This is a genomic window from Proteus sp. HMSC14B05 (assembly GCF_001808035.1).
Classification (GTDB): Bacteria; Pseudomonadota; Gammaproteobacteria; order Enterobacterales; family Enterobacteriaceae; genus Proteus; species Proteus mirabilis.
This window is the reverse complement of the sequence record NZ_KV792000.1, coordinates 260,425-375,767: the sequence shown is the minus strand read 5'-3', so window position 1 is coordinate 375,767 and position 115,343 is coordinate 260,425. Positions and strand designations below refer to the sequence as shown.

Below are 115,343 nucleotides of genomic sequence, written 5' to 3'. Positions count from 1 at the left end.
CTTTTTATACTCCTTCATGGGGAGGAGGGTCAGGCTCAGGAAGCTGGATCCAATTTATTTGGAAAACATCAAACAACACTTCCCCCTGTTATAAAATAAGTACCATAAACAGAACCGAACCTCACCGATTTTATGACATGAGCATGGGTTATTCATTAGTGGCTAAAGATAACTTATTAACCGTAGGATCAGGGACCTATAAAGGGAAATTATCATTTACTGTAGGACCAGGAGGCGACTTTGATTTTGGCGATAATTACCAAGCCAGTGACAGCGTTGTTGATATCAATCTTATTCTTTCTGTTAATCATGATTTAATCGTCACTACAACGCCTGAAAGTCGTGCGTTATCATTGCAACCTTGTAGCGCAGGTAAAATTTGTACCGAAGAGCAAGGAAAGCAAAACTGGGAACGTTGGATGATAACGAAAATTACACCTCAGCTTACTGCTCGAAGTGATTTTTTACTGTCTTCAACAGGTGCATTTACGACTTATATACAATGCCAATATGTTCACGGTGAAAATTGTGCCATAAAAAGTGACAATAATGGTCAACTGGTTCCAGTAAAAGCGTATTTGAGCTTACCAAATAATATTATTAATCAGAAAACCAATAGCACGGTTACACGTGCGCTAATGCCAATCCATAAGGATATAGTAAATAATACGTTTTTAACAAAAGATATTGGAAGTAATCGTAAGGGGAATATTGATTTTCTGGTAGCGCAACATGATGTCGATAAAATGCTTTTAACAAGACCTGATACTTACCGTGGAACGGTTACTATTATTTTTGACCCCCAAATATATTAGGATGACCATAAAAATGGTGAGATTATCAATACGAAATATCCAAATCTAAGTAAGTCAATAATGGTATTCCATCATAACCTAAAAAAAAACGCCATGCTAATCAATAGCATGGCGTCATATTCTGGCGGAACGGACGGGACTCGAACCCGCGACCCCCTGCGTGACAGGCAGGTATTCTAACCAACTGAACTACCGCTCCGCGTATCCTTTCGGACGAGATGAATATTACGAATCTCTTACCTTGTCGTCAACTATTTTTCTAACAAAAAGATGCGTTTGGATAGTTTTTAATCTCAACACTCTATTTATATCACTTTACCTTTATGCAGTTTCATCATTCGAAGCAGGAGCTGGACGCCATAAACAGTGGCCTCCTTTTTTCACCACTAAATCTAACCGAGCTTCGTGCGCAACTAACTCTTCTGCAGAGGCTTTTATTACTCTTAATCCACGCACTGGTCGTACAATACGTTGTATATCATCCCCTTTTTGCTCTTCGCTCGGTTCACCTTCCATTGAAAAAGCTAATGCGGTTTGCCCACCGGTCATAGCTAAGTAAACATCAGCGAGGATCTCGGCATCTAATAATGCGCCGTGCAGTGTTCGTTTGGAGTTATCAATTAAATATCTGTCACATAACGCATCTAGATTATTGCGTTTGCCAGGAAATAACTCCCTTGCCATAGCAAGGCTATCGGTTATTTGGCAAAAAGTTTCTGTGAGAGGAATATCACGGTTAAGCTTCTGAAACTCATAATCCATAAAGCCGATATCAAACGAGGCGTTATGGATAATTAATTCTGCACCACGAATATACGCTAAAAACTCATCTGCTATTTCTGCAAATGAAGGACAATCCTCTAAAAATTCGTCACTGATCCCGTGAACTTCAAAAGCTTCAGGATCAACCAATCTTTCTGGTTTTATATAAACATGGAAATTTCGCCCAGTTAAGCGACGATTGATAACCTCAACGGCACCAATTTCAATGATATTATGGCCTTCATAGTGAACGCCCAGTTTGTTCATACCGGTTGTTTCGGTATCTAGTACAATTTGTCGTGTGATTGGAGTGCTCATAATCCGTTTTTATGTCAGACTTAGGGTTAATTTTTCGTATTACTTAAAAAGGATAAGTCGCCTTTATGCACAAGCAGGTAGAAATATTCACCGATGGTTCATGTTTAGGCAACCCAGGTCCTGGTGGTTATGGTGCAATTTTACGCTACCAACAGCATGAAAAAACCCTTAGTGAAGGTTTTTTTATGACCACCAATAACCGCATGGAACTCCTTGCTGCTATCGTAGCATTAGAAGCGTTAAAATTCCCTTGTAAAATTACACTGACTACGGATAGCCAGTATGTCAGACAGGGAATTACCAAGTGGATACATAGTTGGAAAAAACGCCAATGGCGTAAAGCAGATAAAAGCCCTGTGCTGAATGTTGATTTATGGAAGCGTCTTGATAAAGCCATTGAGCGTCATGAAATTGAATGGCATTGGGTTAAAGGTCATGCAGGCCATGACGAAAATGAACGTTGTGATGAACTGGCCAAAGCGGCCGCGCAATCTCCCACAAAAGAAGATACTGGCTATCTAGAAAGTCAACAAGATAAAACCTGAGAGTAATAACGGCAGATAGTGATATTAATCAGGTCGATTACGTGTAGCGCCTAAAACTCTGCCTTTTACACTCATACGCGGTAATGCAAACTTCATCGCGGTGGGTGTTAAAGGAAGCGTTCTTTTACGCGCTAATATTAAATTTAAACATCCCCCGACATGATAGCGCTTACCATCACGTTTTACGGGACGGGAAAATGGCATAATCTGGAAGTTCTGTTGTGTTATCACTTCATAATTAAGCACACTTAGCCAATCAACTTGGCGACGAAGTGAAAACATCCGACAATAATAGGGCTGTTTATGCCGTAAAATAGGCGTACATTTTCCTATACCTAATAGGCTGATAGGATTAAAACTTGATAGGATGATCCAACCGTCATCCACTAATACACGATCGGCTTCTCTTAATAACCAATGAGGATCTGCACTGTAATCTAAAACATGAGCCATAAGACAGACATCAACCGATTTATTTTCAAATGGCAGATAATTGAGAGACGCCATAACATCTGTGTTTGTCGTCGTTGTAGTCACGTTAACTTGATGTGAGACCATACTGGATTTAGTATCGAGTTCAGCACTAAGTTGACCTAATTTAAGCATATGAAAACCGTATATTTTCGGCCACCAATTTTGTAATCGCAATTCAATTGCCATACGGTAATATTCTCCCCAAGGAATATTACGCCAAGAGCTTGGCATACAAATTGGTTTTCCCGAACGCGCTGCTTTCATCGTTTAACCCTTTTATATTTATAAGTAAGGTAACTTTATGGAGCTTATCAGAATTCCCGCTTTATCCGATAACTACATTTGGCTATTAAGTAATGAAAATAGTGAATGTGTGATTGTCGATCCTTCCCAAGCCAAACCGGTTATAGACATCATCTCACAACGTTCATTAACACCTGTCGCTATTTTGTTAACTCATCACCACGAAGATCATGTCGGTGGTGTTGCTGGGTTGGTTAGTAAATATCCTAACATTGAGGTTTTTGGTCCACAAGAAACACAAACTAAAGGCGCTAATAAAATTATTCATGATCAAGAACACATTATTGTTGATTCTTTTTCTTTTTTAGTCATCGGAACACCAGGCCATACATTAGGTCATGTCGCCTACTATAGCGAACCTTATTTATTTTGCGGTGACACGCTATTTTCCGGCGGTTGCGGACGTTTATTTGAAGGTAGTGCACAACAAATGTTTAGCTCATTACAAAAGTTAATGGCATTACCTGATAACACCTTAATTTGTTGTGCCCATGAGTATACATTAGCTAACTTGACCTTTGCGCACCATATTATGCCAAAAAATCCTGATATTACCGATTATTTAAACAAAGTTACTGAAATGCGCCATCATTTGCAACCAACAGTGCCGATAACACTGAAAAATGAAAAGAATATTAATCTTTTTCTAAAATCTGACGATATTGATTTACAAAGAATTTTAGGTATAACTTCTAATACTTATGCTCCAATAAAGACATTTACAAAATTAAGAGAATTAAAAGACAACTTTTAGTTCCTATCGGTTGTTTTATTTGGGAACACTAGTATTATTTAGGGCAAAAAACACACAGGACTAATTTTCGAACATGAAGACAAAAGTGATTTTGTTCTCTATATTGCTATTGGCGGGTTGCCAGCAATCTAAGAGCATAAAACCCGATTTGTCTGCGATAACACCCACATCTTTAGGGACTTCAACTTCTTACCAACCACAATATGATATAAAAACCAATTTGTGGGGTTATGTAGTAAGTGAATTAAAAATGGATATCCCTGACAATGAAAGGATTTCGCAGCAAGAAACTTATTTTTTAAATAATCCAAAACATATACAAACCGTTGCATTACGTGCAGAGCCTTATATGTATTGGATTATTGAGGAAATAGAAAAACGTAATCTACCGATGGAGCTTGCACTGGTTCCGGTGGTGGAAAGTGCGTTTAATCCTCATGTCACCTCTTCAGCTAAAGCGGCGGGCTTATGGCAATTTGTCCCTGTCACAGCTAATTATTATGGTCTAGCACAAAATCAATGGTATGACGGTCGCCGTGATGTTGTCGCTTCTACTAATGCAGCCTTAGATTTGCTTGAGCGCCTTTACATTATGTTTGATAGCGACTGGCCTTTAGCATTAGCCGCTTACAATGCGGGCGAAGGTCGTGTTATGCAAGCGATAAAAGCTAATGAGAGCAAAAACCTACCTACCGATTACTGGTCACTTTCATTACCCAAAGAGACCATGAATTATGTGCCTAAAATTCTCGCCTTAAGTAAAGTTATCCGTGACAATGAAGCCGATATCACTTTCCCGAAAAGTAACTATCGCGATAAATCATTAGCCGCAATTGATATTGGCGAACAGATAACATTAAGCAAAGTCGCTGAACTTAGCCAATTACCTATTACAACCGTAAAAGACTATAACCCTGGCTATAAGCGCGGGATCACCGCACCAAATGGCCCTCATGTTATTTTGCTTCCTCGTAATAAACTTACGCAGTTCCAAAATGCGTTTGCTGACGAAGCGATTTTAAAGACCATCCGTTTAGCGGTCGCTAAAGCCAATCAGTCGATTAAACAAGAAGGCATTTATAAAGTCCGCTCCGGTGATTCTTTTTATGCCATTGCTCGACGTTATAATATGAGCGTAAAAGAGCTACAACGACTCAATGGATTAAGTGCAAAGAGTACCCTATTAGTTGGGCAAACATTAAAAATTCATAATGCAGGTAGTGTGAACAATCGTCCGACAGGCAAACCAACCGGCGCTTCACCAAGTTACTATAAAGTTCGTCAAGGTGACTCTTATTACAGTATTGCTCGTCGTCACAATATTAATCTTAAGCAATTAATGAGCTGGAATGCTGATATCAAGATGTTAAAACCGGGAACGCAATTAACGCTTTACTTAAAAAAATAGTTTTTAGCGCCTTGATAAACAGTTAACGCCATCTAACTATCGAGCGGATAGTTAGATGGCTGTTTACTTTATAACATTTTAATACCCATCATTTATACTGATTAAGCAACGCAATAAATTCACTGATTGGCTCCGAATAGTCATGTTTATCCATATCAAGTTCAACAAGGCACAGTTTATCTTGATGCACTTTTAATAAAGGTAATACGGTTTCTAACGCTTCTAGACTATCCACTTTCACACTATAAGCATCACAATTAAATAGCTCAGGTAACTGTGAGTAATTCCAGTTTTGGATATCATTAAAGGTATCTTTAGGCCCGTAAAAGATCTTTTCAAATGCGTAACCTTGATTATTAACAATAAAAATAACGGGATTGAGTTTTAAGCGTAATAAAGTAGAAAGCTCTTGTGCAGTCATCTGAAATGCACCATCACCAATAACAACAAAGGCACGTCCTTGGTTTTCTAATGCAAGAGTAACACCTAATGCGGCGGGTAAAGTATAACCAATGGATGCCCAAATATTACTGACCACTAATTGACTGTTACCAGAAAATATATGATTAACAGCACATAAAAAAGCATTACCTGCTTCAGCAAGAATAACCGAATTATCATCAAGGACTTTATCTAACAGAAGAGGAATAGAATCTATTTTTATCAGTCCTTGCCAATCAGGCGGTACTATTTTTTGCGGTAGTAACGCTATGTTGTGGGGATAAATATAGTCAAGGGCTAATAAGGCGTTAGGCATATCGAGTAAAGAAACGCCATAAATCTTCTCTTCCTCTATTAAGCTATAAGTATCATAAAATTGATAGCAATTTTGTGTGGGAACGTCGAAGGTAAATCCCGCTGTATTAACTTCATCCCAACTCACCCCAAGACTAATAATTAAATCAGAATTTATAATATAATCTAAACCTTGTGGATTAGATAATTCACCAAATAATATTCCACCATACTGTTGACGCCCTTCATCAACAACCCCTTTACTTCCCCATACAGTAAAAAACGGCAGATTAGTTTTTTCTAATAAATTCTCAACTTGTTTTCTTAATTGGTAACGTGATACTTGTTCGCCAATAATAATACATGGTGATTTTGATTGCTTAATTTTATTTTCAAGAAGAGTAATAACTTTATTTAAATCGTCGGGATTACTTTGAGGTAATGTTAATTGTAATGGTAACTTTGGTTTATTAACTTTCATCACACCGACATCCTCTGGTATTAATAAATAAACCGGATATCGATAACGCCACAATGTTTCTAATACTCTATCAATTTCTTCCGTCGCATTGTGATATGTTAATACAGCCGTTGTTTTTGAAATATGGCGATACATTTTTTCAAAGGCATCAAACCTACCCGTCGCTAAACAATGATGTAATGTTTTTCCTTTCTCTTGCTTTGACTGAGAAGGCGCGCCAACAATATGAATAATGGGAACCTGCTCTGCAAATGCGCCAGCAACACCATTTATCGCACTTAACTCCCCCACTCCATAGGTTGTACACAGAGCAGAAAAACCTTTGATCCGTGCGTATCCTTCACAAGCATATGATGCATTTAATTCATTACATGCACCTACCCATTGAATATCTTTATCATTATCAACAACACCAATAAAAGGTAAATTATAATCGCCGGGAACACCAAAAATAGTTTTAATTTCTAACTCTTTTAATCTTACTAATAAATAATCTAAAACTGTAATCATAACCTGTACCTACTATTTTTATTAGAATAAAGAATGAAATTAAAGTATAGGTACAATTTGTTTTTTTTCTAATTTGATAAAATTAAAAAATTAGAATAATTAAAATAAAAAAACTAATTTAATTAAAATAAAAAAGGTACCTATTTTTATAGATACCTTTTATTTATTAATTAGTAATTGTAATTATAACCAGAAGAACCAAGCAAAGAGAGAGATAACTAAGATACACACAAGGTTAAGTACCCCACCTACACGTACCATCTCTGTCTGTTTAATATATCCGGAGCCAAATACAATAGCATTGGGTGGCGTTGCCACTGGTAACATAAAGGCACATGATGCACCGATACCAATAATCATCGTTAACGCCATAACAGGCATGCCTAAAGCTTGTGCCACTGTTGCAAAGATAGGAACAAGTAACGCAGCGCTGGCGGTATTACTGGTGAATTCAGTTAAAACAATAATAAAGGTTGTTACGGCAAGAATAATGACAAACCAATGGCTGTTACCAAAAGTATCTTTCATAAAATCAGCCATAACCAAACTTGCACCAGAAGATTGTAAAATTGCGCTCAGTGTTAAACCACCACCAAACAGCATTAATACGCCCCACTCCGTATTTTCCTGAATTTGGCTCCAACTTGCGACACCCGTCACCCCGATGACAATAGCGGCACTGACTGCAATGACGGTATCTAAATCTTTCACACCACCGAAAGCGCTACTGATAAAGGAGCTAAAGATCCAGCAAAATACCGTTACTAAGAAGATAATCATGGTAATAACACGTTTGTTATTCCACTCTAACACTTCTAATTTCAGATCAAACTTATGTTTTAGGTTAGGACGTAGCATCAGATACATCACAATAAACATGATAGGCAATAGCACTAACATGATTGGAACACCGTACTTCATCCAAGTAATAAAATCTAAATTTAGTTGAGCAGCAGCAATTGCATTTGGCGGGCTACCCACCAACGTACCTAAACCACCGATACTGGCACTATAAGCAACACCTAATAGTACGAAGACGAAAGTATTACGTTCTGAACGAATATCTAAGTTAGATAAAATCCCTAACACTAACGGTAACATCATTGCCGCAGTTGCCGTGTTACTGATCCACATTGAGAGTAATGCCGTTACCCCAAAAAGTAACAAGACAGCAATGGAGAGCTTGCCTTTAGCAATCATCAGTAAGCGGTTAGCGATTAAGCGATCCAATCCTTGAATATGAAGCGCTGTTGCTAATGCAAATCCTCCGAAGAATAAGAAAATAATCGGATTAGCAAAAGATTTTAGCGATTCATTAGTGTTCATTAACCCAAGCACTACCGCAAGGATTGGAATAAACAACGCTGTAATAGTTACGTGAATAGCTTCTGTCAGCCATAACACACCCACAAACACCATTAACGCTAAACCTGCATTAGCTTTTGGATCGTAGGGTAAAAATTCTAGCAATAACAGCAGTAGTACAACGTCGATTGCTAAAATAATTAACCCTCGTTTGTTTATCGGGCTTGATTTCGCCGATGGGGCTAAATTGGACGCATCCATGATAATACTCCACATTAGCTGACGTGAACATTAAGTTCACTAAGCCATAATTGTTAACGAAATAGGTTATATGTGAAATATAAAAACATTTCACTCCATTGAAAATGTGCAAAAGTTATAATTGGGATCTGATCCACGAGAATTAACCGATTTATTAATAAAAGAGTAAAAATTGAACACTATTTTCTCTTACGCATCACACTTTTTATTCCATTGTTCTAGTATAAATATCCTACTTTCCCTATCTAGCGCCAAAAAAAATGGGTGAACAATACATTCACCCATTTAAAATTAATAAATCTTTCTAATCGAAATTACGATTATGCTTGGCCTTTAACTTCTTTCAGACCATTGAAAGGTGCTTTGCTACCTAATGCTTCTTCGATACGGATCAGCTGGTTATATTTAGCAACACGGTCAGAACGGCTCATAGAACCTGTTTTGATTTGGCCTGCTGCTGTACCTACTGCTAAATCAGCGATAGTTGCATCTTCTGTTTCACCAGAGCGGTGAGAGATGATAGCAGTATAACCTGCGTCTTTCGCCATTTTGATAGCAGCTAACGTTTCTGTCAGTGAACCGATTTGGTTGAATTTGATCAGGATAGAGTTAGCAATACCTTTATCGATACCTTCTTTTAGGATCTTAGTATTAGTTACAAACAGGTCGTCACCAACCAGTTGGATTTTGTCACCAAGTACTTTAGTTTGGTATGCGAAACCATCCCAGTCAGATTCGTTTAAGCCATCTTCGATAGAAACGATTGGATACTGTTTAGTCAGCTCTTCTAAGTAATGAGTGAATTCTTGTGAAGTGAAAGTTTTACCTTCGCCTTTCAGTTCGTAGTTACCAGTCTCATTGTTATAGAATTCAGATGCAGCACAGTCCATAGCCAGAGTAACATCTTTACCTAAAACGTAACCCGCAGCTTCTACTGCTTCTTTGATAGCCGCTAATGCAGCCGCATTGGATTCTAAGTTTGGCGCATAACCACCTTCATCACCTACCGCGGTGTTCATGCCTTTTGCTTTCAGCACTTTTGCTAAGTGATGGAAGATTTCAGAACCCATACGAACCGCTTCTTTCAGAGTAGGCGCGCCAACAGGTTGGATCATAAACTCTTGGATATCAACGTTGTTATCAGCATGCTCACCACCATTGATGATATTCATCATTGGTAAAGGCATTGAGTATTGACCGTGAGTACCGTTCAGATCAGAAATATGCTCATACAAAGGCATACCTTTCGCTGCAGCAGCTGCTTTTGCGTTTGCTAAAGAAACAGCTAGGATTGCGTTTGCACCAAAGTTTGATTTGTTTTCAGTACCATCTAAATCGATCATGATTTTATCGATATTAGCTTGGTCTTTAGCATCTTGACCCAAAAGAGCTTTAGCGATTGGTCCATTAACAGCTTCAACCGCTTTCAGAACACCTTTACCTAAGAAACGTGACTTATCGCCATCACGTAATTCTAAAGCTTCACGAGAACCTGTTGATGCGCCTGATGGAGCCGCCGCCATACCAACAAAACCACCTTCTAAGTGAACTTCAGCTTCAACTGTTGGGTTGCCACGAGAATCGATAATTTCACGACCAAGTACTTTAACGATTTTGGACATACGGTTTTCCTCTGTACAAGTTAAATTTCCGAGAAGAGAGATACGCGCTCTCTTCTCACATATCCTATTTTAGCAAGCCTTTTTGGTAGTCAAAGGCTGCTTTCACAAAGCCAGCAAATAACGGATGGCCGTCACGTGGCGTTGAGGTAAACTCAGGGTGGAATTGACAAGCAACAAACCAAGGATGATTTGGATTTTCAATAATTTCCACCAGCTTGTTATCAACTGAACGACCTGCAATACGTAAACCCGCATCTTCGATACGTTTTAACAGTAGATTATTCACTTCATAACGATGACGATGACGCTCTGTAATGGTATTTTTACCATACAGAGTACGCACTAAACTATCGCCACTTAAATGACAAGGTTGTGCACCAAGGCGCATTGTTCCACCTAAGTCACTATTTTCTGTACGCACTTCAAGATTGCCATTCTCATCACGCCATTCAGTAATAAGCGCAATAACTGGGTATTTACAATCAGGTGCAAACTCTGTGGAGTTAGCATCTTCCATATTGGCAACATTGCGTGCAAATTCAATCATAGCCACCTGCATACCTAAACAGATGCCTAAATAAGGGATTTTATTTTCACGTGCATATCGAGCTGCCATAATTTTGCCCTCAACACCACGTTCACCAAAACCACCTGGAACTAAGATTGCGTCTAACCCTTTTAGGATTTCTACACCACGAGTTTCCACATCTTGAGAATCAATTAATTTGATATTTACCGCAACACGGCTTTTGAAACCACCATGTTTTAATGCTTCAATAACTGATTTATAGGCATCTGGTAATTCAACATATTTACCAACCATACCAATGGTAACTTCGCCTTCAGGGTTGGCTTCTTCGTAGATAACCTGTTCCCATTCAGACAGATTTGCCACTGGGCAATCTAAGCTGAATCGTTTACAGATATAATCATCTAATCCTTGCGATTTCAAGAGTGCAGGGATTTTATAAATGGAATCGACATCTTTTAATGAGATAACCGCTTTCTCGGGAACATTACAAAACAGTGCAATTTTGGCGCGTTCATTAGCTGGAATAACGCGATCTGAGCGACAAATTAATGCATCTGGTTGAATACCAATCGAGAGTAACTCTTTTACAGAGTGTTGCGTTGGTTTGGTTTTTACTTCACCCGAAGCCGCTAAATAAGGCACTAATGTTAAGTGCAGATAGAAAGTATGCTCACGCCCTACTTCTGCCGCCATTTGACGGATAGCTTCTAAGAAAGGAAGTGATTCGATATCACCGACAGTACCACCAACTTCAACTAACACGACATCATGACCTTCACCGCCACGGATGATGCGTTCTTTGATTTCATTAGTGATATGAGGAATAACTTGGATAGTAGCACCAAGATAGTCACCACGACGCTCTTTGCGTAGCACTTCTGAGTATACACGGCCGGTCGTAAAGTTATTACGACGCGTCATTTTCGTGCGAATAAAGCGCTCGTAATGGCCTAAGTCAAGATCAGTTTCAGCTCCATCGTCAGTGACGAAGACTTCTCCGTGTTGAATTGGGCTCATTGTACCTGGATCGACGTTAATATACGGATCTAACTTCATCATGGTGACATTGAGTCCACGGGCTTCTAGTATAGCCGCTAAAGAGGCTGCGGCAATGCCTTTACCCAGAGAGGATACGACCCCGCCGGTCACAAAAATATAATTCGTTTTCATGCTGAACCTGAAAGTTTAGGTGTATTTGGATGATGGATATAACTGGACGGGAACACAGTATACCCGAACCTTATTTTCGCTACAAACATTCTTAGTTGTATAAAGTTCTTTTTCATCACATTACTTATCCGTTTAAACACGAAAAAACAGTAAAAATTCAATCAACTAAACCCGTGAAAATATTTCTCAAGCATTTTAGCTTAATCCTTTCAGCTAAGATATCACTTTTAGAGAATAGATGCTTTATTTTTTTCACGATATAAAGTGTAGCAGGTTTCGTGACATATCTTTTGCTTATGATCATGCTTTTAATTTTTTTGAGGTTAATCACACTTTTTAGCAAATCAAATGCAACAACGATATTTAAAGCCACCTAAAATAAAAAAAGCGAAATTACCTTTTATAATTTCGCCTTTTATAATTTTTTATAAAAAGTGAGCAAAAACAATGAGATTCTATCTATTGTTTTTCGCACTTAATGTCACAAAAACAAATAATGATGAGTCATTCTTCACTCAATTTCTTTTTCCTTCGCTTTTTGCCAACTGATCTCCATCTCTTCTAATGAAGCATTTTCTATGTTTATACCCTGCTCTGTGAGCATTTTTTCAACAAACCTAAACCGTTGCTCAAATTTACGACAAGCTCGATTAAGTGCCTGCTCTGGCTTCTGTTTTAAATGGCGCGATAAATTAACCACAGAAAAAAGCAAATCCCCCAACTCATCCTCAATACGTTGATCATCTCTAGGGGCTTTTTTCACTTCTGCCATCACTTCATCTATTTCTTCATACACTTTATCTAATACAGGAGAAAGCTCGTGCCAATCAAAGCCAACGGAGGCACAGCGCTTTTGTATTTTCTCTGCTTTCATCAGTGCCGGTAAAGTAGCAGGAATATCATCAAGTAATGAATATTGTGCTTTCGCTTCACGCTCTTGAGCCTTGATTTTTTCCCAACGATGCTTTTCAGTCGCTAAATTATTTTCATTTTCTGTAGCAAAAATATGTGGATGACGACGTTCTAATTTATTGCTGATAGCTTCGCAGACATCATTAAAATCAAATAATTGCTGTTCTTGCGCCATTCTGGCATAAAAAACGACCTGATAGAGTAAGTCCCCTAACTCCTCTTTAAGTGCGCTAAAATCTTTGCGGGCAATAGCATCCAGTACTTCATAGGTTTCTTCTAATGTATAGGGGGCTATGGTGTCAAAGGTTTGTACCCTATCCCACTCACAGCCTGTTTGAGGATCACGTAATTGCGCCATAATGGCTAATAAACGTAAAATTTCACGGTTTTCTGACATTATCTGGCCTTGTATATAAAAGTGATCGTTATGTCGAGTTAACAAAATTTCGTAAAAAAATGCCAAGACACATTGTGCTTGGCATTTTATCCGTTAAGGTGACCAATGTCTTAATGAGAAAAGCGTTTGGCTTCTATGACATCAGGTAATTGATTGAGTTTCGCTAAAATACGCCCTAATACTTGGAGATTATAAATCTCAATATTCATATCAATGGTCGCTATTTGTTGCTTCACATCACTGCGGCTACTAACTCCCAGCACATTCACTTTTTCATTAGCTAAAATAGTGGTGATATCGCGTAATAAACCACTACGATCATTAGCCACAACCCGTACCACTAATGAATAACCACTTGAGTAATTCTCACCCCACACCGCATCGACAATACGCTCTGGTGCGTGAGAAAGTAACTCAGCTAATTGATCACAATCTGCACGGTGAATTGAAATACCACGTCCTTTGGTAATAAATCCAACGATATTATCGCCAGGAATAGGTTGGCAACAACGTGCGATATGATGCATTAAGTTCCCGACACCCTCGACCACAATACTGCCACCACCTGACGTGGTTGTTTTTGGTGTAGCCGTTTTATTTTCTAATGAGCGTAACGCCTCTTTGTCTTCATCTTCCGCTGTGGCTTTATTCAGCTTACTTTGTAAGAAATTGACTAATTGATTGATACGGATATCACCAACGCCTATACCTGCCAGCACTTCATCAAGACTATGGACGTTATAACGAGCAATCAGCAGTTTTTCTGCTTCTTTCATATTGATATCAAGCGGCGCTAATTCATTATCTAAGATTTGGCGGCCTGCAATAATATTTTTATCGCGATCTTGTTTACGGAACCAATTGTGGATCTTCGCTCTTCCACGACTGGTTGTCACATAACCAAGATTAGGGTTTAGCCAGTCTCGGCTTGGATTAGGGTGTTTTTGAGTAATAATTTCAATTTGATCGCCCATTTGTAGCTGATAGCTAAATGGAACGATGCGCCCGCCGATTTTAGCACCAATACAGCGATGACCAACATCACTATGAATATGATAAGCAAAATCTAATGGTGTCGAGCCTGCAGGTAAATCAATCACATCCCCTTTTGGCGTAAAGACATAGACGCGATCATCAAATACTTGACTACGTACTTCATCTAGCATTTCACCAGAATCAGCCATCTCTTCTTGCCATGCAATTAATTTTCGTAACCACGCAATACGATTTTCATAACTTCCTGTCCCGCCTTTGGTTGTTGCACCAGTAGCACCTTCTTTATATTTCCAATGCGCTGCAACACCTAATTCAGCATCTTCATGCATCTGACGAGTACGTATTTGGATCTCAACGGTTTTACCTTCAGGGCCAAGTACTACCGTATGAATAGATTGGTAACCATTTGGTTTTGGATTGGCAACATAATCATCAAATTCATCGGGTAAATGACGAAAATGAGTATGTACAATACCTAAAGCGGCATAACAATCTTGTAGGCGTTCGACAACAATACGTACCGCACGAACATCAAATAGCTCATCAAAGGCGAGATTTTTTTTCTTCATTTTTCGCCAAATACTATAGATGTGCTTGGGACGTCCGTAGATATCGACTTCAATATTCTCTTGCTGCATATAACCACGCACCGTACTGACGAAATTATCAATATACTGTTCGCGATCAATACGGCGTTCATGCAGTAAATTTGCAATTTGCTTATATTCATCAGGATGAAGATAACGGAAACAGAAATCTTCAAGCTCCCATTTTAATTGTCCAATCCCCAATCGATTGGCTAATGGTGCATAGATATTAAAACACTCTTTTGCCGCTAAGACTCGTTCATCCTCAGTGGCATCTTTCACTTCACGTAAATGGGCAATCCGCTCTGCGAGTTTAATAACTACACAACGAAAATCTTCTACCATAGACAATAACATACGGCGTACATTATCGACTTGTACTGAGCTAGTTTCGTTGGTATGTGTCGCTTTAAGCTGGCGAATAGCATCCATCTCCATTACGCCACGCACTAAATTCCATATCGCCTCACCAAAATGTTCAGTGATAACTTCCTGGTTAATAAGATCTTCTTCAGCAAGTGGGAAGAGAAGTGCTGCCCTCATGCTATCTTTATCCATACTGAGTGTCGAAAGAAGTTCAACCATCTCAACACCGCGCCATAGCAACAGTTGCGCATCTTCACGGCCCAGAACAGTACGATGACAGTATTCCCAGGTTTGCATGATTTCACTCCCCGCATTCGCATGAGTTAAATTCAAGCTATTAACCCATTTATCAACGGCAAACTCCCCTGCAGGTGTTAAGTGAGCACTTCTAACTGCAACCATATTCTCTCCCTACTCGATATAAATCTTATCTGCGACTTATTGAGTGGCTATCTGTTTATTTGCGAATAAACAATGCCATTGATTCCAGATGCCCTGTTTGTGGAAACATATCCAACATTCTTAACTGGGTTAGCTGATATCCGGAATCTAATAATATCTTACTATCTCTGGCTAACGTGGTCGGATTACAGGAAACATACACAATTTTTTCTGCGGATAACGTCACAATATGTGACATCACTTGTGCAGCTCCCGCTCTTGCGGGATCTAGCAGAACTTTATTAAATCCTTCCTGTGCCCAAGGCATAGCAGAAAAATCGGCGGATAAATCAGCATGCCAAAACTGAACATTATCTAATTGATTAAGTTCAGCATTTTTTTTCGCCATTGCCACCAGTGCAGGAACACCTTCGACACCAACGACTTTATCAACACGCTTTGCCATAGGTAATGTGAAGTTACCCATGCCACAAAACAAGTCTAGTACGCGATCGTTTGGCGATAAATCGAGCCATGCTATCGCTTGAGCAACCATCTTATGATTTATTTCATCATTAACTTGAATAAAATCCGTTGGTGCAAAGTGTAATTTTAGACCCTCTATCTGATAGAAGGGTTCCTTCTCAATCGTTGTTAATTGTGCGATCTCACCATTATCACCCGCCAGATATATCATCACTTGAGCGTGATGAGAAAAATCATCTAACAATTGCTTATCACTCTCAGATAGCGGTGATAAATGACGCAAAATCACTAATGGCCCATTATCTGCTAACACTAATTCCACATGACCTAAATCACGCACGACAGAGAGTTGCTTTAAACACTGCCACAGTGGCAATAACAGTGCATTAAGTTGTGGTTTTAATACTGGGCATTGGGTGACCATCACTAAGTCATTAGAAAGTGCTTGGCGAAATCCCATTACCAAACCCTTTTTAGGGTGATAACGTAACCCTAATCTTGCTCGGCGCCGATAGCCATACTCCGCACCGGCAATAACAGGCTGTGCTGAAATGACCACATTAGTTTCACGTTTAATAAGATGTGATAAAACCTCAGCTTTAGTGGTACGTTGCCAATCAATAGGCACATGTTGTTGCTGGCACCCACCACAATGTTGATAGTACTGACAGGGTGGTGTCACTCTTTCTGGGTTTGTGGTTAATCGTGTGATCACTTCTCCCTTGGCAAACTGGCGTTTTTCTTCGGTCAAACGAATGCGTGCAGTTTCTTGTGGAAGTAATCCTTTAACAAAAATGGTTTTGCCCTCAGCATGAGCAATACCTTGACCGTTAGCATCCAATGCATTAGCGGTTACCGCCAAGTTTTTTACCTGTTTTTTAGCAGGACGTTTTTTAGGGGAATAAAACTGCACCATAGTATTAAATTTTATGAATCTATTGCGGATTAACTCTAAAACAGCCTAGTTTGACATTTTCACTCCGCAAACAGAATTAAGTGTTTACTAGACCATTTAGAATAAGATATGAGGAGAGTATACCATCGAACAAGTTATTTACTTAACTGATATAAGCAATATTTTTATGAAATCGAAAAATATTTTTATGCTAACAAGTAGAAGTACTCTTTTATATAGATTTAATATTATTCTATAACTAAAAACTATTATATATAACGTTTACATTGAATATATTTACAATTAATAACAAATATTTTCTGTTATTTTAATAACGCGTAACTATCTCTAAGAAAAATCTAAAAATTATCATTAATCAATATGATAGATATTTCAATCGATTACACATTAATCACATACCATTAATTTTCTATATTCTTCATATGCATAATGGTCGGTCATACCACTGATATAATCTTGTATCAATCTTGTACGATAATAAAACTCTAAGGTTTTTCCCTCTTCACTATTAATATCGTAAATTTTTTCTAATGCTTCATTATAAGCAAGCTTATGTTTAATCGAAAGCTTATGATATAAACGCGTCTCAATAACATAATGAGGATGTTCATTATATTTATGTAGTCTTAGAAAATCATCGGTCGATAATAAAAGCAATGGCTTATAAATATCCAATAACCCACTGATCACTCGATAGCCCTTCATTTCAAGCTCTTCAACTTCGGGGTGACTAAATACCCACTTTTGCGCCACTCGTTTTAACGTTGCCAATAAACGATGTTCAGCACTCTTTCCTTCCAGTAAAGCGTGGTTAAAGCTGCCCTCATAAACTTGAGGTAAGTTCTTGATAAAGCGATAGGCGGTGTAAGGTACTAGTTTTCCGGTAATATAGACGCGCAAATACATAAAAAATTGATCTTGCATGCTACGCTTAGCTTCATTTTGATCAACTTTCTTAAAAGCTCGATTAACAGTGATATCAAACAGATCACCTTCTGTTACCGCACCACTTTCACTCCATGCATTTTTTAATAACTGCACTAAACGATTGATATCAAAAATACCTTTTTCTACCGCATCATCTAAATCAGCAATACAATAAGAAATATCATCTGCCGCTTCCATAATATAAGTCAGAGGGAAACGACAAAAATCTTTCATTGCAAGTTTCTCTTGTACTTCCTTAACAAATTCAGCTTCAGACCAGTAATAACCTGGTTTTTTCATTAAATAGCTAAATTCTTTCGGCGTAGCACCTTGCCAATAAGCTGGGCGTGTATATTTTAAAACACAGCCAATTTGCGCATAGGTTAAATTGAGTTTTAACAAGTGATGCGCCATGCGAATTGCCTGAGCATTGCCTTCGAAATGGCATAAGTCTTGACGCAAAGTCTGTTTTAATTCATTTAAGTGTCGGTCTGCTGAATAGCGAATAGGTAAAAAAGGACAATTATCAAATTCTATGGAAGCATCAGGTGCTAACACCTTACGAAACCAATGTTTAATTGCAGCTTCACCAAAATGACCAAAAGGAGGATTGCCAATATCGTGCATTAAACACGCCATTTCAATTAAACTTTCAACGCTATCAATCCGTTCATTTAAGCCATATTCTTCTAATTTATTATGCTTTTTTAGTTCGCCGATTATTTGCTTAGCGATATAACGGCCTATTTGTTGTACTTCCAGCGAATGGGTTAATCGACTTCGTACCGCCGAATTTTGCTCTAATGGAAATACCTGTGTTTTTTGTTGTAACCGACGGATCGCCGCTGAATTAATAATACGCCCACGATCGCTTTCAAATTGGCGCGAGATCTGCATTTCATCATCAATATCGATATCACTGCTGTTATATTTGCGTTGATAATTTAACTTCAGTTTAAAATCGATCATTTCTATCCTCTTTCTGGTATCGATGAAACGAATTCGCTGCGTTATATCGTGTTTTTGCGATAAATGATAAACTCTTGGTTAACGCTATATATTATTAACCTACAAGGGAGTATGACACAATGAGAGTTGGCGTAATAGGTGCAATGGAACAAGAAGTCAAACTTCTGCGTGAACAAATTGAAAACTGCGAAATAGTCTCTCGTGGTGGTTGTGAAATTTATACTGGCAAAATCAATGGTGTAGATGTTGCATTACTAAAATCAGGCATTGGTAAAGTGGCAGCCGCCATCGGTACCACACTATTACTTGAACATTTTCGCCCTGATGTTGTGATCAACACTGGCTCTGCAGGTGGGTTAGATGCAAAATTAAATGTTGGCGATATTGTCGTATCAACAGAAGTACGTTATCACGATGCCGACGTTACTGCTTTCGGTTATGAACCGGGTCAAATGGCACAATGCCCGCCGGCATTTATTGCCGATCCCAAACTGGTCAATATTGCTCAAGAGTGTATTGGATCACTAAAATTAAATGCCGTGCGTGGATTAATCTGTAGCGGCGATGCTTTTATTAATGGTGCCGAGCCATTAGCGCGTATTCGTCGTACTTTTCCAGAAGTCGTCGCTGTTGAGATGGAATCAACCGCTATTGGACATGTTTGCCATCAATTTGATACACCTTTTGTTGTTGTTCGCGCCATTTCAGATGTGGCAGATAAAGAATCGCATTTAAGTTTTGATGAGTTTTTATCTGTTGCCGCACAACAATCAAGCTTAATGGTCACCACTATGCTTGATAAATTAAAAACAGAGACTCAGTTTTAATTTATTTAATCGATAAGCCACTTAACAAACCCGTCTCTCTTTTAGCTCAGCAGGTAAGATAAAAATAGACGGGTATATTTGACTATAAAGACGAGAAAAAATGCGTTTCTTAAACACTTTTGCACTGCTGCTAAGCCTGATATTGACACCTTGTTATGTTATCGCAGCCACTCCCGCACAACGTGTTATTACTTTATCCCCATCTGCCACGGAAATGGCTTATGCCGCAGGTATGGGAGAGAATATGGTTGCGGCGAGCGCTTATTCTGATTATCCACAAGCAGCAAAAGCTCTCGTACAAGTTGCCGACTGGCAAGGCATTAATGTAGAACGCATTTTGCTATTAAAACCTGATTTAATTATTGCATGGCCAAGCGGTAATCCTCAACGACCGCTCGATCAGTTAAAATCATTGGGTATCCCTATTATTTACTCTGATCCACACAGTATCGAAGAAATCATTGACGATCTTACCCGACTTTCTTCTTATAGCACTCATCCTGAAGTCGCTTTAGCAAGTGCACAAAAATTACGTCAGCAATATCAAGAATTACAGCAAAAGTACGCCTCAACGACGCCTCATCAAGCGAAGAAAAAAGTCTTTATTCAGTTTGGTATGCAACCCCTATTTACGACATCAAATCATTCATTACAAAATGAGATTACCGAACTTTGTGGCGGCGAAAATATTTTTGCGAATAGTGCAGTTCCTTGGCCACAAGTCAGCCGCGAGCAAGTGATCAGTAAAAAACCTGATTTGATTTTATTTAGTGGTAAACCAAACCAAATTGCCGCAATACAACAATTTTGGCAACCTCAACTAGATATTCCTATTATCGCTATAAATGAAGATAGTTTTAGCCGACCAGCACCACGTATTATTTATGCGGCTCAACAGATTTGTGAGGCTATCGCAATCCACTCATTTTAAAGTCAATTAACTATTTAAATGAAGATTGAAGAGGTTAACAGACAATAGTCGTAGGCAAGCTGCAACACAACCAATAACGTGCAGTGCGTGCAGTGAGCGGGGCATATATAAAGATGTGGGGATGACTAACGCCGTGGCACGGCAGTGTAGCCACGACGTCAAATAATATAAAAATCAGATACTAAACGATGAACCACAACCACAAGTGCTTTTCGCATTAGGATTGGTGACGATAAAACGTGAGCCCTCAAGGCCTTCAGTATAATCAACACAACTACCCACTAAATACTGCAAGCTCATTGGATCAATAACTAAAGCAACGCCTTGTTTTTCTATGGTCATATCACCTTCATTCATAGCATCATCAAAGGTAAAACCATACTGGAATCCGCTACAGCCACCACCGGTGATATAAACACGTAGACGCAGATTTGGGTTTTCTTCATCCGCAATTAGATCTTTTACTTTATTTGCAGCCGCATCTGTAAATTGTAACGGCAGAGCCATATCATCACTCATTGTTCACTCCAGACTGGATAATCCAGTAAAAAACAGCCAGCAAAAATTGATGCTTCTTGCTGATATAATGTGATGATTATCTAATACCTGCTCTTAACCTTCAAGTTTGTTGTGGACAAAATGCACTTTTTGATACACAACTTTTCTTTATTAATGAGTACCAACTCGAACAATAACAATGATAAATCAAAATGTTGTTGTCGTGTATTTGGCTTCATCTGCACTGTGCTTTAGAATAGGCGTTAATCTTACGCTCACCCATCATTAGGAGTCTGACATGAGCAAGTCTGAAACGCTTTATAATCTCGCACAACAAGTGATACCTGGTGGCGTCAATTCACCGGTTAGAGCATTTAACGGTGTTGGTGGCACACCGCTTTTTATTGAACGTGCTAATGGTGCGTATATTTATGATGCCGATGGACGTGCTTATCTTGACTATGTCGGTTCATGGGGACCGATGGTATTAGGCCACAATCACCCCGCTATTCGCCACGCTGTAACTGATGCGGTGCAAAAAGGCCTAAGCTTTGGTGCTCCTACGGCTGCTGAAGTGGAAATGGCAAATTTAGTCACTGAGTTAGTGCCTTCGATGGATATGGTTCGTATGGTGAACTCAGGTACAGAAGCCACCATGAGTGCCATTCGCCTTGCTCGTGGCTACACGGGTCGTGACAAAATCATTAAATTTGAAGGCTGTTACCATGGACATGCAGACTGCTTATTAGTCAAAGCAGGATCTGGTGCATTGACGATGGGACAACCAAACTCTCCAGGTGTTCCTGCTGATTTTGTTAAACACACTTTAACTTGTACTTACAACGATTTAAATTCAGTACGTCAAGCATTTGAAAATTATCCGGAAGAAATCGCCTGTATTATTGTTGAACCCGTTGCCGGTAATATGAACTGTGTTCCACCTAAAGCCGATTTTCTACCGGGATTACGTGCATTATGTGATGAATTTGGTGCATTACTGATTATTGATGAAGTAATGACAGGTTTTCGTGTCGCATTAGGCGGCGCACAAGCTTATTACGATGTTGATCCTGACTTGACCTGTTTAGGTAAAATTATAGGTGGTGGCATGCCTGTAGGCGCCTTCGGCGGACATAAAGAAGTGATGTCTCAATTAGCCCCTATCGGTCCTGTTTACCAAGCGGGAACATTATCGGGTAACCCCATTGCGATGGCAGCGGGTCTAGCTTGTTTGCAAGAAGTTTCACAACCGGGAATTCACCAAACACTGGATGAACTTACCACTATGTTAGCGGATGGATTACTTGAGAAAGCACAACAAGCAGGTATCCCTATGGTAGTGAACCATGTAGGCGGTATGTTTGGTTTATTCTTTACCGATGCCAAAGAAGTGACTTGCTATCAAGACGTAATGAACTGCGATGTCGAACGCTTCAAACAGTTCTTCCACTTAATGTTAGAAAAACGTATTTACCTCGCTCCGTCGGCTTTTGAAGCTGGCTTTATGTCTATCGCTCATAGCAAAGAAGATATTCAACGTACTATCGATGCGGCTGAATACGCCTTTAGCAAAATGAAAGCGTAATCTTTCATTACTTAAATAGCATTTATTGCTGGTATTGCTGGCAAAAAAATATCCTCCGCGATTGCAGGAGGATATTTTTTATCTCAATAGTATTGCGAATAATTACTCAGAAAACAGATCGCGTAACCATTTAGGCGCCGCACTATCGTCGCCGTCGCTCTCTTGTGGTAACGGTGTACAGAGGCTATCAGGATCTGCTGTCCACACAGGTAATGTACGCACGCCGCCACCATAACAAACAAAGTTACCTTCAGCATTAATCGACATCTGTGCTATATCTTCTGGTACAGGTGGATTTAATGTTAATGGTGTTTGATTTTCTAAATAATGACGATAAAGGATCAATGCCCCTGTCGATCCTGTTAAGTTAGTTGGGCCATTATTATCACGTCCCATCCATGCAATAGTGACTTCTTTACCATCAATACCCGCAAACCAGCTATCACGTAAGTCGTTGGTGGTTCCGGTTTTACCTGCAAGGTTATATTGACCAAATTTAGGTTTTAATGCTCGTGCTGCTGTACCTGAATTAACCACCTGTTGCATACCAAACAGTGTCATATATGTCGCTTGTGGAGAAACCGTTGTTTCTGCTTGCGGGTAGCTTTGATAAAGCACCGTACCATCTTGGGTGATAACAGAGCGCAATGCCGATAATTTAGCGCGATTACCTAAACTTCCGATTGTTTGGAAAGTTTGCGCCACTTCCATTGGAGTTAAGTTTAGTGCGCCAAGTAACATCGCTGGTACTTTTTCTAAATTTTCTGCTGGGGCACCTAATTTGATCCACGTTTTGATCACTTGGTCTAACCCAACTTCTAAACCAAGATTAACCGTTGGTACATTACGTGATGTAGCAAGAGCATCCACCAACATTAACCGCCCTTTATAACCACGATCGTAGTTACGTGGTTGCCATGGTTTTCCTCCCGGAATAGGCACTGAAATAGGTTCATCCGCCAACCAGGTATTTAAACGAAAACGCTCAGGCTCACTTAATGCGGTTAAATAAGTTGCCGGTTTTGCTAATGAGCCAATTGAACGACGTGCGGACATGGCACGATTAAAACCGGCATATTGTGGTTGTGAACCGCCCACTAACGCCCTAACCTCACCACTGAGGCGATCTACAACAACCATTGCGCCTTCGAGATCGTTGATTTTGCGTGTTTTACGTAAATCAGCAACTCCCGTTTCTACCGCTTTTTCCGCTGCATCTTGTGAAACAGGATCAAGCGTTGTAAAAATTTTAGTCCCCGATAAATCTTTAACCTGATCACCTAATTTAGTTTGTAGCTCTTGACGAACTAACTGCATAAATGCCGGTTGTGGCGTTAGCGCTTCGCTACGAGGTTTTACTCCTAAAGGACGTGCGCTTAATACATCATAAAGCTCTTGATCGATAATTTGTTGGGTCTGTAATAATTTTAGTACCACATTACGGCGCTCTAATGCAGCCTTAGGATTGCGCCATGGATTGTATGCAGAAGCCCCTTTCACCATTCCAACCAATAATGCTTGTTGGTCAAGACTTAGTTCATCAACAGGTCGACCAAAATAGTAAAGGCTAGCCAGTGGAAAACCACGAATTTGCTCATCACCACTTTGCCCTAAGAACACCTCATTAAGATACAGCTCTAAAATACGATCTTTGCTATAGCTCGCATCCATAATAATCGCCATATAGGCTTCATTAAGCTTTCTTTTTAGCGTTCTTTCATTGGTTAGGAATAAGTTCTTTACTAATTGCTGCGTTAAAGTACTTCCCCCTTGTACTGCTCTACCTGCGGTAAAGTTCGCTAACACCGCACGACCAATAGAATAAATACTGATGCCATCATGCTCATAAAAACGGCGATCTTCCGTAGCAATTAATGTATCGACTAATAGTTGAGGAAATTTATCTCTTGCTAAGAATAGACGCTGTTCACCATTAGCCGATTGCATCATAGTGATAAGCTTAGGATCGAGGCGAAAGAAACCAAATTGACGCTGATTATTCATATTGGTGATACTCACCAATGAGTTTTGTTCAAAGGTCAATTTCGCTAAAATTTGCTCTTCGCGACCATCTGGAAAATCAAACGGTCGACGTAACATCTCTATAGTGCCATTTTTAACCACAAATTCCCCAGGACGGGTGATTTTATTGACATGGCGATACTGCATACCTTCCAGTAAGCTTACCATCTCTTTTTGGCTATAGTTCATGCCAGGTTCTAAATTGACAGTACGTCCATAAACGGCAGCAGGCAATTCCCATACATTACCGTCAAGGCGCTCTTTAATTTGGGAATATAAATAAACACCATAGATGCCGACTAAAACCGCAACCACAATGGCGATTTTAACAAATAACCAAAACCAAGAACGCCTTCTATTGGTTTTCTTTACTGGTTTTTTCTTTCTACTCATGAACAGTTTCTCTCATTAAAACCTCTTCACCACACCCTTAGGGTAAAGAAGCCTAACATTGTCGCTATTTTTCCAAGCTATCCCACAGGAAAGCTCTCAAATTGTTATTCAGCACGTATAAATACGCGCTAACTCCATTTTTTTACACGTCGAGTGGGGGCCGTTGTTGCGGGTGAATCTGGCCACAAATGTTTGGGATATCGCCCCTTCATCTCTTTTTGCACTTGTGTATAGCTTCCGGCCCAAAAAGTAGCGAGATCTTGTGTTTTTTGGATAGGTCGCATAGCTGGAGAAAGTAACTCCATCACTACAGGTAATTGCCCTTTTGCCACAATAGGACTTTGTTTTTCACCATAAACCTCTTGGATCCTGATAGCAATAATCGGCGGATTATCTAAATCATACCTAATCATCACTTTAGTGCCCGTTGGAGCAATATAGTGTGTTGGGAACAGCTCTTGCAATAATTGTTGCTCATGCCAAGTTAACTGATTTTTAATTATCCCATTAATATCCATTTGTAGCAGTGCCTTAAGTGATTGGGTATCGCCTAATTCAGGTTGTAACCACAATTCTAATGAGTCTAATAAAACGGCTTCATTCAATACAGGTAAATTGGCCTCAGGGCACCACTTTTGCGCTAAAGCAAGGCGAATAAACAGTTGCTTGCTCTCTTCACTTAAGGGTAGAGCACTTAATCCTTGTTTACGTAACCAATTTAATAATGCCGTTTGCATTTGCGCTTTATTAGGTTTATCTAATGGCATTTGGCTAACGGTTAACTGACCTAATTGGCGCTGTTGCCACGCAAGAAGTGTACCGCGCTTTTCATCCCATTCAACGGTGGTATTATCTTGTATCAATTCCGGAAAGATAGAGGATACTTCATTAATATCAATAGGTAAGGCTAATAAAATTCGCACATCCGCATAATGTGCATTTTGCAACAACAATGGTGCTAAAATCCACGGCGATTGGCTCATTGGTTGAGTATTATCCATCATTGCGCCTTGTCCATTAGCGAGACGAAATCGACCTTGATTATCACGGTTTTTGGCTATTCTATCTGCAAATCCGACACTCAATAGTGATGCTAATAATTCTGGGCGACATTGCCCTTTGCATTGCTGTAATAGCTGTTTTTCACGCTGTGACCATTGATGATTTTTCTGTTGGATCAGCCATTCAAGATTAATCTCTCTGTCTCTTGGTGGCTGTTCTAAAATGGCACACAGCCTTGCTGCGGTAGCAAGATGATGCTCACTTTTTTCACTAGCATAATCTAATATTGCCGCCAATCGGGGATCGATGCCCCACTGTGCCATACGTACTCCCCGCGAGGTTAATCCCCCTTGATTATCAATGGCACCTAATCGTTGCAATAATGTTTTAGCTGCGTTTATTGCTGCTGGTGTAGGTGTATCTAACCAAGAGAGTTGGTTTATATCACGACATCCCCATTGCAATATTGAAAGCCATAACGAAGAGAGATCACTAGATAAAATTTCAGGTACTTGGTGAGTTGCCCCGCGCTCAGCTTGTTCCTGACTGATTAAGTGCCAACAAATTCCGGCTTCAAGACGTCCTGCCCGCCCCGCTCTTTGCGTTTGTGAAGCTTGACTTATTCGTTGGCGCAATAAGCTTGTTACACCACTTTTTAAATCAAACTGGGCACGTTTTTCAATGGTACTGTCGAGCACCAAGCGAATACCTTCGATTGTTAAACTGGTTTCTGCAATATTTGTTGCTAATACAACTTTGCGATATCCCTTTTCTACAGGCTCTATGGCCTGTTGCTGTTGTGCTAATGAAAGTGCCCCATAAAGTGGAAAAATTAAGGTGTGTTTGTCCACTTTGTCAGCTAATAATTGCGCGACTCTAATAATTTCTGCACTACCGGGCAAAAAAACAAGTAAAGAGCCCGTCTCTTGTGTAAGCAAACGTCGCGCCATCGTGGCAACTTCTTGTTCAAAAGGCAGGTGTGATTGAATAGGATAATAATGCCGTGAAACAGGATAACTACGCCCTTCAGAGCTAATCATCGGCGCATCCGGCAATAGTGAAGTTAATTTTTGATTATCTAATGTTGCAGACATCACTAAAAGGCGTAAATCATCACGTAATCCTGATTGCACATCTAATAGCAGTGCTAACGCTAAATCTGCTTGCAAACTCCGCTCATGAAATTCATCAAGTATCACTAAACTTACACCTGTCAGTTCAGGATCTTGCTGTAACATACGTGTCAACACCCCTTCGGTGATCACTTCTAGGCGCGTCTGCTGGCTCACTTTACTTTCAGCACGCATGCGATACCCCACCGTTTTACCCACCTCTTCATTGAGTTGACTTGCTAAACGATAAGCGATGCTTTTTGCCGCAATACGCCTTGGCTCTAATAAAATAATTTTGCCATCAAATATATTTTGTTGAAGCAAATACAGTGGCAGTGCGGTTGATTTTCCCGCCCCTGTGGGGGCGTGAAGTAAGACTTGGGGACATTGTTTTAATGCAGTAACAACAGATCCTGCTACCTCAAAAATTGGCAATAGATGCACACAAGCTCCATAACTGATTAACTTTCTCTGTGGCTCATTGTAGCATTAGCCCTTTATTAAAGGACGTATTTTCACCGGGGTGATTATGAAATTTGAACAACCACTACAATCTGCCACTTTATTAAAACGATACAAACGTTTTTTAGCAGACGTAGTGACGGCAAATGGTGAAGAATTCACGCTCCATTGTGCTAATACGGGTGCGATGACGGGATGCGCAACTCCAGGTGATACGGTTTGGTATTCCACGTCATCGAATGTCAAAAGAAAATATCCTCATAGTTGGGAATTAACCCAAACTCAATCAGGTGATTGGATCTGTATTAATACCTTAAGAGCTAATACGATCATTGCCGATGCGATAGAAGCTGGCGATATTCCAGAATTATCTGACTATGATGAGATAAGACGCGAAGTGAAGTATGGCAGTGAGAATAGCCGTATTGATATTTTACTTAAGTCAAATCATAAAGTTGACTGCTATATTGAAGTGAAATCGGTCACTTTATTAGATGCTGGAATGGGCTATTTTCCTGACGCTAAAACAGAGCGAGGTCAAAAGCACCTTCGAGAGTTGACCGCTATCGCAAAATCGGGCTTAAGGGCTATCTTATTTTACGCTGTCCCCCATACTGGCATTACACAAGTGTCTGTTGCTAAAGAGATTGACCCTAAGTATGACTTATTGCTAAAACAAGCATGTGATGCTGGGGTTGAAATTTTATGTTATCGCATCAATATTAGTGAGTACGATTTAACAATTGGAAAGCAATTACCTTTTATTTCAAAAGGTTAATACATTTTCATGGTGTTGGTTAAGTATTTTTTAACTAAAATGGCCTTTTTACTTGCGTGCCTTCACATCATGAGAAAACTTATTAAAGGAATAATTGCTATCCGCGCGGGCATCTGCTATTTATAGCGCCCTATTTTTTTCCCTTCCTATTTAAGGTGGGGGATTATTCAGAAAATGCGTATGTAGGAGAAGCATTATGCAAGAAGGGCAAAAGCGTAAAACATCGTCCATGAGCATTCTCGCTATTGCTGGCGTTGAGCCATATCAGGAAAAACCGGGCGAAGAGTACATGAACGAAGCCCAATTAGCGCATTTTAAGCTAATACTTGAATCTTGGCGCAATCAGCTCAGGGATGAAGTCAACCGTACCGTCACTCATATGCAAGATGAGGCGGCCAACTTCCCAGATCCTGTTGACCGTGCTGCACAAGAAGAAGAATTCAGTCTTGAGCTGCGTAACCGTGATCGTGAACGTAAACTCATTAAGAAAATTGAGAAAACACTGAAGAAAGTTGAAGATGATGACTTCGGCTTTTGTGAGTCTTGCGGTGTTGAAATCGGCATCCGCCGTTTAGAAGCTCGTCCAACAGCCGATCTCTGTATCGACTGTAAAACATTAGCTGAAATCCGTGAAAAACAGATGGCTGGCTAATTAATGAGTATAGCCTCAGTACTTAGGTGCTGGGGCTTTAATCTAAACGTTAATACCCAAGATGACAGTGTGTATTAGGCATTTAGTGCCATTATTAATAAACCAACTTTGTTTTGGTGGTTTGGTTACAGCATTGGCTCGTTATCTTCAAGCTGACAAAAATTATGAGCGTTGGCGCTTTCACATCAATAATATCATCCTCCAATTAATACTTCTTGATACAATAACTCAGACTATTCGCACTGTGATGACGATGTTTATTCACATAAAAGAGAAGTTATTTGCGTATAATTCTATCACTATAGCTGATGGCCATAAGCAAGGAACAATATTGATGGAGCACATTTTCTTACCTCGTCAACCGTTGCTGTCAGGCAAGATTATTCGTTAACATTATGATGAAGATGCACAATAACCCACACAAAGCATTCTCAAAAAATGTTCAGTAGGCTATGATTAGCCGCTTAATTTTTTAATTATTAGATTTAATTATTCGAGGTGTCATATTTTTAACCGAGTAGCGCATTTCTGCCGTAATTTGCTAGGACGACAAACAACATCGTCAGATACAGAATCGGTAGCGAGTGAAAGGCCTGTCACTGCATCTGACCGACCTAAAAAAGAAACACAAACGACTGTGCGTCGGCGTCCTGCCCTATCCGCAGACCGTCCCCGTAAGAACAAAAGTAATAACGAAAAGGCGAACGGGAGTGATTTGCCAATGACTGTGATCCCAAGAGATCAACACCCGATTTCGCGTAAAGACATCAGTGATAACGCACTAAAAGTTCTTTATCGTCTGAATAATTCAGGCTTTCAGGCTTATTTAGTGGGTGGTGGTGTACGCGATCTATTATTAGGGAAAAAACCAAAAGACTTTGATATTGCTACCAATGCAACGCCAGAAGAAGTCCGTCGATTATTTCGTAATAGCCGCTTAGTAGGTCGACGCTTTCGTCTAGCGCATATTATGTTTGGCCCCGAAGTGATTGAAGTCGCTACTTTCCGTGGCTCTCATGAAGATCATGAAACATCCGATCGCAATCAGTCACAACAAGCACAAAGCGGTATGTTGCTGCGCGACAATATCTTCGGATCGATTGAAGAAGATGCTATTCGTCGGGATTTTACCTTAAATAGTCTCTATTACGGCGTCGATGATTTTGCTGTACGTGATTATGTGGGGGGCTTGGCTGATCTTAAATCAGGTACTATTCGTTTAATTGGCTCTCCTGAAACTCGCTATCGTGAAGATCCAGTTCGGATGCTAAGAGCTATCCGCTTTGCCAGTAAACTGGATATGCGTATCGCACCGGAAACTGCAGAGCCAATTAGCCAATTAGCACCACTATTACGTAATATTCCTTCAGCACGCCTATTTGAAGAATCGCTGAAATTATTACAAACAGGACATGGTTATAAAACCTATCGGTTAATGCGCCATTTCCAACTCTTAGAGCCTCTTTTTCCATTAGTTGCCTCAAGGATCACTGAGCAGCAAGATACCCCAATGGAAAGAATGATCGAACAGGTGCTAAAGAATACCGATTATCGTATTAGTAAAGAAATGCGCGTAAATCCGGCATTCTTATTTGCAGCAATGCTATGGTATCCCTTAGTGGAGCATGCCGAAAAACTGGCTCAAGAAAGTGGACTGTCTTATTACGATGCTTTCTCAATGGCGATGAATGATATTTTAGATGAGCAATGTCGTACTATTGCGATCCCTAAACGTATCACCACCACGATGCGTGATATTTGGCAATTACAGCAGCGTTTACCTAAGCGTCAAGGGCGCCGAGCCAATAAACTGCTTGAGCATCCTAAGTTCCGTGCAGCATTTGATCTACTGGAATTACGCGCTAATGTACAAAGAAATCCTGATCTGGAAGCATTAGCCGCTTGGTGGGCTGATTTTCAGGTTTCAAACAATACACAACAACGCTCTATGGTCTCTGAATTAGGTCCAGGCCCGGTACGCAAAAGAACACGTCCTCGTAAACGTCCTCGTCACCCTAATGCAAAAAATAATGCACCAAGACAAGAGAACAAACATGAGTAAGCAACAACAGCGTGTGTATATTATTCTGGGCAGTAATTTAAACTCACCAGAACAGCAAGTAAAATCGGCGATAAAAGCGATTAGTGAAATCCCTAATACTACACTGATTGCCCAATCACCTTGGTATCGCACACGCCCTATGGGACCTCAAGATCAACCCGATTATCTCAATATGGCTGTCGCCGTTGATACTACTTTAGCCCCAGAAGAGTTGCTCGACCATACACAAGCAATTGAACTTGCCCATGGTCGTGAAAGAAAAGCAGGTAATCGTTGGGGACCTCGTACCCTTGATTTAGATATCATGTTATTTGGTGATCAAGTTATACAGACCGAACGTTTAACTGTGCCTCATTATGGACTTAAGGTGCGTGAATTTATGCTTTATCCATTGGCGGATTTAGCACCTGAACTTTGTTTCCCTGATGACGGAGAACGATTAGCAGACAGATTAGCGCTCGTACCTAAAAATGGTATGGAAAAGTGGTGATACCACATAATAAGCGTATTTGATGTTAATGGTTGATGCTGTTGACTGACAGTATCAACCCCGTTCACAACTCTTTTATATTGTTCCTTTATCGCGTTATCCCTCCCCATAAGTGATAAAATACGCCCTTCCCTCCCGCCTGTTATATCACCATTTCTAATTCTTGGATAAATATCAAAATATTTTTTATTTCTATTTTTTATTATTCAATTCACGACTTTTTCTTCGTTTTTAGTACGTAGATGCTACAATCAGCAGTTAATGTTTTTTATTTATGTCATATTCTCTTTAATAAACAAATAATTAACTGACATAAATAACTCAATTTACACGCAACACACCATGGAGTTTATTATCATGAAGCCGGTTACGCTATCTACGCTCAATCGCTATAAACAAGAAAAGAAAAAGTTTGCCACTATCACGGCTTATGATGCTAGCTTTGCTCGTCTATTTGCCAATGAAGGTATTCCTGCCATGTTAATTGGTGATTCACTCGGTATGACACTACAAGGTCATGACAGCACATTACCTGTCACCGTTGAGCAAATTGCCTATCATACCCGTTGTGTAAGAGCAGGCGCCCCTAACGCTTTCTTAATTGCTGATATGCCTTTTATGTCTTATTCCACTCCAGAGCAAGCCTGTCTTAACGCAGCTATTTTAATGCAAGCGGGAGCGAATATGGTCAAAATTGAAGGAGGAAGCTGGCTTATTCCTACAGTCAAAATGCTCACTGAACGCGCAGTGCCTGTTTGTATTCACCTAGGCTTAACCCCTCAATCTGTTAATGTGTTTGGTGGCTATAAAGTACAAGGTCGAGAAGAAGCTGCTGCAGAGCAACTTAAGCAAGATGCTATAGCGCTTGAAACCGCAGGAGCACAACTGGCTGTATTAGAATGCGTCCCCGTTTCCGTGGCAAAAACTATTACCGGATCACTCAATATTCCCGTTATCGGCATTGGTGCCGGCAATGTCACTGATGGACAAATTCTTGTGATGCATGATTTATTAGGTCTAACACCTAATGCCCCTAAATTTTCTAAAAATTTCTTACAAGAAGCTGGCTCCTTACCCGAGGCTGTCAGACTGTATGTTCAACAAGTTGAACAAAAACTGTTCCCTCAAGAACAACACTCATTTAACTGATTTATCATTTAAATTCATTAAAATAGTTTAAAGGAGTCACGCTATGCTAATTATTGAAACAACGCTTATCTTACGCCGCGAAATTAAGCGACTAAAACAAGAAGGTAAACGCATTGCATTGGTTCCGACCATGGGCAACCTGCATCAAGGTCACCTAAAACTGATAGAAGAAGCGCGTATTCATGCTGATGTGGTTATCGCCTCTATTTTTGTTAATCCAATGCAATTCGATAGAGAAGCCGATTTAGCAAACTATCCACGAACCCTACAAGAAGATTGCGAGTTACTGCGCGATAAACATGTTGATATTGTCTTTGCCCCATCAGCGAAAGAGATGTACCCAAATGGGATGGAAAACCAAACGATTGTTGAGGTTCCAGTACTTTCTTCTGTGTTAGAAGGCGCTAGTCGCCCAGGACATTTCCGCGGTGTAACAACCGTTGTAAGTAAACTATTCAACCTTGTACAGCCTGATGTCGCGCTATTTGGTGAAAAAGATTATCAACAACTGCAGATCATAAAAAAAATGGTCAGTGATTTATGTTTTGATATCAGTATTATTCCAGTCCCTATTGTGCGTGATAAAACAGGATTGGCATTTAGCTCTCGAAATCGTTTGTTATCAGATAATGAAAAACAACAAGCCCCTGTGCTTTATCAAGCTATGCAACAGATAGCCGAGCAATTAAAATCGGGAGACCTTGATGTTAACCAACTATTACAAACTGCCAAAGCAACCCTTGAACAACAAGGCTTTCGTGCTGATGAATGTTTTATTTGTGATGCACAAACACTAGCACCACTAAGCGAAGAGAGCCGATGTGCCGTTATTTTAATGGCAGCTTGGTTGGGTAACACTCGTTTAATCGATAGCCAACAAGTTAGCTTAGTCTAATGAATAATTAAAAATAGGAAACACAACAATGCTACGCACCATGTTACAAGGCAAACTTCATCGCGTAAAAGTCACCCAAGCTGATCTTCACTATGAAGGCTCTTGCGCGATTGATCAGGATTTTATGGATGCCGCTGGTATTCTTGAAAATGAAGCCATTGATATTTATAACGTTGATAATGGTGAACGTTTCTCTACTTATGCCATTTGCGCAGAAAGAGGATCTGGTATTATTTCTGTCAATGGCGCAGCCGCTCGCCGTGCTGCTGTAGGTGATCGCTTAATTATTTGCTCTTATGTGCAAATTCCAGATAGCGATGCGCGTAGCCATAAACCCAACATTGCCTATTTTGAAGGCGACAATGAAATGAAACGCATTGCTAAAGCCGTTCCCGTTCAAGTCGCTTAATCTGCCAATCCCCCTTACAAATGGAGGTTCCCTGTTTGTGAGGGGGTAATTCTGCCCTGCTAATTGTCTCGATTCAATACGCTAAAAGCGAGAGACAAAGCGCAAAAGCGTGTTTTTGCTCCCTTTTTTCTCGCATAACTTCCTGTAGCTTGTTATAAAACAGATAAATATTACCTAACAATGCTTAGCCTAATAAAAATATGATAAACGTTGCTCTCATCGATGATCACATTGTTGTGCGTTCTGGGTTTGCACAACTGCTAATGCTAGAGCCGGATATTAATATTGTCGGTGAATACGCAAATGGCCAAGAAGCTTGGCCCTATTTATTAAATGATAATATTGATGTGGCGGTGATGGATCTCTCTATGCCTGGAGAGAGTGGCCTACAATTACAAAGTCGATTAAAACAAAAACGCCCTGATTTTCGGACAATTATTTTAAGTATTTATGATACCCCCGCATTTGTACAAAGCGCTTTAGATTCCGGTGCCCATGGCTATTTAACTAAGCGCTGTGGTCCACAAGAGCTCGTTCAAGCAGTACGTGCTGTGTATCAAGGGGGCTGTTATCTCTGTGCTGATGCCATGAAAGCACTTCGACAGACACCTGAAAAAGAAGATGCTTTACATAGTTTAACCCCTCGCGAAAGAGAGATTTTTAATCTGCTAGTACAAGGTATTAATGTTAAAGCTATCGCCGTACAACTGAATCTCAGTCATAAAACGGTGCATGTTCATCGAGCCAATATACTGGGTAAATTGAACTGTGAAACAACCATTGATTTAGTCCATTTTGCATTAAACAACCAGTTAATCACCGGAACACTCTAACATGCAAAGAGGCGCACGTTTTTTTCTTCAATCTCTCTTTTTATTGTTGACCTACTCTTTACTCTGGTTGTCACTTTGGGTGATCAGTTTTTATCTTAGTCATAATGGTCAACAAGCCGCACTTTTTTTACCTCAAGGCTTACGGCTAGCATTATTTATTTTACTTTGGCGACGTTTTTGGTTGCCGATGTTATTGGCCGAATGGGGGCTTTATTACTGGCTAACTCAACAGCAATTAATTACCCATGTAACTCTTTATCTCTCACCTTTAATCAGCTTATTGGTCGCACTAGAAGTACAACGGATCTGGTGGCGTTACCCACTTTATTGGCAACGGTTAACCTTACTTATCGCCGCGGTCGGATTTAATAGCCTATTACAAGCCTTCCTACTCAGTTTTTTTCTCACGACGTCCACCAGCGCAATATTTTTGACCTCAATAACAGGTGGTATTTTATTAGCTCCCTTTGTTTTTCTACTTTATGAATATTTACGCGAATTACAAAGTCGAGTATTAATCGCCGAAATCACCCCAGAGCCACCATTGCGTACCTCCTTATTAATGTGGGTATTTCTCTTTTGTCTTATTGGATTAAGTGCACAATTCTTTCTTACCCCAGAAATTGAACGCTTATTAGTTATTCTGGTGTTTATTCCTAATGTTTTTATGGCTTATCGTTATGGTTGGCAAGGGGGGGTATTATCCGCGTTGTTAGGTAGTTTAATGATTACCTTTGCTAGACAAGTAAATGGTGCTTTTGCCGATTTGCATGAATTAGAGATGTTTTTAACAACCCAAGCCTTAATTGGTATTGGTTTAGGTATAGCTATTAGTCGCCAGCAACAACTTGCCAATAATTTACGTCATTATCAGCTACGTTTAGAGCAAGAGTTACAAGCACGCCGAGCGTTGATGGAACAACTAGTACATACCGAAGAAGATGTTAAAAAAGCCATTGCTCGTGAATTACATGATGAAATTGGACAAAATATTACAGCTATTCAAATTCAGTCAATGTTAGTAAAAAGAAGTGCAGATAACGATAAAACACGTCAGTCAGGCGAGCAAATTGAGCGATTAGCCCAACAAATACATCAATCTACCCGACAACTGCTACGCCAACTAAGGCCGCCTATTTTAGAAGAGATGTCATTAGAGAAGGCTCTACACCATTTAATTGATGAGTTCTCATTTCATGAAAATGGTATTCACTGTCATTTTCATTATGCTCTTGAAACAGAGCCTGAAAGCGACACCATTATTTTTACACTCTACCGACTAGTGCAAGAACTACTCAATAATATCAGCAAACACGCTAACGCCAGTGAGATCCACATTTCGCTTACTCAACATCAAGCACAATTACGACTGGTTGTTCATGATAATGGTATTGGCATTTTGCCTACACAACCTAATAACGGTTTTGGGCTACGAGGTATTGAAGAGCGGATCTGCGCATTGGGGGGAGAATGGGAAGTAATTAGTCAGCTTGGTACTAAAATAATTGTTAACTTACCCACAAATTCAATAGAAAAGCGTGAAAACTAGGAATTAGTCTTAGTCATCTACAACCTTCTCTCATTCTTTTTAACTGCATTTTTCTTACATTGGCAATATCAGAGAGGATGTTATGTTAGGTAAAAATTCGGCATCAATAAATAAGACCTATGATTTTTGGCGTAAAAATTTAATGTTGTCGATGATCATTGGCTATGCCACGTTTTACCTGACTCGTAAAAGCGTCAATTTTGTGATGCCCGTTATGCAAACGGAACTGCATCTAGATAAAAGTGATATTGGCTGGATAGCCAGCCTGTTTTATCTCACTTATGGTCTATCAAAATTTCTCTCTGGTATTTTCCATGACCAATACGGCTACCGTTGGTTTATGGGCGCAGGTCTGGTAATGACAGGGGTGATGAATATTATTTTTGCCTACTGTTTATCCTTTCCTGCCTTGCTTTTAGTCTGGGCACTTAATGGTTTCTTTCAAGGATGGGGTTGGCCCCCTTGTGCAAGGTTACTCACCCATTGGTATTCACGTAATGAACGCGGTTTCTGGTGGGGATTATGGAATATCTCCATCAATCTTGGCGGGATGAGTATTCCCCTTTTAACCGCTTGGTTGGCAACCCATTTTAGTTGGCAAATAGCCTTAGTTATTCCCGGCCTAATAGGTATTGTTATGGGTTTATGGCTTTGTATGCAACTAAAAGGAACACCAGCAGAAGAAGGGTTACCCACAGTAGGTGTATGGCGGCGCGATATTTTTGAATTACGTCAAGAGCAAGTATCGCCTCCGACCCCTATGTTAACCATTTTGAAAGAAAGCATCTTATTTAACCGAATGATCTGGTTACTAGGTTTTTCTTATATTTTAATTTATCTCATCCGTATGGCGATAAATGATTGGGGAAATATTTGGTTATCAGAAACCCATGGCGCTAACTTGTTAAGTGCTAATGCCATTCTTTCTCTTTTTGAGATGGGTGGATTGTTAGGCGCGTTATGTTCAGGCTGGGGCTCGGATTTATTATTCCGTGGTCAACGAGCACCAATGATATTGCTGTTTTCACTCGGGCTTTTTATCGCAGTAACAGCACTTTGGCTAATGCCAATTCATCATTATGCATTGCTTGCAGCCTGTTTTTTCAGTATCGGTTTTTTTGTGTTTGGACCACAGATGTTAATCGGACTTGCTGCCACAGAATATTGTCATAAAAACGCAGCAGGTACGGTAACAGGCTACTTGGGATTGTATGCCTATTTAGGGGCTGCAATAGCAGGTTGGCCATTAAGTCAGGTCATGGCGCATTATGGTTGGACTGGGATGTTTGTATTATTAACCAGTGCTGCGGCCTTAATGGGACTACTACTAATGCCATTGCTGATCGCTGATGTCAGTAAACGTGAGCATTTAGTTGGCCCACTTTCATTTTCCGATGACGACACATTTAAAAGGTTCTGAACATGAAACTGAAAACTCTCTCTACACTTGTTGCCGCCGGCTTAGCTCTTTCTACGGTAAGTTTATCCACCAGTGCCGCGGGTCGCTTAGTGGTTTATTGCAGTGCCACAAATGCGATGTGTGAAGCTGAAACTAAAGCTTTTGCTGAAAAATATGATGTTAAAACCACTTTTGTTCGTAATGGCTCCGGCAGTACATTAGCGAAAATAGAAGCAGAAAAACGCAATCCACAAGCTGATGTTTGGTATGGCGGAACAATGGATCCTCACTCACAAGCGGGTGAAATGGATCTGCTAGAGCCTTATGTATCCCCCAATCTTGATCAGATCATGCCACAATTTCGTGATCCGGCTAAACGCAAAGGAAACTACTCTTCTGCGGTTTATGTCGGTATTCTAGGTTTTGGTGTCAATAAAGATCGTTTAAAAGAGAAAGGTCTACCTATTCCGACCTGTTGGAAAGATTTAGTCAAACCTGAATACAAAGGTGAAATTCAAATCGCTGATCCACAAAGTTCGGGCACTGCATACACTGCATTAGCAACTTTCGATCAATTGTGGGGAACAGAGCAAGCCTTTGATTATCTGAAAAAACTAAATACCAATATCTCTCAATATACTAAATCAGGTATTGCACCAGCGCGTAACGCCGCCCGTGGTGAGGCCGCGATTGGTATCGGCTTCTTACACGACTATTCACTCGAAGTTGAAAACGGGGCACCACTAGAGCTTATCTCACCTTGTGAGGGCACAGGTTACGAAATTGGCGGTGTCAGTATCATCAAAAATGCCCGTAATATGGATAACGCTAAGTTATTTGTAGACTGGACACTCTCTAAAGAAGCACAAGAAATTAGTTGGAAAGAGGGTAAATCTTACCAAATTCTCACCAATACCACGGCTGAGTCTTCCCCGATGGCTTTGAAATTATCAGACTTAAAACTGATTAACTACGACATGGATAAATATGGCGATAGTGATGTTCGTAAGGAGCTGATAAATAAATGGGTTACCGAAGTAAAAATGGGTAAATAGCCTATCAATAGGGCGAGAGATGCTCTCGCTCTTTTTTTTACATAATAATAATGAGCTTTACTGTCGGGGGATTTATGTCTCACACACTCGCTTTGTCTGAAAAAAAGAGGTGGGATCCCATATTTTTATGGGTCCTGATTGCATGGATGGCATTTATATTAATGCCTTCATGGAGCCTTGATTATGGTCTATTTGATTCTACCGCAGATGAATTACTTACCTCTTATGGCTGGAGGAACTTAAATATCAGTCTGCTCTGGTTTTTACTTCCCAGCATACTATTAATTCGTCCTTTACATCCTGTAGGGCGAGAAAATCGTATTCGCCACTATTTTGATGCAAGTTTTGCCTTTTTCTGCGCCTTTATCACTATTGTTACCGCAACGATGGAAGGTCGTGGTCTGGGTTATTCGGTTATCGTGCTATTTATTTCATTAGGAATGATAGCCAAGCATGCTTTAACACGCTTAGAGTGGTTAGGGGGTGATAGCTTTGTGATTGGCTCATTAATCACAGTTATCGCCTTAATCGGTGTTTTTATTATCTTTCCAAGTGTCGCTATCTTTATTCCGATGTTTCAAGATAGTGCTGGCAATTTTGCCCCCTTTGAATTTATAGCCATTCTCAGCCAAGCCCATATTGTTCAGGTGATGATCAATTCAATCTTACTGTCTATCGCAGTTGGTATTGGCTGTACTTTTTTTGGTTTGATCCTCGCCATTTATACATCACGTATTGCAGTAAGATCAGCGATTATTGGTCGAGTATTTTCTATTTTACCTATTGTCACTCCCCCTTTTGTTGTGGGTTTAGGTGTGACCTTGATGATGGGACGTTCAGGTTATATCACTGAATTTTTGGCAACTTATGCAGGTTTAGAAAATACCAACTGGTTATATGGCTTTACGGGAATTTGGCTTGCACAAGTACTTGCCTTTACCCCTATGTCTTTTATGATCTTAGATGGTGCAATTAAAACAATCCATCCGTCATTAGAAGAGGCTTCTTATACCCTTAGAGCTAATCGCTACCAAACATTCTTTCATGTTTTTATGCCGTTACTAAAACCAGCATTAGCCAATGCCTTTTTGATCGTTATAGTGCAATCACTGGCTGATTTTAGTAACCCATTGGTGCTAGGTGGCAACTTTGACGTGATTGCCACTCAAATTTATTTCTATATCACCGGCTCTCAACTTGATTACCAAGCAGCAAGTACCTTAGGTGCTTCACTGTTGGTATTCTCATTATTAGTGTTCTGCATTCAATATATGTGGATTGGCAAACGCTCATATGTCACGGTGTCAGGTAAATCCTATCGTGGTGATGTTCAACCATTACCCACCTCCTTAGTAACCTTTGTCACTAGTGTGCTGGGTATTTGGGTTATCTTTAATATCTTACTCTATGGCAGCATTTTCTACGGTAGCTTTACGGTTAACTGGGGAGTGGATTACACCTTAACCTTTGATAACTTTATTAAATTATTTGGTCAAGGGATGAGCGACGGCGCATGGCCATCATTACTTGATACCTTACTTTATGCAGGTATCGCAGCACCTATTACCGCTATTTTAGGGCTTTTGATCGCCTATATTGTCGTGCGCCAAGATTTTAAAGGTAAAAAGAGTATCGAATTTACGACCATGCTCTGTTTTGCCGTTCCCGGTACTGTTGCGGGGGTCTCTTATATCTTGGCATTTAATGATTCGCCGTTTTATTTAACAGGAACGGCAGCCATTGTGATTATCTCAATGACCATGCGTAACGTGCCCGTGGGAATACGAGCGGGTATTGCAGGATTGGGACAAATCGATAAATCGTTGGATGAGGCGTCATTAAGTTTAAGAGCAAATTCCATGCGAACTATTTTGTATGTGCTATTGCCTTTATTACGCCCCGCTATTTTATCCGCTTTAATTTATAGTTTTGTCCGCGCGATAACCACCGTCAGTGCGATTGTATTCTTAGTCACCCCTGAAACTCGCGTTGCTACCGCTTATATTTTAAATCGTGTTGAAGATGGTGAATACGGCGTCGCAATTGCCTATGGCTCGATTTTAATCATCGTGATGTTGGCTATTATTTTCTTATTTGACTATTTGATTGGCGAAGCCCGTGTTTCACGCTCTAAAGCCAAAAATGCACAGTAATACGGAGTATAAATCATGACACAATCACATTTCGTTGAACTGAAAAATATTGTTAAGCGTTTTGGTACAAACACGGTAATTGACACGCTCAGTTTATCTATTCCTCAAGGAAAAATGGTTTCGTTATTGGGGCCATCAGGTTGCGGTAAAACGACAGTACTACGCTTAGTAGCTGGATTAGAAAAACCGACAGAAGGTAAAATTTTTATTGATGGTGAAGATGTTACTGATCGCTCAATCCAACAACGTGATATTTGTATGGTGTTTCAGTCTTACGCCCTGTTCCCTCATATGTCCTTAGGTGACAACATTGGTTATGGCTTAAAAATGTTAGGTCGCCCAAAGGCAGAGATCAAACAGCGAGTGGCAGAGGCTCTAGCGTTGGTAGATTTAGCAGGATTTGAAGATCGTTTTGTCGATCAGATTTCAGGCGGTCAGCAACAACGAGTGGCATTAGCTCGTGCTTTGATCTTAAAACCCAAAGTGCTGTTATTTGATGAGCCATTAAGTAATCTGGATGCTAACTTGCGCCGTAGCATGAGGGAGAAAATTCGTGAATTACAACAACAGTTTAATATCACCTCCCTGTATGTTACCCATGACCAAAGTGAAGCTTTTGCTGTTTCCGATATGGTGTTAGTGATGAATAAAGGCAAAATAATGCAATTAGGTTCACCACAAACTTTATATCGCCAACCGGCCTCTGAGTTTATGGCAAGTTTTATGGGAGATGCCAATCTCTTCCCTGCTACTCTAGGGGCTGATTATGTTGATATTTTTAATTATCGCTTACCTCGCCCCGAGAACTTTAACAGCAACAAAACCGAAATTAGAGTGGGTGTCAGACCTGAAGCTATTACCTTATCTCAACAAGGTGAAGCTTGTCAGCAATGTACAATAATCCATGTCGCCTATATGGGACCACAATATGAGGTGACTGTTGCATGGCAAAATCAAACATTGTTATTACAAGTGAATGCAACCCAACTTCAACCTAATGAAGGTGATAGCTATTATCTACAAATCCATCCTTATGGGATGTTTATCTTAGAATAATGGCTTTTATTTTAGTGAGTGAGGCACCCAATGGGTGCCTCTTTTTTTATCGTTATAAACTACAGCATCTTCCCCTGATGTGACATCCTGGTGTAAATACAGAAGTGATATTACAGATAAGCTTATAATCTTATCCTTTGTTTTATAAGGTTATTATTTGTTTTGTTGTTATATGGTTGCTATTCCCCTTGCGCAAGATATTTTTGCATTTCATCAGTTGGCACCATACCGCCTCCCGTCGCCCATACTAAATGCGTCGCATTGTGCATTTTTTGACTATCAAGTGATAAACCTTGTAGATAATCTTTAGCTTGAGAAACATGAATAGCCCCTGTCATTCCTGCTAAAGCGGAAGGCTCTAACTGGATCCCTTCTTCTTTGTTTAACAAGCTCAATAAGTTATATAACTCTTGATCATCAATGGTGTAATAGCCATCAATCAAACGCTCCATTGCCCGTCCAACAAAGCCAGAGGCTCTACCTACCGCCAAACCATCAGCAGCAGTAATATTGTCGATACCCACTTCTTGAACAGAAATACCATCATGTAACTGGGTATAGACCCCAAGTAACATACAAGGAGAATGGGTTGGCTCAGCAAATAGACAATGTACTGCATCACCAAATGCCAGTTTTAACCCAAAAGCAACACCACCAGGCCCTCCGCCTACACCACATGGCAGATAGACAAACAGAGGATGTTCACTATCGACCGGAATATTAAGCGTTTCAAATTGATGTTTTAAACGTAATCCAGCGACGGCATAACCCAAGAATAATGTTTTTGAATTTTCATCATCAATAAAGAAACAACGAGGATTTTTTTCTGCCTCTTTACGTCCTTGTTCAACCGCAATACTGTAATCTTGCTCATATTCCACAACATTAACACCATGAGCGCGTAGCTTGTCTTTTTTCCATTGACGAGCATCCGCAGACATATGAACACTAACGCTAAAGCCCAGTTTTGCACTCATAATGCCAATCGACATTCCTAAGTTACCCGTGGAGCCGACGGCAATACTGTATTGGCTAAAAAATTTGCGGAATTCATCAGAAAATAATTTTTCATAATTATCCTCTGTGGTCAGAAGCCCAGCCTCTATGGCTAATTTTTCAGCGTGAGTGAGTACTTCATAAATCCCCCCGCGCGCTTTAATTGAACCAGAAATAGGTAAGTGGCTATCCTTTTTCAAACGCAATTGTCCCTCAATAAGGGTGTTATAGCGCTTTTCTAGTGCCTCTTTCATTTGAGGGATATCCACAACGGCTGATTCGATGATCCCCTCAGTTGATGCGGTTTCTGGAAAGGCTTTCATTAAATAAGGTGCAAAACGTTGTAATCTTGCCTGTGCATCCATCACATCATTTTGCGTTAAACCTACATAAGGAAGTCCCTGGTCAGTTGAGGTAACATTGGGGTTAAACCAAACCACCTCTTTTAAATCCACTAAATCACGTACTAGTGGATAATCATTTTTTAATTTATTTATATCTATCGTGGTCATCGTCATTCTCTTTTATATGACAAAAGAAAGCATAAAAGTGCCCCCTAATGCCACAAATGAAGCAATAAAGGTCGCGATACTATAAAAACGGAAAGTTTCGCTTAATGTGGCATTACAATACTGTTTTACTAACCAAAATAGGGAGTCTGTGACAATCGTACAGCCAATAGCCCCAGAGCCAATTGCCAATGTAATAATTTCAGGGCTAATATCTGGATACATTGGCATTAATGGTGCAACGATAGCGGTCGCCCCCATCATAGCAACCGTTGCTGATCCTACTGCTGCATGCAGAATAATCGCTACTAGCCAAGCTAATAAAATAGGATGCATATCCAAATTAGAGAGGATCACCGCCAATGAATCGCTTAAACCACTCCCTTTTAAAATGCCGTTAAATGCGCCCCCAGCACCAATAATTAACAAAATATTGGCAATAGAGCTAAAACTATCTTCTGTTTTTTTCAATAGGGTACTCATGCCCATATTACGGCGAATACCTAAAATATAGTAAGCAACAAAAGCAGCAATAAACATTGCCGTAATCGGGTTACCAATAAATTGTAATGCAATATAAACCGAAGTGCCTTTTTCCATATTAAGCTCTGCGGCGGTCTTAATCAGCATCAGAACAATAGGTAATAAAACCGTAAATAATGTCGCCCCAAGTGAAGGTAAATCTTTTTCTTGACGAATTTCCATATCAGAAAATGCTTCTGGTACGGTTTTAAAAGGTAAGCGCTCACCCAATACTTTTAAGAAAAGAGGCCCGCCCACTAATGAGGCTAATAATCCAACAGCAAGACCGGCAACGATCACCGTTCCCATATCTGCCCCTAACTCATTAGTGACAAAAAGCGCTGCTGGGTGTGGAGGAACAATACAATGCACGGCCATTAATGCAGTACATAAAGGGATGGCGAGTTTTAATAATGAGGTGTTTGTTTTTTTAGCAATAGAGAATGCTAATGGAATAAGTAGCACTACCCCTACTTCAACAAACAGGGTAATACCACAAATCAGTCCCACCAATACCATAATAACATCCGGTGATAACCAACGGCATTTTTGTAAGGTGATACCGATGCGCTCTGCCGCCCCCGATATTTCCATCATTTTACCGAGAATAGTACCCAAACCAATAATGGCGGCTAAAAATCCCAGCGTTCCCCCAATCCCATTTTCAATTGCACTGACCATTTCTAATGGGTTCATTTTCATTGCCATACCGACAAAAAAACTGGCAAGTAGTAGTGCTAAAAATGGATGAAACTTAAGTTTTATTATAGTAAAAACAATGAGCAAGATACTTATAATCAGAGTACCTAGTACCCATAGTGTCGGTTCCATAGATCAATCCCTAATTTTTATTTATTGTTAAACATATTGAATATTAATCATTCGACACTTACAAATGATGAAAATAGATACTAAGATGAATTCAATTAAGCCAAATAGGTGATCAGATGCACAAATATTTATCATTTAGATTTCATCTTGGCTATCTTTCACCTTAACATTAACTTGATTATTACCTTACGTTACTAATAATAATTAAATGAGAATAAAAAATGTTTGGATCTTCTAACGTGATTTTGAGAAATAAGCGCTTATCCAGTTATCAATTAGCACGACTTCACACTTTTGAAGCAACAGGACGGCATTTATCATTCGCTTTAGCCGCAGAGGAATTGTCCTTGACGCCTAGCGCGATTAGCCATCGTATTAATACACTAGAGAAAGAATTAGGGATAAAGCTATTTAATCGCTTTCATCGGCGTATTGAATTAACCGAAGAAGGTGAACGTATTTATTGGGCATTGAAAAAAACACTTGAAGATATTAATCAAGAGATTTTAGATATCTATAATCAAGAAATATCTGGCGTATTAACGGTGTATTCTCGCCCTTCTATTGCGCAATGTTGGCTTGTACCTCGTATTTCTGATTTTACTCAACGCTATCCTTCTATTGAATTAAACTTACTTACTGGCAATGACGATATTAATTTTCGTGGTTATGGTATCGATCTCGCTATCTATTTCGATGATAAACACCTGAAAAATCTCTATTGTGAAGATTTAATCTCAGAATCAATTATTCCTGTTTGTAGCCCTGAATATGCTGCTCGCCATGAATTAGTAGGTAATATCCATCACCTTGCTAATTGTACTTTGTTACATGATAGACAAGCTTGGAGTAATAACTCTGATTTTGATGAATGGCGCGCTTGGAGTGAATATATGGGATTAGGATTATTTCCAAATAAAAGTAATATTTGTTTTGATCGCTCTGATTTAGCTGTTATTGCTGCCGTTAATCATTCCGGTGTCGCAATGGGGCGTAAACGCTTAATTCAAAAACAACTCGCAAATAATGAATTAATAATCCCTTTTGATAATTGTGAGTTTTTTTGTGCACAACGCTATTATCTGGTTACCCGCGATGAAAAGAGTAACGCTAAAGTACAGCTTTTTATTCAATGGCTGAAAAAACAGATCTTACAAGGGATGTGATCTGACAAAATAACAAAGAGATCGATTTAATCTAAACCGATCTCTTACTCATTAAAATGATGATGATGAAATTAATCCGCTAAAAAGTGTTTATCTTCAAGGACAATTAATGGCTCAATATCACTGTCTTTTTTTATCACTAATGTCGGATCAGAGCGTAAGCAACAACCACCATAATGTCCATCTACCGTAAAGGTACAAACCTGAATATATCGGTTAGACACTTTTGGCAAACACCATAATTCTTGATAAATATTTTCTTGATGTTCAAATTGACCACTGGTTTCACCTAATACATTTTCTTGGTGATCAACTAAACCAATATTACTACCACAGCGCCCAGCAATAGGCTTAACCGCATAACCACTCTGTGACAAACGTGGGGTTAAAGTGAACTCAGTATCAAGTAGATAAGGGTTATCTGGGAAAAGTTGCCACAAAATAGGTAATATCGCTTTATTACTTGGAATAAGAGTCCAAAGAGGTTCAAAAACCGTGATTTCAGGGCGTAAAAGGACATCAACTAAACGAACTTCTCCCGCCGGATCACCAATACGAATAGGAATAAGTGACTGTTGTTCACTCTCTTCTCTTAGTTGATCTAACGCGGTTTCCCAAGCCCATGTTTTCCACACACATTCAACAATACGTTTATCACCATCAATTAACTGACCACGACTATTCCAATGCAGCTCTTTTAATCCACGCAGAATTTTGCTGCTATAACCGGCTTTAGTCAGCGCTTGTTGCATAAATCGAGCATGATAATCTTCTTCATTATCATCATCTTGAAGAATATGTACAAATGGCTTCGCATCACTGTGTTTCCATGCATCTGATAACGCATCTAATAGACGTTCACCCGGGTTATAACCTGCTTTAATGCCGCCCTGTTTAGCCCATTTTTCAATAATTAATCCGGCTTCAGTATGGCAAGATGCAGAATCAGCGTTATATTCATACACCTTGATACCACGCTCATCCATACAAAAATCTAACCGTCCAGTGATCATTTGATGACGTCTATTTTGCCATGATAGGCGGATACGGGGCCATAACACTTCAGGGATCGCAAATAAACGCAGTAAATTATCGTCTTTCAGCACTTTTTCCGTTGCATGCAAATACATCAAATGCATTTCATTACTAGCACGTATAAGTTCATGCTCAGCACTTTCTGAAATAGTGAAATATTCATAGCTGTCTTGATTAATCGTATGACCGTGCTGTGCTAGCACATAGGCTTTTTCTAACGGATCGCTTTCATCTAGCCATTTTCCAGCAAATTGCCCCTTATTGGCTAATTTGGCCTCATGAATAGCTAACAATTCAGGGGCAACTTTAGGTTGAGGTAAACTGTAGGCATTAGGTTCTGTTTGGATCATCCAACCTAGCAAGGTGGTATTATCAAAGGTATCTTCGATAAAATAGCCATTATCACTCACTTTAAGCGGTAACTCTCGTGTCCATTGTTGACCTCGCGGTAACCTAGTGTGGATCACATTTTGTTCTGCAATACGGATTTTATCTTCTAATACTTCGGTAATAACCGCCACATGACCGGTGACTTTAAACTCTCCCCCTTCTTGCCAAATAAGCAACGCTCCTACCGTCGGTGGCTGTTTGCTGCCATTTGCAAAAGCTTGCAAGGGTAAAATATCGTCATCAATCGTTCTCCGTAAGAAACGTAACGAGAAGATCTCATAAGCCATTCCCACATCAGTAAAAACAACCCCGTAATGTAAATAGAGAAAACGGCGTGCAAATTCAACACATTGCCACTTATGCCCCATATACTCATTACCAATATAACTACGGAATGAATCATTGGCGGCATAATCTTCTTTATCTATACTGCTGTAATCTGAAGAGTAAATCGCAACACCACCTGGTGCATAACCGAGTAATGTTCCAAATGGTTCATGACGAATGATCTCTTTTACATTCATAATCTCGACCTTGACGATAATTAGGTAATGACTCTGTAATACTTATAATCACCATGTATTATAAGTAACCATCTTAACGCTATCGTCTATCTGATGTGAATGTAAATTTATCAATTTAGATAAAGTAAAAATAATCGAGTTGATTCGATGACATAAAGCTGATTGCGGATTTGACCTGACAAAAAAACTCAAAAATAGTCTGTTATAAATAATATATAACGCCTATTTTTGAGTGTAATCAGTCAAAGAGGTGTTTATCATTTGTTATTCTCCTTTCTTATTTACTCCTTCTCAATCATAAATGCGAGTCTATATAAGTAGAAAAATTGCGTTTATACAATATATAGCACTCTCTATCAAAAAAATGCCGTTTTTCATTCTGCCAAAGTAATTTTTTTTAACATAGGATAAAAAATTAATTATCAATAATAATTTTGTGACTATAAATAATTTACTCAACTAACCGATAACAAAAAGTATGAATTTGACTCATTCAAGTAGGAGAGCTTGAGCTCGTTAAAATTCAGCTTAAAAAACATTGATATTTAATGAAATATTATCAGTAGTTGATAGGAGGAAAGAGGTCACCAATGTCAAAAGTTTATCCTATTTCTCAAATTATTGGACATAAAATTCGCCAACAGCGCCAACACTTGCGTTTATCCGCTAAAGCAGTGGCTGAAAGAGTCGGCGTTAGCCAACAGCAATTTTCACGCTATGAGAATGGGCTATGTAAAATTGATGTTGATATGCTTTTCCTTATTGCTAAAGAATTAAATGTTACACCAACCGCTTTTCTTCCTTCACCGCTTAATGAAGATCCTATCGCTTCTTCCAGCGCTGTCACCCAATCTAAACTATTTTGGAGTGCACAGAGTCAAATTTAATGACCTAAATAACCGTTAATTAGGATCTATAGTGAATTTTTTCGCAAAAGGTATTATTTTGCATTTTTCAATATAAATACAAGTTAGTAACTCCCCCACCTTGTTGAACAGCACCCAAAAAATTGGGCTCTTTTAATCCAAATTGAAGGGTGCTTATTTAAAAAAGCGAATCGCCTTTATTCAACAGAAAAAACAAAACAGATAATGTCGTTTTGCTCCAATTTAATTAATGCCTCATTGAGTCATTAGGTTATTTTTTTGCTAAAATAAAAATAGTTATCTAATAACATCTGAACTCACTTAATAACCATAACATTAAAAAGTGGTAAAAATATGAACAACAACAACGACGAACTCAATAATGCTCTATATCGAGTCGCTTTAGTGTTAGATAAAGGGCTTGAATCAACAAGAGAACTAGCAGCTGGTTATGTAGAAACAATGGGATTGGGGTTTGATAGATCTGTTAGGAATCTATCGTATTTTTTTGATGGCTATGAAGATGTCTATGAAAATATAAAATATGAAGATGATAGATTTTTTTTAATGGTCAAGGAAACTTTTAAAGGTAATAACCCAATAAGAGCAATTATCATAAGATACTTAGAACACCTTTTTACTAATCTGAACGATGATGAAATGAATAATCTTAAAACCCTATTAAGAGGTGTATTCCTTACATCTGGGGCACTAGTAACAACAGGAGGAGTTCGTGTTTACATAGCCACAGCCGCATCTGAACTTATATATAATACGGTACTAAGAAATGCCATTGCCCACAAGTTAATTAGAGGTGGTGGAAATATAGCAATGGCTTTTGTGGGAGGGTATGGCATCATAGAGATGGCTTCTCAAGCAAAGGAAAGATTACGCTATAGCAATCCTACTCTGTATTATGACCTTGTTTTAATGAATTTAGAAATGGGGTATTTTATAGTAGAACCAAATATATCAAAATGGTTATATATGATAGGATCTGAAAAGAAAAGTGTTGATGAAGTTTATCGAGCAATAAATGGATTAATTTATAATTAATGGTAATTAAGTGATGAAAAATTTTTTCGTATCGATTCTTGATAGTATCAGATATAGCGTAATTGCATTTTTTTTACTGGCTATGTTTAGATTACCTGAATCATCATTTGTCGCAGGGCTATTGTTTTCACTTTTACTACTCCTATATCTAAAAAAAATATACTATTACCTACGTAAAGCAACTTATAAAATCTTCAAATAATATTTTGCTCGTTTATGGAATATCCACTTGTACCAGCACAAATATGGTTCCATGAAATAGACTCATATCGTAGTAATATTTTTTCATGGGAGACGATAGAGTATCCGTTAGATGATTCTGGTGAAGATTGTGTAAAATCCACAATAGTTGCATTACTCAATTTAATTTCAAAATATTTTTCTAAAATACCAAATTGGTTTATCCTGAAAAAGTCAAAATTAGCATCTAATAATTCATTATTAGATATGGCAACGCCTAATAACGGGGATGACTTATCAATTGGTTTAATGAATAAAACTGGATGGTGGACTGAATTTTGCATCCTGCTTATTGTGTAATTTAAACTTAAAACCTGTATTTGATCTTTATGGCCTGTTTGATATCTATTACCAATTGAATCAACTGTAGAACAATTAGCTGATATTAATCCTTGTTTTTTACCTTTTAAGGTTAAGTATTTTACGTCAGACATAACCACTCCATTTAATTCAGTCTATAATGATATTAACAGAATAATTTTAAAATTACATTAAAATATCTATCACAGATTATCCACTTCCCCTAAAATGAGACAGCTATAATTAGGTTATTGTATAAGTCATGATGAAAAAATCTTTTTCACTGAAACTCGAATCGTTAATTTTTAAAACTCGCTGATTTTGGTATGAAAGAAGAAGATATTTGTCGCGAAAACGGGATCAGTAATGCCTGTTACTATAATTGGAAATCAAAGTATGGTGGTATGGAAGCCAATGATGTTAAATGATTAAAAGATCTTGATGAGGAAAATGCCAAACTTAAAAAGATGTTTGTAGCAGTTAGCCTTGAACATTATGCAATGAAGGATCTTTTTGTAAAAAAGGGTTGGTAGTAGCTAAGAAGAAGTTCTGCGCTCAATCATTAAATAATGCAGGCTTATCAGTCAGTAAAGCTTGTCAGTTGACATTGCTATCTCGCTCAGCATTCTACCGCCAACCTATCAATTGTCTTAAAAAAGGCAGTGTGGTGAGCGATGCAATTCAATCAGTTTTAGCTAAATCGCCACAATCAAGATTTTGGAGCGCACAGAGTCAAATTTAATGATCTAAATATGGAAATCAGTGATTGCTCGTCTTTGTCAGATAGTTAATAAGATTTCCATCTATTCTCTTTAACACTATGATTTTACTTAGTATTAAAAAGCAAACCTATTGAGTATATTTATCTATCATTTCTTAATAACAAAATTTTTTCTTTTAAAAAAGAGTTAGTTAATCTTATTTTTATCCTTTCCCACTTCAAATTAAACGATATTTTTCTTACATAAGTTTCTGCTATTTTTGCTATAAATCATGTTAATCTTAATAAGAATAATTATTATTCAATATATAAGGATTAAACATGAACTCTCGTTATGTGCGTGCTCTCACGTTGTTATCATTAATTCCCACTTCTGTCTTCGCTCTTGAGTATCCCGTAGGTCAACCAATCATTAAAAATGGCATGGAAATTCAAGGTGTCTATCTACAACCTATCACGATGGACACAGAGGAAGGCCATCATGCAATGAAGCACCTACCTGCTGATAAAGCTGATATCCATTTAGAAGCAGATATTCATGCTGTTGAAGATAATCCGAATGGTTTTGCTGAAGGTGATTGGATCCCTTATCTCACTGTTGAATATACCGTGACTAAATTAGATGCACCGGAGAAAAAACAGCAGGGAACTTTTATGGCCATGGTCGCCAGTGATGGTCCTCATTATGGTGAAAACCTAAAATTAGATGGCAACGGCCAATATAACGTTACCTATAAAATTTACCCGCCTTCTTACAATAAAGATGTCGTTTTTGGTCGTCATATCGACAAAGAGACGGGGGTAGCCGCTTGGTTCGAGCCTTTTGAAGTGTCATGGGATTTTAACTATAGCGGTACTGGTCGTAAAGGCAGTTACTAATTAGCTTAATTATTGATAGCCCTGTGTATAGGGCTATCTCCTCTGTTTTGTTAAGTGAAATTTCAATGATTAAACATCTCTATCAATACACGCTATTACTGCTATTAATGATAGCAAGCTCTACTTTAGCCGCAGAAAAATACACCGTTGAATTAGAAATGAAAGAGGGGGAACTGATCCCTCGAGTTTTAAATGTTCCTGCTAAAACTCCTATACGGATCAAAATTCGCAATACCGGTAGTAGCCCCGTTGAATTTGAAAGCACTCAATTACGTAAAGAAAAAGTATTAGCGCCTGGGGCAAGTTCTGTCGTTGTGATTGCGCCTCTAAAACCTGGACGTTACACCTTCTTTGATGATTTTCATCTGTCTCACCCTCAAGGTGAAATCGTTGCGACTGAAAAGGCTGAATAAATATGGGACAAGTTCTATTTGTTGTTTGGCGAGAAAGTTTTGAAGCTCTGCTGGTGGTAGGGATCATTTATGCATGGATAAAACGCTCTCCTACCCCTAAACAAGGTATGAAATATCTCTGGGGGGGAGTAATAGTAGGAATACTACTCTCTATTCTTTTAGCTCTTAGCATTTATGGGGTATTTAGCTCCTTAGAAGATATCTGGCAATCTCTGTTTATGGTTATGATGGAAATCATTGCCTGCCTATTAATTGTTCAGATGGTCTATTGGATGAACAAACAAGGTAAATCACTAAAAGCCAATATCGAAAACGAATTGACACAAAAAACGCAACAACAAAGTGTCTGGGGGATTTTACTGATCATCGCCATTGCCATTGCGAGAGAAGGTAGCGAAGTGGTTGTTTTCCTATCAAGCCATATTATGGCTCTCACAGCACAAACCGCGTTGCCTTTCTTGATTGAAGTATTCATTGGCCTATTGATAGCGGGACTAACTCTATGGTTATTTTTGCTAACATCAAAAATGATTTCTTGGCGTAAATTCTTTGTTATTACCGGATTTTTACTGCTTTTCCTCGCCGTTTCCTTGCTATTAAAAGCAGTAGAAGAGATAGCTAATCTACTTATTGAAATGGATATTGAATTACCTGACTTTTTGATTTATCCACTATGGGATCTTAGCCATATTCTGGATGATTCAAGCATTTTTGGTAATTTCTTAGTTTCATTCTTTGCTTATCGCTCGCAACCCATTGGTTTAAGTGTCGTTACTTTTATTGTGTTTTGGTTGGTGGTCGCACTGTTATTTAAACAAGGGGATCGTCATGCCAAATAGCGCCCTATTGAAAGGTGATCATATTGTCATCTTGCTATTGATATCACTATGCTCTTTTTCTGTTTCTGCAAAAAAAATCATTCAAGGCATTACTCAAGATAGTGAAAATATTGTTGTTGCTAAAGGGGATATTCCCACTCCTGAAAAATTTACAACCAATATTCTTAACTACCGGCAGAAAGCTGTTGATCAGTTGACCTTAGTTGAAACTGCATTAAAAAATGTCATTGTTAACAGTGAAAAAAATCAACTGACTGATGCCCAACTCGCCTATCAACAAGCGCATTATCACTATGAGGTGATCCGCCCGATTATTGCATTGTTTGGCGCTACTGAACGCCTATTAAATAATCGGGCTGATTTCTTTCTTGAAAGAGAAAACTCGCCCCGTTTTAGTGGATTTCATTTGGTTGAATATCAACTCTTTAAATTAGAGGATATGCAATCGTCAGCCGAGTCAGCCAAAGCACTGTTAAGAGGCATTAGTGATCTAAAAAAACGCTTAGCGATTGAAGATATTCCCATTGCTAAATTAGTGCAATCTGCAGGTGATAGTTTAGAGCTGATTTTAACCGACAAATTAGCCGGCATTGAAAATCAATATGCAAAAAGTGATCTGGGTGATGGGTATGCCAATTTATACGGTTCACGCCTAATCATTGAGTCGCTATCTAACCATATTCCACTTCAGGAATATCAATCACTACGCAAACAGTATGACACTATTAGCAAACTATTTTTAAAATATCAGCGAGATGAAGAACTATTCCAGCCTTTAGATACGCTTTCTGATAGTGAGAAAGCAGTGCTCTTTGCACAAATAACACAATTAGCGGAGCAAGTTGCACAATTACGTAACGTGCTCAATATTGATGTCTATTATTACTATAAAGAAGCATATGGTGAAAAATAAAACTCTGTTTAAATCACTTCTCACAATCCCCGTTAACCACCATAAACGTACAACGTTAAAATGGTTAGGCGGTAGTTTACTGCTTGCCAGTATGGGCGCAAATGCCATCGAAAAAAACAAGTGTTCACCAACACTTCGTTATCAACGTGCTATTAATTACTTAGGAAAACATCAAGCTGGAGTTATCACGCCAGAACAAAAGCATGCTTCATTTATTGCACTTGATTTAACAGTAACAACCCCTGAGGAAGTAGAAAAAATTTTCCGAACCTTAACACAGCGGATTGCTTTTTTAACACAATCTCGTGAACTTAAAGAAAGTCATAATCCTCACCTTCCCCCCGCAGGATCCGGTATTTTAGGTAGCCAATTATATCCTGATGAATTAACCATCACAGTGGCGTTAGGGGATAGTTTTTTTGATAATCGGTTTGGTTTTCAAGCTCATAAACCCAAACACCTTGAAGCAATGAAACCCTTCCCCAACGATCGCTTAGATCCTAAATGGTGTGGTGGTGATCTGTTACTTCAGCTTTGTGCCAATAGTCAAGAAAGTATCATTTATGCATTAAGAGATATTTTAAAATATCTTTCTGGGCAAGTGCATGCACGATGGAAAATAGATGGTTTTCTACCTGCTCGTGATATTGATAATCAACAAACGCCAATTAATTTATTTGGTTTTAAAGATGGCACAGGTAATGCCCCTGCCACTGACACTCATTTAATGGATGATTTAGTGTGGATCACCGATAAACAAAATGAACCGCAGTGGTGCTTAGGAGGTAGCTATCAAGCGGTGAGACTTATTCGTTTTGCCTTGGAATTTTGGGATAGAACACCTCTTGAAGATCAGGAGAATAACTTTGGTCGTCATCGTGCAACAGGCGCGCCGATAGGAATGAAGCAAGAAATGGACTCACCTGAATTTGAGCAAGATCCTCATGGCGACAGGATACTCTTTGATTCCCATATGAGACGAGCAGAGCCCAGAACCCCCGAACGTTATAGTGCCAAACTGCGTCGTCGCAGTTATAGCTACTCATTAGGGCTAACGCCGTCAGGGCAATTAGATATGGGGCTTGTCTTTGTCTCATTTCAGAATAACCTTAAAAAAGGCTTTATTGATACGCAAAAGCGTTTAAATGGTGAACCGTTAGAGCGCTATATAAAACCTTTTGGTGGGGGTTATTACTTCGTATTACCCGGCGTCACACAAGCAAGCGATATATTAGCTAAAGGACTATTTACTTAAATTTTGCTATTTTCAAATACGTTTACTTTTCCAGTAAACGTATTTGATAAAAATATTCGCAATATTAAGATAAAACATGGCGAATTTTTGCTTTTAATGCATTACCTAATTCTATTTGGTTTTCAGGTTTAATAAATCCCATGGTCAATGCAGCTGCGACCATTTCACCTTTCCTATTAAATACAGGACATGCAATAGATTGAGCCCCAGGAATACCTTCAGCGGGTTGTTGGCGAATAGCAAAACCTTGTTGATGTATACTGTTTTTTTGCTGTATTGATAAATCAGCATCAATTTCTAAATGACTAAAGACTGCATAAGTCGCACCTGCCGCACTCAATTTATGTGGAACGGGTGTATTTGGCAAAAAATCAATATCGACATGTTTAAAACTACGATTATATCTCACTAAATAGAGCTTCTTACCTTGAGCAATAACAAGTCCTGTTGACATATTATGCTCATCTCTAAATTCACAAAGTCTTTGATTAATTTCATCAACTAAAGAGAGGTTTGTGTGTGTTGCCTCAGCTAGCATTATAATTTTGCTACCTAAACAATACTGCCCTCCTTCACTCTCTTGATAGAGCATGTCACTGCGGCAAAGAGACACTAAATATTTATGTAGACGACTTTTTGATAGTGAGCATGCCTTAGCTATCTCAGAAGAGCGTGCAGCACCTCCTTGAGATGCTAAAAACTCTAAAATAGTCACTGCGATATCAACAGAGTTAACCCCTTGAGAATTCTGCATTTATTTCTCCACGCCTAAGCCGTTATTTATCTTTATTTATGACGATATTTGTTTGTTCTTTTTTTATTCATTTTTATAGTTATTCACACTAAAAATTTTATGAAAAATAAGAATATAAATCATTTTCTGTTGATTATCTTCTTTATTTATCCTTGAATGATCTAACTCAAGTTTATTATTAATGAACTAAGTTTATATATAGTTAACATTGTTATGTGTGAGAATGTCCTATGTATAAAAATAAACAGTGGGAATTAGATAGAAGAACGCTATTAAAAGGAATGGGAGCTATTGGTTTGGCAGCTCTTTCCCCTAATGCGTTTAGCCTAGCTAATGAAAATAAACCCATATTTAACCAGAAAACTCGGATAAAATTATCTGAATATCAAACTTTTCAATCCACCTGTGCAATGGAATGTCTCCATTGTAACCTAACCGCTTTTACTCATCAGGGAAAACTAATCAAAATTGAAGCTACAGAAGGCTTTAATGTCAAATGTTGTTTACGAGGAATTAGCCGAACTAAATGGGTATATCATAAGGATAGACTCACTACACCTTTACTACGTGTTGGCGAAAAAGGTAAGACTGAGTTTAAACCTATTAGCTGGAATGACGCTTTAGATCTTATCGAAAAAAACATTCGAGAAACTATTGATAAATATGGTAACGAAGGGCTTTTTATTTCTACTCACGCTGGAAATATGGATTCCATCAAAAATGATATGGGTAAAGCCTTTTTCGACTATTTAGGCGGCTCTACAAAACAAGCCGGCTCCTTATGTTGCTCTGCGGTTACTGCAGCTATGATCCCTATGGTTGGCCTACGCTATGCAGATACGCGTGATACGGTAAAAGATAGCCGTTATATTCTATGTTGGGGCAATAACCCAGCAGTGACTATGCACGCCTACTTTAAAAATTATAATCAGGCTCGCCGTAATGGTGCCAGAATGGTAGTCATTGATCCGCGTTTTAATGAAACCGCAGCCAAAGCTGATGAGTGGATCCCCATTATTCCGGGTACCGATACCGCCCTTGCATTAGGAATGATCAAATTAATCATTGAAGAAAATCTTACAGATAAACCTTTTTTGCGTGCCCATACCGGAGCGGTGTATTTAGTCGATGAACAACAAAAACTACTACGTGATTCAGCTAGTGATAAAGATAGCTATTTAGTCTTTGATACCCTAACTCAGCAAATTGTTCGCCATGATACCCCCAATATTGTACCGGCGTTAACTCATGATGAACTGCCAAATAAAATAAATTACACCACCGTTTTTGAACAAATCTATTTACAAGCTAAACCCTGGACTATCGAAAAAACCAGTAAAGAAACAGATATTCCACAAGAGACTATTATTCGTTTAGCTCGAGACTACGCGACAATAAAGCCTGCAATGATTGTACAAAATATGTCTGGCGCACAACGCACTGAATTTGGTGCCTATGTTGCGGCAAGCCAGTTTTATCTTGCTCTATTAACCGGCAATATTGGTAAAAAAGGCGCGGGTATTTGTGATGCCGGTGGCGTGCGTCAGATGGCAAAATTTAATCCTATTATTCCCCCAGCACCAAATGTTAAACCCATTAATCCCATTCCTGTTGCAAAAGTGGGTGAATGGATAGTCAACGAAAGACCCCACCCGATTAATTTCTGGTGGATCATGACAATGGGGGTGATGACACAATTACCCAATACCAATATGGTACGTAAGGCGCTAAAAAAAGTTCCTTTTGTTGTCGTAGCCGATAATTTAATGTCATCAACAGCGCTTTATGCCGACTTAGTACTTCCAGTGACAACCATTTTTGAAGATACAAGTTTAATGGCTGGTGTGCGTAGCCAATATGTTCAATTAATGGAAAAAGCCGTTGAACCACCAGGAGAAGCAAAGCCTGATTATTGGATTTTTGCCCGCCTTGCTGAACGCTTTGGTTTCGGTGACGTATTTAATCAACCTATTGAGCACTATATTGATACTTGCCTCGCGGGATCGGGGATTACGCGGGAAATGCTAGAAAAAGGGCCTGTACGACCAGTAGAAGGCGATTGGATCCCATTTAAAGACGGAATATTTCGTACATCAACCCAAAAAGCACATTTCTTTATTGAAGAATGGCAAGATAAAAACTACTCCCCTATAGTCACTTATTATCCAGTAAAGGAATCGACAACAGGCTCCCCTGAATTAGCAAAAAAATATCCGTTAATGGCTGTGCAACGTAAGCTAGCACGTAGTGTTCATTCAAGCCATGGGATGAATGAATGGATTTTAGAAGTACAGCGTAATCAACCAAATATTTTAATACATCCTAATGATGCGTTATCTCGTGGAATAAACAATGGTGATTGGGTGTTTGCTTTTAATGATAGAGGTGAACATAGAGCAATAGCCGTTGTCACCACACACATAAAACAAGGTGTTGTTTCTCTTGATAATGGTTGGTGGGAACAACAAGGGGGGAGTAGTAGCCATGTAACAAATGACCATGTTGAACCTTTAGGTAATGGTCATTGTTGTAACAGTACCCTAGTTAATGTGAGACGGGAGGCATAATCATGGCTAAAAAACAGTATGGTTTTCTGATTAATAGTAAAGATTGTTATGGCTGTCGCACTTGTTCGATGGCTTGTAAATCAGAAAATGTTACCCCTCCAGGAGTCTTGTGGCGTAGAGTACGCGAATTCAATGAAGATCTACCCAATGCGCAAGCTTTTATCACTATGTCCTGTAATCATTGTGACGATCCACAATGCTTAAAAGTATGCCCTGCCGATACTTATACTAAGCGAGCTGATGGGATTGTGATACAGGATCATGACAAATGTATTGGTTGCCAAATGTGCATTATGGCATGCCCTTATAATGCGCCGGTTTACGATCCTGTAGAAGGGAAGACCAGTAAATGTAATATGTGTGCCGATAGAATAGACGAAGGCTTAAAACCTCGCTGTGTTGAATCTTGTCCAACTGGTGCCATTGAGTTTGGCGAAATTGAAGATTTGCGCCAAAAACATATCACAAATTGGGCATTATTAGAAAAACGTTATGGGGTTCCTGATCATACCATCAGTCATCCTAATATTGTCATTATTGGTATGGAGGATTAACCATGCATGATTATCAAATGCCTTTGGTTCTATTCACCGTAATGAGTCAATGGGGGATCGGTGCCGTACTTGCCTTATCTCTTTATCAATGGCAAACACAAAACTCCGCCATGTTAAGCCCCAAAGCGTTACGTACAACGATTGCCCTTATTTGGTTAATTGAAGTAATTGGTTCTTCTATGTCAATGGGACACCTAGGCGATCCTCTCGGCGCTTATCGCTCAGTACTTGGTGTTGCTCACTCATGGTTAAGTCGTGAAGCTATTGCCTTTGTTATTTTAAACGGTTTAATTTCCCTCTGGGCATTAGCAAGTTGGCTACAACCAAATAAAATACGCCGTAATAGCCTACTAGGTCTGTTCTGTGGCCTTATTGGCTTACCCGTTATTTTAATAACAGCACAAATTTATTATCAAATGCAAACACATGCGTTATGGCATACCCCCGCAACACAAATAAGTTTTATTGGTACGGCCCTATTATTGGGTTTTGGCTCTGTTATTCCTTGGTTACAGTTGCAAGGTAAAAAAACCATTCATACATTGCATTTCGGTGCTTTTATCGGCTTACTGTTAGTATTGATGGGATTAGTAATACGAGTTCAAATTTCAGGTGCTAACGTAGCGAGCTTATTGTTATGGTGGCAAGTCATCGCCAGTTTAATAATAGGATGTGTTATTATCACACTATCTCGTAGCTCTTTGTTTACAAAGGCTTTAATATCAATTATTACTATTTTTATCCTTTTTAGCGGTGAAATCGCCGGCAGAATGCTATTTTATGGCAATGTGATGTCCCAATCACCTTGGTTTTAATTTTTATTTTCCCTAACATGAGTCCTATTTATTTTGCCCCAAATTTATTTGGGGCTTTTTTATACTTCAAACAACATTCTTTTTAAGATATTAAGTGACATATCAATATTCTTTTTCTCTTTGATGAAATAATCATCTAGCTATCTTGAATAATAATAGGCAAAATTAACATCAATGAGTTAGCTAAATTCCCTGTTTATTATTAGAAAAGAGAGCGCTTCACATGACTGGATTAATTATTACCATCGCGTTATTGGGTCTTATTTTTTATTATTACAACCGTATTATCTCTATGCGTGAAGCGGTTATCTCAAGTGAAACAGAAATATCGGTACAACTCGACCGTCGTGGTAAAGTGTTTGATAGCTTATTAGCTACAGTAAAAAAATATCTTAGTCATGAAGCCGATGTTTTTACTAAAATCACCGAATTAAGAGCTAAAACACAAAGTAGCAATAACCAAGAAGCAAAAGCGGCAGAAGATGAGCTATCAAAAATTGTTTCAAGTGGTGCGATTAATGTCGCTGTTGAAAACTATCCTGAACTAAAATCAGATACTATCATGGCTAATTTACAAGAAGAGATTGTCTCAACAGAAAATAAACTCTCTTTTGCTAAACGTGGCTATAACCGTACCTTAGAGCAATATCGTGCGTTTATCGCCTCTATCCCTGCGGTATTTATTGTGAAGATTTTTCCAAGTCTCGTGATTAATAAAGAATACTGGCGTCTTGATGAAACAGCGATTAAATCAGAAGAAGCGCGCCGTATTAACTTTGATTAACACCACGCACCATAACTTATACATAAAATAATACGGTAGATATTATTGGAGAATAATAAATGGATTTCAGAAATGTACTGCGAAAAAATGCCATTCGCACTCGGTTTGTGATAGTCACCTATTTACTATTAATGCTAATGATCGGCTTATTAGTTGATAGCGCGATAGGTGCCAATCCTCATTTAAGTTTAATTGATAATATGCTGGCATTTCTGACATTCCAATCACTGCCTATTGCTTCATTGATTATTGTTGCCATTTCAATTGTGTTGCTGATTATTGTTCACTTTAAAGGGCATAAAATCATGTTGACGGGCATGAAAGCACGATTAATTAATCCTGAAGAGCCATTAAATACCCAAGAGCGACAATTATTAAATATTGTGGAAGAGCTTAGTTTAAGTGCGACTTTGGGCTATATCCCTAAGCTTTATATTTTAGATACACCAGAAGCCAATGCCTTTGCTGCCGGCTGGTCTGAAAAAAATGCCTTTATTGGTGTCACTCGTGGGTTGTTAAATCAACTTAATCGCCAAGAAATACAAGCCGTATTAGCCCATGAAACAGGTCATATTATTCATGGTGATACCCGTTTAACACTGTATGTGGGTATTTTAGCAAATGTTATTTTAACGGTAACAAATATCTTTGGTAGCCGCTTATATATAGCCTCTGGTAACCGTGGTGGTAAAAGTAATGATGCCGCCAGTAAAGCACGATTGATTTTAATTGTACTCAACGTTGTTTTACCCATTATTACTCAAGTGCTCTATTTCTATTTATCGCGGACACGTGAATATATGGCAGATGCGGTAGCGGTTGATCTCACCCAAGATAATCAATCAATGATCAATGCACTAAAGAAAATTGCAGCACAACACGAAACTGAAAATTTTGAAGATGGCTCGACAGGACGAGCATATCGCAAAGCAGCCTTTATTTTTAATAAGGGAGACTCTCTTTTTTCAACCCATCCTTCGATTGAAAATAGAATAGCAGTACTCGAAGGGAAAAAGACTTTTTAAACCAACAGATTAAAACAAAAGCGTTTATCCATTATTATGGAATAAATACATGAAATAAACGCTTTTTGATTATTCTATCATCATAGGATTGCTTAACGCTGTTTTTCACCATGATGAAAAATAGCCGTGCGTAGACGCTCTTGCTGTTCATAACGCTGAGCAAAAGCTATTGTGTTATCTTTACCTAATTCCACCAGCAATTCGTTCATCGTTTGTATGCTAGCACTGGCAATGGCCTCATCAACCTGCTTAATCACTTCCTCATAATGAGACATAATTATTCCTCTTTTCCTATAAAATACTTATTAACTATCATATAACAAGAAAGGAGACGTTCTGTATTTTTAGTCATAAAAAAAGTGATTAAATGGAATTAAGTGGTCTATTTTTGGTTTCTTTACCTAATAACATAACCGCTAGTATCGCTATCACAATGGAAAGGCTAAAAATAAGAAAAATAGTGCTTATGTCAAATTGATATTGCACTAAATAGCCTACCATCAGTGGCCCTAATATTCCGCCAATACGTCCTATTGCCGTCGCCGTTCCAGCGCCTGTAGCTCGTATACCATCAGGATATTGTTCTGGGGTATAAGCATATAATGCCCCCCACGCACCTAAATTAAAAAATGATAACAACATACCGAACACTAATAGTGTGGTTGTGGAATCGGCTACGCTAAAATAGTAAGCGCTAATCGCGGTGCCTGCTAAATAAGTGATTAACACAAATTTACGACCATAACGTTCAATAAACCATGCTGCGGTAAAATAGCCCGGTAACTGAGCGAGTGTCATGATCAACACATATTGAAAGCTTTTAATTAAACTAAAGCCTTTTAACATTGCGACACTCGGTAGCCATAAAAAAATGCCATAATAAGAGAACACCACACAAAACCATAATACCCACAACATCAGTGTTGAACGGCGATATTGAGGTGACCAAATCAATGCCATTGATTGGCGAAGAGATAAACGATTTTGTAATAATAACTGCGTGGAACTGGGTTCTGGTAACTTTGAACGCAAATAGAGTGCATAAACTGCGGGTAGTGCGCTCAATAACATAGCCATACGCCAGCCATAATCAGGAATAATAAAATACGCTATTAACGCGGCAATTAACCACCCTACCGCCCAAAAACTCTCTAATAAAACAACAATACGACCACGCTCATGAGCTTTAACACTTTCACTCACCAATGTAGAAGCAACGGGTAATTCTCCGCCTAAGCCCATACCAATAAAAAAGCGTAAAATTAATACCACCATTAAGGAGCTTGCTAATGCAGTTAAACCGCAACCAAGGCTAAATAGCAGCAACGTTAAGATAAATACCGGTTTACGACCTTTTCTATCGGCCATAATGCCAAAGACAAAAGCGCCTACGGCCATACCGATAGAATTAATACTGCCAATCCAACCTAATTGCGCTGCGGTTAATCCCCAATCTTCTTTTAACGCCGTTAATAAAAAGGCGAGAAGCCCCACATCCATTGCATCGAAAGTCCACCCCATTCCGGCAATACATAACAATTTACGACGAGAAAGTACCGTTGGTTCTTTTGCTGTTTCGCTTGCCACTGCCATGCTTCTATCCTTTACCATCCCAAAGTTATTTGTTTAGTATACTAAACAAAGAAATTAAACTTGTTAATAGTAAAAGACAAATTTAAATAAAATTTAACATAACTGAATGAAATTTAGCTAAAAAAAATCGGCATCTGTTGTTTCAGACACCGATTTTAATTTTTATTACCTTAAACACTAATTTGTAGATTAGCTTCTTAAACCGCGACCTTTTTCAATTAAGTACCAGGCTACGATATAAAACACGGCAATAAACAGGCATAGTACCGTGATTGTCACCGTTAATGACACATCAGTGATCCCTAAAAAACCATAACGGAAACCGCTTATCATATAAACAATCGGGTTTAATTTAGAAACACCTTGCCAAAATGCAGGTAATAAGGAGAGTGAATAAAACACACCTCCTAAATAAGTTAATGGCGTTAAAACAAAGGTGGGAATAATACTAATATCATCAAAGGTTTTCGCAAAAATGGCATTCAACAATCCTGCGAGAGAAAAAACAATCGAGGTCATTAATAATGTCACCACAACCATTGTCCAAGAGTGTATCTCTAGTGGTACAAAAAATAGTGAAACCAGAGTGACCAATATCCCAACACAAATACCACGGGCGACACCACCACCCACAAATCCGGCAATAACAACATGGGTCGGTACTGGCGATACTAATAATTCTTCAATACTACGTTGGAATTTAGCGCCAAAAAATGAAGAGGAGACATTAGCATATGAGTTTGTGATCACCGCCATCATAATCAAGCCGGGAACAATAAACTGCATATAATCAACACCGCCCATATCACCAATACGCTTACCAATTAAGTTACCGAAAATAACAAAATAGAGCGACATCGTGATAACAGGAGGAATTAAAGTTTGTACCCAGATACGGCCAAAACGGGTCACTTCTTTAATCCAAATCGTCTTGAGGGCTACCCAATACAACTGAATCATTCCCTCTCTCCTTTTTCTGTTTCTGTATGATCTTCATTAACTAAATGCACAAATAACTCCTCAAGGCGGTTAGCTTTATTACGCATACTTAAAACCTGAATACCTTGTGCATTGAGCTGAGCAAAAACCCCATTCAATCCTTGCTCTCTTTTCACATCAACTTCTAGTGTTGATGTATCGACTAAACGATACTGGTAATTTTGTAATTCAGGTAACGGACTTTTTGCTGCTAAGTCCAAAATAAAGGTTTCAGACTCTAATTTACTTAATAAACCTTTCATACTGGTGTTTTCAACCAGTTCACCACGCTGAATAATACCAATATTCCGACACAGCATTTCTGCTTCTTCAAGATAATGTGTGGTTAATATAATAGTGGTGCCCTGTGCATTTAAATGTTGTAAAAACGTCCACATTGAACGACGTAATTCAATATCTACTCCCGCCGTTGGCTCATCGAGGATCAGCAATTTAGGCTCATGCATTAATGCACGCGCAATCATTAAACGCCGTTTCATTCCCCCAGATAAAAAACGTGCTCTATCATCTTTTTTCTCCCATAAATCTAATTGGGTTAAATACGTTTTTGCACGCTCTAATGCCACTTTACGTGGTACACCATAGTAGCCAGCCTGATTAAGGACAATTTGTAATACGGTTTCAAAAGGGTTGAAATTGAATTCTTGTGGCACTAATCCGAGTTGTCTTTTAGCATTAACCATATCGGTATCAGTGTCATAGCCAAATACTTTGACTTTACCACTGCTCTTATTCACCAAAGAGCTGATAATCCCTATGGTGGTCGATTTTCCTGCACCATTAGGGCCTAATAGCGCATAAAAATCCCCCGCTTCTACGGTTAAATTAATTCCTTTAAGCGCTTTGACACCATTATGGTAAGTTTTCGTTAACTCGGTTAACTCCAATGCATAAGTCATAAGTGGAAATTACCTTTTATCAACTGCATTATTCAGCATTGACTGAGCTGAAATCAGAAATAGCTATTCAACTAAGCCTTACTCCCCTGAGTGCAAATCAGGATAGGTATAGAAAATGGGCTTAGTTCAATAGGATCAAAATGGAATAAGATATTCTAGAGAAAAATAAGACGTAAATAAACCGTTTTACAGATAATGCCTCAAACAGATAAATAAATTTTATTTAACTATTTTAATAGTCAACAGAGCGAACACTGCAATTACTGATCAATAAAAATGACGATTAATTGTAGCTATTTTCCAGTATTAATCTCAATAAAAAGCCAATAATAACTAAATGTTATTATTTAGCCTGTTTGATAGCAATAAATTTATTGGTCTTATTACTCAATCTGACTGATAGATATTATCATGCGCTTTATTACCTCCAATAATTTATCAATAAAAAACGGACAGATACCGTTAACAGGTTTTATCCTCATCATTCGCCAGCCCAAATAAACATTAATATTTTTTATGAAAAAATAATTACCCTCGATTATTCAAAATAAGAATAATCGAGTTAACAATCAGTTATCTTTTTATACATTTGATTTACATCAAATAATGTGTTGATAAATTCATTAAACAAATACTGTAAAAAGTTCTATCTTATTTGAAAGCAAAAATAGACAAGCAATTAACTGTCACTTGGCTCAAAAAAAGCCTTCTGATTCATTTAAAAGTAATGGTATAAAAATACCCTTTCTTTATTGAGCTTAAACATCCAACAATAACACTAAAGCTATTTCGTGTTGGCCTACTGTCAGCGCAAATGGTGGGAAACTGAATTTACAGGCAGTCACATCATGATGAGAAAAATTGAAGAACTGTTAGCCAACAATAAACAATGGTCAAGTTCTGTTACAGAAGAAAACCCGCAATTTTTTAAAGAGCTGAGTAAAGGCCAAAAACCTCATTTCTTATGGATTGGTTGTTCAGACAGCCGCGTTCCCGCTGAAAAATTAATTAATGCCGCCCCTGGTGATTTATTTGTACACCGCAATGTGGCAAACCTTGTGATCCACACCGACTTAAACTGTCTTTCTGTTATTCAATATGCCGTTGATGTCCTACAAGTTGAGCATATTATTGTTTGTGGTCATTATGGCTGTGGTGGTATTGAAGCTGCTATTGAAGGGACTGAACTGGGCTTAATTAATAACTGGTTACTGCATATCCGTGATATCTGGTATAAACATAGCTCCATGTTAGGTGAACTCGCACCACAAGATAGATTAAATTTACTCTGTGAACTTAACGTGATAGAACAAGTTTATAACCTTGGTCACTCAACTATTATGCAAGCCGCATGGAAACGTGGACAAAAAGTGATGATCCACGGTTGGGTTTACGGTTTAAACAATGGTGAATTACACGATTTAGATATCACCTCAGACAGTCGTGAAAAACTAGAACTCTCTTATCGCCAAGCTATTGCAAAATTAAGCCATCCACGTTGATTTTCTAATATTAAACCCGCCAAAGCGGGTTTAATATACGATATAAATCAACAAGATTATTCATCTAGTAGCGTTACGTGACCAATATAAGGTAGGTGACGATAACGTTGTGCATAATCAATGCCGTAACCTATAACAAACTTATCTTCAATAGAGTAGCCAATCCACTCTACTGGCACATCCACTTCACGACGTGATGGCTTATCAAGTAGCGTACAGATAGCAATAGAGGCAGGCTCACGTAAACTTAAAATCTCTTTAACACGGTTTAAAGTATTACCTGAGTCAATAATATCTTCAACAATCAGAACATCTTTACCACGAATGTCTTCATCAAGATCTTTAATGATTTTAACGTCTCTTGTTGACGTCATTCCATTACCGTAACTTGATACTGTCATAAAATCGACTTCATGTGGCACTTCAATTTCACGACATAAATCCGCCATAAAAATAAAAGAGCCTTTTAATAAGCCAATTAAGACCAAATCGTGTTTTTCTTGACGAGAACGATAATGTTCTGTGATTTCACGACCTAATTCAGCAATACGCTGTTTGATCTCTTCTTCAGAGATCATGACATCAACAATATGTTTCATGATTTATTTCGATTGGGTTAACGGGGAAAGCAACCGATTGTACCAGAATTTCTATCATCATGCGACGTTGTCAATGAAGGAAAATAAGGGAATAAAATATTAGCTTTACTCCCTTTGCAAACTTTTATCGCTAATTTTGTTACTTATTACAGTAAAAATTATCGACTCACCGTAAAGCCCGCCATCATTCCTGTATCTTCATGTTCTAATAAGTGACAGTGAGCCATAAATGGGTGTTCCTTTGTCGCTAAATGGTCAAATTTTACAAGGATCTCGCTAATTTGCCCTTCCACTCTGACAATATCTTTCCAACCTTGGCGATGTTTTTCAGGTTTACGCCCATTTTCCGATAAAATACGAAACTGTGTTCCGTGAACATGGAATGGATGTAACATCATGTCGCCACGACCAGAAACCAGCCAGCGTTCATAAACCCCTTGTTTAACATCAAATGCAGGTTCGGTCATTGAGAATGGGATCCCATTGATGCTATTTGCATTATAAATATCGACATCCGCAGAGCCATGACCGCAATTCATGCCGCCCCCCATCATGCCATTTCCATTGCCCTGACGCATATGACTCATACCGTGGTGAATTCCCGCTAACGCTTTATCACCGTAACGCTCCGTTAGCGCCATCATACCTTGCATATCTAAACGCATATCCATACGTAAATGTAATGAACGTGTCGCAATATGACTTAGTGATGGTAATGCAGGAATTAAGGCTAATTGATCAGGTAAAATACCCACCGCTTTTTCTGCTGAAGGCAGTAGACGTAATACAGGTAATACATTATCAAATGGCGCTAATACCATCCCCATTTGTCGGACAGGTAAAGTGACAATATCGAAATCACGTCCATCTGAGGTATCAACCAGTACTTCAAAACGCTCCCCCATTAAAATAGGGAGTTCTGTCACTTTGACTGGTTCCGCTAATAACCCACCATCGCTAGCAATTACATACATTGGTCGGCCATCACTGGTGGCTAAATTAAGACTACGTGCATTACAACCATTGAGGAAACGTAATCTAATCCAACCTTTTGGTACAATGTGTTGCGGTTGAATCGCACCATTAGTGAGCATCATGTCGCCAAACCAACCTACTGCAGCACTCATCACATCAAGTTGATAGTCAATTTGACCGTTACTGTCTAAGCGTTTGTCTTGTAAAATAACCGGTAAATCATCCACTCCCCAGCGGTGAGGTAACTTTCGCTTGGCCGTTTCGTCATCCTCGATGATCACTAATCCCCCTAACCCCATTGCCACCTGTTTTCCGGTGATCCCATGAGTATGGGGATGAAACCAACATGTCGACTCCGCTTGATCTGGCGTAAAAGTTACTGTTCGTGATTTACCCGGTGCGATAGTCGCTTGAGGACCTCCATCTTGTTCACCACTTATCTCAAGACCATGCCAATGCACCGTCGTAGTCTCTGGTAGCGTGTTATTGATCTCAATAGTAACAGGTTCACCACGTTTTAATTTTAATGCTGGGCCTAATAAGCTACCGTTATACCCCCAAGTAGTTGTACTTGCTGTAGCAGTAAACTGGGAAACACCTTGTTGGATATTAAGAACAATCTTTTGTTGTTTGTCTGGGCTAATTTGAGGTGGAATAGCGAGTGAAGGCGTGTTAGTTTGGGCGAATGCGAGACGGCTCCAACTTGGTAATAGTGTGACGGCGCTTAATGTTGCCCCTAATTTTAAAAATTCACGACGTTGCATAATGTATTCCTTTGAATAAAATCAATTACTCTATATTTGTCATAATTAGGTAAATAAATTTATCGATAAACTATTGAGCAATGCTAAAGTCTCCCCTTACTGGAAGGTCAAATAGAAACCACACAAAGCAACGGGTCTTTGCAAAACTTTTAACTTAATTAAGTCAAATAACAAATCTTGTGAAATCATCACATATAGGAATGTCACCACTAATGAAAAAAATGTTCGCTTTGTTCTGCACTGTTATTCTTTCTTTTGCCACGCTTTTTTCTTCTAGTGCAAAAGCACTCACTTATACTCAAGCAGAAGACTTAGCTGATTTAACCGCGGTATACCTGTTTTTAAATAATGATTGTGGTTATGAGCAGATCTCAAAACAAAAAATAGAACGAGCGCTGATTATTTTTTCACAATCTCAGCAGTGGGATGTCTCTAATTATTCAATGCTCCCAATGAGCAAGCTTAATGAAGATAGTTATCAGGATTTAAAAAATATACAAATTGCTCATAACAAAAAATGTCAACTACTAGCCCAAAAATCACTTAGCTTACTAAACTATTAATTGTATAAAAAAGCCACTCTATCAAACTGATACAGTGGCTTTTCAATTTATTATATCTGTCGATATCTTACTGTTATTGCTATTTTACTCACGTTTTCTTTTCTGCTTTCGTTCACTGTAAAACAAGGCAATAGAAGGAATACTTTGAATGATCAACATACGCAATATATGATTCGACATCACAAAAGCCGCATCGACATTCATAGTGATCGCGGCAAATGTCATTGCTTCCATACTTCCCGGTGCCCAAGCTAATACTAACGTTGTCCAAGGCGCCCCTGTTAAATAAGCCGCGCTCAATGCAACGATCACCGTTAAAATAACGTTGATAATGACCACCTGCACAGAGGAAAAAGCATTTTTAATTAACGAAGCAAAAGGAAAAACCACAAAATGTGCGCCAATATTCATCCCAATTAACACCATGCTGAGTTCATTTAATAGCATTGGAAAAGCAATCGGCTCACTGACAAAAGATTGTACCAATATTGCACTGCCTAATGATGTCAACATAAACGGTGCTGGAAAATGAATTCTCTGTAATAAAAGCCCAGATACTAGCCCTAACGCGACAATTAATAATAACCATATCGATGACAACAGTGTCATTTCAGGTAATGTAAACTCCGTAAAAGTTGCTTTATCTGAGCCAACAATAAATCCAGCCATAATAATCAATACGATTAAACGAATAGTATGAGAAATAACAATTTTTTGTGGTGGTGTTTTGGTATGATCAGTTAAAGCAAGAATAGCCGCCATCGCGCCAGGTACAGCGCCTAACATAGCCTCTTCTTTTGTCCAACCAATATGACGATGAAACCATAAGAAACTGACAACAAATTGAATGGCTAAACAAATAACGAGGATAATCAAAAGAAGCACTAAATTATCCGCACTCCCTAAATGTACTTGGTTAAACATCAATCCAACAGAGGTGCCTAAGGTCAGTTGGATAAAAGTCAGTGTATGCTTAGGAACAGAGAGCTGCCATTTAAAACGATAAGCAATAATAACCACGACGATTGGCCCAAACATCAACGCCATCGGTAGACCAGATAATGTTAATAACCCACCAATTAGTGCACAAAACAGAATTCCCGGTAGTTTTTTTAAAAATGACATGTTGTGTTATCCAGTTTTTTTAATTATGGTATTAATCCTATCACTGGTATAAATATTTAATAAACAAATAATGATAATTTAAATATTATTTTTATTAATATTAAGAGCTAATTATGTCATTAAAAATTACTACCGCCCCGACGACGAATGAAATCAACGAAATTTATGAAGGCTTATTAACACATAACCTTCAGTATATTCAGATGGAGCAATATACGCCCTTAGCCGTTTTTAAAGAGGAAAATGGTAAAAAAATAGGTGGGATCACTGGTGATATATTAGGTAATTGGCTACGTATTCGTTATCTATGGGTTGATAAGGCCTATCGTGGTAACAATATTGGTACAGAATTACTGCAAGCAATGGAAAATACAGCTAAAAAGAAAGGTGCCAAATATGCTGAGGTGGATACTTTTAGCTTTCAAGCCCTGCCTTTTTATCAAAAGCAGGGATTTGAAGTTTTTGGCACCTTAGAAAATTATCCGATTAGTGACAAAAAATATTATTTAAACAAAGTATTATAAATATTTTACACTATAAAATATTTATTTTTCTTATAAAAATGAAGACACATAGTTGTCATTTCCCATTTCAACGACATATTCACCTAGTTCTTCCACAAGAGAAACTGAAGCTTGTTTTTCCTCTTTTTCTAATTTATCTAGTTCTGTTTCTTTCTGAATATAAATTAAATTATATATTTCATTCCCTCTTAATTTACCTCGTTCTATCTCTTTCAGAAGAGGAATTAAAGTATATATTTCTTCCGATTCTAATTTACCTAGTTCTAACCCTTTCAGAATAGGAATTAAAGTATATATTTCGTTCCTTCCTAATTTACCTCGTTCTATCTCTTTCAGAAGAGAAATTAAATTATATATTTCTTTCGATTCTAATTTACCTAGTTCCATCCTTTTCAAAATAGAAATTAAAGTATATATTTCGTCCCATTCTAATTTACCTAGTTCCATCCTTTTCAGAATAGAAATTAAAGTATATATTTCTTTCCATTCTAATTTATCTAGTTCTATCTCTTTCAGAATAGAAATTAAAGTATATATTTCGTTATCTCCTAATTTACCTCGTTCTATCTCTTTCAGAATAGAAATTAAAGTATATATTTCTTTTCCTCCTAATTTATCTAGTTCTATGTTTTCCAGAATAGAAGTTAAATCAGATATTTTATCGCCTTTAACATATTTATTTAATTTTTCCTGAATAATTTCACTTACTTCAGAAAGATTACGTTTAGAATCCATATTGTCATTATTAGTATTATTAATTCCATCAAAATCATCCCACTCAAAATCCCCCACAAAATAAGCGACATTATCATCTGTACTTTTATCCATTATTATTATTTCTTCACCACCATAAAACTTATTTATATATTCTTCAATCCAAATATTTTGCACTTTATTAAGTGAATAGCTATATACGCAATCAATATTCGCTTTATTAAGAATTTCACTCATTATACTTTCTTCATAAAGAATTACATTCATTATTTTCCGTAACTTTACTGGAAATTCTTCTTTAAGATTCTCTACCTCTACCATAAGAGGAAGATTATATTTTGAAACACAGACTAGAAAATTTATTTTAGACAGAAATTTTTCTTTCTCCTTATTACTTGAAAAATTAGCTAGTATTCTTTCATTGCTATTTTTAAATCGAGTTTCATTATCATATCTTATCAACACTTCATTAAATATTTTTATAACATCTTCTTTTTTTATTCTTTCAACTCTTTCCTTAATAATATTCTCAAATTCATCCGCCAGATGATTATAATCTGTATTTGATGAACTTCGGCAAAAATTCTCCGCTCGTTGCAACTCATTTAAATAATTGAAAAAACTATATCTATCTTTAAAACTTGAATTTTCATTCTCTATTAAAGAGAGAAAATGGTTTAGGTTATGATATTCAGCTGTAATTGTAGCTATCTCAGCTTTTTCCCTATCTACATTATCTTTTTTTGTTAGTTTATTATTAAACTCATCAATCTTACACTTTAAATCTTTCACCTTATTCTCTAAATTAGTACGTGTTTCATTATATCTATTTAAATTCCCATCTCTATTACTTATTCCCATTCTACCGGTTTGGCTAATTGCAAAAAACATTGTAAATCGTTCCATCATATGAATAACTTTTTTTATAAAACTGGGCTTAGCCGTTGTATTAGAAATATCCTTTATGTTCTTTGCAAAAGTTACATAACATGATCCTAAATAATCTTTCTTAGTAGATAACTCTATTCCCTTATTAAATACACCTACATCATTAACTCTATTCATTTTATTGCCCTTACATTAATAAATTAACTGTTTATTTTATTCTTTTTATCAATTTATACTTACAAAAATAACACAGTAGTAATTAATTAATCATTTACAATAAAAATCACATTTAATTTAAAATAGAAATAAAAAAAGATATCAAAAATGATATCTTTTTTTAGTTTAATGATTTGTATTCCGCTGTAATTTAAAAAATAACTTATCGTTTAATCATTCTTTTAAATCGTTATACACTGTTGCTCTTGAAACACCGAGGTATTGCGCAGTAATCTCCATTGCTTTGCGAAGTGAAAGATAACCTTCATCCTGTAAACACAATAGCAATTCGCGTCGTTGATGCGGTTTCAATGCTCTTGGTGTCACTGAATAAGTTGCAGAAAATTCATCAATACGTTTTTTCAACGAATCTTCTGTTACTGAGCTAAAAGTTTCAATGATATGATTTCCCTCTTCAAGAGTCGAAAATTGATTTAATACCATTTGTAAACCTTTAATCATCGATATATCAATATTTAAACATAAAGCAGCAACATAATTGCCTTGTTTATCTTTAATACCAATCGATGTACTTTTAGCTGTTCTACCATCAGGAAACTGATTAGGATAGTTTGCAACAATTTGTGGAAAATCAGACGATTCAATCCTTGCCATACCTAGCTCAGTTGCTCTATCCCCCACTTTTCGACCTGATAGATTATTTTCAATAACCATAATGGTATTTTCACTATCGGTCAGATCATGAAGTACAACTTCACAAAAAGGCGATAATGTTTTACCAATGCCCTGTGCAATATATTTTAGTTGTTCTACCAGCCACTCTTGGTCTGCAGTTTTGTGTGACATAACGATCCTACAATAGCTAAAACGTAAATGATTTATACAATTTTAACCGATTTATTCAAATAATTAATCGTTATCTATCGGAAAATCTGACTTTGCCTGATTTAAAATAGCTTTAGCCATCCATTGGGTCATATCAATGACCTGCTGATCATCCATTTTCCAGATATCTTTCATTACTAAAAAAACTTCAGAACCATAAATAAGTGAGAAAGCTTTTATCACTTTATCCCACATTTCTTGCGGATAATGCGCTTTTAATGGTTCGATGACTTTAAGTAAGATCTCTTTACGATGACCACGAATAAATCGTTTTTCTGTATATTCGCTTGATTGCCGCTCTTTAGCCCACTGCTGTAATGAAACCTGCAATGCGCCACGCAACGCCCCTTCATGTTTAAACATTTGTGGATAAGCAAGATTGAGCAACGCAGTAATACGCTGTTGTGTATTATCTTCTGGAGTGGGCTGCCATGCAATGATCGGTGCTAAACTTGCATCAACAGTAGCACTAATTAAATCACTTTGAGTGGGAAAATAGCGATACGCCGTTGCCCTTGAAACACCAGCATGTGCTGCAAGCTCTGATACGGTAGGTAACATCCCTTGTTCAAAAAGTTGCAATGCCGTTGTCACCAATAATTGGTAGGTTCTTTTTCGAGTACCTGACATTGTATCTATTTCATTACGACTAAAACTCATAAAAATTCCTTCGCTATTACTCCACTTTTCGTGGCTACTATACTGATTTTAAGAACTATTCTTAATACGATTAAAGTTTACTTTAGGCGATTGAGTGTACCTAAGCGACATTTAAAAGAGAAAAAATAAAAATAATGAGACATGGGTCTCAAAATAATGCTATTATAAATGAAACTCAAGTCTCATTGTGATTATAATCTACACGTCAATAATCATAAAAGGTAAGGGAAGGCTTATGAAACAGTATGCTGGCTTCATTTATATTGCGACTACGCTTGATACTAAAAGCGCTGAAATTTTTTATGTCAGTGAATTAATAAAAAAAGCAGGCCTTCCTGTCAAAACCGTAGATTTGACAACCAAACCTACAGCATTAGAAAGAGAAGCTGACGTCACAGCTGCACAAGTTGCTAGTTACCATCCTGATGGAAAAAACGCCGTGTTTTGCGGTGACCGTGGAAAAGCTATCGCAGCAATGTCCGTCGCTTTTGAACGTTATTTAACCCACTGTGACGATGTCCTCGCTATTTTAGGATTAGGCGGCTCAGGGGGAACAGCATTGATTACACCAGCAATGCAATCTTTGCCAATTGGCGTACCTAAATTGATGGTATCGACTATGGCTTCCGGTGATATCTCCGGATATATCGGCGCTAGCGATATTTCAATGATGTACTCCGTAACAGATGTATCCGGCTTAAACCGTATCTCTCGTAAGGTATTGAGAAATGCGGCCAACCAAATTGCCGGCGCTGTTTATTTTTACCAAGAAGAAAATAGTGTTGATAAACCAGCTGTTGCATTAACAATGTTTGGTGTAACTACGCCTTGTATTCAACAACTGACTAAAAAACTTGAAAATAATTATGACTGTTTAGTTTTCCATGCGACAGGGAGTGGCGGTAAAGCCATGGAAAAACTGATAGACAGCCACTTACTTCATAGTGTTCTTGATCTAACAACAACCGAAGTATGTGATTATTTATTTGAGGGTGTCCTTGCTTGTGATGAAGATCGTTTTGGTGCCATCGCCCGCACTAAAACACCTTGTATCGTCTCTTGTGGCGCGTTGGATATGGTGAACTTTGGTCGCCCTGCTACCGTACCTGAGAAATATAAAGATCGTCATTTCTATCACCATAATTCGCAAGTCACCTTAATGCGTACAACACCAAGGGAAAATCGTCAAATGGGGATCTGGATCGCTGAAAAATTGAATCAGTGTGAAGGCCCACTGACGTTTATTTTTCCACAGGGCGGTTTTTCTGCTTTAGATATTGAAGGGGGGCCATTCTGGGATCCTCAAGCAAACCAAGCATTTTTTGATGCATTTATAACAACATTTAAAGAGACCGAGACTCGTCAATTAGTCATCAGTCCTTACCACATAAATTCTGCTGAATTTAATCAGCAAGTTTATGATTTACACCAGGAACTTATTCGCTAACCACGGAGAAAGAAGTATGACTTATTCACGTGAAGTATTACTCAAAAAATTTAATGACATGATCGCACGTAAAGAGCCTATTATTGGTGGCGGTGCGGGAACAGGTCTTTCCGCAAAATGCGAAGAAGCTGGCGGTATCGATCTGATTGTTATCTATAATTCAGGTCGTTATCGTATGGCGGGTCGTGGCTCTCTGGCAGGATTATTAGCCTATGGCAATGCCAATGAAATTGTTATGGATATGGCAAAAGAAGTATTGCCTGTTGTAAAACAGACACCTGTGCTTGCCGGGGTTAATGGTACAGATCCATTCTGCAATTTTGATAAGTTTTTAGATGACGTTAAAGCCATCGGTTTTGCTGGCGTACAAAACTTCCCAACCGTTGGTTTAATTGATGGTAACTTCCGCGCTAATCTAGAAGAAACAGGTATGGGTTATGCTCTTGAAGTAGAGATGATCCGCAAAGCACATGAAAAAGGCTTACTCACAACACCTTATGTTTTTAGTCGTGAAGATGCCATTGCAATGACACAAGCCGGTGCAGATATTATTGTTCCTCATATGGGTTTAACCACTGGTGGCAATATTGGTGCAGAAACAGCCGTTACTTTAGATGATTGTGTCGCCCTTATTAACGATTGGGCAAAAGCAGCAAAATCCGTACGTTCTGACGTGATTGTACTTTGTCATGGTGGCCCTATAGCAACACCAAAAGATGCGCAATATATCCTTGATAACTGTCCTGATTGCCATGGTTTTTATGGCGCAAGTTCAATGGAACGTTTACCAACAGAAGTCGCTTTAACTGCAACAACAAAAGAGTTTAAAAATATTAAACGCTAATCTCAAATCATCAAGTTTGCCTAAGCGTTGATCCTATTGCCCACATCATGTGGGCAATATTTTATTTGCAAGAAGCCTAACTGATTACACCAGTTTTGCGATTAATGTAGTTAAATCCCCTGCTAAAAAATCAACGGGGGGAATTTCAATCACAGTATAGGCACCCGCTTGTTGTTTCATACTTGCTCTGGCTGCAGAAACCATAAATTGAGATGTTAATGCTGGATTATTAATATGCATAGCATATTCAAATAATTGATTGTGTGTTTTGCCTGACACTCCTTTGTGGGTCATTTGTACTCCGTGACCAACATCTTTTAAGCTATCAACACTATCAACTTGTTTAATATGCGTCTCATCAGATGAGAAATAGCTGTCGGCCTTAATGGCTTGCTCAACCTGTGCAAAGTTAGCACCCGTTTCTAATTCAACATAAACCATACGCCGATGTACACCAGTGCCCAATGGAATAGTCATTGATAGCGCATCTCTTACACCATCAATAGCTTTAGCGGCAACACTATGCCCCATACTCATACCGGGACCAAAATTAGTGTAGGTAATACCTTTAGGTGCCATAGCTAACATTAAGGTACGAATAATAGAGTCTGAACCCGGATCCCAACCCGCTGAAATCACTGCAACACGGTTATGCTTTTTCGCCACCTCATCCAGTTCTGTTTTTAATGCAACGATATCACTGTGGACATCAAAACTATCAACGGTATTAATACCTAAGCTCAATATCGATTTAGCCAAATCTTTAATGGCTCTCGTTGGTGAACATAATAAAGCAACATCCACCTTACCTAAGCTTTTAATATCATTTGTTACTGTTATATTTCGCAGTTCTTCTGGAATATTTTGACTATCACGGCGAACTACCCCCACTAACTCAAAATCAGGTGCTGCAAGTACTGCATCTAGTGCAAAGCGCCCAATATTGCCATAGCCCACAATAGCGACTTTTATTTTAGTATTCATTTATTTCCCTGTTCTCGTTGTTAATCATTATTGAATGATAATAATGTTTAATAATCAACGAATAAACCATATAAAAAGTTTTTTTGCTACTGGTTCATCAATTTAGCTATTCCCTTATTCATAAAGCATGTAAAATCGCTCCACTTTCCTCTGATTATATTTACAACACTATTTCACTCGTTTTTAAGAAGGTTTTCAATGCATCAATCTGATGTAGCGGATCGCTCACTTTTTTCCCTTAGCTGGCCTATTTTTATTGATATTTTTCTTCATCTTGCCACGCTATTGATTAACACTTACATGATAAGCCATGTCTCTACTGCCTATTTAGCTGCAATGGGCGTAGGTAACCAAGTTTTTGATCTTTTTATCACCATATTTAACTTTATTAGCGTGGGATGTAGCGTTGTTATTGCTCAATATTTAGGCGCTGGTAAGCGCGATAAAGCCAGTCAAGCTATTCATATTTCTATCGCCTTTAACTTTTTGCTGGGCTTTAGTAGCGCCATTATTATTCTCTTTTTTGGCTACAACATACTAAATGTAATGAATACGCCAGAGCATTTAGTACAAGATGGCTATAACTATCTCCATATTTTGGGTATTTGTCTTATTCCTGAAGCAATTTCAATTATCTTAGCAGCCTGTTTGCGGGTTTATGGTAAATCGAAAGCGGCGATGTATGTGACGTTAATTGCCAATATTGTCACTGTTATCGGCAATATGATTGTACTATATGGTTTCTTTGGGCTTCCACAATACGGTTTAGTGGGTGTTGCATGGTCAACAGTTGTCGGTCGTATTATTGCCGTTGTCTTATTATGTGGTCTTTTATTCTATGGATTAAGAATTAAATTCGATATAAGACTATTAGTGATTTGGTCTAAAAATATGTTAGCCAAAATTCTACATATTGGTTTACCTGCTGCAGGTGAAAACCTAGTGTGGATTTTACATTATATGACCGCCTCTGCCTTTATAGGATTAATGGGAGAAGTTCCTCTTGCCGCACAAACACTCTATTTCCAACTATCATTATTCTTAATGTTATTTGGCATTGCGATTAGCATTGGTAATGAAATATTAGTCGGTCATTTAGTTGGTGCAAAACGATTTGATGAAGCATTTACACGGGGTTTTAAAAGCCTAAAAGCAGGTGTACTATTTACTATTGGTGTGGTGATTATTTATTGGTTTATGCGTGATCCTATTTTGTATTCTATCACCGAAGATCAACGCATTATCGACCAACTGTTACCTTTATTTATTTTATCGGTCTTTTTAGAACCGGGGCGTACATTTAATATTGTTATGGTTAATGCGTTACGTGCAGCCGGAGATGCCAAATTTCCACTCATTACAGCCGTTTGTTTTATGTGGGGAGTTGCTATTCCTGTTGGCTATTTCCTTGGCATAAAAATGGAAATGGGCTTAATTGGGATTTGGATAGGTTTTCTTTGTGATGAGTGGCTACGAGGCTTAACGAATGCATGGCGTTGGCGCTCTCGTAAATGGCAAGCTAAGCGCTTAGATATTTGATGCTCTTTCAAGGCCTAATAATATTATTAGGCCTTGAAAAACTGGCTTTAAATAAGTTAACTTGCTACATTATTCATTAATGATTTTAAATTTATTTAAGATTTATAATTCACGCTTATCATTTTATTTCTCACCATTTTTTACAAGATTTTTATCATTAGCCAGTAAACGACTAACCGTCTCATTTATACTATTTAATAAAAAATATTCATAAGCATTAATATTCCCAAATTCATATTTTATTTTATCGTCTGACTTTAATATACTATCGATGATTGATGCTAAAAAATTATTTTTAATCTCAGTTAAAGATGAGTCTTTAGTAGATGATAAAATACTTTTAGAGTGAAGTTTTAAATTTTTCTTAAATTGTAGAACTTCTTTTTTCTCTAATGTAGGTTTTTCTTCTAAAACAGAGATAATATCATTAATGATTAAATTCATTATTTCATCAACTTTAAACTTTTTGTGTACTTCAGATAAATCTCCAAATTTAGCATTATCATCTTTCATTGGGTGAGGCGTGTTTATTACTTTATTATTATCTAATTGTATATTTTCATTCTTTTTCATATTTTCAATATTAGAAATCTGAACTTTAAATTCTGAATTATTTGAAGTTTTATGAAAAAATGGTTTTATAAAAGAGGATATTGTATTATAACAACTTAATATAGCTGATTTCAATTTTGTATTAAATTTATAACTCTCATTATTAATGCTTTTTAGCGATAATGGAGTGTTTTTTAAATAACTTTTAATTTGCATATCTGCTCCCTAATAGATTTAGCAGAATTAAATATTATACTTTCGCTAAATTCTATCAATAAGTAATTAATTTTTAGTTAATTACTCACCATTATCTTCACAAATAATTTCAAACATCAAAAATCACTAAAAAAATCAATAAATTATACTAGCAAAGACTTATTTTTGTTTTTTCTAAAAATAATTATACTTTAAAATATTTTCATAATTAAAAACAGTTTTTTAATAATGAAAAAACAAAAATTAAACATTGATTAACATTAAAATTTTCTTGTAAAAAAAATTATTTTTTTATAATTCTTTAATGCTTTTTTTGTGATAAAAGTAACTGTTGTTCATTCTCAATAATGAGACAACAGAATTTTATTAAATAAAATACAAAAAACACAACGGAGTCTAATCATGAACATTGTTGATCGGTTTATTTCTTACACCAAGGTGAATACTACAACAAATAGAGAAAATGGCGCAGCGGGGATTATGCCTTCATCGGAAGGTCAGCGAGTCCTCGCTTTACAATTAGTCGAAGAGTTAAAGGCGTTAGGTGTTGAAGATATCAAAATTCGCGATACCGCCATTGTTACCGCGACACTACCTTCTAACCTTGATTATGAGGTTCCTACCGTGGCTTTCTTTGGTCACTTAGATACCAGTGCAGAACAAACTAATGATACTAAAGCACAAATTTTACCTTATAAAGGTGGCGACCTTTGCTTAAACAAAGAACTTGAGATTTTTTTACGTCAAAGTGAATTCCCTGAATTAGAAAACTATATTGGTGACGATATCATCGTAACAGATGGTACTAGCTTATTAGGCGCTGACGACAAAGCGGCTATCGCCTCTATTATGGATATGTTGCAATATTTTAAACAACATCCAGAAGTCAAACACGGTACAGTTAAAATTGGTTTTGTACCCGATGAAGAGCAAGGTTTACGTGGTGCAAAAGCCTTTGATGTAACAGAATTCGGCGCAGACTTTGCTTATACTTTAGATTGTTGTGGTATTGGTGAACTTGTATATGAAAATTGGAATGCCGGTGATGTTGAAATAACCTTTATCGGAACCTCAGCACACCCGATGTCAGCAAAAGGTAAATTAAAAAATTCACTGTTAATGGCTCATAAATTTATTGCGATGTTACCGGGTGGTGAAGCACCGGAATATACCGAAGGTCGTGAAGGTTATTATTGGGTAAAACAACTGGCGGGTAATAGCGCACGTACTGTATTAAAAATGGATGTGCGTGATTTCACAGAAGCAGGCTACGCCCATCGTATGGCATTTTTAAAACAACTTTCAGAGCAATGTGAAGCGTTATGGGGTGAAGGGACTGTTGTTTGTAAGCAAGCCGATCGTTATGCAAATGTCTTTAATAGTCTACAAGGTGAAAATCGATATCCTATCGATATTGCTATTGATGCTTATAAAGCCAATGGTATTACCCCTCGTCCAATCCCTATGCGGGGTGGCTATGATGGAGCAGCATTATCGCAAAAAGGATTACCTTGCCCTAATATCTTTACTGGGGCGCACAATTTCCACTCTATTTATGAATATCTTCCCGTTAAATCGCTTTATGCTGCCAGCGATGTATTGAAATCTGTCGTTAAGATCACCGCAGAGCGTTTTGCACCCGGAGCTAAAGCATGATCCAAATTCTTGCGGTCTTAATTGTCGTTATTATTGTCGCTAGAATGATCTTAAAAGGATATAAAGCCGAGCCGGTTTTGTTAGTTGCTGGTTTAATCTTAATGGCACTAACAATGATATTTGGTTGGGGAGATATTCTGCCTAAAAATGTCAAAACAACCGGTATTAGCTGGCTAGATCCCTTTGAGGTTATGCGTGATCTCTTTAGTAGTCGTGCTGCAGATTTAGGTCTGATGATCATGGCACTCATGGGATTCGCCCATTATATGGATCATATTGGTGCTAATGAAGCTGTTGTACGTGTTGCAACTCGCCCATTGAAAAATATGCGCTCACCTTATGTGTTGTTATTTTTCTCTTTTTTACTCGCGAGTATTTTGCAACTTGCTATTCCGTCAGCCACAGGATTGGCCGTTCTACTAATGGGTACCATGTTCCCCATTATGATAGGACTAGGTTTATCTCCAGCATCTGCTGCCGGTGTCATTGCAACTTCATTAGGCGTTGCTTACACGCCAACAGCGATTGATGCTATTCGAGGTGCAAAAGCGGTTGACTTAGGCGTGGTTGAGTATGTGCTTTACTACCAAGGGCCTGCGGCGATTGCAACTGTATTGGCTGTTGGTATTACCCATATCTTCTGGCAACGCCATTGTGATCGCAAAGCGGGCTTTGTACCCCAATTAGGAAAAATAGCAGAAGAAGCCAAAAGTGATAAAAATATCCCCGGCTTTTATGCCCTACTGCCAATGTTACCTATTATTATGGCAGTAAGTTCATCAAGCCTATTTGTTGAAGGTATTCACCTTGATGTCGTCACTATTGTATTAATTTCAATGGCAATTTGTATGCTGATTGAAACATTACGCTTACGTGATTTTAAATCAGTGTGTGCAGGCTTCCAACATTTTCTAAAGGGTATGGGTTCTGCATTTAGTAATGTTGTTGGGCTATTAGTCGCAGCGGGTGTTTTTGCTCATGGTATTAAAGTCAGTGGTGCAATAGACAGCCTGATCGTTATGGCGGAATCTGTTGGTCTACCACCATTTGCAATGGCATTAGTGTTCGCTATCGTGACATTGGCTGCCGCAATTATTATGGGCTCAGGTAATGCACCTTTCCTTGCATTCGTTGAACTTATTCCACAAATTGCCCATAGCATGGGGGTTAATCCAATTGCAATGATTTTACCTATGCAGCAGGCGTCACATATGGGACGCGGTATGTCTCCTGTGGCAGGCGTGATCATTGCGGTTTCCAGTGGAGCTAAATTGCAACCCTTTGATGTGGTAAAAAGAACCGCTGTTCCTCTTATGGTTGGTTTTGTTTTCCACTGCGCCATTATTGCTATATTTTATTATTAAGTAACTCGCCTGAAGCATTTATTTGCTTCAGGCAATTTACAAATATTCACCATCTAAAAATTAATAGTAACTATTTTATTGTTAATCATTTTAAATAAAAAATAGTAAAGAATATTTTAATTATTATTTTACTATTATCTACATCATGCAAATAGATAAATATATTTATAAAAAAACCTCAGATTATTCTTATACCAAAGCTGCAAAAAGTCATAATATTCACTATGTTAAATAATGAGTGTAAGTGATGCTATCATCATCACTGGTTGGTCATTTATTTAACTATTCTGAGTTAGCCCACATTAAGTATGATATTATACTAACAATAGAATGAGTCATTCATTCTATTGTTTTTTATTTATAATCATCAACTATCATTAAAGAAATTATTTTGTTCGATTTGAGACTATTACTGCTACATCAAATTCTTCAATAATCCACACTTATCCAAGATAAAATATTACTAATTTAATATCTGTAAATAGTATTTTTTTCTCAAAATTTACACCCGCTTAGGAAATTCAGAAAACATTTTCTCCAATAGATTCAGTATGATCAAAGCATCAAAATTACAATATAACGCCTTGAATTATTAAACTATTTATTGGACATAATGCAATGAAAGAACAATTATCTTCCTACTGGAAAATATTAATTGAAGCTGTTAAGCAACAAGTGAAGCCAGCTTTAGGTTGTACCGAACCCATTTCACTTGCATTAGCTGCTGCCACTGCAGCTCGTTATCTGCAACATAATATCACCCGTATTAGCGCAGAGGTTTCTCCTAACTTAATGAAAAACGGAATGGGAGTGACTGTACCGGGCACGGGTATGGTGGGATTATCTATTGCGGCTAGTTTAGGAGCTGTTGCTGGAGATAGTGAAGCAGGTCTAGAAGTATTAAAAAATGCCACACCAGAACAAGTTGAGTTGAGTAAAAATCTATTAAATTCAGGCATTGTTTCCGTATCAATAAAAAAAGCCTGCCAAGAGGTGCTTTACTCTGAGGTTACCGTTGAAGATGGTGAAAACAGTGCCACCGTCATTATTGCAGGTGATCATACTAATATTGTTAAAATTATCCATAATGGTCAGGTGGTGCTTGATAAATTATCATCACAATCTGAACAAACGGCCTCACCTTGCCAAATTAAGCAAGCCTTAACCAACACTAACACACGAGAAATCTATCAGTTTATTACTCAAGCTCCTGTAGAAGAAATTTCTTTTATTTTGCAATCGGCGCAATTAAATGACGCATTATCAAAAGAAGGCTTGAACAATACTTACGGTTTGCATATTGGTCAAACCTTACAACGCCAGCAACAACGTGGCTTATTAGCTAAAGATCTGCTTTCTGAAATTATGATCCGCACTTCAGCGGCTTCTGATGCACGTATGGGCGGTGCCGTACTCCCCGCAATGAGTAACTCAGGTTCAGGAAATCAAGGTATTGCAGCTACAATGCCTGTTGTGGTGGTTGCTGAATATTTACAGGTTAGTGAAGAAAAAATGGCAAGAGCATTAATGCTTTCACATTTATTAGCCATTTATATTCACCACAAATTCCCGGCACTCTCCTCACTATGTGCCGCAACAACCGCATCAATGGGAGCTGCTGGTGCTATTGCGTGGTTAATGGAAGAACGCTATGAACCCATGGCAATGGCAATTAGTAGTATGATTGGCGATATTAGTGGCGTGATTTGTGATGGTGCCTCTAACAGTTGTGCGATGAAAGTGTCGACAGGAGCAAGTGCCGCTTATAAAGCGGTATTAATGGCGCTAGATGATACCTGCGTGACTGGTAATGACGGCATTGTCACTCATGATGTTGATATGACGATCGAGAATCTTTGTGCATTAGCTAGTCGAGCAATGCAACATACTGATGTACAAATTATTGAAATTATGGAATATAAAGCTGTTGCTAACGGCTAATTAGTATAAAAAAACACCCCATAATGGTTATTATGGGGTGAAACATAAGATCCTAGGAACAGGATCCTCCTCAAGTCCAGGAGCATGATTAATATTCGTTACTGCTATTTACTGCTTACTGCTATTACATCACTACCAACAAACACTTTTCTCAAACAATCGCTATTACTCATATTCTTTAGTGTTATGCATTAACGCATCGAAACTGGCTTTTATTTCTTCTTCTGGCAGATGAATACCAATAAAGACTAAGGTGCTTTGACGAGTTTCATTCTCTTGCCAAGGTCTATCCCAATCAGCGCTATATAATCGTTGCACTCCTTGGAATAACAACCGGTTAGGACTATCTTTAATATTTAATATCCCTTTATAACGTAATAGGTTATCGGCAAAGCTCAATAACAAAGACTCCATAACATCAGAGACTGCTTGTAACTCAACGGGATAATCAAAATTTAGTACAATAGACTGAATATCATCTTGTTTTTCTGGCTGAAAACGAAACAGGGGTTGCTTGACCTCTAAAGTATCATTCAACATAAAGCCTTTTACGTTAAATAATAGTGCTAAATCTATTTGCCCATTGATCACCGTATAGGTAGGCGCTCTAGCATTAATACGTCTTAAACGAGCAAGTAATTGTTGGCTCGCAGGTTGAATATCTGTTTTAGTTAATAGAATGCGATCCGCATAACCAATTTGAGATTGTGCAATAGCAAATTGATCTAACTGTTGCTGAGCATGGATTGTATCAACCAGTGTAATAATGCCATCTAATAAATAGCGTTGGCAGATCACTTCATGAGAAAAAAATGTTTGTGTGATAGGCCCCGGATCAGCCATCCCTGTACACTCAATCACTAGGCGATCAAACACAATGTCACCACGATCAAGACTATCGCAGAGATCGAGCAAAGTATCTTCAAGCTCATTCGATTTACTACAACAAATACAGCCATTGGTGAGTGTTTTTATTTGTGTTGCTCTATCACCAATAATTTCATCATCGATAGGCACTTCACCAAATTCATTTTCAATCACCGCAATTTTATAGCCATGCTCCTCATTGAGCATATGGCGTAAAAGCGTTGTTTTTCCCGATCCTAAAAAGCCAGTCAATATTGTTACTGCAATAGGTTCCATTATTTGTCTCCTTTACAGATTATTAGCAACAGCGGAAACCACCTTTACCATCACCGCCACCATAACGGGCTTCCTGACGTTCACGGAAAAACTCGTTATAGGTCATCACTGGTTTATCAGGATGGTTGTCCTTCATGTGCTGCACATAGTTATCATAATCAGGAATACCTATTAACATACGAGCGGCTTGTCCTAGATATTTTCCAGCTTGCCCTAAATTACCAAACATAAGTTTCTCCTAAGCCCCGCACTCATTAAGTGAGTGCGGGGGTTTTTAGCCTATTCGCCTAAGATTAATGACCTGAAGATATCTTCACATCTTTTGGCATAGGTACATATGGTGTTTCTTGTGCTGACTCTTTCGGATTTTTACGTGCTTTCATTGCGGTACGGATACCGTAGAAAATAATGCTGTAAACAACCACTAAGAACAGAATACTTAAACCTGCATTGGTGTAGTTATTAATCACAATGTGGTTCATATTGGTGATTTCTGCGGCAGTAAGATCTGCCCCACCGGCTAAGATTTTCGCTTTGTACTCATTAGCAAGATAGAAGAAACCTTCCATTTGCGGATCATTACTGAGCAGTTTTAATCCTAGCGCCCATGTTGTACAAATTAATAACCATACCGCAGGAATAACGGTTACCCAGATGTATTTCGTTCTCTTCATCTTGATTAAGATGACCGTACCTAAAACAAGTGCAACAGCCGCTAACATCTGATTGGAGATCCCAAACAGTGGCCATAAGCTCTTAACACCACCCAGTGGATCAACAACACCTTGGTACAATAGATAACCCCATAAACCGACACAACCTGCTGTACCGATAACACCAGCAATAAAAGAGTCTGTTTTCTTCAAGTATGGGATAAAATTACCTAACAAATCTTGCAGCATAAAACGACCAGAACGAGTTCCTGCATCTAATGCTGTTAAAATAAAGAGTGCTTCAAATAAGATCCCAAAGTGATACCAGAAGCCCATATCTGCCGCAGGTAAAATTTTATGGAACACCATAGCAATACCCACCGCTAACGTAGGTGCACCACCAGCACGATTAAGTACAGAAGGCTCACCTATATCTTTGGCAGTTTGTAAAATCTCATCAGGCGAGATAACAAAGCCCCATGAGCTAACTGTCGCAGCCGCGTGTACGGTGACATCTTTTAATTGATCCATAATCATTGCGGTGTTTTCACCCCCTAACTCATGCAGATTTGGCATTGTAATGCCTAATCCGGCAGGCGGTGTATTCATCGCAAAATAGAGACCTGGTTCAATAATAGAGGCAGCCACTAATGCCATGATCGCAACAAATGATTCCATTAACATTGCGCCATAACCAATAAAACGCGCATCCATTTCATTAGCGATCAATTTAGGTGTGGTACCTGATGCAATCAGTGCGTGGAAACCAGAAACTGCACCACAAGCAATAGTAATAAATAAGAATGGGAATAGAGCCCCTTTCCATAATGGTCCTGTACCATCAATATATTGGGTCATCGCGGGCATTTTTAACTCAGGATTTAGAATAACAATCCCGATAGCTAAACCAACAATTACACCAATTTTTAGGAAAGTCGCTAAATAATCACGAGGGGCTAAAATCAGCCATACTGGCAGTAAAGCAGAGATAAACGCATAACCAATCAACCCAAAAGTAATAGTGGTGTCTTTAAAGGTTAATGCAGGCCCCCAGTAAGGATCACTCGCGATAACGCCACCAAACCAAATAGCGGCAATCAGTAAAACAATACCAATAACAGAAACTTCACCCACACGACCTGGGCGAATATAGCGCATATAGATCCCCATAAATAGGGCAATAGGTACTGTTGAACAGACGGTGAATACTCCCCAAGGACTTTCTGCTAATGCTTTCACTACAATCAGAGCTAGCACCGCAAGAATGATGATCATGATAAGGAAACAGCCGAACAGCGCGATAGTTCCCGGTACAGGCCCCATCTCTTTCTTTATCATCTCACCGAGAGAGTTACCATTACGGCGCGTCGAAATAAACAGCACCATAAAGTCTTGTACGGCTCCAGCAAGTACCACCCCAGCTAATAACCACAGTGTACCGGGTAAATAACCCATTTGGGCAGCCAATACTGGCCCGACAAGTGGTCCAGCACCCGCAATAGCGGCAAAGTGGTGACCAAAGAGGACATAACGATTAGTTGGAACATAGTTCAAACCATCATTATTAATTACTGAAGGAGTGGCTCGAGTAGGATCGAGCTTCATTACTTTTTGAGCAATATAAAGACTGTAATAACGATAAGCGACTAAGTAGACCGCAACAGAAGCAACAACTATCCATAATGCACTGACGTGTTCACCACGGCGTAGTGCAACCACTGACAGACAAAAAGCACCAATAATCCCTAGGATCACCCAAGGTATGTGCTTAAGAAATGTATTTTTGTTCATGAGACACCTTTTTTTCAGGCAAGACCGAACAGCCAAAGAGTAGTACGGGACAATTGATAATAATTTGAGCGAATATGAAAATAATGACCCGCAGTGACATCATATGAAGAATGTCTGATGAATAGTGTTATTAAATCGCTAAACGGTTATATAGTGAGTTAAGCGGTCTATTTTCTCAGTTGAGTGGTTTTACTGATGTTAAAAGGTATTTTTTTTGTGATCGAGATAACAATTTTATGACTATCAATAAGTTAGAAAACTATTAATTACATAAAAAATCTTTTTTATTATACAAAAAAGGGAGATTTAGATCACAAATAAGCAACAAATAGTCATTATTAATATAATTGAGGCAATATTAACAATATCAGTCAAGGTGACAGTAAAATCAAAAAAAAGCACCTCATTATATTGATAACAAGGTGCTTTTTTATTAAATCTTTTGTGTATTAATAGTGGATCTTCTGGCGTCCCGCGATAGAGTGTGACAACGTGGTACCATCCACCATTTCTAATTCACCACCAACAGGCACGCCATGTGCTATTCTGCTAGCAGCAATATCATATTGAGCGCATATCTCAGCAATATAGTTTGCTGTAGCTTCACCTTCCACCGTAGGATTGGTGGCTAAAATCACTTCTGATATAGGCTCTTGGCTTAGACGCTCTTCAAGTCTATCTAAGCCAATATCCATGGGACCAATGCCATCTAGCGGAGATAGATGTCCCATTAACACAAAGTATCGACCTGCAAACTGCCCTGTCTGCTCGATAGCATGAATATCTGCCGGGCTTTCCACTACGCATATCTGACCATTTTGCTGACGTCGAGCATTAGCACAGATCGTACAACGCTCTTCTTCAGTAAATGTTCGACAATCACAACAGTGACCAATTTCAGACATTGCACGCGTTAATGCTTGTGCAAGTCGCATTCCTCCGCTTCTATCACGTTGAAGCAGATGAAAAGCCATTCGTTGCGCTGATTTTGGCCCGACGCCGGGTAAACAACGCAACGCTTCCATTAATGATTCAAGAAGAGGGCTAGTTTGCATTAGAATGGCATCTTAAAGCCTGGTGGCAATTGCATACCATTAGAGACTGATGCCATCTTCTCTTTTTGTGTCTCTTCAATGCGACGTGCAGCATCATTAAAGGCGGCAGCAATCAGATCTTCTAACATCTCTTTGTCATCTTCTAGCAGACTAGGATCTATTTCAACACGACGGCAATTATGAGCACCATTGATAGTGATCTTCACTAAGCCAGCACCAGATTCACCGGTGACTTCTAAGTTTGCGATCTCTTCTTGCATTTGCTGCATTTTTTCTTGCATCTGTTGGGCCTGTTTCATCAGATTGCCCAAACCACCTTTTCCGAACATAATTGTCTCTCTTTGTAAAAGCTACGCTGTATAGAAATATACAACATGTTGCGATTAAACAGGCCGGATACTCTCTTCATCCAATTCAGCATCAAAATAGTGCTGTAATGTCTGAATGGTTTTATCCGTAGTAATCGATTGACGCGCTAACGCCAACTTCTCTTCATAAATGGCTTGTCGCCATTCTAACGGCGTTTTAACCGTTAGATTATCATCTTCTATAATTGTGAGTGAAATTGCTTTTCCATGCAATTCACTTAGCGCATTTGTCAGTGTTCGTAGTGCATTTGCTGAATTTAAATGTTTCTGCTTACTGCGTAAATGCAAAATGATCGTTTCTTCACCGACCGTCTCTTTATAGGCATTTAACGCTAACTGCTGCACTAACTTCGGCAATGGCATTTTAGCTATTTCCGCCGCCCACTCGTCCCGCTGTTGCGACTCTTGCGCAATTTTAGCGGCTAATTCAGGCGTTTTTTCATACTCAAGAACTTCTTTGATCTCTTTCGGTGAAGAGACCACGGGCTCAGTTACTTGTGCCTGTGGATTTTGTGGCTTCCATTGATAAGCTTCTTTTTTCTTTTTCTCGACTGCAACAGATGACCGTTTTTCATTAACCCTTTGCTGGCGTTTTTCACTGACGGCTGCTAGCCGCTCTAATGCACTAGCAGCCGGCTTAGCCTGTTTAGGCGTCGCCGGTTGAGGCTTTTTTGGTGGCGTTTCTTGCTCAGCTCCCCTTATGGCTTGCCGTGCTCTTAACAGTTGTGCCGCAGGGCTATTTCCTAATGCAGCACTGTTTTCTGGCGACGGTGATACTTTGGGTGTCGCCGTTGCCATATTGCTTCTCACTTGAGGCGCCGATGTTTCAACTCGCTGTTGATTCGGCTGTGATGCTAAAGGCAATGTTTGCGCTAAAGGAGCCGTAGGGATTTCATCAATGACAGTTTTAGGATGAAAAGCAAGCGCCCTGAGAAGGGTCATTTCTACACCCATACGTCTGTCTGGCGCATAAGCCAGCTCTTTTCGCCCAACTAATAAAGTTTGATAATAAAGTTGTAAATCTTGTGGCGACACTGATTTGGCTAATAAACGTAAACGCTCTTGTGTAAATTGCTCTTGGGGATTATTTTCACTCGGCAAAAGTTGTAACATCGCAATTTGATGTAATAATGAGAGCGTTTCGACTAAAAAGTTTTCCCAATCCGTTCCTCTTAAAGCAACCTCATTAACCAACGACATCACTTGTTGACCATCTGCTTTTACTAAAGCTTCAATCAGTGCTAATGGTTGTGCATCATCGATCGTGCCTAGCATACGACTAACGACTTCTGTACTTACAATACCTTCGCCACTCGCAATTGCTTGGTCGGTTAAGCTTAATGCGTCACGCATACTTCCATCTGCTGCACGGGCAATTAATTGGCGTGCTCGCACATCATTTTCAATGTGTTCTGCGGATAGTACTTTCTCAAGCTGTGTCGCTATTTGGTCAACATCAAGTGCCCGCAGGTGAAATTGCAAACAACGAGATAAGATAGTAACAGGTAGTTTTTGAGGATCTGTGGTAGCCAACAGGAATTTAACGTGTTCAGGTGGCTCTTCTAACGTTTTAAGTAACGCATTAAAACTATGACGAGAAAGCATATGCACTTCGTCAATAAGATAGACTTTAAAACGACCACGAGCCGGCGCATATTGAACATTATCGAGTAGCTCTCGTGTATCTTCAACTTTCGTTCTTGATGCCGCATCGATTTCTATTAAATCAACAAAACGCCCTTGCTCTATCTCAAGGCAATTAGCACATTTACCACAAGGTTTACTGGTTATGCCTGTTTCGCAATTCAGCCCTTTAGCAAATAGACGGGCGATCGTCGTTTTTCCAACACCGCGAGTGCCAGAAAAAAGATAAGCATGATGCAACCTTTGGTGATCAAGACCATTAGCCAATGCGGTCAAAACATGACGTTGACCGACAACATCGTTAAAAGTTTGTGGGCGCCACTTTCGGGCAAGTACCTGATAGCTCATTGATTCCGCTAAATATGAACAAGATTTATCTCTATGCTAACACAGGGATAGCCTATTGAGCGAGATCTGTAGGAAACAAATGAGATATTGATGAAATTATCCGCACACTTTAAAGCGGTGACTATTGTGCGGGCCCAATGTATTGGGTCATACATTTTGATACACCCGCACGATGATAGGTATTTACCAGCAAATGCATTAAGCATCTGATTGACACTAAAAAAGCATTAATGCCCTGGGAAATTAACTAATGTGAAGCTATGGATCCCTTCTTTTTCTAGACGCTCAATACCGCCTAAATCAGGTAAACAGATAATAAATGCAGCTTCTGTTACAGTTCCACCTAAACGACGAATAAGACGAGCAGTCGCTTCGATAGTACCACCAGTTGCTAATAAGTCATCAACCATTAATACTTTATCTTTATCCGTAATGCTGTCTTTATGGATCTCTAATGTATCTGTACCGTACTCTAGATCATAAGTTTCACTAAGCGTCTCACGAGGCAATTTACCTTTTTTACGCACTGGCACAAAACCCACACCTAAACGTAAAGCAACTGGGGCACCAAATAAGAACCCGCGGGCTTCGGTACCTACAACTTTAGTGATACCCTGACCTTGATAGTGCTCAACTAATAAATCAATCGTTGCCTGATATGCCGCGGGATTATCCAGTAATGTCGTAATATCACGGAATAAGATCCCTTCTTTAGGGTAATCAGGAATGGTTTCAATGCTGTCTTTAATAAATTGCAGTTGTTGCGCGTTAGCAGTCATAATCAGTGCCATAATAAAAAACGAAACGATAGAATCTATGCAATATGCCGTTAAAATGCAACAGAAAGCCAGTGAACAACTCTTTTTTGTTGCTTTAAGTCAATTCATGTTTTTAGCAAAACAGGTACAAAGCCCAAATGAAAAAAACAGATCCATTGAGTTTGTTTAAAAAACAGATCGACAATCTCGCCGAAACCTTAGCGCCAATTGCAAACAAAAAAATTGCAGCACCTTGCTTCGACACAGCACTATTTCACCACCGTAGTGATTCTCTTGGTGGTTATATGCAACAGATCCGCGATAATTTTACTCAGTTAATAACTTGTGTTGAGGCACAACGTAGCCAGCAAGTTAAGTTTCTGGCAACACAAATCCTACAACAAATTGAAGCATTAACTCGTGAATTATCGACACAAACACTAAGAAAGCAAGAAAACCAGCTAAGTCAACGCAAAAAAAGTGTCGATTTATACCAAAAACTTGCCCAACATCAGGATTACGAGCGCCGATTACAGTCGATGATCCAAGATAGAGAGCTTGCTTTAACTCAAGCACAAGGCTTTGTACGCCAACAAGAATTACAAAAAGAGATTGCTGCTCTTGAAAATCGCCTAGCGCGTTGTAAAAGTGCCCTAGTTTCTATAGAAAAGAGTATTGAACGACAAGAAGATAAATATTAATCGGAGCCATAATGGAATTAAAAGATGCCCCTAAATCAGTTCAGTTAGCGGTTGATTTGATCTACTTATTTGAAACCAATCATATTGATCCCAACACCGTACTTGAGGCACTGGAAATTGTGCGAGTTGATTATGAGAAAAAACGAGATAATCAAACCGCTAACTAAACATCTTACTATTTAATTAAATGGCGTATTCGCTTCTGGTGTTGAACCATCAAGAGGGCCTTTTTTTATTTCTTGCACTTCTTCCCCTTGTTTATTATGCAGATACACTTCTAATTGGTTAAACGCGATATTGATATCATTTTCATTGCAAAGTTTATCAATAGCGCGGTTGACTTCGTCGATAGCAGTATTTCTATCCCCAAGCGTTCTAACATAAAAACGTAATTCATGATTTAACGTGCTAGCCCCAAATTCGGTAAACAGCACCACAGGCTCTGGCTCAGTCATCACTTTGGGATTATCTTTTGCTGCTTTCATTAAAATGGTTTTCACTTTATCCAGATCAGAACCATAAGCAACACCGACTTGAATGATAATACGTGTGACAGTATCAGATAATGTCCAGTTGATCAGTCGTTCGGTCACAAAGGCTTTATTCGGGATAATAACCTCTTTGCGATCAAAGTCCGTTACCGTGGTTGCTCGGATACGAATACGACTCACTGTTCCAGAATAAGAGCCAATTGTCACCGTATCACCAATTCTGACCGGTCTTTCAAATAAGATAATTATCCCTGAAACAAAGTTAGCGAATATTTCTTGTAAACCAAACCCTAAACCAACCGTTAAGGCTGCCGCCAACCATTGTAGTTTTTCCCATGCTACGCCTAATATCCCCAGCGAAACAATTGTACCTATCGCAATAATAATATAGGTCAGAATAGTCGTAATGGCATAAGAAGCGCCTTGCTGTAATTTAATTCTTGAAAGAATAAGAACTTCGAGTAAACCCGGTAGGTTTCTTATCATAAACCAAGAGATAGCCATAATGGCAAAAGAGAGGAGTAAGTCAGCAACCGTCACTGCTTTAACCACATTACCTAACTCTGTAGGCAAATTATAATGCCAAAGCGTAATACCATCTAAGTAAGTAAAGATTGTAATAAAGTCAGACCAAATACCATAAAAACTGGAAGCAAAGATAATAAATAAGATCATTGTGGTTAATCTTAATGATTGTTGGTTTATCTGCTCCATATCCATCGGTGGCTCTTGGATTGGCTCGAGAGTGTTATCGTCCCCCTCTTTTTTCTCTTTAAGCATCGCTTGTCGGCGCTCTAGCGCTCGACGATACGCCAGTCGTCTTGCAGCAACAGTAAGGCCGCGTAAACTCGCGTGGTAAGCAATAAACCACAACATAAGTAGATATAAACTATCAATCCAACGATTGGCTAAACGTAGTGCGGTGTAATAATAACCAAAAATAACTAACCCCATTAAAAGTAAAGGCGAGAAAGTTAATAAGGTGATAACCACCGTTCTCACAACATGATTACCCTTTTCTTGCCACATTTCACGACAAAAAGGTAATGCACACAGACTAATAAAAAAGAGTGAAATAATTGTCACTAATTGACCAATCACATCACCCACTAACAATAATGGGTTATTAATACCATAAGCGGAAAGTAAAATAATTGGCAACATGGGAAGCGATAAACGTAATAAACGTTTACGATTTTGTTGTACTCGCTCTAGGGGGATCTTAAAGTGATTAACGGCCACTCCATTATCCGACATTAAACGATAAGACCACTCAAACATCAGCCAAAATACCGCAAACTGCCAAGTAAAAGACCAGATAAACTCTTGTTGCACATTAAAGCTATTAATAAGCCAATATCCTATCGCTAACACAATACAAGAAAGGGGTAATGTTTTTAAGAAAACAATCCCTAAAGCTAATGGAGTATGTAACTGCGTATCTTTATTAAGCTTATTAATATCAGCACTTAATTTATCAAACTGCTTATCAAATTTTTTACGTTGCCAAACCAGTATGCTACTGAACAAAATTAGCGCAATCAGTACAGGATATGATTTTTTAGCCCCGGTCAACAGATTTTCATTTGACCAGTTGAGTTTAAAACTTTGAAATTCAGCCACTGCCTGATCTGGAAAGGTTGAGAACCAACTGAGGTTAATCGGTTTATTACTGCTTACCCAGAATATTTGTTGCGCTAAGGTGCTTTCTAATGAACTCACCACACTACGTAGCTGTTGCTGATCCATCTGTAAATTAATAGATTCAGAAATTTGGCTACCCAGTTGATTATTGAGCTTATCCAGTAGATCTCGTCGCGCATCAATCAGTTGTAATAATGCATTATGTAGCTCTTTTAGCTCATTTTTATCAGTAATTTCCGGATGTGCGGCTTGGTACTCTTGCATTAATTGGTCGATATAGAGATTCGGCTGAAAAATCTGATCTCTTTGTTTATTGATTTCAAACTGTTCTAAACGTAAGTCGGCAATTTTATCCGGTAACTTATTGATAAAGATATCATCAGGTAGCTCAATTTGCTCTTCAAACAGAATACGAGAGAGCAACAGACTCCCTTTCAATACATCAATTTGCTCTTTAAGATTGCGCTCTGATTGGATAGCTCTATCTAGGCGGTTTTTGACCATTAAGCTATGGCGATTTAACTCATTATTATTTTGTGTAGTAATAATCAGCTTATCGCTGAGTTTTTTATTAATATCAGCTTGAGCTAAATAAAAAGCGTTATTTTTAATCGCCTGATTACTCAGCTCTGCCGTCTGCGCCTCTTTGGCAACCTCTTCTGAACTGTCTAAACGTTTATCACTTAAGATCTCTTGCAGTAGTTGAGCATGCTCTTGAGAGAGGTCAATATAGGCTGAACTATAATCACGCTGTAATTGTAATAAGCTTTGTAGCTGTACATTAGATTGCAGTGTTCGTTTTTGAAAACTGTTTTGTTGTTGCAAATAATATTGTTCTAATTGTAAAAGTTGCACAGAAGAAGATCGCATTTGAGCTTTATCTGCACTGCTTTTATTTAATGCAATTCGTATTTGTTGCAATCTTTCTGAGTTATTAAATAAAACAGATTGCGCCCTTTCTGGTTGCGTTTGTAAAACAATAAGCTCATTACTGTAATTGGCTAAATCTTCCTGTGCTTTCGCTAAGGATTGTAAAACCTCTTCTAATTGCGACTCTAAAGTTGCAAGCGGTAGACTCTCTAAAGATTGACGGTAGTCATCAACTTCTTTGTTTGCTATTTTCTGTTTTAATTGACTTAATTGATTTTGAATACTGCGTAGCTTTTCTGGTAATTGCTCTACTGTCTTATTATAGTCGTCTGCTTTTTTCTCTAGTTGTTGAATATTATCAAGAAGTAGCAATGCCTGCTCTAGATCACCAATAGTGAGTTTATCTTCGGCACTTAAGTCACTACGTTTATTTAATAAATTAAGCTGGTTTTGAATACTTTCTTTGGTGGGTAAATTATTGCTGACTGTTTCTGCTTTAGCCGGGGTAAAAAGTATATTTCCTAACAAAACAAAGAGGATAGAGACAATAAATATTGTCGAAATAAAATGATTTAATCGAATAAAAACGTTAGATCCACGCATATTGAGCAACTTGTTCAATGAATATTGAAAAACTGCCTCTTAGTATAATCCAATTACTTGAAATTGGCAGTGTCATTAGAACAAGTCGCCTAGATGTTTCTCCCCTGAGAAAACAGAATATTGATCAGAAAGTCAAAATCTTATCCGCGTCGAGAGTCCATTGTGCTAAGTCCACCAATGTCCCAAGTTCAGCACCATCCACTAAAGGTAATTCACTGATACCACGAGTATCTGTACAGGTTTTGCATAACTTAACAGGGACGTTTTGTGCCGTTAAAATTTCTAACATTTGTTGGAGGTTGTAACCTTCTTTGGGTTGCTGATGAGCCAGTGCACCGGTTACCGCATCAGACATTAAAAAGATATTTAATTGCGTTTCTGGATGTTGCTCTTTTAAAGTAATAGATAAACGCAGTGCGTTAAATAATGATTCATTACCGTATGCTGCACCATTTGCAATCACTAATACTTTGCTCATGAACTTCTTCCTTATGTTTAAGAATAAATTAAGATAGCGCCGATATTCTCATATTTACGCTATGCTTAATCATATCAATAAAACTATCAACCAAATATTGACTTTCCTCTTTAATAGAAAAACTTTCTGGTGAAAATAACCAATTTTCAGCAAGCCCTGTCATCATAGCTCTTAACATAATCGCAGCTCTTCTTAAATCAAGGTTGGCAGGAAGTTGTCTTTTTTCGATACAGCGAGATAAAGATTGCTCTATTCTAGAGTAATCGGCTGCACATAATTCTCGGCGGATTTCAACAATTGGTGTCATTTCACCAACAAATTCGCACTTATGGAAATATATTTCTAGAAGTGCATTATGTTTCGGATCTTCGACAATTGATGTCAATATGTAAATAAGCAATTCTCTTAATACAAATAGTGGATCATCTGGATATTTTGATTGATACTCTAATTCTAATGATTCTATTTTTAAGTCGGTGAGTTCACACGCTTCAGTAAATAAATCCACTTTATTCTTAAAGTGCCAATATATTGCACCTCGAGTTACTCCGGCCTCGGTTGCAATATCTGAAAGTGATGTGGCAGAAACACCTTGCACAGTAAATAGCCTAAGTGCAGCATCAATAATCTGCTGTCTTGTCTCTTGTGCTTGGCGTTTAGTTTTTCGTGCCATTATTCCTCGATTTTGACTGAAGTTAATTTACATACATTCATGTATGTTTGTACTATACATCGCAATCATTCATCAACTTAATTATTTTTTATCCCGGGAAACAACTTTTGAATAGAGGTTTTCTTATGCGAAAAAACAGAGGGGTTTTGCCTCTGGCTCTGTTAGTGCTTTCAGGCAGCTTGGTTATTGCTGGATGTGGCGACAAAAATCAGTCTGCTGGAGGTCCACCTCCTGCTCCTGCTGTAGGTGTTGTTACATTAGATGCGAAACCACTGACTATCACAACAGACTTACCTGGTCGTACATCTGCTTATCGTATCGCAGAGGTTCGCCCTCAGGTTGGCGGCATCATCTTAAAACGCAATTACACCGAAGGTAGTTATGTAGAAGCAGGAACATCTTTGTACCAAATCGATCCTGCTATTTTTCAAGCTACATTAAACAGTGCTCAAGCTGATTTAGCAAAAGCGAAAGCGAATGCTGAAATTGCTCGCCTAACTGTAGAGCGCTATAAACCTCTACTCGGCACCAATTATGTCAGTAAACAAGATTTTGATACCGCAACATCTCAGTACGCTCAAGCTGTTGCTGCAGTAAAAGCAGCAGAAGCTACAGTGACTAATGCAAAAATTAATCTTGAATATACCAAAGTCACCGCACCAATTTCTGGCCGTTCAGGTAAATCAACGGTAACAGAAGGCGCATTAGTTGCACCTGGTCAGCAAGTGGCTTTAACAACCGTTCAGCAAATCGATCCGATTTATGTCGATGTGACACAATCGAGTGAAGATTATCTGAAATTAAAAAATGAAATTGAAAGTGGCATTGTTCGTCAAGAGCAAGGTAAACCTGTTGTTCACTTAACCTTAACTAATGGTCAATCCTATGCTCAAAAAGGTCATTTAGAATTTTCTGATGTGACTGTTGATGAATCCACAGGCTCTATCACTATGCGTGCAATCGTACCGAATCCAAATGGTGAATTACTGCCAGGTATGTTTGTTCGTACAAAATTAGAAAATGGTATTCGTCAAAATGCTATTTTGATCCCACAACAAGCTGTTATTCGTACTCCTCGTGGTGAAGCAACAACCATGGTCGTTAATAAAGACAACGTGGTTGAAGTGCGTACTATTGAAGTATCACAAGCAGTTGGTAATAAGTGGCTAGTGAATAGTGGTGTTCAGGTTGGTGACCGCGTTATCGTTTCGGGGCTACAAAAAGCAAAACCTGAAATGAAGGTTACGCCACAAGAAGAAAATTTAGATGCAACAGCATCAACTGAAAAATCTGAACCAGCGAAGGATCCTCAATAAGGAGTCGATGATCTATGCCTAAGTTTTTTATAGACAGACCAATATTTGCGTGGGTAATTGCCATAATTACCATGCTTGCTGGTCTTTTGGCACTCATCAAACTGCCTGTTGCACAATATCCAACGATTGCACCGCCAGCGATTTCCATCTCTGCGGTCTATCCAGGAGCTGATGCAACCACGGTACAGAATACTGTAACCCAAGTTATCGAACAGAATATGAATGGTATCGATAACATGGTTTATATGTCTTCAACCAGTGATTCTGCAGGTATGATGAATATCACGCTGACCTTTGAAGCTGGTACTGACCCTGATATTGCGCAAGTCCAAGTGCAAAATAAATTGCAATTGGCAATGCCTCTTTTACCTCAGGAAGTACAACAACAAGGGATTAGTGTCGATAAATCTTCTAGTTCATTCTTAATGGTTGCAGGTTTTATCTCTGGTGATGGCTCGATGTCACAAGATGACATCGCCGACTATGTAGGTGCAACAATTAAAGATCCATTAAGCCGTGTCACAGGGGTGGGTGAAACGCAGTTATTTGGTACACAATACGCGATGCGTATTTGGTTAGATCCAGATAAACTGGTGAAATATAACATGACCACACTTGATGTTATTAATGCGATTAAATCGCAAAATAACCAAGTGGCGGCAGGTCAATTAGGTGGTACGCCACCAGTGCCTGGTCAGCGTTTAAATGTATCTATCATTGCGCAAACTCGACTTAATACACCTGAGCAATTTGCTGATATTCTGATGAAAGTCAATCAAGACGGTTCACAGGTTAAGCTAAAAGATCTGGGTATTGTTGAGATGGGGGCTGAAAACTACAGCACGATTGCTCGCTTTAATGGCTTACCTGCAGCAAGTATTGGTATTAAACTGGCAACAGGTGCTAACGCCCTTGATACCGCAACAGCAGTACGTGCGGCACTTGCTGATATGGAGCCATTCTTCCCTTCTGGATTAGAGGTCGTTTATCCTTACGATACAACACCATTTGTTAAGATCTCTATTTTTGAAGTGGTTAAAACGCTCGTTGAAGCCATTATGCTGGTATTTGTAGTCATGTATCTGTTCTTACAGAACTTCCGTGCTACATTAATTCCAACCATTGCTGTGCCCGTCGTATTATTAGGGACTTTCGCCATATTGTCCGCGTTTGGCTATTCGATAAACACCTTGACGATGTTCGCGATGGTACTTGCCATCGGTCTACTGGTTGATGATGCTATCGTTGTAGTAGAAAACGTTGAACGTGTGATGCAAGAGGAAGGACTGTCACCTAAAGAAGCGACACGTAAGTCTATGGGACAAATCCAAGGTGCATTGGTGGGTATTGCCCTCGTGTTATCTGCGGTATTTATTCCAATGGCATTCTTTGGTGGTTCAACGGGTGCGATTTACCGACAGTTCTCAGTTACTATTGTATCAGCGATGGTGCTGTCTGTTTTCGTGGCATTGATTTTAACCCCTGCACTTTGTGCGACATTGTTAAAACCAATCCCGAAAGGCAGCCATGGTGTACAAACAGGTTTCTTTGGTTGGTTTAACCGCGTTTTTGAAAAAAGTAGTCACCACTATACAGACAGTGTTTCTCGTACACTGCGTGGTACAGGTCGTTACTTACTGATCTACGTCTTACTTGTTGCTGCTATGGCAATTATGTTTGTGCGTTTACCGGCGTCTTTCTTACCAGAAGAAGACCAAGGGGTCTTACTGACAATGGTTCAGTTGCCCGCTGGATCAACCCAAGAGCAAACTCAAGACGTATTAGCACAAGTCAATGACTACTTTAATACTAAAGAAAAAGATGTGGTTAAGTCGGTCTTTACCGTCAGCGGCTTTGGTTTTGGTGGTCAAGGTCAAAACATGGGGCTTGCTTTCGTCGTATTAAATGATTGGGATGAGCGTAAATCAGACCAAGACAAAGTCCCTGCTATTGTCGGTCGTGCTAACCAAGCTCTTTCTCAAATTAAAGAAGCCTTTGTTTACTCCTTTAATATTCCAGCGATTGTTGAGTTAGGCTCTGCAGGTGGTTTTGAATTCGAGTTAATCGATAATGCCAACCTGGGACACGAAAAACTCATGGAAGCAAGAAACCAATTGCTTGGAATGGCAGCACAAGAGCCACAAATGTTGACGGGTGTGCGTCCTAACGGTCAAGAAGATACCTCTCAGTATCGTCTTTATATCGACTTAGAAAAAGCACAAGCTCAAGGTGTTGCGGTCAGTGATATCTACTCAACATTAGGTACGATGTTTGGTGGTAGCTACGTTAACGACTTTATCGACCGTGGTCGTGTGAAGAAAGTTTACGTTCAAGCAGAATCACAATTCCGCATGTTGCCACAAGATATTGCTAATCTTTATGTTCGTAACAATGCGGGTCAGATGGTGCCTTTCTCATCCTTCATTGATACTAGTAAAGATCCTTGGTTATATGGCTCACCACGTTTAGAGCGTTATAATGGTTTACCAGCTGTCCAGATCCAAGGTAGTGCAACACCGGGACAAAGTAGTGGTGATGCAATGCTAATGATGGAACAACTCGCCAGCAAATTACCAAGTGGTATTGGCTACGAGTGGACGGGTATGTCATACCAAGAACGTCTATCAGGTAACCAAGCGCCAGCACTGTATACTATTTCATTAATTGTAGTATTCCTTTGTTTGGCGGCACTCTATGAGAGTTGGTCAGTGCCTTTCTCAGTTATGTTAGTCGTACCTTTAGGGGTCATTGGTGCATTGGCATTTACTACATTGAGAGGGCTTGAAAACGACGTTTACTTTAAGGTTGGGCTACTTACCACCATTGGGTTATCGGCGAAGAACGCCATATTGATTGTCGAATTCGCCAAAGACTTAATGGAAAAAGAGGGTAAAGGGCTAGTAGAAGCGACGTTAGACTCCGTTAGAATGCGTCTACGTCCAATTCTAATGACATCGTTAGCCTTTATGCTTGGGGTTATTCCTCTGGTATTAAGTAACGGTGCAGGCTCCGGTGCGCAAAACTCGGTAGGTACAGGGGTATTCGGTGGTATGATTGCCGCGACATCCCTTGCTATTTACTTTGTTCCTATTTTCTTCGTTGTGATCCGCAGAAGGTTTGCGAAGAAAAACGAAGACTTAGAGCACCCAAACTATCCGCACCAAACTAAGTAATCACTATGCTATACCACAGCCAACATAATTTGTTGGCTACCCATCAAAAAGGTCGCTTAGCGGCCTTTTTGTTTTATTTTAATTTTTCGTGTTAATCCCGCCCCTTTATATTGTTATCAATTAAAGAAAAACATATCCCTAATCAATAAATCAGTTTAATTTTTTTCTTATATATGACTTTTTGTCAAATTTAACGCACTATTTTTTATTAATATCAGCTTATCACCAAGACTATTTAGCGATATAAGACATTTTTAGCAAACAAATACTAGGATAATCATCAAGTTAATTATCCTTACTTTTACGCTTCTCAACTAAATTTTTACGAAAATAGACAAATTTCTATCGCTCAGATAGTGACTTATGCAATAATAGTGCTATATTAAGCGTACAGTACTTTTATTTTGTACACTTTTTCAACTTGCATTGAATGTAGTTTCGTATTTAAATACCTTTTTCAAATTACACCATTACTATGTAGAAATAATAAAAACAATTATTAAACATTATTGGTATATGAATAAAATATAAAGTTGCTGTTTATTTTAAGATTGTTTAATTAATTCATTACTGAATTAAGCCGCAAGCTTCATTAATAGCTAATTTATCAGTATTAATTATTAGTGTTTCTTTAGCATAATTCAGTCACAATAAGCTATGGACGAATATTCACCAGAAAAAATAGATTTAGCTGAATTGTCATTTTTATGTGAAGAGCTATTACAGCAAGCATTAAGCTCATTAGATAAAGGTACCGCAGTTTGGAACAATGATCTAAGTAGCACAAAAAGCGTTGACCTTAATGCCCTAATTGATCACATTATGGGCTTTAGTTGGCTGTTTAAGATAAAATATCCTGATAAACACGCTATTAACACTTTAATGGAAGAGTGCATAGAAGAGACTTATCGGTTATTCGGTAGTGACTCCATTTCCTACTCGGAATTGAATAATTGGAAAGAGTTAAACTATTCACTGTTAACGCTTATCGATAAAAATCCTAAAAGTTATATCAAGTAAATTAAATTACCTTTAGTTTTATTTAAATTATAGAGAAAAGACAACATGACTAAAACAGACTATCTAATGCGTTTAAGAAAATGCACCTCAATCGAAACCCTTGAAAGAGTGATTGAAAAGAACAAATATGAACTGACCGATGATGAGTTAGAGCTATTTTATTCAGCTGCAGACCATCGCTTAGCAGAGCTAACCATGAACAAACTTTATGACAAGATCCCAGCATCTGTTTGGAAATTTGTAAGATAATCGTATTAGCAAGTAACCATTAGTATCCTCTTATTTTTACTATCTCTTTATAGTAATTGGGTTAATAGTTCTTATTTTTAGGTATCGTTTTATTCATGCTTTTTTAATAAGTAAAATGATTACACACTATCATGCCGTGCTTATAACGGCATGACGGCATAATTCTTACAACTTCTCTTATTATTCATCTATAACGCGTAGGCGATAATAGGTGAAAGGCATTCTGTTTCTTATTAATTCACCAAACCCATATTGAGAGTAAATATAGTTAAAAAAACTATTAATTAAACAATATGTAAATAGAAATATGTTTAGATGCAAACGTTCAACGATACGATTACGATGAAGAAAGTAACTGGATAAAAAATAGCGGGATTGCAATGCAGAAATTGGGTGGGGCCTTGCCAGCGACATCCCGGCACACACGACACCTGCCATGGCTGCTTCCTTCCGGACCTGACCGAGTTAACAAGTTAGTGTTGCGGGAGAACCAACAAGACCCCATAGATTGTCTTATTGCTAAGACGATATGCATTATCTTTTAAAGCTATCCAAATAGCAAGGAAAGCCCAACCAAGTGCTGATAAATTACTCAATAAGGCCTTATTCTTTGCCAAATTCTTTCAATTTATACCCTCTATTAGCTAACATCGCGATTGATCCCCTATCAAATAAGGTGTTACGGCATTTTTAGCAAAATATAAACAGCAGATTATTTTTTTATCCGATAGCGGATTGTATATAATCAAAACTATAAAACATAATCTATCCGATGATATATAGGTAAACTATGAGCCAGGCATTAAAAAAACTTATCAACTTAATGGAGCTTGAAAAAATAGAAGAAGGCCTATTTAGAGGTCAAAGTGAAGATTTAGGTTTACCACAAGTCTTTGGTGGACAAGTTGTTGGCCAAGCTCTTTATGCGGCAAAACAAACAATTGCTGATAATCGCTATGTTAATTCATTTCACAGCTATTTTTTACGACCTGGTGATAGCCATAAGCCTATTGTTTACGATGTGGAATCTATCCGTGATGGTGGCTCATTTAGTACTCGTCGCGTCAGTGCTATTCAACAAGGTAAGCCTATTTTTTATATGACCGTCTCTTTCCAAGAGTTTGAAGAAGGCTTTGAACATCAAGATATGATGCCTGAAGTCCCTTTTCCAAATGACTTGATCTCTCAAGATGAGATATTGAAAAAACTTGCCCCAAAATTACCCGAACCTCTAAGAACACTCGCATTAAGAGAAACACCTTTTGAAGCACGCCCCGTGCAATATTTTAGCCCGTTTGGTTATGAGAAAGCACCTGCGGAACGTTATGTTTGGTATCGTAGTCGCGGAGAAATGCCATCTGATCCTTTCCTACACCAATACTTATTAGGTTATATCTCTGATTTTGATTTTTTACCCACCTCACTGCAACCTTATGGTTTAGGTTTTATGGATCCGAGTTTACAAGTGGCTACCATCGATCATTCCATGTGGTTCCATCGCCCATTTCGTGTTGATGACTGGTTACTTTATGCTATTGAAAGTCCATCAGCCTCAGGTGGTCGCGGATTTGTGAGAGGAAAAATGTTTAATATGAGTGGGCAACTAGTTGCCTCTTCTGTTCAAGAAGGTGTTATCCGTCAAAAACGAATAAAATCTAACAAATAACGCGGTGAGAATATTCCCCCCTCTGTTGAGGGGGAATAGACCATTACTGCTCGTACGCTCTTTCTCCATGAGTGGTTATATCTAATCCATCATGCTCTTCTTCTTGTGAGACACGCAATCCCACTAGCTTATCGGCAATTTTAAAGGCAATGTAAGCCACAACACTTGACCAAATAAGCGTAATCACAACACTAAATAATTGAGTTAGCACTTGCTTATCTAACGTCATATGTTCGCTATAACCAATGCCCCCTAAAAATGAAGCCGTAAATATGCCCGTTAATAAACAGCCCGCAATACCACAAGTACCATGAATACCAAAAACATCACAGACATCATCTGCTTTTAACCAACGTTTAAGAACCACAACCCCCCAAAGCCCGATGATGCCAGCAATAATACCAATAACCAAAGCACCAATAGGGCCTACGGTTCCCGCGGCTGGGGTAATAGCAACTAATCCCGCAATACATCCTGAACAACTACCTAACATAGAAGGTTTCCTTCTCACTAGCCATTCAGCAAATGTCCACGCAAGAACTGCACCTGCGGTAGCTACAACTGTATTTAAAAACGCCAATGCAGCAATACCATTAGCGCTCCCTGCAGAGCCTGCATTAAAACCAAACCAACCAATATAAAGTACCGCTGTACCAGTAAAGACCATAGGTAAATTATGTGGTTTAATCGCAGTATGTTGATAATCACCTCGTTTACCTAGTAAGTAAGCACCAACAAGCGCTGCTACAGCGGCATTAATATGGACAACCGTTCCTCCCGCAAAATCTAATGCTCCATCATCGATAAGCCAACCACCTTCTCCCCATACCATATGGGCAATGGGAATATATGAAAAAGTAAACCAAATAACAGTAAAGATAAGCAGTGCTGAAAAACGAATACGTTCACCTAATGCGCCAACAATCAGGGCCACGGTGATCACCGCAAAAGAGCCTTGAAATACAACATGCACATATTGATTAATTTCACCAGCAACAGAATCGACTGAAATATTATTGAGAAAAGTAAGTGACCACCCACCCCAAATCTTATTTCCAGCAGTAAACGCCAAACTATAGCCAAACATAATCCAAAGGATAATCACTACACTGAAAATCAACATCACTTGCGTCATTAGTGATAATACATTCTTACTGCGTAGTAACCCGCCATAAAAGAGTGCGATACCGGGAATAGTCATAAAAAACACCAATGCACTACAGATCAGCATAAAACTGTTGTCCGCTTTATCTATGTCTATTGTGGTGGCTCCGATAGCTAACTGAGGTAATAAAAAGTATGTAAGTGCTAACGTAAAAAAATAACTAATAAATCGTTTCATTTGTTAGCTCCTCTACAAGGCTTCTTCACCAGACTCTCCTGTACGAATACGGATCGCCTGCAATAACTCTAAAACAAAAATTTTGCCATCTCCTACTTTACCAGTATCAGTAACTTGGCTTATGGCTTGTAGCACAGGCTCTAATTGCCCATCACAAACCGCTAATTCTATTTTTACTTTAGGAAGAAAGTTAACTTCATACTCAGCTCCTCGATAAAGCTCGGCATGTCCTTTTTGTCGCCCATATCCTTTTACTTCACTGATTGTCATTCCATTAATCCCAAGCTCAGAGAGTGACTCTCTTACATCTTCTAATTTAAATGGTTTAATAATCGCGATGATATATTTCATATAATTGCTCCATACGGTTTTAGAAAGCGCCATACTGATAGAGCAAGAGATATGCCAATACTTATTTCATTGATAAATAAATAAAAAATAAATATCACTCACTAACTTAGTGCAATAAATGCTCTTATCATGTCCACAATGCTAAAAATTAGGGCAATAAAAAACCCAGCATTGGCTGGGTTAGGATAAATGGAATTTAGATTATATCACTCAACAACGGCTGGCTCTTGAACTTGTAATGACTCTTTAACTTGTTGTAATTGGTACATATTGTAATAGCGACCTTTTTGTGCCAATAGTTGTGCATGTTTACCTTGCTCAACAATCTCACCACGATGAAGCACTACAATTTCGTCAGCATCGATAATGGTTGAAAGGCGATGAGCGATAACAATTAATGTGGTTTTTTCTCTTATTTCCGTAAGGGCTTTTTGAACAGCTTGCTCTGTACCCGAGTCGATATTTGCCGTTGCCTCATCTAAGATAAGAATACGGGGTGGAAATAATAATACTCGAGCTAATGCTAATAACTGTTTTTGTCCCGCGGATAAGCGACTACCCTGTTCACCTAAGGGGGTTTCTAAACCATCAGGTAATGTTTTTACCCAGCTATTTAATTGTACAGTTGCTAATACTTGCCATAAGTGAGCTTCAGAGCAGTGACGCCCTAAAGTAATATTGTCACGCAAAGTGCCTGATAATAAAACAGGATCTTGCTGTACCATCGCAATACCGCTTCTTAATGCCTGATGGGAATAACTTTCTAATGGATGGTTATCTAAGTAGATATGTCCTTTCTGCCATGGATAATTTCCCATAAGCAAACTGGCTAAGGTACTTTTTCCACTGCCAGTATGCCCCACAAAAGCGACAAAGTGGCGAGCAGGTATATCAAGATTAATCTCTTTTAATACCCACTGCTGTTTTAGATACGCAAACCACAAGCCGTTAATGGCTATATCTCCTTGGTTAATGGTATAGCTTGCATTGCCATATTGCTGCATTGGGGCGTCCATTAATTCAAAGACTCGTTCACCGGAAACAACCGCTTGTTGTAATAAAGATTGTTGAGACGTCAGAGTAATAAGAGGTTCATTAAGACGACCTAAATAGCTGATAAAAGCATAAATTACTCCAACACCAATCACAGCACTACCTTGATATCCAAACAGTATCAATAAGCCACATAGCACCAATGCAGAGAGCATACTGAGTAACGGGCGCAATAATAACCCGTCAAGTTTTAGTGCTTTCATACGTGCTTGATAATGTTGCCAGCTATCATCTGACATTCTCTTACCGAAGCGAGCTTGTTGACGAAATTGCTGGATAACCGACATACCATTAATCACTTCATGAAAGCCATCATTAATATTGGCAAGATAATGACGCACATTGCGGACAATCGGTGTACTTAGCCGTTGATAAAGCATCATCACACCAATAACCGCAGGGAAAATCGTCATCGCCACTAATGCCATTTGCCATTCGAGTAGAAACATAGCGATTAACATCACAACCACCAATGCTATAGCACGAAATAGAGCAGGAAAGACGTTAACAAATAGATCTTTGATAGTTTCTGTATCATTGGTAACACGAGAAATCAGCTGTCCTACAGGCTGATTATCAAATGCACTTAATGGCTGTTTTAGCGCAGCACTCATCACATCTGCTCGTAACTGTTGTACCACCCCAACAGCGGCATAATTAAAGACGATTGTTTGGTAATAGTGCAATAGTGCCGCAATAATTTGTAATAGAATAAAAGCAGCAGCAAGACCTAATGCGCCTCGCCATTCAACTTGATGAGTCGCTACTTTAGCATCAATAAAATAACTAATAAGTAAAGGTCCACCCACTTCTGCAATCGCTGCCACCCATAACATCACCACACCTAATGTCATCGGTTTGCGATAGGTTTTGCCATAAGCTAATAATCTTTTTAAGGCCGGCAATAACGTTTTAATGGATTTATTATTATTTATCGTCATCTAATGCGGCCTCGAGTTGTTGATAATGGTACATATCTTGATACCAACCTGGCATTGCAATAAGTGTTTGATGAGTACCTTGCTCTATGATTTCGCCTTGTTTTAATACCAATATATTTGTTGCATCAACCAGTGCAGATAAACGGTGAGCACTAATAATAATGGTTTTCTCTTTACGCCATTGAGCCAGATTTTGTAAGATCTGGTATTCAGTTTGCCCATCAACGGCTGATAGCGCATCATCTAATAACAAGATTTCCGCATCTAACAGTAAAGCTCGAGCAATGGAAATGCGTTGCTTTTGTCCCCCCGAGAGCATGACCCCTTTTTCACCAACTTGAGTCAGATATCCTTCGGGTAAATTTAAAATATCATCGTGAATATTGGCGATTTTGGCTACTGCCTCTATCTCTTCTTTGGTAGCATCAGGGCGTCCTAAGGCTATATTTCCGGCAATCGTATCCGAAAAAAGAAACGGTGTTTGGTTGACAACAGCAAGTCTTCCCCGCCATTCATCCAATTTTAATTGGTAAAGGGGGACAGATTGAAAACGAATATCCCCTTCACTGACATCATATAAGCGCTGGATCAGCGCTAACAAAGTGCTTTTCCCCGCCCCAGTCATACCGCAAATACCCAACATCTCACCAGGAGAGAGTGTAAAATGAATGTTTTTTAGTACATCAACTTGCTGTTTGGGGTAATGAAACGCTTTAATATCTACCGCTAAAGTTCCTTTTTGATGCATTGGTGATAATTGACCATCAACCATAGCCGGTTGCTCATTGAGTAATGCATTGATCCTGCTATAAGCCGCACTACCACGCTCAACAATATTAAACATCCATGCCAGCGCTAACATAGGCCAAATCATTTGCCCTAAATACATTACAAAACTGGTTAATTCTCCCAATGTCATCGTGCCATTGAGAACAAAATAACTTCCTCCCGCCACAGCAAGTAAGTTAGCAAAACCAATTGCCATAAAAATCGTGGGGTCAAACAATGCATCGACTTTTGCCACTCGCATATTTTGTCGACCCGTCTCTTTTGCAACCGTTTCAAAACGTGAAGCATGTTGCTGTTCAAGACCGAAAGATTTGATCATACGAATGCTACTTAAACTTTCTTGCGCTTGATTATTCAATGAAGAAAATAGTGCTTGTGCACTTTTAAAGCGGTGATGTAGTTTATCGCCATAGCGTTTAATTAATATTGCCATTAATGGCATAGGTAACAATGAGATAAGTGTCAATTGCCAACTTAACTGAATACTCATCATCACTAACACCGCAAGTCCCATTACCATAGAGTCAACAAGGGTTAACACCCCTTCCCCTGCGGCAAAAACGACTTTATCAACATCATTAGTGGTACGTGCGATTAAATCACCCGTGCGATAGCGTTGATAAAAAGCCGATGATTGAAGGCTAAGTTGGCGATAGATTTGCATACGTAATTTCACCGCCAGTTGGTAAGAAGCACCAAATAACCACAGTCGCCAAATATAACGTAATAAATAGACAGCAAGGGCGATCAATACCATGATCCCGATCCACCCCATAATTTGCTGAAAAGACAGGCTATGGCTATCAACACCATCAACAATAATCCCGACGATTTTCGGAGGGATCACTTGTAGAACGGCGATAACCATCAATAAGAAAATAGCACCGACATAACGACGCCATTCGCTGATAAAATACCAACTGAGCTGTGAAAATAGAGCCACGCCTTAAATCCTAAGGTTGTACAAAAATAAAAGTGCCAGTTGGTAAAGAGGGATCTTATTCAGGTATCGGCATTGCCGTTGTGTATTTAATTTTTTCCATTGCAAAGTTAGAAGTTACGTCAATAAGCCCAGGAACGCCGTTAACCATGCGTTTGTAAAATTGGTCATAACTTTTCATGTCTACAACTTCAACATGCATTAGATAATCACACTCACCCGCCATTCGATAGAATGTCAGTACTTCTGGCATTTGCTTAACGAATGATACAAATTGTTCATACCACTCGCTATTATGTTGCTGTGTTCTTATCATAACAATAACTGTTAAGCCAAGCCCAATTTTTTCGCTGTCGAGTAATGCAACACGTTTACGAATATACCCTTCATCCTCGAGTCTTTTCAATCGTTTCCAGCAAGGTGTTGAGGTTAGGTTAACCGCCTCTGCCAAAGTATTCAGTGAGAGGCTTGAATCTTCCTGTAATAGCGTTAATAGTTTTCGGTCAATCTTATCTAACATAAATACTCCTTTAACATATGCCCCTACAAAAAATAGTAATAATCTACCCCTGCTATAAGAATAATCTCTTACTGATAATTTGGTGATAACTTGTCATAATATCTGCAATATTATGCGTATTAATCCTTAAAAAATATCAATATTCAGGAGTATTCTGATGAAAAAAACGGTCGTTGTCTTTAGTGGTGGACAAGATTCGACAACCTGCCTAATCCAAGCACTAGAGCAGTATGATGAAGTTCATTGTATTACATTTAATTATGGACAACGTCATAAAGAAGAAATTGAGGTAGCACAAAGAGTCAGTCAATTATTAGGTGCAACCGCACATAAAGTTTTGGATGTCAGTTTACTCAATGAACTCGCTATCAGCAGCTTAACACGTGACAATATTCCTGTGCCTGATTTTAAACAGAGTGAACAAAGCGATATTCCTAGTACCTTTGTACCTGGTAGAAATATTTTATTTCTTACATTAGCCTCCATTTATGCTTATCAGATTGGTGCTGAAAGCGTTATTACCGGCGTATGTGAAACTGATTTCTCAGGTTATCCAGATTGTCGCGATGAGTTTGTTAAGGCTCTAAATCATGCGGTAAATTTAGGTATTGCTCGTGATATTCAGTTTATCACTCCGTTGATGTGGTTAGATAAAGCGCAAACTTGGGCACTCGCTGACTATTACGGTAAGTTAGATTTTGTACGCCACAACACCTTAACTTGTTATAACGGTATTCAAGGTGATGGTTGTGGTCAATGTGCAGCTTGCCATTTAAGAGAGCGTGGACTTCATGGCTATTTACAAGACAAAAATGCCGTCATGGACGCCATGAAAAATAAAGTTGGCCTTAAATAATCTGTCAAAAATGTGTTAGCTTTGTTTTCTGTGCGTTTACACCCGTAGCAGTTATTTTTAATTCGCGGCCTGTTAGGTTGCTAATAAAGTCGTCGAAGCCGTGATAACTAATTAACCAGTTGTTTTACCCAGTTTTCCCCTGTGATTTTCTCCGCCCTGAAAACAACAGAGCGGGGAATTATTCTATACCAAAACCAATTGACCTCCTCCATGCCCTAAAGGACGTGGCTCCCTACAGCGGTTCAGACCACAGTCTGACTCGTCTCGGTGGGTTCCTGCTTCAGCGAGTGGGCTGACTACTCCCTCCCTTACACAGGTAAGTACGGTATATCCTGCCGCTAATATGTTACGATCACCGATAAAATTAGACGGTTAACTGGATAACATCAATGCTAATCAGCAGACTGGCGTACATACTCCAATTTTTCTCGTAACTGATCTGTAAGTGTTAATGCTTTTTTAGTATTGATATCAACGAGTACAAAAGTCACTAATGCATCTGAAATCAATGCACCATCTTGTTTTCTCACTATTTTTTGAGACAACACGCCACTTTTAATACCGACTTCTGCAATATCACAACTAATGATTAGTTCATCGCCTAAATTAGCGGGCAAACGATAGTTGATATTAATATTCGCGACAACGAGTGCTAGACCATGCCGTTTAAACCAAGCGAGATCTAAGTGTTGTTCAATCCAATCCCATCTCGCTTGTTCTAAAAATTCAAGGTAACGTGCATTATTCACATGCTCAAAAACATCTAAATGGAATCCATAAACTTTAATTAATGTACTCATATGACTTTATTACCTCTTGATATCCCTAACAAACTTTAGCTAAGAGAAATTTCTATGTAATATCTTAAATATAGTCAAAAATATCAAATAGGGTATATTTCATCCGATTATTTATTACCCAAATTAAAATACCATCTGATTATTAATATTATATAAAGGCAATTCTGTACCCCTTTTTGATCACAAAAAAGGGGTACAGTATTATCGAGTAATTAGTTGATAATAATTAGATCTTTATTTTGTTCAATAAGCTTCATACCAATACCAAAGACCTTGGCGAGATCATCAAAAGAAGCAAAACGCCCCACTTTTTCTCGATAATCGATAATGGCTTGCGCTTTTGCTTTTCCGATCCCTTTTAGCGTCATTAATTCATCAAGTGTTGCACTATTAATATCCAACTTTCCTTGTGCACTAGCGTTTACCTCACTGATAGCACTCTCTTTTTGATCCCCTTTTTCAATCAACATGGTTGATGTTGAAGGCGATATATCATCGGCATAAGAGAGTGGTGATAACCCTAAACCTAATGTTAAACATATTGATGCCATAAATGCTGATAGTGTTTTTTTATCCATTTTAATCATCTCCTTTTTGTAAAAATAACTGTATATTCAACAGCAAACAGCGATTACTGAATGCCATCAAATAATGCCAAGCCTTAAATAATTCAGCAATTAGCAACCATATGAATTACGAGAGAGTAAGAAAAATAAATTGAATAAAAAAATAGCGTTACAAAAAATGACGTGACTGCTCGCAAGTTCTAATCTTGAATATAATTTTAGCCATAAAAAAACCCAGTCGAAACTGGGTTTTTATTCAATCAATCTAAGATAGTTTATTGATAATCTTTATCAAAAATCTCGATTTTTGCTTTTTCTCTTAAATCGCTGAGCATAAGTTGTAAAGCTTCTTCTCCCATTTGGGCGCGATAGAGATTAGTCATAAATTCAAGCTGTTCTGCCGTTGGCTTACCATCAGTGACACTATCTAATTGGATTAAGACCACTTTTGAACCCGGTACATTAGACATACCGTACTCTTTTTTACCTTCTGCTGGTTTTGGCATAGCAAAAATAGCACTTTGTATCGGATCTGTGGCTGATGAATGAACCACGCTTTCTACCTCACCAAACGAGATATTTGCTTCTTTCAATGCCGCCTCTCCTTTACCTTCTTTTAAGGCTGCAAGGAGTTTCTGAGCTTGCGCATTCATCGCTTGAGAAGCTTTTTGCTGTTTGACCAGTGTAATAACCTTGTCACGTACTTTATCTAATGGTTGGGTTGATGCAGGTTTATATCCTTCGACACGAACAATATAAGCACTATCATTACCAAGGGTAACCATATCTGAGTTCATGCCTGTAGGGCCATTGTCATCAACCAGTGAACCACCAAAGATAAGCTGTGTTAACTTTTCGTTATTCAAGGCTGCTGGTACATTGTTTTCATCAAACCAATCTGTATTGATTACAGTGACGTTCCCTGCTTTTGCT

The 115,343-nt window shown here is 38.6% G+C and carries 98 protein-coding genes, 1 tRNA gene, 1 other RNA gene and 2 pseudogenes (2 of these 102 only partly in view); 52 read left to right on the top strand and 50 right to left on the bottom strand.

The annotated features are described in order from the left end of the window. A protein-coding gene (locus tag HMPREF3129_RS15695; RefSeq protein WP_004247300.1) for a hypothetical protein crosses the window boundary here: on the top strand, positions 1-815 show its 3' portion. The gene continues 442 nt to the left of window position 1, outside the view; the window shows 815 of its 1,257 coding nt (coding positions 443-1,257); its start codon lies beyond the left edge, outside the window; it ends in the stop codon at positions 813-815. A 122-nt stretch (positions 816-937) separates the two neighbouring features. Here the strand turns inward: HMPREF3129_RS15695 and HMPREF3129_RS15690 are convergent. Together HMPREF3129_RS15690 and dnaQ are read right to left on the bottom strand one after the other, a co-directional pair. Continuing rightward, positions 938-1,014, bottom strand: a tRNA-Asp gene (locus tag HMPREF3129_RS15690). A gap of 122 nt (positions 1,015-1,136) precedes the next feature. After that, positions 1,137-1,895 (bottom strand): DNA polymerase III subunit epsilon, encoded by a 759-nt coding sequence (gene dnaQ / locus HMPREF3129_RS15685; RefSeq protein ID WP_004247299.1) that lies wholly within the window; start codon positions 1,893-1,895, stop codon positions 1,137-1,139. A gap of 65 nt (positions 1,896-1,960) precedes the next feature. On the opposite strand from dnaQ, the gene rnhA reads away from it, so the two are divergent. Then, positions 1,961-2,440 (top strand): ribonuclease HI, encoded by a 480-nt coding sequence (gene rnhA, locus HMPREF3129_RS15680; protein ID WP_004244975.1) that lies wholly within the window; start codon positions 1,961-1,963, stop codon positions 2,438-2,440. Between the two features lie 24 nt (positions 2,441-2,464). Here the strand turns inward: rnhA and HMPREF3129_RS15675 are convergent, their stop codons facing one another. Next, a complete protein-coding gene (locus HMPREF3129_RS15675; protein WP_004244976.1) occupies positions 2,465-3,178 on the bottom strand; it encodes a class I SAM-dependent methyltransferase in 714 nt (237 codons plus the stop codon). A gap of 37 nt (positions 3,179-3,215) precedes the next feature. On the opposite strand from HMPREF3129_RS15675, the gene gloB reads away from it, so the two are divergent. Both gloB and mltD read left to right on the top strand, forming a co-directional pair. Beyond that, the gene (gloB, locus tag HMPREF3129_RS15670) at positions 3,216-3,971 is read left to right on the top strand and encodes a hydroxyacylglutathione hydrolase (RefSeq protein WP_004252479.1); all 756 of its coding nucleotides are present in this window, start codon (positions 3,216-3,218) and stop codon (positions 3,969-3,971) included. Between the two features lie 73 nt (positions 3,972-4,044). Next, positions 4,045-5,379 (top strand): murein transglycosylase D, encoded by a 1,335-nt coding sequence (gene mltD, locus HMPREF3129_RS15665; RefSeq protein WP_036919841.1) that lies wholly within the window; start codon positions 4,045-4,047, stop codon positions 5,377-5,379. An 88-nt stretch (positions 5,380-5,467) separates the two neighbouring features. Here mltD and HMPREF3129_RS15660 read toward each other — a convergent pair whose 3' ends face one another. From HMPREF3129_RS15660 to dgt, 8 genes are all read right to left on the bottom strand, one after another. Continuing rightward, complete coding sequence (locus tag HMPREF3129_RS15660) at positions 5,468-7,105, bottom strand: alpha-keto acid decarboxylase family protein (RefSeq protein ID WP_004247296.1); 1,638 nt, start codon at positions 7,103-7,105, stop codon at positions 5,468-5,470. Between the two features lie 183 nt (positions 7,106-7,288). Then, positions 7,289-8,671, bottom strand: a complete 1,383-nt coding sequence (locus tag HMPREF3129_RS15655; RefSeq protein ID WP_004247295.1) for an SLC13 family permease — start codon at positions 8,669-8,671, stop codon at positions 7,289-7,291. Between the two features lie 320 nt (positions 8,672-8,991). Then, complete coding sequence (eno, locus tag HMPREF3129_RS15650; protein WP_004244982.1) at positions 8,992-10,293, bottom strand: phosphopyruvate hydratase; 1,302 nt, start codon at positions 10,291-10,293, stop codon at positions 8,992-8,994. A 64-nt stretch (positions 10,294-10,357) separates the two neighbouring features. Then, a complete protein-coding gene (gene pyrG, locus HMPREF3129_RS15645) occupies positions 10,358-11,995 on the bottom strand; it encodes a glutamine hydrolyzing CTP synthase (protein WP_004244983.1) in 1,638 nt (545 codons plus the stop codon). 511 nt (positions 11,996-12,506) lie between these two features. Next, entirely contained in the window at positions 12,507-13,304 is a 798-nt protein-coding gene (mazG, locus tag HMPREF3129_RS15635; RefSeq protein WP_004244985.1) for a nucleoside triphosphate pyrophosphohydrolase, read from the bottom strand. Between the two features lie 110 nt (positions 13,305-13,414). After that, complete coding sequence (gene relA / locus HMPREF3129_RS15630) at positions 13,415-15,655, bottom strand: GTP diphosphokinase (protein ID WP_004244986.1); 2,241 nt, start codon at positions 15,653-15,655, stop codon at positions 13,415-13,417. 55 nt (positions 15,656-15,710) lie between these two features. Beyond that, positions 15,711-17,036, bottom strand: a complete 1,326-nt coding sequence (gene rlmD, locus HMPREF3129_RS15625; protein ID WP_036919837.1) for a 23S rRNA (uracil(1939)-C(5))-methyltransferase RlmD — start codon at positions 17,034-17,036, stop codon at positions 15,711-15,713. A 387-nt stretch (positions 17,037-17,423) separates the two neighbouring features. Next, positions 17,424-18,932: a dGTPase gene (gene dgt / locus HMPREF3129_RS15620; protein ID WP_004244988.1), complete on the bottom strand. Its 1,509-nt coding sequence runs from the start codon at positions 18,930-18,932 to the stop codon at positions 17,424-17,426. Positions 18,933-19,051: 119 nt separating this feature from the next. Here dgt and mtnN point away from each other — a divergent pair, with 119 nt between their 5' ends. Then, positions 19,052-19,759, top strand: coding sequence for a 5'-methylthioadenosine/S-adenosylhomocysteine nucleosidase (gene mtnN, locus HMPREF3129_RS15615; RefSeq protein ID WP_004244989.1), 708 nt, complete (start codon positions 19,052-19,054; stop codon positions 19,757-19,759). A gap of 100 nt (positions 19,760-19,859) precedes the next feature. Then, positions 19,860-20,690 (top strand): vitamin B12 ABC transporter substrate-binding protein BtuF, encoded by an 831-nt coding sequence (btuF, locus tag HMPREF3129_RS15610; RefSeq protein WP_036919835.1) that lies wholly within the window; start codon positions 19,860-19,862, stop codon positions 20,688-20,690. A gap of 174 nt (positions 20,691-20,864) precedes the next feature. On the opposite strand, the gene erpA is transcribed toward btuF, so the two are convergent. Beyond that, positions 20,865-21,209: an iron-sulfur cluster insertion protein ErpA gene (erpA, locus tag HMPREF3129_RS15605; RefSeq protein ID WP_036919833.1), complete on the bottom strand. Its 345-nt coding sequence runs from the start codon at positions 21,207-21,209 to the stop codon at positions 20,865-20,867. A 277-nt stretch (positions 21,210-21,486) separates the two neighbouring features. Here erpA and hemL point away from each other — a divergent pair, with 277 nt between their 5' ends. Continuing rightward, positions 21,487-22,773 carry a glutamate-1-semialdehyde 2,1-aminomutase gene (hemL, locus tag HMPREF3129_RS15600; RefSeq protein ID WP_036919831.1) on the top strand — a complete coding sequence of 429 codons (1,287 nt, stop codon included), beginning with the start codon at positions 21,487-21,489 and terminating at the stop codon, positions 22,771-22,773. Positions 22,774-22,875: 102 nt separating this feature from the next. Here the strand turns inward: hemL and mrcB are convergent. Together mrcB and hrpB are read right to left on the bottom strand one after the other, a co-directional pair. Next, a pseudogene (mrcB, locus tag HMPREF3129_RS15595) lies at positions 22,876-25,185 on the bottom strand (bifunctional glycosyl transferase/transpeptidase); the annotation flags it as partial. A gap of 131 nt (positions 25,186-25,316) precedes the next feature. Next, complete coding sequence (hrpB, locus tag HMPREF3129_RS15590) at positions 25,317-27,746, bottom strand: ATP-dependent helicase HrpB (protein WP_012367502.1); 2,430 nt, start codon at positions 27,744-27,746, stop codon at positions 25,317-25,319. Positions 27,747-27,831: 85 nt separating this feature from the next. On the opposite strand from hrpB, the gene sfsA reads away from it, so the two are divergent. From sfsA to fbpC, 14 genes are all read left to right on the top strand, one after another. Then, on the top strand, positions 27,832-28,542 hold the full coding sequence (gene sfsA, locus HMPREF3129_RS15585) for a DNA/RNA nuclease SfsA (protein WP_004244997.1): 711 nt from the start codon (positions 27,832-27,834) through the stop codon (positions 28,540-28,542). Positions 28,543-28,738: 196 nt separating this feature from the next. Further along, a complete protein-coding gene (gene dksA, locus HMPREF3129_RS15580; RefSeq protein WP_004244998.1) occupies positions 28,739-29,194 on the top strand; it encodes an RNA polymerase-binding protein DksA in 456 nt (151 codons plus the stop codon). A gap of 85 nt (positions 29,195-29,279) precedes the next feature. After that, positions 29,280-29,585: a hypothetical protein gene (locus HMPREF3129_RS15575; protein ID WP_223302910.1), complete on the top strand. Its 306-nt coding sequence runs from the start codon at positions 29,280-29,282 to the stop codon at positions 29,583-29,585. 114 nt (positions 29,586-29,699) lie between these two features. After that, positions 29,700-31,256: a polynucleotide adenylyltransferase PcnB gene (gene pcnB, locus HMPREF3129_RS15570; RefSeq protein ID WP_369946343.1), complete on the top strand. Its 1,557-nt coding sequence runs from the start codon at positions 29,700-29,702 to the stop codon at positions 31,254-31,256. Then, positions 31,249-31,746, top strand: coding sequence for a 2-amino-4-hydroxy-6-hydroxymethyldihydropteridine diphosphokinase (folK, locus tag HMPREF3129_RS15565; RefSeq protein WP_004245001.1), 498 nt, complete (start codon positions 31,249-31,251; stop codon positions 31,744-31,746). The genes pcnB and folK overlap by 8 nt, the downstream gene beginning before the upstream one ends. Positions 31,747-32,103: 357 nt before the next feature. Then, positions 32,104-32,895: a 3-methyl-2-oxobutanoate hydroxymethyltransferase gene (panB, locus tag HMPREF3129_RS15560; protein ID WP_036919821.1), complete on the top strand. Its 792-nt coding sequence runs from the start codon at positions 32,104-32,106 to the stop codon at positions 32,893-32,895. Between the two features lie 43 nt (positions 32,896-32,938). Then, a complete protein-coding gene (gene panC, locus HMPREF3129_RS15555; protein ID WP_004252507.1) occupies positions 32,939-33,790 on the top strand; it encodes a pantoate--beta-alanine ligase in 852 nt (283 codons plus the stop codon). Positions 33,791-33,818: 28 nt separating this feature from the next. Beyond that, the gene (panD, locus tag HMPREF3129_RS15550) at positions 33,819-34,199 is read left to right on the top strand and encodes an aspartate 1-decarboxylase (protein WP_004247282.1); all 381 of its coding nucleotides are present in this window, start codon (positions 33,819-33,821) and stop codon (positions 34,197-34,199) included. A 200-nt stretch (positions 34,200-34,399) separates the two neighbouring features. After that, positions 34,400-35,032 (top strand): response regulator transcription factor, encoded by a 633-nt coding sequence (locus tag HMPREF3129_RS15545; protein WP_004245006.1) that lies wholly within the window; start codon positions 34,400-34,402, stop codon positions 35,030-35,032. Position 35,033: 1 nt separating this feature from the next. After that, on the top strand, positions 35,034-36,581 hold the full coding sequence (locus HMPREF3129_RS15540) for an MASE1 domain-containing sensor histidine kinase (RefSeq protein WP_004245007.1): 1,548 nt from the start codon (positions 35,034-35,036) through the stop codon (positions 36,579-36,581). Positions 36,582-36,663: 82 nt separating this feature from the next. Beyond that, positions 36,664-38,001, top strand: a complete 1,338-nt coding sequence (uhpC, locus tag HMPREF3129_RS15535) for an MFS transporter family glucose-6-phosphate receptor UhpC (protein WP_004247280.1) — start codon at positions 36,664-36,666, stop codon at positions 37,999-38,001. 2 nt (positions 38,002-38,003) lie between these two features. Beyond that, positions 38,004-39,035, top strand: a complete 1,032-nt coding sequence (locus HMPREF3129_RS15530) for an ABC transporter substrate-binding protein (RefSeq protein WP_004247279.1) — start codon at positions 38,004-38,006, stop codon at positions 39,033-39,035. A 74-nt stretch (positions 39,036-39,109) separates the two neighbouring features. Beyond that, on the top strand, positions 39,110-41,188 hold the full coding sequence (locus HMPREF3129_RS15525) for an ABC transporter permease (RefSeq protein WP_070487121.1): 2,079 nt from the start codon (positions 39,110-39,112) through the stop codon (positions 41,186-41,188). Positions 41,189-41,203: 15 nt separating this feature from the next. Then, positions 41,204-42,244, top strand: a complete 1,041-nt coding sequence (gene fbpC, locus HMPREF3129_RS15520; protein WP_004245012.1) for a ferric ABC transporter ATP-binding protein — start codon at positions 41,204-41,206, stop codon at positions 42,242-42,244. Between the two features lie 179 nt (positions 42,245-42,423). On the opposite strand, the gene HMPREF3129_RS15515 is transcribed toward fbpC, so the two are convergent. After that, a complete protein-coding gene (locus HMPREF3129_RS15515) occupies positions 42,424-43,752 on the bottom strand; it encodes a D-serine ammonia-lyase (RefSeq protein WP_004252512.1) in 1,329 nt (442 codons plus the stop codon). A 12-nt stretch (positions 43,753-43,764) separates the two neighbouring features. Beyond that, complete coding sequence (gene dsdX, locus HMPREF3129_RS15510) at positions 43,765-45,102, bottom strand: D-serine transporter DsdX (protein WP_004245014.1); 1,338 nt, start codon at positions 45,100-45,102, stop codon at positions 43,765-43,767. Between the two features lie 221 nt (positions 45,103-45,323). On the opposite strand from dsdX, the gene dsdC reads away from it, so the two are divergent. After that, a complete protein-coding gene (dsdC, locus tag HMPREF3129_RS15505) occupies positions 45,324-46,268 on the top strand; it encodes a DNA-binding transcriptional regulator DsdC (RefSeq protein WP_004247275.1) in 945 nt (314 codons plus the stop codon). A gap of 71 nt (positions 46,269-46,339) precedes the next feature. On the opposite strand, the gene gss is transcribed toward dsdC, so the two are convergent. Further along, positions 46,340-48,217, bottom strand: a complete 1,878-nt coding sequence (gene gss / locus HMPREF3129_RS15500; RefSeq protein ID WP_012367498.1) for a bifunctional glutathionylspermidine amidase/synthase — start codon at positions 48,215-48,217, stop codon at positions 46,340-46,342. A gap of 590 nt (positions 48,218-48,807) precedes the next feature. On the opposite strand from gss, the gene HMPREF3129_RS15495 reads away from it, so the two are divergent. Both HMPREF3129_RS15495 and HMPREF3129_RS15490 read left to right on the top strand, forming a co-directional pair. Further along, positions 48,808-49,104, top strand: coding sequence for a helix-turn-helix domain-containing protein (locus HMPREF3129_RS15495; protein ID WP_004245017.1), 297 nt, complete (start codon positions 48,808-48,810; stop codon positions 49,102-49,104). Between the two features lie 333 nt (positions 49,105-49,437). Further along, a complete protein-coding gene (locus HMPREF3129_RS15490; RefSeq protein WP_004245018.1) occupies positions 49,438-50,139 on the top strand; it encodes a hypothetical protein in 702 nt (233 codons plus the stop codon). 194 nt (positions 50,140-50,333) lie between these two features. Here HMPREF3129_RS15490 and HMPREF3129_RS15485 read toward each other — a convergent pair whose 3' ends face one another. Then, positions 50,334-50,813: an Hcp family type VI secretion system effector gene (locus HMPREF3129_RS15485; protein ID WP_004245019.1), complete on the bottom strand. Its 480-nt coding sequence runs from the start codon at positions 50,811-50,813 to the stop codon at positions 50,334-50,336. Positions 50,814-50,934: 121 nt separating this feature from the next. Between HMPREF3129_RS15485 and HMPREF3129_RS19040 the strand changes: the two are divergent. The 6 genes and pseudogenes from HMPREF3129_RS19040 to efeB all read left to right on the top strand — a co-directional run. Continuing rightward, positions 50,935-51,400, top strand: a pseudogene (locus HMPREF3129_RS19040) (transposase); the annotation flags it as partial. 321 nt (positions 51,401-51,721) lie between these two features. Next, positions 51,722-52,279: an iron transporter gene (locus HMPREF3129_RS15475; RefSeq protein ID WP_004245023.1), complete on the top strand. Its 558-nt coding sequence runs from the start codon at positions 51,722-51,724 to the stop codon at positions 52,277-52,279. Between the two features lie 65 nt (positions 52,280-52,344). Next, on the top strand, positions 52,345-52,692 hold the full coding sequence (locus HMPREF3129_RS15470) for a cupredoxin domain-containing protein (RefSeq protein ID WP_004245024.1): 348 nt from the start codon (positions 52,345-52,347) through the stop codon (positions 52,690-52,692). 2 nt (positions 52,693-52,694) lie between these two features. After that, positions 52,695-53,531 carry an FTR1 family iron permease gene (locus tag HMPREF3129_RS15465; RefSeq protein WP_036908341.1) on the top strand — a complete coding sequence of 279 codons (837 nt, stop codon included), beginning with the start codon at positions 52,695-52,697 and terminating at the stop codon, positions 53,529-53,531. Beyond that, on the top strand, positions 53,521-54,444 hold the full coding sequence (locus HMPREF3129_RS15460; RefSeq protein ID WP_004252518.1) for an EfeM/EfeO family lipoprotein: 924 nt from the start codon (positions 53,521-53,523) through the stop codon (positions 54,442-54,444). The genes HMPREF3129_RS15465 and HMPREF3129_RS15460 overlap by 11 nt, the downstream gene beginning before the upstream one ends. Next, positions 54,431-55,699 carry an iron uptake transporter deferrochelatase/peroxidase subunit gene (gene efeB, locus HMPREF3129_RS15455; protein WP_036919812.1) on the top strand — a complete coding sequence of 423 codons (1,269 nt, stop codon included), beginning with the start codon at positions 54,431-54,433 and terminating at the stop codon, positions 55,697-55,699. The genes HMPREF3129_RS15460 and efeB overlap by 14 nt, the downstream gene beginning before the upstream one ends. Positions 55,700-55,763: 64 nt before the next feature. On the opposite strand, the gene HMPREF3129_RS15450 is transcribed toward efeB, so the two are convergent. After that, the gene (locus HMPREF3129_RS15450) at positions 55,764-56,453 is read right to left on the bottom strand and encodes a helix-turn-helix domain-containing protein (RefSeq protein WP_004245028.1); all 690 of its coding nucleotides are present in this window, start codon (positions 56,451-56,453) and stop codon (positions 55,764-55,766) included. 230 nt (positions 56,454-56,683) lie between these two features. Here HMPREF3129_RS15450 and HMPREF3129_RS15445 point away from each other — a divergent pair, with 230 nt between their 5' ends. From HMPREF3129_RS15445 to htpX, 5 genes are all read left to right on the top strand, one after another. Further along, the gene (locus tag HMPREF3129_RS15445) at positions 56,684-59,020 is read left to right on the top strand and encodes a molybdopterin-containing oxidoreductase family protein (RefSeq protein ID WP_036919809.1); all 2,337 of its coding nucleotides are present in this window, start codon (positions 56,684-56,686) and stop codon (positions 59,018-59,020) included. A gap of 2 nt (positions 59,021-59,022) precedes the next feature. After that, positions 59,023-59,574, top strand: coding sequence for a 4Fe-4S dicluster domain-containing protein (locus HMPREF3129_RS15440; RefSeq protein WP_004245030.1), 552 nt, complete (start codon positions 59,023-59,025; stop codon positions 59,572-59,574). Positions 59,575-59,576: 2 nt separating this feature from the next. Beyond that, positions 59,577-60,389 (top strand): dimethyl sulfoxide reductase anchor subunit family protein, encoded by an 813-nt coding sequence (locus HMPREF3129_RS15435; protein ID WP_036894251.1) that lies wholly within the window; start codon positions 59,577-59,579, stop codon positions 60,387-60,389. A 223-nt stretch (positions 60,390-60,612) separates the two neighbouring features. Continuing rightward, positions 60,613-61,173, top strand: a complete 561-nt coding sequence (locus HMPREF3129_RS15430) for a LemA family protein (protein WP_004245032.1) — start codon at positions 60,613-60,615, stop codon at positions 61,171-61,173. Positions 61,174-61,232: 59 nt separating this feature from the next. Next, the gene (gene htpX / locus HMPREF3129_RS15425; protein WP_036919806.1) at positions 61,233-62,198 is read left to right on the top strand and encodes a zinc metalloprotease HtpX; all 966 of its coding nucleotides are present in this window, start codon (positions 61,233-61,235) and stop codon (positions 62,196-62,198) included. A gap of 92 nt (positions 62,199-62,290) precedes the next feature. Here htpX and HMPREF3129_RS15420 read toward each other — a convergent pair whose 3' ends face one another. The 4 genes from HMPREF3129_RS15420 to HMPREF3129_RS15405 all read right to left on the bottom strand — a co-directional run bounded on the left by HMPREF3129_RS15420 (position 62,291) and on the right by HMPREF3129_RS15405 (position 65,689). Beyond that, entirely contained in the window at positions 62,291-62,473 is a 183-nt protein-coding gene (locus HMPREF3129_RS15420; protein WP_004245034.1) for a DUF2526 family protein, read from the bottom strand. Positions 62,474-62,561: 88 nt separating this feature from the next. Continuing rightward, a complete protein-coding gene (locus HMPREF3129_RS15415; RefSeq protein ID WP_004247266.1) occupies positions 62,562-63,791 on the bottom strand; it encodes an MFS transporter in 1,230 nt (409 codons plus the stop codon). 189 nt (positions 63,792-63,980) lie between these two features. Beyond that, positions 63,981-64,751: an ABC transporter permease gene (locus tag HMPREF3129_RS15410; RefSeq protein WP_004245036.1), complete on the bottom strand. Its 771-nt coding sequence runs from the start codon at positions 64,749-64,751 to the stop codon at positions 63,981-63,983. Beyond that, positions 64,748-65,689 carry an ABC transporter ATP-binding protein gene (locus HMPREF3129_RS15405; RefSeq protein ID WP_004245037.1) on the bottom strand — a complete coding sequence of 314 codons (942 nt, stop codon included), beginning with the start codon at positions 65,687-65,689 and terminating at the stop codon, positions 64,748-64,750. The genes HMPREF3129_RS15410 and HMPREF3129_RS15405 overlap by 4 nt, the downstream gene beginning before the upstream one ends. An 848-nt stretch (positions 65,690-66,537) precedes the next feature. Between HMPREF3129_RS15405 and can the strand changes: the two genes are divergently transcribed. Then, positions 66,538-67,191 (top strand): carbonate dehydratase, encoded by a 654-nt coding sequence (gene can, locus HMPREF3129_RS15400; protein WP_004245038.1) that lies wholly within the window; start codon positions 66,538-66,540, stop codon positions 67,189-67,191. A gap of 56 nt (positions 67,192-67,247) precedes the next feature. Here can and hpt read toward each other — a convergent pair whose 3' ends face one another. Together hpt and cueO are read right to left on the bottom strand one after the other, a co-directional pair. Beyond that, the gene (hpt, locus tag HMPREF3129_RS15395) at positions 67,248-67,790 is read right to left on the bottom strand and encodes a hypoxanthine phosphoribosyltransferase (protein ID WP_004245039.1); all 543 of its coding nucleotides are present in this window, start codon (positions 67,788-67,790) and stop codon (positions 67,248-67,250) included. A 158-nt stretch (positions 67,791-67,948) separates the two neighbouring features. Continuing rightward, entirely contained in the window at positions 67,949-69,529 is a 1,581-nt protein-coding gene (gene cueO, locus HMPREF3129_RS15390; protein ID WP_004245040.1) for a multicopper oxidase CueO, read from the bottom strand. 212 nt (positions 69,530-69,741) lie between these two features. Between cueO and HMPREF3129_RS15385 the strand changes: the two genes are divergently transcribed. Continuing rightward, on the top strand, positions 69,742-70,092 hold the full coding sequence (locus HMPREF3129_RS15385; RefSeq protein WP_004247264.1) for a YacC family pilotin-like protein: 351 nt from the start codon (positions 69,742-69,744) through the stop codon (positions 70,090-70,092). An 84-nt stretch (positions 70,093-70,176) separates the two neighbouring features. Here the strand turns inward: HMPREF3129_RS15385 and HMPREF3129_RS15380 are convergent, their stop codons facing one another. Further along, positions 70,177-71,217, bottom strand: coding sequence for an AbrB family transcriptional regulator (locus HMPREF3129_RS15380; RefSeq protein ID WP_036919802.1), 1,041 nt, complete (start codon positions 71,215-71,217; stop codon positions 70,177-70,179). 113 nt (positions 71,218-71,330) lie between these two features. Here HMPREF3129_RS15380 and HMPREF3129_RS15375 point away from each other — a divergent pair, with 113 nt between their 5' ends. Next, a complete protein-coding gene (locus HMPREF3129_RS15375) occupies positions 71,331-71,741 on the top strand; it encodes a GNAT family N-acetyltransferase (RefSeq protein WP_004245043.1) in 411 nt (136 codons plus the stop codon). A gap of 30 nt (positions 71,742-71,771) precedes the next feature. Here HMPREF3129_RS15375 and HMPREF3129_RS15370 read toward each other — a convergent pair whose 3' ends face one another. The 3 genes from HMPREF3129_RS15370 to HMPREF3129_RS15360 form a co-directional block, all read right to left on the bottom strand. Beyond that, positions 71,772-73,520, bottom strand: coding sequence for a hypothetical protein (locus HMPREF3129_RS15370; protein WP_036919799.1), 1,749 nt, complete (start codon positions 73,518-73,520; stop codon positions 71,772-71,774). 213 nt (positions 73,521-73,733) lie between these two features. Further along, complete coding sequence (locus tag HMPREF3129_RS15365) at positions 73,734-74,366, bottom strand: helix-turn-helix transcriptional regulator (RefSeq protein WP_004245045.1); 633 nt, start codon at positions 74,364-74,366, stop codon at positions 73,734-73,736. A gap of 63 nt (positions 74,367-74,429) precedes the next feature. Further along, positions 74,430-75,065, bottom strand: coding sequence for a TetR/AcrR family transcriptional regulator (locus HMPREF3129_RS15360; RefSeq protein WP_004247259.1), 636 nt, complete (start codon positions 75,063-75,065; stop codon positions 74,430-74,432). 235 nt (positions 75,066-75,300) lie between these two features. On the opposite strand from HMPREF3129_RS15360, the gene HMPREF3129_RS15355 reads away from it, so the two are divergent. Further along, positions 75,301-76,512 (top strand): Tm-1-like ATP-binding domain-containing protein, encoded by a 1,212-nt coding sequence (locus HMPREF3129_RS15355; protein ID WP_036919796.1) that lies wholly within the window; start codon positions 75,301-75,303, stop codon positions 76,510-76,512. Between the two features lie 16 nt (positions 76,513-76,528). Continuing rightward, the gene (locus HMPREF3129_RS15350; protein ID WP_004247257.1) at positions 76,529-77,356 is read left to right on the top strand and encodes a phosphoenolpyruvate hydrolase family protein; all 828 of its coding nucleotides are present in this window, start codon (positions 76,529-76,531) and stop codon (positions 77,354-77,356) included. A gap of 84 nt (positions 77,357-77,440) precedes the next feature. Here the strand turns inward: HMPREF3129_RS15350 and HMPREF3129_RS15345 are convergent, their stop codons facing one another. Beyond that, on the bottom strand, positions 77,441-78,340 hold the full coding sequence (locus tag HMPREF3129_RS15345) for a diaminopimelate dehydrogenase (RefSeq protein ID WP_012367487.1): 900 nt from the start codon (positions 78,338-78,340) through the stop codon (positions 77,441-77,443). Between the two features lie 198 nt (positions 78,341-78,538). On the opposite strand from HMPREF3129_RS15345, the gene HMPREF3129_RS15340 reads away from it, so the two are divergent. Next, complete coding sequence (locus HMPREF3129_RS15340; protein ID WP_036919794.1) at positions 78,539-79,879, top strand: MATE family efflux transporter; 1,341 nt, start codon at positions 78,539-78,541, stop codon at positions 79,877-79,879. 123 nt (positions 79,880-80,002) lie between these two features. On the opposite strand, the gene HMPREF3129_RS15335 is transcribed toward HMPREF3129_RS15340, so the two are convergent. Next, entirely contained in the window at positions 80,003-80,647 is a 645-nt protein-coding gene (locus HMPREF3129_RS15335) for a hypothetical protein (protein ID WP_036919792.1), read from the bottom strand. Between the two features lie 402 nt (positions 80,648-81,049). On the opposite strand from HMPREF3129_RS15335, the gene pepT reads away from it, so the two are divergent. The 3 genes from pepT (at position 81,050) to HMPREF3129_RS15320 (ending at position 85,608) form a co-directional block, all read left to right on the top strand. Beyond that, positions 81,050-82,303 carry a peptidase T gene (pepT, locus tag HMPREF3129_RS15330; protein ID WP_004245053.1) on the top strand — a complete coding sequence of 418 codons (1,254 nt, stop codon included), beginning with the start codon at positions 81,050-81,052 and terminating at the stop codon, positions 82,301-82,303. Beyond that, positions 82,300-83,667 (top strand): C4-dicarboxylate transporter DcuC, encoded by a 1,368-nt coding sequence (gene dcuC, locus HMPREF3129_RS15325; protein ID WP_004245054.1) that lies wholly within the window; start codon positions 82,300-82,302, stop codon positions 83,665-83,667. Before pepT ends, dcuC begins: the two co-directional genes overlap by 4 nt. A gap of 618 nt (positions 83,668-84,285) precedes the next feature. Continuing rightward, positions 84,286-85,608, top strand: coding sequence for an L-cysteine desulfidase family protein (locus HMPREF3129_RS15320; RefSeq protein ID WP_070487118.1), 1,323 nt, complete (start codon positions 84,286-84,288; stop codon positions 85,606-85,608). A gap of 165 nt (positions 85,609-85,773) precedes the next feature. Here HMPREF3129_RS15320 and yjiA read toward each other — a convergent pair whose 3' ends face one another. The 7 genes from yjiA to apt all read right to left on the bottom strand — a co-directional run bounded on the left by yjiA (position 85,774) and on the right by apt (position 93,389). After that, a complete protein-coding gene (gene yjiA, locus HMPREF3129_RS15315) occupies positions 85,774-86,751 on the bottom strand; it encodes a GTPase (protein ID WP_004252542.1) in 978 nt (325 codons plus the stop codon). Between the two features lie 22 nt (positions 86,752-86,773). Next, on the bottom strand, positions 86,774-86,980 hold the full coding sequence (locus HMPREF3129_RS15310) for a YbdD/YjiX family protein (protein WP_004245057.1): 207 nt from the start codon (positions 86,978-86,980) through the stop codon (positions 86,774-86,776). A gap of 64 nt (positions 86,981-87,044) precedes the next feature. Beyond that, on the bottom strand, positions 87,045-89,195 hold the full coding sequence (locus HMPREF3129_RS15305) for a carbon starvation CstA family protein (protein ID WP_004245058.1): 2,151 nt from the start codon (positions 89,193-89,195) through the stop codon (positions 87,045-87,047). 449 nt (positions 89,196-89,644) lie between these two features. Further along, complete coding sequence (gene recR / locus HMPREF3129_RS15300; RefSeq protein ID WP_004245059.1) at positions 89,645-90,250, bottom strand: recombination mediator RecR; 606 nt, start codon at positions 90,248-90,250, stop codon at positions 89,645-89,647. Then, positions 90,250-90,579: a YbaB/EbfC family nucleoid-associated protein gene (locus tag HMPREF3129_RS15295; RefSeq protein WP_004245060.1), complete on the bottom strand. Its 330-nt coding sequence runs from the start codon at positions 90,577-90,579 to the stop codon at positions 90,250-90,252. The genes recR and HMPREF3129_RS15295 overlap by 1 nt, the downstream gene beginning before the upstream one ends. Positions 90,580-90,633: 54 nt before the next feature. Then, positions 90,634-92,610: a DNA polymerase III subunit gamma/tau gene (gene dnaX / locus HMPREF3129_RS15290; protein WP_004247250.1), complete on the bottom strand. Its 1,977-nt coding sequence runs from the start codon at positions 92,608-92,610 to the stop codon at positions 90,634-90,636. A 227-nt stretch (positions 92,611-92,837) separates the two neighbouring features. Beyond that, the gene (gene apt / locus HMPREF3129_RS15285) at positions 92,838-93,389 is read right to left on the bottom strand and encodes an adenine phosphoribosyltransferase (protein ID WP_012367485.1); all 552 of its coding nucleotides are present in this window, start codon (positions 93,387-93,389) and stop codon (positions 92,838-92,840) included. 137 nt (positions 93,390-93,526) lie between these two features. Here apt and priC point away from each other — a divergent pair, with 137 nt between their 5' ends. Next, positions 93,527-94,069 carry a primosomal replication protein PriC gene (priC, locus tag HMPREF3129_RS15280; RefSeq protein WP_004247249.1) on the top strand — a complete coding sequence of 181 codons (543 nt, stop codon included), beginning with the start codon at positions 93,527-93,529 and terminating at the stop codon, positions 94,067-94,069. An 11-nt stretch (positions 94,070-94,080) separates the two neighbouring features. Further along, complete coding sequence (gene rsmS, locus HMPREF3129_RS15275; protein ID WP_004245067.1) at positions 94,081-94,236, top strand: pleiotropic regulatory protein RsmS; 156 nt, start codon at positions 94,081-94,083, stop codon at positions 94,234-94,236. A gap of 12 nt (positions 94,237-94,248) precedes the next feature. On the opposite strand, the gene mscK is transcribed toward rsmS, so the two are convergent. The 3 genes from mscK to acrR all read right to left on the bottom strand — a co-directional run bounded on the left by mscK (position 94,249) and on the right by acrR (position 98,828). After that, complete coding sequence (gene mscK / locus HMPREF3129_RS15270) at positions 94,249-97,677, bottom strand: mechanosensitive channel MscK (protein ID WP_036919789.1); 3,429 nt, start codon at positions 97,675-97,677, stop codon at positions 94,249-94,251. Between the two features lie 124 nt (positions 97,678-97,801). After that, positions 97,802-98,155, bottom strand: a complete 354-nt coding sequence (locus tag HMPREF3129_RS15265) for a DsrE/DsrF/TusD sulfur relay family protein (RefSeq protein WP_004245069.1) — start codon at positions 98,153-98,155, stop codon at positions 97,802-97,804. A gap of 28 nt (positions 98,156-98,183) precedes the next feature. Then, on the bottom strand, positions 98,184-98,828 hold the full coding sequence (acrR, locus tag HMPREF3129_RS15260) for a multidrug efflux transporter transcriptional repressor AcrR (RefSeq protein WP_004247238.1): 645 nt from the start codon (positions 98,826-98,828) through the stop codon (positions 98,184-98,186). Between the two features lie 125 nt (positions 98,829-98,953). Here acrR and HMPREF3129_RS15255 point away from each other — a divergent pair, with 125 nt between their 5' ends. From HMPREF3129_RS15255 to HMPREF3129_RS15240, 4 genes are all read left to right on the top strand, one after another. After that, complete coding sequence (locus HMPREF3129_RS15255; RefSeq protein ID WP_004247237.1) at positions 98,954-100,144, top strand: efflux RND transporter periplasmic adaptor subunit; 1,191 nt, start codon at positions 98,954-98,956, stop codon at positions 100,142-100,144. A gap of 14 nt (positions 100,145-100,158) precedes the next feature. Then, on the top strand, positions 100,159-103,317 hold the full coding sequence (locus HMPREF3129_RS15250; protein ID WP_070487116.1) for an efflux RND transporter permease subunit: 3,159 nt from the start codon (positions 100,159-100,161) through the stop codon (positions 103,315-103,317). 657 nt (positions 103,318-103,974) lie between these two features. After that, on the top strand, positions 103,975-104,337 hold the full coding sequence (gene tomB, locus HMPREF3129_RS15245; RefSeq protein ID WP_004245073.1) for an Hha toxicity modulator TomB: 363 nt from the start codon (positions 103,975-103,977) through the stop codon (positions 104,335-104,337). 45 nt (positions 104,338-104,382) lie between these two features. Further along, positions 104,383-104,586 carry an HHA domain-containing protein gene (locus tag HMPREF3129_RS15240; protein WP_004245074.1) on the top strand — a complete coding sequence of 68 codons (204 nt, stop codon included), beginning with the start codon at positions 104,383-104,385 and terminating at the stop codon, positions 104,584-104,586. Between the two features lie 399 nt (positions 104,587-104,985). On the opposite strand, the gene ffs is transcribed toward HMPREF3129_RS15240, so the two are convergent. Then, an RNA gene (gene ffs / locus HMPREF3129_RS15235) (signal recognition particle sRNA small type) lies at positions 104,986-105,082 on the bottom strand. Positions 105,083-105,376: 294 nt separating this feature from the next. Between ffs and tesB the strand changes: the two genes are divergently transcribed. Next, complete coding sequence (tesB, locus tag HMPREF3129_RS15230; RefSeq protein WP_012367483.1) at positions 105,377-106,252, top strand: acyl-CoA thioesterase II; 876 nt, start codon at positions 105,377-105,379, stop codon at positions 106,250-106,252. A 43-nt stretch (positions 106,253-106,295) separates the two neighbouring features. Here the strand turns inward: tesB and amtB are convergent, their stop codons facing one another. The 5 genes from amtB to HMPREF3129_RS15205 form a co-directional block, all read right to left on the bottom strand. Beyond that, entirely contained in the window at positions 106,296-107,594 is a 1,299-nt protein-coding gene (gene amtB / locus HMPREF3129_RS15225; RefSeq protein WP_036919786.1) for an ammonium transporter AmtB, read from the bottom strand. Positions 107,595-107,606: 12 nt separating this feature from the next. Then, positions 107,607-107,945 (bottom strand): P-II family nitrogen regulator, encoded by a 339-nt coding sequence (locus HMPREF3129_RS15220; protein ID WP_004247234.1) that lies wholly within the window; start codon positions 107,943-107,945, stop codon positions 107,607-107,609. 206 nt (positions 107,946-108,151) lie between these two features. After that, on the bottom strand, positions 108,152-109,939 hold the full coding sequence (locus HMPREF3129_RS15215) for a SmdB family multidrug efflux ABC transporter permease/ATP-binding protein (protein WP_004247233.1): 1,788 nt from the start codon (positions 109,937-109,939) through the stop codon (positions 108,152-108,154). Next, complete coding sequence (locus tag HMPREF3129_RS15210) at positions 109,926-111,671, bottom strand: SmdA family multidrug ABC transporter permease/ATP-binding protein (RefSeq protein ID WP_004245079.1); 1,746 nt, start codon at positions 111,669-111,671, stop codon at positions 109,926-109,928. The genes HMPREF3129_RS15215 and HMPREF3129_RS15210 overlap by 14 nt, the downstream gene beginning before the upstream one ends. 55 nt (positions 111,672-111,726) lie before the next feature. Further along, positions 111,727-112,188, bottom strand: coding sequence for an Lrp/AsnC family transcriptional regulator (locus tag HMPREF3129_RS15205; RefSeq protein WP_004245080.1), 462 nt, complete (start codon positions 112,186-112,188; stop codon positions 111,727-111,729). Between the two features lie 157 nt (positions 112,189-112,345). On the opposite strand from HMPREF3129_RS15205, the gene queC reads away from it, so the two are divergent. Beyond that, positions 112,346-113,044 (top strand): 7-cyano-7-deazaguanine synthase QueC, encoded by a 699-nt coding sequence (queC, locus tag HMPREF3129_RS15200; RefSeq protein ID WP_004252552.1) that lies wholly within the window; start codon positions 112,346-112,348, stop codon positions 113,042-113,044. 392 nt (positions 113,045-113,436) lie between these two features. Here the strand turns inward: queC and HMPREF3129_RS15195 are convergent, their stop codons facing one another. From HMPREF3129_RS15195 to ppiD, 3 genes are all read right to left on the bottom strand, one after another. Beyond that, positions 113,437-113,844: an acyl-CoA thioesterase gene (locus tag HMPREF3129_RS15195; RefSeq protein ID WP_004245082.1), complete on the bottom strand. Its 408-nt coding sequence runs from the start codon at positions 113,842-113,844 to the stop codon at positions 113,437-113,439. Between the two features lie 212 nt (positions 113,845-114,056). Further along, positions 114,057-114,431: a ComEA family DNA-binding protein gene (locus HMPREF3129_RS15190; RefSeq protein WP_017628271.1), complete on the bottom strand. Its 375-nt coding sequence runs from the start codon at positions 114,429-114,431 to the stop codon at positions 114,057-114,059. A 254-nt stretch (positions 114,432-114,685) separates the two neighbouring features. Continuing rightward, positions 114,686-115,343, bottom strand: the end of a protein-coding gene (gene ppiD / locus HMPREF3129_RS15185; RefSeq protein WP_004247230.1) for a peptidylprolyl isomerase. Its footprint extends 1,220 nt past the window's final position; the window shows 658 of its 1,878 coding nt (coding positions 1,221-1,878); the start codon falls outside the window, past its right edge; its stop codon occupies positions 114,686-114,688.

Bases quoted from the DNA above. Each gene is read 5' to 3' on its own strand.
- HMPREF3129_RS15335 (WP_036919792.1), bottom strand. From the start codon at position 80,647: ATGCAAATTAAAAGTTATTTAAAAAACACTCCATTATCGCTAAAAAGC.
- HMPREF3129_RS15655 (WP_004247295.1), bottom strand. From the start codon at position 8,671: ATGGATGCGTCCAATTTAGCCCCATCGGCGAAATCAAGCCCGATAAAC.
- HMPREF3129_RS15540 (WP_004245007.1), top strand. From the start codon at position 35,034: ATGCAAAGAGGCGCACGTTTTTTTCTTCAATCTCTCTTTTTATTGTTG.
- dnaX (WP_004247250.1), bottom strand. From the start codon at position 92,610: ATGAGCTATCAGGTACTTGCCCGAAAGTGGCGCCCACAAACTTTTAAC.
- gss (WP_012367498.1), bottom strand. From the start codon at position 48,217: ATGAATGTAAAAGAGATCATTCGTCATGAACCATTTGGAACATTACTC.
- tomB (WP_004245073.1), top strand. From the start codon at position 103,975: ATGGACGAATATTCACCAGAAAAAATAGATTTAGCTGAATTGTCATTT.
- sfsA (WP_004244997.1), top strand. From the start codon at position 27,832: ATGAAATTTGAACAACCACTACAATCTGCCACTTTATTAAAACGATAC.
- HMPREF3129_RS15410 (WP_004245036.1), bottom strand. From the start codon at position 64,751: ATGATTCAGTTGTATTGGGTAGCCCTCAAGACGATTTGGATTAAAGAA.
- panB (WP_036919821.1), top strand. From the start codon at position 32,104: ATGAAGCCGGTTACGCTATCTACGCTCAATCGCTATAAACAAGAAAAG.
- acrR (WP_004247238.1), bottom strand. From the start codon at position 98,828: ATGGCACGAAAAACTAAACGCCAAGCACAAGAGACAAGACAGCAGATT.
- rlmD (WP_036919837.1), bottom strand. From the start codon at position 17,036: ATGGTGCAGTTTTATTCCCCTAAAAAACGTCCTGCTAAAAAACAGGTA.
- HMPREF3129_RS15305 (WP_004245058.1), bottom strand. From the start codon at position 89,195: ATGAACAAAAATACATTTCTTAAGCACATACCTTGGGTGATCCTAGGG.
- HMPREF3129_RS15365 (WP_004245045.1), bottom strand. From the start codon at position 74,366: ATGTCACACAAAACTGCAGACCAAGAGTGGCTGGTAGAACAACTAAAA.
- HMPREF3129_RS15370 (WP_036919799.1), bottom strand. From the start codon at position 73,520: ATGAATAGAGTTAATGATGTAGGTGTATTTAATAAGGGAATAGAGTTA.
- mscK (WP_036919789.1), bottom strand. From the start codon at position 97,677: ATGCGTGGATCTAACGTTTTTATTCGATTAAATCATTTTATTTCGACA.
- priC (WP_004247249.1), top strand. From the start codon at position 93,527: ATGAAAAAAACAGATCCATTGAGTTTGTTTAAAAAACAGATCGACAAT.
- HMPREF3129_RS15255 (WP_004247237.1), top strand. From the start codon at position 98,954: ATGCGAAAAAACAGAGGGGTTTTGCCTCTGGCTCTGTTAGTGCTTTCA.
- HMPREF3129_RS15660 (WP_004247296.1), bottom strand. From the start codon at position 7,105: ATGATTACAGTTTTAGATTATTTATTAGTAAGATTAAAAGAGTTAGAA.
- dcuC (WP_004245054.1), top strand. From the start codon at position 82,300: ATGATCCAAATTCTTGCGGTCTTAATTGTCGTTATTATTGTCGCTAGA.
- HMPREF3129_RS15465 (WP_036908341.1), top strand. From the start codon at position 52,695: ATGGGACAAGTTCTATTTGTTGTTTGGCGAGAAAGTTTTGAAGCTCTG.
- HMPREF3129_RS15380 (WP_036919802.1), bottom strand. From the start codon at position 71,217: ATGTCATTTTTAAAAAAACTACCGGGAATTCTGTTTTGTGCACTAATT.
- dksA (WP_004244998.1), top strand. From the start codon at position 28,739: ATGCAAGAAGGGCAAAAGCGTAAAACATCGTCCATGAGCATTCTCGCT.
- HMPREF3129_RS15295 (WP_004245060.1), bottom strand. From the start codon at position 90,579: ATGTTCGGAAAAGGTGGTTTGGGCAATCTGATGAAACAGGCCCAACAG.
- HMPREF3129_RS15470 (WP_004245024.1), top strand. From the start codon at position 52,345: ATGATTAAACATCTCTATCAATACACGCTATTACTGCTATTAATGATA.
- HMPREF3129_RS15490 (WP_004245018.1), top strand. From the start codon at position 49,438: ATGAACAACAACAACGACGAACTCAATAATGCTCTATATCGAGTCGCT.
- HMPREF3129_RS15420 (WP_004245034.1), bottom strand. From the start codon at position 62,473: ATGTCTCATTATGAGGAAGTGATTAAGCAGGTTGATGAGGCCATTGCC.
- hpt (WP_004245039.1), bottom strand. From the start codon at position 67,790: ATGAAACATATTGTTGATGTCATGATCTCTGAAGAAGAGATCAAACAG.
- pepT (WP_004245053.1), top strand. From the start codon at position 81,050: ATGAACATTGTTGATCGGTTTATTTCTTACACCAAGGTGAATACTACA.
- HMPREF3129_RS15345 (WP_012367487.1), bottom strand. From the start codon at position 78,340: ATGAATACTAAAATAAAAGTCGCTATTGTGGGCTATGGCAATATTGGG.
- HMPREF3129_RS15435 (WP_036894251.1), top strand. From the start codon at position 59,577: ATGCATGATTATCAAATGCCTTTGGTTCTATTCACCGTAATGAGTCAA.
- HMPREF3129_RS15250 (WP_070487116.1), top strand. From the start codon at position 100,159: ATGCCTAAGTTTTTTATAGACAGACCAATATTTGCGTGGGTAATTGCC.
- dnaQ (WP_004247299.1), bottom strand. From the start codon at position 1,895: ATGAGCACTCCAATCACACGACAAATTGTACTAGATACCGAAACAACC.
- HMPREF3129_RS15415 (WP_004247266.1), bottom strand. From the start codon at position 63,791: ATGGCAGTGGCAAGCGAAACAGCAAAAGAACCAACGGTACTTTCTCGT.
- HMPREF3129_RS15530 (WP_004247279.1), top strand. From the start codon at position 38,004: ATGAAACTGAAAACTCTCTCTACACTTGTTGCCGCCGGCTTAGCTCTT.
- relA (WP_004244986.1), bottom strand. From the start codon at position 15,655: ATGGTTGCAGTTAGAAGTGCTCACTTAACACCTGCAGGGGAGTTTGCC.
- HMPREF3129_RS15440 (WP_004245030.1), top strand. From the start codon at position 59,023: ATGGCTAAAAAACAGTATGGTTTTCTGATTAATAGTAAAGATTGTTAT.
- HMPREF3129_RS15340 (WP_036919794.1), top strand. From the start codon at position 78,539: ATGCATCAATCTGATGTAGCGGATCGCTCACTTTTTTCCCTTAGCTGG.
- mtnN (WP_004244989.1), top strand. From the start codon at position 19,052: ATGAGAGTTGGCGTAATAGGTGCAATGGAACAAGAAGTCAAACTTCTG.
- HMPREF3129_RS15240 (WP_004245074.1), top strand. From the start codon at position 104,383: ATGACTAAAACAGACTATCTAATGCGTTTAAGAAAATGCACCTCAATC.
- HMPREF3129_RS15385 (WP_004247264.1), top strand. From the start codon at position 69,742: ATGAAAAAAATGTTCGCTTTGTTCTGCACTGTTATTCTTTCTTTTGCC.
- uhpC (WP_004247280.1), top strand. From the start codon at position 36,664: ATGTTAGGTAAAAATTCGGCATCAATAAATAAGACCTATGATTTTTGG.
- HMPREF3129_RS15675 (WP_004244976.1), bottom strand. From the start codon at position 3,178: ATGAAAGCAGCGCGTTCGGGAAAACCAATTTGTATGCCAAGCTCTTGG.
- pyrG (WP_004244983.1), bottom strand. From the start codon at position 11,995: ATGAAAACGAATTATATTTTTGTGACCGGCGGGGTCGTATCCTCTCTG.
- HMPREF3129_RS15360 (WP_004247259.1), bottom strand. From the start codon at position 75,065: ATGAGTTTTAGTCGTAATGAAATAGATACAATGTCAGGTACTCGAAAA.
- apt (WP_012367485.1), bottom strand. From the start codon at position 93,389: ATGACTGCTAACGCGCAACAACTGCAATTTATTAAAGACAGCATTGAA.
- HMPREF3129_RS15310 (WP_004245057.1), bottom strand. From the start codon at position 86,980: ATGTTTGGTAATTTAGGGCAAGCTGGAAAATATCTAGGACAAGCCGCT.
- panD (WP_004247282.1), top strand. From the start codon at position 33,819: ATGCTACGCACCATGTTACAAGGCAAACTTCATCGCGTAAAAGTCACC.
- HMPREF3129_RS15205 (WP_004245080.1), bottom strand. From the start codon at position 112,188: ATGTTAGATAAGATTGACCGAAAACTATTAACGCTATTACAGGAAGAT.
- HMPREF3129_RS15430 (WP_004245032.1), top strand. From the start codon at position 60,613: ATGACTGGATTAATTATTACCATCGCGTTATTGGGTCTTATTTTTTAT.
- gloB (WP_004252479.1), top strand. From the start codon at position 3,216: ATGGAGCTTATCAGAATTCCCGCTTTATCCGATAACTACATTTGGCTA.
- folK (WP_004245001.1), top strand. From the start codon at position 31,249: ATGAGTAAGCAACAACAGCGTGTGTATATTATTCTGGGCAGTAATTTA.
- mazG (WP_004244985.1), bottom strand. From the start codon at position 13,304: ATGTCAGAAAACCGTGAAATTTTACGTTTATTAGCCATTATGGCGCAA.
- efeB (WP_036919812.1), top strand. From the start codon at position 54,431: ATGGTGAAAAATAAAACTCTGTTTAAATCACTTCTCACAATCCCCGTT.
- HMPREF3129_RS15460 (WP_004252518.1), top strand. From the start codon at position 53,521: ATGCCAAATAGCGCCCTATTGAAAGGTGATCATATTGTCATCTTGCTA.
- btuF (WP_036919835.1), top strand. From the start codon at position 19,860: ATGCGTTTCTTAAACACTTTTGCACTGCTGCTAAGCCTGATATTGACA.
- fbpC (WP_004245012.1), top strand. From the start codon at position 41,204: ATGACACAATCACATTTCGTTGAACTGAAAAATATTGTTAAGCGTTTT.
- tesB (WP_012367483.1), top strand. From the start codon at position 105,377: ATGAGCCAGGCATTAAAAAAACTTATCAACTTAATGGAGCTTGAAAAA.
- HMPREF3129_RS15445 (WP_036919809.1), top strand. From the start codon at position 56,684: ATGTATAAAAATAAACAGTGGGAATTAGATAGAAGAACGCTATTAAAA.
- dsdC (WP_004247275.1), top strand. From the start codon at position 45,324: ATGTTTGGATCTTCTAACGTGATTTTGAGAAATAAGCGCTTATCCAGT.
- eno (WP_004244982.1), bottom strand. From the start codon at position 10,293: ATGTCCAAAATCGTTAAAGTACTTGGTCGTGAAATTATCGATTCTCGT.
- HMPREF3129_RS15525 (WP_070487121.1), top strand. From the start codon at position 39,110: ATGTCTCACACACTCGCTTTGTCTGAAAAAAAGAGGTGGGATCCCATA.
- amtB (WP_036919786.1), bottom strand. From the start codon at position 107,594: ATGAAACGATTTATTAGTTATTTTTTTACGTTAGCACTTACATACTTT.
- HMPREF3129_RS15375 (WP_004245043.1), top strand. From the start codon at position 71,331: ATGTCATTAAAAATTACTACCGCCCCGACGACGAATGAAATCAACGAA.
- panC (WP_004252507.1), top strand. From the start codon at position 32,939: ATGCTAATTATTGAAACAACGCTTATCTTACGCCGCGAAATTAAGCGA.
- erpA (WP_036919833.1), bottom strand. From the start codon at position 21,209: ATGAGTGATGATATGGCTCTGCCGTTACAATTTACAGATGCGGCTGCA.
- dsdX (WP_004245014.1), bottom strand. From the start codon at position 45,102: ATGGAACCGACACTATGGGTACTAGGTACTCTGATTATAAGTATCTTG.
- HMPREF3129_RS15545 (WP_004245006.1), top strand. From the start codon at position 34,400: ATGATAAACGTTGCTCTCATCGATGATCACATTGTTGTGCGTTCTGGG.
- HMPREF3129_RS15190 (WP_017628271.1), bottom strand. From the start codon at position 114,431: ATGATTAAAATGGATAAAAAAACACTATCAGCATTTATGGCATCAATA.
- rsmS (WP_004245067.1), top strand. From the start codon at position 94,081: ATGGAATTAAAAGATGCCCCTAAATCAGTTCAGTTAGCGGTTGATTTG.
- HMPREF3129_RS15220 (WP_004247234.1), bottom strand. From the start codon at position 107,945: ATGAAATATATCATCGCGATTATTAAACCATTTAAATTAGAAGATGTA.
- HMPREF3129_RS15495 (WP_004245017.1), top strand. From the start codon at position 48,808: ATGTCAAAAGTTTATCCTATTTCTCAAATTATTGGACATAAAATTCGC.
- HMPREF3129_RS15350 (WP_004247257.1), top strand. From the start codon at position 76,529: ATGACTTATTCACGTGAAGTATTACTCAAAAAATTTAATGACATGATC.
- hemL (WP_036919831.1), top strand. From the start codon at position 21,487: ATGAGCAAGTCTGAAACGCTTTATAATCTCGCACAACAAGTGATACCT.
- HMPREF3129_RS15485 (WP_004245019.1), bottom strand. From the start codon at position 50,813: ATGTCTGACGTAAAATACTTAACCTTAAAAGGTAAAAAACAAGGATTA.
- HMPREF3129_RS15320 (WP_070487118.1), top strand. From the start codon at position 84,286: ATGAAAGAACAATTATCTTCCTACTGGAAAATATTAATTGAAGCTGTT.
- HMPREF3129_RS15450 (WP_004245028.1), bottom strand. From the start codon at position 56,453: ATGCAGAATTCTCAAGGGGTTAACTCTGTTGATATCGCAGTGACTATT.
- mltD (WP_036919841.1), top strand. From the start codon at position 4,045: ATGAAGACAAAAGTGATTTTGTTCTCTATATTGCTATTGGCGGGTTGC.
- HMPREF3129_RS15475 (WP_004245023.1), top strand. From the start codon at position 51,722: ATGAACTCTCGTTATGTGCGTGCTCTCACGTTGTTATCATTAATTCCC.
- HMPREF3129_RS15215 (WP_004247233.1), bottom strand. From the start codon at position 109,939: ATGACGATAAATAATAATAAATCCATTAAAACGTTATTGCCGGCCTTA.
- yjiA (WP_004252542.1), bottom strand. From the start codon at position 86,751: ATGGAACCTATTGCAGTAACAATATTGACTGGCTTTTTAGGATCGGGA.
- HMPREF3129_RS15265 (WP_004245069.1), bottom strand. From the start codon at position 98,155: ATGAGCAAAGTATTAGTGATTGCAAATGGTGCAGCATACGGTAATGAA.
- rnhA (WP_004244975.1), top strand. From the start codon at position 1,961: ATGCACAAGCAGGTAGAAATATTCACCGATGGTTCATGTTTAGGCAAC.
- can (WP_004245038.1), top strand. From the start codon at position 66,538: ATGATGAGAAAAATTGAAGAACTGTTAGCCAACAATAAACAATGGTCA.
- recR (WP_004245059.1), bottom strand. From the start codon at position 90,250: ATGCAAACTAGCCCTCTTCTTGAATCATTAATGGAAGCGTTGCGTTGT.
- HMPREF3129_RS15405 (WP_004245037.1), bottom strand. From the start codon at position 65,689: ATGACTTATGCATTGGAGTTAACCGAGTTAACGAAAACTTACCATAAT.
- HMPREF3129_RS15195 (WP_004245082.1), bottom strand. From the start codon at position 113,844: ATGAGTACATTAATTAAAGTTTATGGATTCCATTTAGATGTTTTTGAG.
- dgt (WP_004244988.1), bottom strand. From the start codon at position 18,932: ATGATCGATTTTAAACTGAAGTTAAATTATCAACGCAAATATAACAGC.
- cueO (WP_004245040.1), bottom strand. From the start codon at position 69,529: ATGCAACGTCGTGAATTTTTAAAATTAGGGGCAACATTAAGCGCCGTC.
- HMPREF3129_RS15515 (WP_004252512.1), bottom strand. From the start codon at position 43,752: ATGACCACGATAGATATAAATAAATTAAAAAATGATTATCCACTAGTA.
- HMPREF3129_RS15355 (WP_036919796.1), top strand. From the start codon at position 75,301: ATGAAACAGTATGCTGGCTTCATTTATATTGCGACTACGCTTGATACT.
- queC (WP_004252552.1), top strand. From the start codon at position 112,346: ATGAAAAAAACGGTCGTTGTCTTTAGTGGTGGACAAGATTCGACAACC.
- htpX (WP_036919806.1), top strand. From the start codon at position 61,233: ATGGATTTCAGAAATGTACTGCGAAAAAATGCCATTCGCACTCGGTTT.